Source organism: Bradyrhizobium sp. CCBAU 51627 (genome assembly GCF_028128765.1).
In the GTDB taxonomy this organism is placed as follows: Bacteria; Pseudomonadota; Alphaproteobacteria; order Rhizobiales; family Xanthobacteraceae; genus Bradyrhizobium.
In genome coordinates this window covers 740,012-855,354 of record NZ_LBJG01000024.1, presented here as the reverse complement: position 1 = coordinate 855,354, position 115,343 = coordinate 740,012, and the positions used below count along the sequence as shown (strand labels likewise).

The 115,343-nt window shown below is 60.2% G+C and carries 94 protein-coding genes and 2 pseudogenes (2 of these 96 running past the window's edge); 32 read left to right on the top strand and 64 right to left on the bottom strand.

The genetic code is table 11. The features are described from left to right. Together XH88_RS18860 and fabF are read left to right on the top strand one after the other, a co-directional pair. Nucleotides 1-345: the end of an SDR family NAD(P)-dependent oxidoreductase gene (locus XH88_RS18860; RefSeq protein ID WP_271669751.1), read on the top strand. 393 nt of this gene lie to the left of the window's left edge; 345 of the gene's 738 nt are visible here — the last part of the coding sequence; its start codon lies off the left edge, out of view; it ends in the stop codon at nt 343-345. A gap of 255 nt (nt 346-600) precedes the next feature. Beyond that, entirely contained in the window at nt 601-1,860 is a 1,260-nt protein-coding gene (gene fabF, locus XH88_RS18855) for a beta-ketoacyl-ACP synthase II (protein WP_271669750.1), read from the top strand. 62 nt (nt 1,861-1,922) lie between these two features. Here fabF and XH88_RS18850 read toward each other — a convergent pair whose 3' ends face one another. Continuing rightward, nucleotides 1,923-3,098, bottom strand: a complete 1,176-nt coding sequence (locus tag XH88_RS18850; RefSeq protein ID WP_271669749.1) for a vWA domain-containing protein — start codon at nt 3,096-3,098, stop codon at nt 1,923-1,925. Between the two features lie 365 nt (nt 3,099-3,463). Here XH88_RS18850 and XH88_RS18845 point away from each other — a divergent pair, with 365 nt between their 5' ends. From XH88_RS18845 to XH88_RS18830, 4 genes are all read left to right on the top strand, one after another. After that, the gene (locus tag XH88_RS18845; RefSeq protein WP_271669748.1) at nt 3,464-4,306 is read left to right on the top strand and encodes an AAA family ATPase; all 843 of its coding nucleotides are present in this window, start codon (nt 3,464-3,466) and stop codon (nt 4,304-4,306) included. 548 nt (nt 4,307-4,854) lie between these two features. Next, nucleotides 4,855-5,454, top strand: a complete 600-nt coding sequence (locus tag XH88_RS18840) for a TetR/AcrR family transcriptional regulator (protein ID WP_271669747.1) — start codon at nt 4,855-4,857, stop codon at nt 5,452-5,454. A 141-nt stretch (nt 5,455-5,595) separates the two neighbouring features. After that, on the top strand, nt 5,596-6,228 hold the full coding sequence (locus XH88_RS18835) for a glutathione S-transferase family protein (protein ID WP_271669746.1): 633 nt from the start codon (nt 5,596-5,598) through the stop codon (nt 6,226-6,228). Between the two features lie 9 nt (nt 6,229-6,237). Continuing rightward, nucleotides 6,238-6,948, top strand: coding sequence for an SDR family NAD(P)-dependent oxidoreductase (locus XH88_RS18830; protein WP_271669745.1), 711 nt, complete (start codon nt 6,238-6,240; stop codon nt 6,946-6,948). 112 nt (nt 6,949-7,060) lie between these two features. On the opposite strand, the gene XH88_RS18825 is transcribed toward XH88_RS18830, so the two are convergent. Then, nucleotides 7,061-8,122 (bottom strand): LysR family transcriptional regulator, encoded by a 1,062-nt coding sequence (locus tag XH88_RS18825; RefSeq protein ID WP_271669744.1) that lies wholly within the window; start codon nt 8,120-8,122, stop codon nt 7,061-7,063. Between the two features lie 241 nt (nt 8,123-8,363). Here XH88_RS18825 and XH88_RS18820 point away from each other — a divergent pair, with 241 nt between their 5' ends. After that, entirely contained in the window at nt 8,364-9,182 is an 819-nt protein-coding gene (locus tag XH88_RS18820) for an enoyl-CoA hydratase (protein WP_271669743.1), read from the top strand. 61 nt (nt 9,183-9,243) lie between these two features. Here the strand turns inward: XH88_RS18820 and XH88_RS18815 are convergent, their stop codons facing one another. The 16 genes from XH88_RS18815 to XH88_RS18745 all read right to left on the bottom strand — a co-directional run bounded on the left by XH88_RS18815 (nt 9,244) and on the right by XH88_RS18745 (nt 25,500). Continuing rightward, on the bottom strand, nt 9,244-10,641 hold the full coding sequence (locus XH88_RS18815; protein ID WP_271669742.1) for an NAD(P)(+) transhydrogenase (Re/Si-specific) subunit beta: 1,398 nt from the start codon (nt 10,639-10,641) through the stop codon (nt 9,244-9,246). Between the two features lie 38 nt (nt 10,642-10,679). Beyond that, nucleotides 10,680-10,997, bottom strand: coding sequence for a proton-translocating transhydrogenase family protein (locus XH88_RS18810; RefSeq protein ID WP_035704698.1), 318 nt, complete (start codon nt 10,995-10,997; stop codon nt 10,680-10,682). Nucleotides 10,998-11,007: 10 nt separating this feature from the next. Further along, nucleotides 11,008-12,135, bottom strand: coding sequence for a Re/Si-specific NAD(P)(+) transhydrogenase subunit alpha (locus XH88_RS18805; protein ID WP_271669741.1), 1,128 nt, complete (start codon nt 12,133-12,135; stop codon nt 11,008-11,010). Nucleotides 12,136-12,202: 67 nt separating this feature from the next. Continuing rightward, nucleotides 12,203-13,006: a glutathione S-transferase gene (locus XH88_RS18800; RefSeq protein WP_271669740.1), complete on the bottom strand. Its 804-nt coding sequence runs from the start codon at nt 13,004-13,006 to the stop codon at nt 12,203-12,205. Nucleotides 13,007-13,183: 177 nt separating this feature from the next. Further along, nucleotides 13,184-14,053 (bottom strand): pantoate--beta-alanine ligase, encoded by an 870-nt coding sequence (gene panC, locus XH88_RS18795; RefSeq protein ID WP_271669739.1) that lies wholly within the window; start codon nt 14,051-14,053, stop codon nt 13,184-13,186. Nucleotides 14,054-14,066: 13 nt separating this feature from the next. Next, nucleotides 14,067-14,939 carry a 3-methyl-2-oxobutanoate hydroxymethyltransferase gene (gene panB / locus XH88_RS18790; RefSeq protein ID WP_271669738.1) on the bottom strand — a complete coding sequence of 291 codons (873 nt, stop codon included), beginning with the start codon at nt 14,937-14,939 and terminating at the stop codon, nt 14,067-14,069. A gap of 405 nt (nt 14,940-15,344) precedes the next feature. Next, nucleotides 15,345-17,558 carry a 3-hydroxyacyl-CoA dehydrogenase NAD-binding domain-containing protein gene (locus XH88_RS18785; RefSeq protein ID WP_271669737.1) on the bottom strand — a complete coding sequence of 738 codons (2,214 nt, stop codon included), beginning with the start codon at nt 17,556-17,558 and terminating at the stop codon, nt 15,345-15,347. 108 nt (nt 17,559-17,666) lie between these two features. Beyond that, entirely contained in the window at nt 17,667-18,875 is a 1,209-nt protein-coding gene (locus XH88_RS18780) for an acetyl-CoA C-acetyltransferase (protein ID WP_271669736.1), read from the bottom strand. A gap of 332 nt (nt 18,876-19,207) precedes the next feature. Further along, nucleotides 19,208-20,410: an ABC transporter substrate-binding protein gene (locus XH88_RS18775; protein ID WP_271669735.1), complete on the bottom strand. Its 1,203-nt coding sequence runs from the start codon at nt 20,408-20,410 to the stop codon at nt 19,208-19,210. Between the two features lie 72 nt (nt 20,411-20,482). After that, a complete protein-coding gene (locus tag XH88_RS18770) occupies nt 20,483-22,093 on the bottom strand; it encodes a class I adenylate-forming enzyme family protein (protein WP_271669734.1) in 1,611 nt (536 codons plus the stop codon). 32 nt (nt 22,094-22,125) lie between these two features. Continuing rightward, nucleotides 22,126-22,317 (bottom strand): PaaD-like zinc ribbon domain-containing protein, encoded by a 192-nt coding sequence (locus XH88_RS39250; protein WP_442868452.1) that lies wholly within the window; start codon nt 22,315-22,317, stop codon nt 22,126-22,128. Further along, the gene (locus XH88_RS18765) at nt 22,314-23,084 is read right to left on the bottom strand and encodes a Phenylacetic acid catabolic protein (RefSeq protein WP_271669733.1); all 771 of its coding nucleotides are present in this window, start codon (nt 23,082-23,084) and stop codon (nt 22,314-22,316) included. Before XH88_RS18765 ends, XH88_RS39250 begins: the two co-directional genes overlap by 4 nt. After that, nucleotides 23,084-23,338: a hypothetical protein gene (locus tag XH88_RS18760; RefSeq protein ID WP_271669732.1), complete on the bottom strand. Its 255-nt coding sequence runs from the start codon at nt 23,336-23,338 to the stop codon at nt 23,084-23,086. The genes XH88_RS18765 and XH88_RS18760 overlap by 1 nt, the downstream gene beginning before the upstream one ends. A 10-nt stretch (nt 23,339-23,348) precedes the next feature. Next, nucleotides 23,349-23,660 carry a metal-sulfur cluster assembly factor gene (locus tag XH88_RS18755; RefSeq protein WP_271669731.1) on the bottom strand — a complete coding sequence of 104 codons (312 nt, stop codon included), beginning with the start codon at nt 23,658-23,660 and terminating at the stop codon, nt 23,349-23,351. Further along, on the bottom strand, nt 23,657-24,613 hold the full coding sequence (locus XH88_RS18750) for a 1,2-phenylacetyl-CoA epoxidase subunit PaaC (protein WP_271669730.1): 957 nt from the start codon (nt 24,611-24,613) through the stop codon (nt 23,657-23,659). The genes XH88_RS18755 and XH88_RS18750 overlap by 4 nt, the downstream gene beginning before the upstream one ends. A gap of 35 nt (nt 24,614-24,648) precedes the next feature. Then, nucleotides 24,649-25,500: a TetR/AcrR family transcriptional regulator gene (locus XH88_RS18745; RefSeq protein ID WP_271669729.1), complete on the bottom strand. Its 852-nt coding sequence runs from the start codon at nt 25,498-25,500 to the stop codon at nt 24,649-24,651. Nucleotides 25,501-25,717: 217 nt separating this feature from the next. Here XH88_RS18745 and XH88_RS18740 point away from each other — a divergent pair, with 217 nt between their 5' ends. From XH88_RS18740 to XH88_RS18730, 3 genes are all read left to right on the top strand, one after another. Beyond that, entirely contained in the window at nt 25,718-26,317 is a 600-nt protein-coding gene (locus XH88_RS18740; protein WP_271669728.1) for a 2-hydroxychromene-2-carboxylate isomerase, read from the top strand. A gap of 2 nt (nt 26,318-26,319) precedes the next feature. Beyond that, nucleotides 26,320-27,021 (top strand): SDR family NAD(P)-dependent oxidoreductase, encoded by a 702-nt coding sequence (locus XH88_RS18735; protein ID WP_271669727.1) that lies wholly within the window; start codon nt 26,320-26,322, stop codon nt 27,019-27,021. A 124-nt stretch (nt 27,022-27,145) separates the two neighbouring features. Continuing rightward, the gene (locus tag XH88_RS18730) at nt 27,146-28,255 is read left to right on the top strand and encodes a YeiH family protein (protein ID WP_271669726.1); all 1,110 of its coding nucleotides are present in this window, start codon (nt 27,146-27,148) and stop codon (nt 28,253-28,255) included. 387 nt (nt 28,256-28,642) lie between these two features. On the opposite strand, the gene XH88_RS18725 is transcribed toward XH88_RS18730, so the two are convergent. Next, nucleotides 28,643-29,818: a saccharopine dehydrogenase family protein gene (locus tag XH88_RS18725; protein WP_271669725.1), complete on the bottom strand. Its 1,176-nt coding sequence runs from the start codon at nt 29,816-29,818 to the stop codon at nt 28,643-28,645. Between the two features lie 231 nt (nt 29,819-30,049). Here XH88_RS18725 and XH88_RS18720 point away from each other — a divergent pair, with 231 nt between their 5' ends. Further along, complete coding sequence (locus tag XH88_RS18720; protein ID WP_271669724.1) at nt 30,050-30,853, top strand: SDR family oxidoreductase; 804 nt, start codon at nt 30,050-30,052, stop codon at nt 30,851-30,853. A gap of 233 nt (nt 30,854-31,086) precedes the next feature. Here XH88_RS18720 and XH88_RS18715 read toward each other — a convergent pair whose 3' ends face one another. From XH88_RS18715 to XH88_RS18695, 5 genes are all read right to left on the bottom strand, one after another. After that, the gene (locus XH88_RS18715; protein ID WP_271670387.1) at nt 31,087-32,361 is read right to left on the bottom strand and encodes a class I adenylate-forming enzyme family protein; all 1,275 of its coding nucleotides are present in this window, start codon (nt 32,359-32,361) and stop codon (nt 31,087-31,089) included. Next, nucleotides 32,351-33,334: a thiolase family protein gene (locus tag XH88_RS18710; RefSeq protein WP_271670386.1), complete on the bottom strand. Its 984-nt coding sequence runs from the start codon at nt 33,332-33,334 to the stop codon at nt 32,351-32,353. The genes XH88_RS18715 and XH88_RS18710 overlap by 11 nt, the downstream gene beginning before the upstream one ends. A gap of 412 nt (nt 33,335-33,746) precedes the next feature. After that, on the bottom strand, nt 33,747-34,235 hold the full coding sequence (locus XH88_RS18705; RefSeq protein WP_271669723.1) for a rhodanese-like domain-containing protein: 489 nt from the start codon (nt 34,233-34,235) through the stop codon (nt 33,747-33,749). Nucleotides 34,236-34,240: 5 nt separating this feature from the next. Further along, nucleotides 34,241-34,747 (bottom strand): aromatic-ring-hydroxylating dioxygenase subunit beta, encoded by a 507-nt coding sequence (locus XH88_RS18700; RefSeq protein WP_271669722.1) that lies wholly within the window; start codon nt 34,745-34,747, stop codon nt 34,241-34,243. A gap of 11 nt (nt 34,748-34,758) precedes the next feature. Beyond that, a complete protein-coding gene (locus tag XH88_RS18695; RefSeq protein ID WP_271669721.1) occupies nt 34,759-36,018 on the bottom strand; it encodes a Rieske 2Fe-2S domain-containing protein in 1,260 nt (419 codons plus the stop codon). A 327-nt stretch (nt 36,019-36,345) separates the two neighbouring features. Here XH88_RS18695 and XH88_RS18690 point away from each other — a divergent pair, with 327 nt between their 5' ends. Continuing rightward, nucleotides 36,346-37,131 carry an SDR family oxidoreductase gene (locus XH88_RS18690; protein ID WP_442868451.1) on the top strand — a complete coding sequence of 262 codons (786 nt, stop codon included), beginning with the start codon at nt 36,346-36,348 and terminating at the stop codon, nt 37,129-37,131. A gap of 43 nt (nt 37,132-37,174) precedes the next feature. Here the strand turns inward: XH88_RS18690 and XH88_RS18685 are convergent, their stop codons facing one another. The 3 genes from XH88_RS18685 to XH88_RS18675 all read right to left on the bottom strand — a co-directional run bounded on the left by XH88_RS18685 (nt 37,175) and on the right by XH88_RS18675 (nt 40,220). Continuing rightward, complete coding sequence (locus tag XH88_RS18685; protein WP_271669719.1) at nt 37,175-38,146, bottom strand: Bug family tripartite tricarboxylate transporter substrate binding protein; 972 nt, start codon at nt 38,144-38,146, stop codon at nt 37,175-37,177. A gap of 59 nt (nt 38,147-38,205) precedes the next feature. Beyond that, complete coding sequence (locus XH88_RS18680) at nt 38,206-39,081, bottom strand: Bug family tripartite tricarboxylate transporter substrate binding protein (RefSeq protein WP_271669718.1); 876 nt, start codon at nt 39,079-39,081, stop codon at nt 38,206-38,208. Nucleotides 39,082-39,320: 239 nt separating this feature from the next. After that, nucleotides 39,321-40,220 (bottom strand): LysR substrate-binding domain-containing protein, encoded by a 900-nt coding sequence (locus XH88_RS18675; protein WP_271669717.1) that lies wholly within the window; start codon nt 40,218-40,220, stop codon nt 39,321-39,323. A gap of 269 nt (nt 40,221-40,489) precedes the next feature. Between XH88_RS18675 and XH88_RS18670 the strand changes: the two genes are divergently transcribed. Further along, nucleotides 40,490-41,512 (top strand): fumarylacetoacetate hydrolase family protein, encoded by a 1,023-nt coding sequence (locus tag XH88_RS18670; protein WP_271669716.1) that lies wholly within the window; start codon nt 40,490-40,492, stop codon nt 41,510-41,512. Between the two features lie 123 nt (nt 41,513-41,635). Continuing rightward, nucleotides 41,636-42,553, top strand: coding sequence for an enoyl-CoA hydratase-related protein (locus XH88_RS18665; protein WP_271669715.1), 918 nt, complete (start codon nt 41,636-41,638; stop codon nt 42,551-42,553). A 1,009-nt stretch (nt 42,554-43,562) separates the two neighbouring features. Here XH88_RS18665 and XH88_RS18660 read toward each other — a convergent pair. The 11 genes from XH88_RS18660 to XH88_RS18610 form a co-directional block, all read right to left on the bottom strand. Continuing rightward, entirely contained in the window at nt 43,563-44,210 is a 648-nt protein-coding gene (locus tag XH88_RS18660) for a glutathione S-transferase family protein (RefSeq protein WP_271669714.1), read from the bottom strand. Next, a complete protein-coding gene (locus XH88_RS18655; protein WP_271669713.1) occupies nt 44,210-44,953 on the bottom strand; it encodes an SDR family NAD(P)-dependent oxidoreductase in 744 nt (247 codons plus the stop codon). Before XH88_RS18655 ends, XH88_RS18660 begins: the two co-directional genes overlap by 1 nt. A 20-nt stretch (nt 44,954-44,973) precedes the next feature. Next, nucleotides 44,974-46,176 carry a CaiB/BaiF CoA transferase family protein gene (locus XH88_RS18650; RefSeq protein WP_271669712.1) on the bottom strand — a complete coding sequence of 401 codons (1,203 nt, stop codon included), beginning with the start codon at nt 46,174-46,176 and terminating at the stop codon, nt 44,974-44,976. Between the two features lie 42 nt (nt 46,177-46,218). Continuing rightward, nucleotides 46,219-46,920 (bottom strand): ABC transporter ATP-binding protein, encoded by a 702-nt coding sequence (locus XH88_RS18645; protein ID WP_271669711.1) that lies wholly within the window; start codon nt 46,918-46,920, stop codon nt 46,219-46,221. Continuing rightward, on the bottom strand, nt 46,913-47,659 hold the full coding sequence (locus XH88_RS18640) for an ABC transporter ATP-binding protein (protein WP_271669710.1): 747 nt from the start codon (nt 47,657-47,659) through the stop codon (nt 46,913-46,915). Before XH88_RS18640 ends, XH88_RS18645 begins: the two co-directional genes overlap by 8 nt. Then, entirely contained in the window at nt 47,656-48,660 is a 1,005-nt protein-coding gene (locus tag XH88_RS18635) for a branched-chain amino acid ABC transporter permease (protein ID WP_271669709.1), read from the bottom strand. Before XH88_RS18635 ends, XH88_RS18640 begins: the two co-directional genes overlap by 4 nt. Beyond that, nucleotides 48,657-49,535: a branched-chain amino acid ABC transporter permease gene (locus XH88_RS18630; RefSeq protein WP_271669708.1), complete on the bottom strand. Its 879-nt coding sequence runs from the start codon at nt 49,533-49,535 to the stop codon at nt 48,657-48,659. Before XH88_RS18630 ends, XH88_RS18635 begins: the two co-directional genes overlap by 4 nt. Nucleotides 49,536-49,589: 54 nt before the next feature. Continuing rightward, entirely contained in the window at nt 49,590-50,801 is a 1,212-nt protein-coding gene (locus tag XH88_RS18625; RefSeq protein WP_271669707.1) for an ABC transporter substrate-binding protein, read from the bottom strand. Nucleotides 50,802-50,986: 185 nt separating this feature from the next. Further along, nucleotides 50,987-51,856, bottom strand: a complete 870-nt coding sequence (locus XH88_RS18620) for a helix-turn-helix domain-containing protein (protein WP_271669706.1) — start codon at nt 51,854-51,856, stop codon at nt 50,987-50,989. Nucleotides 51,857-52,329: 473 nt separating this feature from the next. After that, on the bottom strand, nt 52,330-52,998 hold the full coding sequence (locus XH88_RS18615) for a hypothetical protein (protein WP_271669705.1): 669 nt from the start codon (nt 52,996-52,998) through the stop codon (nt 52,330-52,332). A gap of 458 nt (nt 52,999-53,456) precedes the next feature. Further along, a complete protein-coding gene (locus XH88_RS18610; protein WP_271669704.1) occupies nt 53,457-53,684 on the bottom strand; it encodes a helix-turn-helix domain-containing protein in 228 nt (75 codons plus the stop codon). Between the two features lie 112 nt (nt 53,685-53,796). On the opposite strand from XH88_RS18610, the gene XH88_RS18605 reads away from it, so the two are divergent. Together XH88_RS18605 and XH88_RS18600 are read left to right on the top strand one after the other, a co-directional pair. Further along, the gene (locus XH88_RS18605; protein ID WP_271669703.1) at nt 53,797-54,366 is read left to right on the top strand and encodes a hypothetical protein; all 570 of its coding nucleotides are present in this window, start codon (nt 53,797-53,799) and stop codon (nt 54,364-54,366) included. 409 nt (nt 54,367-54,775) lie between these two features. Beyond that, on the top strand, nt 54,776-55,045 hold the full coding sequence (locus XH88_RS18600) for a hypothetical protein (protein WP_271669702.1): 270 nt from the start codon (nt 54,776-54,778) through the stop codon (nt 55,043-55,045). Here the strand turns inward: XH88_RS18600 and XH88_RS18595 are convergent. Both XH88_RS18595 and XH88_RS18590 read right to left on the bottom strand, forming a co-directional pair. Next, nucleotides 54,951-55,464, bottom strand: a pseudogene (locus XH88_RS18595) (NAD(P)/FAD-dependent oxidoreductase); the annotation flags it as partial. The gene XH88_RS18600 and the pseudogene XH88_RS18595 sit on opposite strands and share 95 nt — an antisense overlap. 287 nt (nt 55,465-55,751) lie before the next feature. Then, the gene (locus tag XH88_RS18590; RefSeq protein ID WP_271669701.1) at nt 55,752-56,099 is read right to left on the bottom strand and encodes a hypothetical protein; all 348 of its coding nucleotides are present in this window, start codon (nt 56,097-56,099) and stop codon (nt 55,752-55,754) included. 54 nt (nt 56,100-56,153) lie between these two features. Between XH88_RS18590 and XH88_RS18585 the strand changes: the two genes are divergently transcribed. Both XH88_RS18585 and XH88_RS18580 read left to right on the top strand, forming a co-directional pair. Next, nucleotides 56,154-56,462: a hypothetical protein gene (locus XH88_RS18585; RefSeq protein WP_271669700.1), complete on the top strand. Its 309-nt coding sequence runs from the start codon at nt 56,154-56,156 to the stop codon at nt 56,460-56,462. 261 nt (nt 56,463-56,723) lie between these two features. Continuing rightward, nucleotides 56,724-58,772 (top strand): UvrD-helicase domain-containing protein, encoded by a 2,049-nt coding sequence (locus XH88_RS18580; RefSeq protein ID WP_271669699.1) that lies wholly within the window; start codon nt 56,724-56,726, stop codon nt 58,770-58,772. Nucleotides 58,773-58,780: 8 nt separating this feature from the next. On the opposite strand, the gene XH88_RS18575 is transcribed toward XH88_RS18580, so the two are convergent. The 5 genes from XH88_RS18575 to XH88_RS18555 form a co-directional block, all read right to left on the bottom strand. Further along, nucleotides 58,781-61,774, bottom strand: a complete 2,994-nt coding sequence (locus tag XH88_RS18575; RefSeq protein ID WP_271669698.1) for a DEAD/DEAH box helicase — start codon at nt 61,772-61,774, stop codon at nt 58,781-58,783. 1 nt (nt 61,775) lies between these two features. Then, nucleotides 61,776-63,167 carry an EH signature domain-containing protein gene (locus tag XH88_RS18570; RefSeq protein WP_271669697.1) on the bottom strand — a complete coding sequence of 464 codons (1,392 nt, stop codon included), beginning with the start codon at nt 63,165-63,167 and terminating at the stop codon, nt 61,776-61,778. Next, on the bottom strand, nt 63,164-64,063 hold the full coding sequence (locus XH88_RS18565) for an OmpA/MotB family protein (protein ID WP_271669696.1): 900 nt from the start codon (nt 64,061-64,063) through the stop codon (nt 63,164-63,166). Before XH88_RS18565 ends, XH88_RS18570 begins: the two co-directional genes overlap by 4 nt. 6 nt (nt 64,064-64,069) lie before the next feature. Continuing rightward, complete coding sequence (gene zorA, locus XH88_RS18560) at nt 64,070-66,055, bottom strand: anti-phage ZorAB system protein ZorA (RefSeq protein WP_271669695.1); 1,986 nt, start codon at nt 66,053-66,055, stop codon at nt 64,070-64,072. A 254-nt stretch (nt 66,056-66,309) separates the two neighbouring features. After that, nucleotides 66,310-67,272 (bottom strand): WYL domain-containing protein, encoded by a 963-nt coding sequence (locus XH88_RS18555; RefSeq protein ID WP_271669694.1) that lies wholly within the window; start codon nt 67,270-67,272, stop codon nt 66,310-66,312. Nucleotides 67,273-67,589: 317 nt separating this feature from the next. Here XH88_RS18555 and XH88_RS18550 point away from each other — a divergent pair, with 317 nt between their 5' ends. From XH88_RS18550 to XH88_RS18515, 8 genes are all read left to right on the top strand, one after another. After that, entirely contained in the window at nt 67,590-70,244 is a 2,655-nt protein-coding gene (locus XH88_RS18550; RefSeq protein ID WP_271669693.1) for a PD-(D/E)XK nuclease family protein, read from the top strand. Beyond that, on the top strand, nt 70,241-73,633 hold the full coding sequence (locus XH88_RS18545; RefSeq protein ID WP_271669692.1) for a UvrD-helicase domain-containing protein: 3,393 nt from the start codon (nt 70,241-70,243) through the stop codon (nt 73,631-73,633). Before XH88_RS18550 ends, XH88_RS18545 begins: the two co-directional genes overlap by 4 nt. 302 nt (nt 73,634-73,935) lie before the next feature. Next, on the top strand, nt 73,936-75,393 hold the full coding sequence (locus XH88_RS18540; protein ID WP_271669691.1) for a hypothetical protein: 1,458 nt from the start codon (nt 73,936-73,938) through the stop codon (nt 75,391-75,393). Next, complete coding sequence (locus XH88_RS18535; protein WP_271669690.1) at nt 75,380-76,105, top strand: hypothetical protein; 726 nt, start codon at nt 75,380-75,382, stop codon at nt 76,103-76,105. Before XH88_RS18540 ends, XH88_RS18535 begins: the two co-directional genes overlap by 14 nt. Further along, the gene (locus tag XH88_RS18530; RefSeq protein WP_271669689.1) at nt 76,098-80,444 is read left to right on the top strand and encodes a hypothetical protein; all 4,347 of its coding nucleotides are present in this window, start codon (nt 76,098-76,100) and stop codon (nt 80,442-80,444) included. The genes XH88_RS18535 and XH88_RS18530 overlap by 8 nt, the downstream gene beginning before the upstream one ends. Beyond that, complete coding sequence (locus tag XH88_RS18525; RefSeq protein WP_271669688.1) at nt 80,434-81,474, top strand: Wadjet anti-phage system protein JetD domain-containing protein; 1,041 nt, start codon at nt 80,434-80,436, stop codon at nt 81,472-81,474. Before XH88_RS18530 ends, XH88_RS18525 begins: the two co-directional genes overlap by 11 nt. Before the next feature lie 392 nt (nt 81,475-81,866). Then, nucleotides 81,867-83,966 (top strand): ATP-dependent helicase, encoded by a 2,100-nt coding sequence (locus XH88_RS18520; protein ID WP_271669687.1) that lies wholly within the window; start codon nt 81,867-81,869, stop codon nt 83,964-83,966. Between the two features lie 391 nt (nt 83,967-84,357). Further along, on the top strand, nt 84,358-84,597 hold the full coding sequence (locus XH88_RS18515; RefSeq protein WP_271669686.1) for a hypothetical protein: 240 nt from the start codon (nt 84,358-84,360) through the stop codon (nt 84,595-84,597). 11 nt (nt 84,598-84,608) lie between these two features. Here XH88_RS18515 and XH88_RS18510 read toward each other — a convergent pair whose 3' ends face one another. Together XH88_RS18510 and XH88_RS18505 are read right to left on the bottom strand one after the other, a co-directional pair. Continuing rightward, entirely contained in the window at nt 84,609-85,577 is a 969-nt protein-coding gene (locus tag XH88_RS18510; protein WP_271669685.1) for a DUF2971 domain-containing protein, read from the bottom strand. Between the two features lie 786 nt (nt 85,578-86,363). Beyond that, complete coding sequence (locus tag XH88_RS18505) at nt 86,364-87,227, bottom strand: hypothetical protein (RefSeq protein ID WP_271669684.1); 864 nt, start codon at nt 87,225-87,227, stop codon at nt 86,364-86,366. 154 nt (nt 87,228-87,381) lie between these two features. Here XH88_RS18505 and XH88_RS18500 point away from each other — a divergent pair, with 154 nt between their 5' ends. Together XH88_RS18500 and XH88_RS18495 are read left to right on the top strand one after the other, a co-directional pair. Continuing rightward, the gene (locus XH88_RS18500; RefSeq protein WP_271669683.1) at nt 87,382-87,564 is read left to right on the top strand and encodes a helix-turn-helix domain-containing protein; all 183 of its coding nucleotides are present in this window, start codon (nt 87,382-87,384) and stop codon (nt 87,562-87,564) included. After that, nucleotides 87,564-88,739, top strand: a complete 1,176-nt coding sequence (locus XH88_RS18495) for a hypothetical protein (protein WP_271669682.1) — start codon at nt 87,564-87,566, stop codon at nt 88,737-88,739. The genes XH88_RS18500 and XH88_RS18495 overlap by 1 nt, the downstream gene beginning before the upstream one ends. Before the next feature lie 586 nt (nt 88,740-89,325). Here XH88_RS18495 and XH88_RS18490 read toward each other — a convergent pair. Then, nucleotides 89,326-91,365 (bottom strand): methyl-accepting chemotaxis protein, encoded by a 2,040-nt coding sequence (locus XH88_RS18490; protein ID WP_271669681.1) that lies wholly within the window; start codon nt 91,363-91,365, stop codon nt 89,326-89,328. Between the two features lie 343 nt (nt 91,366-91,708). Between XH88_RS18490 and XH88_RS18485 the strand changes: the two genes are divergently transcribed. Beyond that, nucleotides 91,709-92,596: a LysR family transcriptional regulator gene (locus XH88_RS18485; protein ID WP_271669680.1), complete on the top strand. Its 888-nt coding sequence runs from the start codon at nt 91,709-91,711 to the stop codon at nt 92,594-92,596. An 87-nt stretch (nt 92,597-92,683) separates the two neighbouring features. On the opposite strand, the gene XH88_RS18480 is transcribed toward XH88_RS18485, so the two are convergent. The 7 genes from XH88_RS18480 to XH88_RS18450 all read right to left on the bottom strand — a co-directional run bounded on the left by XH88_RS18480 (nt 92,684) and on the right by XH88_RS18450 (nt 99,454). Further along, the gene (locus XH88_RS18480; RefSeq protein ID WP_271669679.1) at nt 92,684-93,127 is read right to left on the bottom strand and encodes a CBS domain-containing protein; all 444 of its coding nucleotides are present in this window, start codon (nt 93,125-93,127) and stop codon (nt 92,684-92,686) included. 370 nt (nt 93,128-93,497) lie between these two features. Beyond that, nucleotides 93,498-94,502, bottom strand: coding sequence for a D-2-hydroxyacid dehydrogenase (locus tag XH88_RS18475; RefSeq protein WP_271669678.1), 1,005 nt, complete (start codon nt 94,500-94,502; stop codon nt 93,498-93,500). A gap of 214 nt (nt 94,503-94,716) precedes the next feature. Beyond that, nucleotides 94,717-95,571 (bottom strand): SDR family NAD(P)-dependent oxidoreductase, encoded by an 855-nt coding sequence (locus tag XH88_RS18470; protein WP_271669677.1) that lies wholly within the window; start codon nt 95,569-95,571, stop codon nt 94,717-94,719. 29 nt (nt 95,572-95,600) lie between these two features. After that, nucleotides 95,601-96,272 (bottom strand): 3-oxo-tetronate 4-phosphate decarboxylase, encoded by a 672-nt coding sequence (gene otnC, locus XH88_RS18465; RefSeq protein WP_271669676.1) that lies wholly within the window; start codon nt 96,270-96,272, stop codon nt 95,601-95,603. After that, complete coding sequence (locus XH88_RS18460) at nt 96,269-97,990, bottom strand: aldehyde dehydrogenase family protein (RefSeq protein WP_271669675.1); 1,722 nt, start codon at nt 97,988-97,990, stop codon at nt 96,269-96,271. The genes otnC and XH88_RS18460 overlap by 4 nt, the downstream gene beginning before the upstream one ends. 31 nt (nt 97,991-98,021) lie before the next feature. Further along, nucleotides 98,022-98,342: a putative quinol monooxygenase gene (locus XH88_RS18455; RefSeq protein ID WP_271669674.1), complete on the bottom strand. Its 321-nt coding sequence runs from the start codon at nt 98,340-98,342 to the stop codon at nt 98,022-98,024. Further along, nucleotides 98,342-99,454, bottom strand: coding sequence for an isocitrate/isopropylmalate dehydrogenase family protein (locus XH88_RS18450; RefSeq protein WP_271669673.1), 1,113 nt, complete (start codon nt 99,452-99,454; stop codon nt 98,342-98,344). The genes XH88_RS18455 and XH88_RS18450 overlap by 1 nt, the downstream gene beginning before the upstream one ends. Nucleotides 99,455-99,839: 385 nt before the next feature. Between XH88_RS18450 and XH88_RS18445 the strand changes: the two genes are divergently transcribed. Beyond that, nucleotides 99,840-100,583 carry a GntR family transcriptional regulator gene (locus tag XH88_RS18445; RefSeq protein ID WP_212363554.1) on the top strand — a complete coding sequence of 248 codons (744 nt, stop codon included), beginning with the start codon at nt 99,840-99,842 and terminating at the stop codon, nt 100,581-100,583. A 73-nt stretch (nt 100,584-100,656) separates the two neighbouring features. Here the strand turns inward: XH88_RS18445 and XH88_RS18440 are convergent, their stop codons facing one another. Further along, nucleotides 100,657-101,994, bottom strand: a complete 1,338-nt coding sequence (locus XH88_RS18440; RefSeq protein WP_271669672.1) for an MFS transporter — start codon at nt 101,992-101,994, stop codon at nt 100,657-100,659. A 154-nt stretch (nt 101,995-102,148) separates the two neighbouring features. Between XH88_RS18440 and XH88_RS18435 the strand changes: the two genes are divergently transcribed. Beyond that, on the top strand, nt 102,149-103,777 hold the full coding sequence (locus XH88_RS18435) for a GMC family oxidoreductase (RefSeq protein WP_271670385.1): 1,629 nt from the start codon (nt 102,149-102,151) through the stop codon (nt 103,775-103,777). 17 nt (nt 103,778-103,794) lie between these two features. On the opposite strand, the gene XH88_RS18430 is transcribed toward XH88_RS18435, so the two are convergent. From XH88_RS18430 to XH88_RS18400, 7 genes are all read right to left on the bottom strand, one after another. Then, on the bottom strand, nt 103,795-105,276 hold the full coding sequence (locus tag XH88_RS18430; RefSeq protein ID WP_271669671.1) for an aldehyde dehydrogenase: 1,482 nt from the start codon (nt 105,274-105,276) through the stop codon (nt 103,795-103,797). 45 nt (nt 105,277-105,321) lie between these two features. After that, on the bottom strand, nt 105,322-106,041 hold the full coding sequence (locus tag XH88_RS18425) for a haloacid dehalogenase type II (RefSeq protein ID WP_271669670.1): 720 nt from the start codon (nt 106,039-106,041) through the stop codon (nt 105,322-105,324). Between the two features lie 313 nt (nt 106,042-106,354). After that, the gene (gene tkt, locus XH88_RS18420; protein ID WP_333909254.1) at nt 106,355-108,328 is read right to left on the bottom strand and encodes a transketolase; all 1,974 of its coding nucleotides are present in this window, start codon (nt 108,326-108,328) and stop codon (nt 106,355-106,357) included. Between the two features lie 125 nt (nt 108,329-108,453). After that, a complete protein-coding gene (locus XH88_RS18415; RefSeq protein ID WP_442868450.1) occupies nt 108,454-110,313 on the bottom strand; it encodes a TRAP transporter large permease in 1,860 nt (619 codons plus the stop codon). Between the two features lie 7 nt (nt 110,314-110,320). Then, entirely contained in the window at nt 110,321-111,334 is a 1,014-nt protein-coding gene (locus XH88_RS18410) for a TRAP transporter substrate-binding protein (protein WP_271669668.1), read from the bottom strand. A gap of 68 nt (nt 111,335-111,402) precedes the next feature. Then, complete coding sequence (locus tag XH88_RS18405) at nt 111,403-112,257, bottom strand: alpha/beta fold hydrolase (RefSeq protein WP_271670383.1); 855 nt, start codon at nt 112,255-112,257, stop codon at nt 111,403-111,405. Nucleotides 112,258-112,261: 4 nt separating this feature from the next. Beyond that, nucleotides 112,262-113,188 carry an NAD(P)-dependent oxidoreductase gene (locus XH88_RS18400; RefSeq protein WP_271670382.1) on the bottom strand — a complete coding sequence of 309 codons (927 nt, stop codon included), beginning with the start codon at nt 113,186-113,188 and terminating at the stop codon, nt 112,262-112,264. 235 nt (nt 113,189-113,423) lie between these two features. Between XH88_RS18400 and gcvA the strand changes: the two genes are divergently transcribed. Next, nucleotides 113,424-114,317, top strand: coding sequence for a transcriptional regulator GcvA (gcvA, locus tag XH88_RS18395; RefSeq protein ID WP_271669667.1), 894 nt, complete (start codon nt 113,424-113,426; stop codon nt 114,315-114,317). Nucleotides 114,318-114,386: 69 nt separating this feature from the next. On the opposite strand, the pseudogene XH88_RS18390 reads toward gcvA, so the two are convergent. Beyond that, nucleotides 114,387-115,343 (bottom strand): annotated as a pseudogene (locus XH88_RS18390) (MBL fold metallo-hydrolase) (it continues 42 nt past the right edge of the window).

The following is a 115,343-nucleotide window of genomic DNA, read 5'->3' as shown; positions in this document are numbered from 1 at the left end:
ATCTTGAGCTTCCTGGCCTTAGCGACCATCCCTCTGGCAGGGACCTATTCAGCTTCGAAGGCGGCGGCACTATCTTTGACGCGAGTCCTCCGAGCGGAATTGAAGACCCGTGGATCTCAGGTTTTGGCGGTATTGCCGGTGCAGGTCGATACACCGCTCGGAAAGTCCATGCCGGACCCCAAGCTGAAGCCCAGTGAAGTTGCGATCCATACTCTGGACGCTCTCGAGGCAGGGCAGGACGAAGTCTTTCCGGGTGCGCTTTCCGAAGGCGCCGCAACCGCCTTCAAGGCGGACCCGGCGGGATTGCAGGCGAAGTTGGCCACCATGGTCCACGCTATCGCCTAGATCTGAGGCGGCCCAGGCACCGGAGGGCTTGGGCCGTTCATTTTTCCCGGATAGTTACTTGAAATTTAGTAGCTACTCTGGCAGCTTAGGCTGGCGTAGCTGTTGCTTGGGGTAGAGCACTGCTCCCTATCACGGCTGAAAATCTCCTCGTCTCCGGAGATGAAGTTCAGGAGGAACCGATCCTGCTGTCGCGGAGTCGGGATCTCCTCAACTCTTGGCATCAGACCATCACATCTTCAAGAATCGGATCCTTACATGCGACGAATAGTGGTCACAGGAATGGGGCTGGTGTCTCCGCTCGGCTGCGGTACAGGGGTGGCATGGCCTCGGCTGCTTGCTGGCAAGTCCGGGCTGACCATCCTGCCCGAGTGGGCTTCCTCGCTTCCGGGGAGAGTTGCCGGGCTTGTGCCGACCAAAGAGGATGACGTCGATGGCGGCTTCGATCCCGATCTGACCATTCCGCCTAAAGAACAGCGGAAAATGGATCGGTTCATTCACTTCGCGTTGGTCGCCGCTGCGGAGGCGATCGCTCAAGCCGGCTGGTCTCCTGCGGACGAACTTTCTTTGGAGCGAACGGCGACGATCATCGCTTCTGGAATCGGCGGATTTCCGGCGATTGTCGAAGCGGTCCGGACTACCGATCAACGTGGCATCCGGCGCCTGTCGCCGTTCACCGTACCGTCCTTTCTGGCAAATCTCGCCGCTGGCCACGTTTCGATACAATATGGCTTCAAGGGGCCAATCGGCGCCCCGGTAACGGCGTGCGCCGCCAGCGTACAGGCGATCGGCGACGCCGCGCGGTTAATCCGCTCGGGCGAGGCCGACGTGGCGGTCTGCGGGGGTGCTGAAGCTTGCATCGACCTGGTCAGCCTCGGAGGGTTCGCGGCGGCCCGCGCAATCTCAACCCGCTTCAACCACCGGCCTTCGCAAGCGTCCCGCCCTTTCGATCGTGACCGCGACGGATTCGTCATGGGCGAAGGAGCTGGAATTTTGGTGATCGAAGAGCTCGAGCACGCCCAAGCCCGCGGGGCGCGGCCGATCGCCGAACTGGTAGGCTACGGAACTTCCGCTGACGCTCATCACATCACCTCGGGTCCTGAGGACGGCTCTGGCGCCCGGCGAGCCATGGAAGCAGCTTTGCGGCAGGCCGAACTTTATCCGCGCAACGTGCAGCACCTCAATGCTCACTCGACCTCCACCCCTGTGGGCGACATCTCCGAGCTCGCTGCCATCAAATCCGTTTTCGGAGCCCACGGCGGCATCGCCGTGAGCGCGACGAAATCGGCAACCGGTCATTTGCTGGGTGCCGCAGGAGGCGCCGAGGCCATCTTCGCGATACTCGCACTCCGAGACCAGATAGCTCCGCCCACGCTCAATCTGGAAAATCCCGACGACGCCGCGGAGGGCGTCGATCTCGTCGGACCAAAGGCCCGAAGGATGATGATGGATCACGCGATCTCGAATGGATTTGGATTTGGCGGTGTGAACGCCAGCGTCATTTTCAAACGTTGGTAGAGGCGGCCTCGGAGCTCTTACGTTTCTCTTCGCCCTAACAAGTCGGCCCGGACCCGGTCGGCCTAATGGGCCATTTCCTTCATCGCGCCCTCGAGCCCCTCGATCGTGATCGGGAACATGCGGTTGGCAAAGATGCGGCGGATGATGGTGGTCGATTCCGAATAGTCCCAATGCTTCTGCTGCACCGGATTGAGCCACACCGCATGCGGATAGGTGCGGACGATGCGATCGAGCCAGACCGAGCCCGGCTCCTCGTTGACGTGCTCAACCGAGCCTCCCGGCACCATGATCTCGTAAGGCGACATCGAGGCGTCGCCGACGAACACGACCTTGTAGTCGTGCGGATATTTGTGCAGCACGTCCCAGGTCGGCGTGCGGTCGGTGAAGCGCCGCTTGTTCTGCTTCCACACGCCTTCATAAAGGCAGTTGTGGAAGTAGAAATAATCCATGCGCTTGAATTCGCTCTTCGCCGCCGAGAACAGCTCCTCGACCTGCTCGATATGCGAATCCATCGAGCCGCCGATGTCGAAGAACACCAAAAGCTTGACCGCGTTGCGCCGCTCCGGGCGCATGACCACGTCGAGATAGCCATGGTTGGCGGTCTCGCGGATCGTATGGTCGAGGTCGAGTTCGTCCGGCGCGCCGGTGCGCGCGAATTTGCGCAGGCGGCGCAGCGCCACCTTGATGTTGCGGATGCCGAGCTCGACATTGCCGTCGAGATCCTTGAACTCGCGCTTGTCCCACACTTTCACGGCGCGGTTGTTGCGGTTCTTCTCCTGGCCGATGCGAACGCCTTCGGGATTGTAACCATGGGCGCCGAACGGCGAGGTGCCGGCGGTGCCGATCCATTTGCTGCCGCCCTGGTGGCGACCCTTCTGTTCTTCGAGGCGCTTCTTCAGCGTCTCCATGAGCTTGTCCCAGCCCATGGCCTCGATCTGCTTCTTCTCTTCCTCGGTGAGGTATTTTTCGGCGAGCTTCTTCAGCCACTCCGCCGGAATCTCCGCCTTCTCCATGGCGTCGAGCAGGCTTTCCAGCCCCTTGAACACGGTGCCGAAGACGCGATCGAACTTGTCCAGGTTGCGCTCGTCCTTCACGAGCGAGGCGCGCGACAGGTAGTAGAAATTCTCGACCGTGTAGTCCGCGAGGTCGGCGTCGAGTGCCTCCATCAGCGTGAGGTATTCGCGCAGCGTCACGGGGACCTGCGCATCGCGCAGTGAAGTAAAGAATTGCAAGAGCATGATCGATGGATCGTCCTGGGGATGCCGGCAAAGTATCTCGGTTCTCACGGCGTCCGATCGACAAAGAAGAATAAGCACACCTCAACGATGAATAGCGGGCGCAGTATCCTTTAGCGCTCCTGTTCGAACCGAGGATCTCGGTCATCAGGACCGTATCGAAGAGATTGAAATCATGGGGCTTTGATCGGCAGCGACCGAGGCTGGCACCGTTAGCATACGGCTTCGCCGGTTTTGCGCTCCCCTCGTTAAACCGTTATTCGCGACGGACGGCGGTCGGCATGACCGGTAGAGACTTGATTCCGCTCTCGCGCTGCCGCTATTCAGATCAGCCTTTGCGTATTGCAATTCAAGCAAGTCGAATGCCCATGAAGTTCACCGGAACGAAAAACTACGTTGCGACCGACGACCTCAAGGTCGCTGTCAATGCCTCGATCGTGCTCGAGCGGCCGCTCCTCATCAAGGGCGAGCCTGGCACCGGCAAGACAGTGTTGGCCGAGGAAGTGGCGAAGGCGCTGAACGCGCCGCTCCTGACCTGGCACATCAAGTCCACCACCAAGGCGCAGCAGGGCCTCTACGAATACGACGCGGTGTCGCGCCTGCGCGACAGCCAGCTCGGTGACAGCAGGGTCTCCGACATCAAGAACTACATCAAGCGCGGCAAGCTGTGGGAGGCCTTCACCGCCGAGCAGCGCCCGGTGCTGCTGATCGACGAGATCGACAAGGCCGACATCGAGTTTCCGAACGACCTGCTGCTCGAGCTCGACCGCATGGAATTCCATGTCTACGAGACCGGCGAGACGATCAAGGCCAAGCAGCGCCCGATCATGATGATCACCTCCAACAACGAGAAGGAACTGCCGGACGCGTTCCTGCGCCGCTGCTTCTTCCACTACATCAAGTTCCCCGATGCCGACACGATGGGCCGCATCGTCGACGTCCACTTCCCCGGCATCAAGAAGCGCCTGGTGGAAGAAGCGCTGCGTATCTTCTTCGAGGTACGCGAGGTGCCCGGCCTGAAGAAGAAGCCGTCGACCTCGGAGCTGCTGGACTGGCTCAAGCTCCTGCTCAACGAAGACATGAGCGTCGAGCAGCTGCGCGAACGCGACCCACGCAAATTGATCCCACCGCTCCACGGCGCGCTGCTCAAGAACGAGCAGGATGTGCATCTGTTCGAGCGACTGTCATTCCTTAGCCGGCGAGAGGTCTAGCGGCAGATTTTCGAGCCTTGAGGCACGCCGGATTTTGTGTCGCGAGATCGACATAGACTTACTTACTAACCGGTCGCCCCAGATACACATCCCCAGCGGCTCTAGATGTTGCCGAGATGAAGGTGGGGCGACTGGACCCATCTCGGCTCGAGGAGAGCGCCTTATCTTCGCGATTGCGCCGACCAAGGCTGCGGAGCGAATCCTCCACCCGCAGGGCGAGAACACGCCGCTCATAGCGGGCGGTCTTCCTTCGTCGAACTGGACACATCTCCAAAACGGACTAAGGACGCTTCAGCCATGAATAGCCCGCAAGCGGCATGGTTGAATTTGATCATACTAACCCAATTTATTCATGACAGGGAGCGAGCGAAACTGTTGAAACAACGCGATTTTTGTCATCCACGTCCCATCACCTCCGCTAAGTAGCAAAGAACCGTCTCACCGAATTGCGGAAAGGCTCGAAGGGACACCTAGTGATTGGATATTGGATGTCGTGCGAAGACCTTGATATGCAGATCCTCGGTGATATTTGGACTGGAGCCGACTAGATGGGTTATTCCCAAGCGGACAAGGCAAAAAGCCGGCAGCGAATACTGGATGCAGCGGCAGTCCAAATCCGCGAGCTGGGACTGGATGGCCTCAGCATCGCCGAACTTATGAAGTCCGCCAAGTTGACCCACGGCGGGTTCTACGGTCATTTTGACTCGCGCGATCAGTTGATCTCAGAGGCTTTGGCGAAAGCTCTCTCGGAGGGCGGTCCGGAATCTGTGCGCTTGGGAGGCACGAGCGGACCGCGGACGCTTAAGACACTGCTGAACACTTATCTCAGTAAGGCACATCGGGACGACCCGAGCGTGGGATGTGCGGTGGCAGCCTTGGCGGGCGATGTCGCGCGAAGCGACCGAAAGACCCGTGAGGTCATGACGGACTATCTTTCGAACTACTTCGATAATGTGGCCGACTTGCTGGAAGATGATCATCCCGACGAATCGGCCATTGCTATCGTGTGCACGATGGTCGGAGCGGTCGCTCTCGCGCGGGTCGCGAGAGACCTTTCGATGTCTGATAAGATACTGCGCGCGGCGCAACGAAGCATTCTCGATCTCGTAGAATGTCGCGGGCAGAGGACGGATGATAGGGCTCGGTAAAACCCGAACGTTCGGGAAATCGGCCTAATACTGGAGCACGGTCCTTATCCACAGGTGAGCGCGCTGCCATCGAAACCGAATTATCCTGACCGAGCCGCCGGCTCGCGACTCGCCGCGACCTGAGACGGAGAGAAACGAAAAATGAAGCTCTACGATTTCGGACCAGCGACGAGTGCTCAACGCGTCCGGGTCTTTCTGGCCGAAAAAGGCATTGAACTTCCGACCGAACAGTTGAACGTCCGGGAAGGCGCGCAATTCACCCCTGCCCTCACGGAGATGAACCCATTTCACTGCGTCCCGTTCTTGCAGTTGGACGACGGCACGGTCATCGCGGAATCCGTGTCGATTTGCCGCTACCTCGAAGAACTCCACCCGCACCCGTCGCTGTTTGGGCGCACGGCCACCGAACGTGCGGTGGTCGACATGTGGCTACGGCGCTTCGAGCTCGACGGCTTTGTCCCGACACTGCACGCGATACGCAATTCCATGCCCATGTTCGCTGACAGAGTGGTGCCTGGCACGCGCAACGATCTGCCGCAGCTGCCTGAACTGGTGACCCGTGGACGCGAAATGATGGAAATTTTTCTCGACCGCGCGGAGCCGCATATGGCCAAGAACGAATTCGTCGCTGGCCCTAATTTCAGTATCGCCGACATCACCGGGTTCTTCGCGATACGATCGGCCGCCACGCTGAAGATGGACATCGGCGACCGGTATCCGTCCGTGGCCGCGTGGTTCGCCAAGGTGTCTGCCCGCCCTTCCTTTCGGCTCTAGGAGGCTCATATGAGCAATGCAGTCTGTCTCGTCACCGGAGTTGGACCCGAGCACGGCACCGGCGCCGAGATCGCCAGGCGCTTCAGCGAGGGGGGCTACAGGGTCGCGATGATCGCCCGAAATGCGGAGAACCTCCGCACTCTGGCAGCGAAGTACGATGGTGCGCGCGCTTATCCCTGCGATGTCGGTAACCTTGAGGCCTTGGCCGAAACCATCGCACTCATCAAGACGGAGATGGGCGCCCCGGAAGTCGTAGTTCACAATGCTTTACGTGCGACGAGGGGGAGCATCTTGTCCATGGACCCCGAAGATCTGGAGAGAAATTTCCGCGTCAATACCACTGCGCTACTCCATCTCTCCCGCGAAACAATTCCTGAGATGCTACGAGCCGGGAAGGGTGCGATCTTAGTAACGGGCAACACCTCGGCCTTCCGTGGAAAGGTCAACTGGGGTTTCTTCGCTTCGACCAAAGCGGCTCAACGTATTTTGGCTGAATCCATGGCGCGCGAATTCGGGCCGAAGGGAATTCATGTAGCCTACTTCATGATCGACGCAGCAATCGACACTCCCCGCACCCGTCCGATTTTGGCAGCCGATAAGCCGGACGATTTCTTTGCGAAGCCCGCTGCGATAGCGGAGGAAATGTTCCGTGTGGCCCATCAGGATCGGTCGACCTGGTCATTCCTCGTCGAATTGCGGCCCTTCGGCGAGGTCTGGTAACGATAATCAAACCAGGAAGCGCTCCAGACGAACTTGCCCGTGACTGCCACGACCGTTCGCCGAGGTCTGCAGGCACGTCACGACCTCTTCCTATCGAGTGCTCAGAGCGCGTTCAAGCAACTTGGTGAAGACGCTTCTGAGTGGTTTTGTGAGCTGCAAACCAGGATTTTGTATTCGCGAATTCCGTCTCCAGGAACCGCCACACCTGCCTCGTCATTCTTCGAAGATCCGTTTCTCGGCGACGCAACAGCCATAGGTCCAGAATCGCGGTCTCTTCAGGGAGCACACGCACCAGTCCTTCCGCCACCGCAAAAGGGATCGGCAGGAACGCCAAACCGAGCCCTTCTGCTGTAGCAGCGAAGTGATTGGCGACCGGCATCAAATTCAACGTGTTGCGAGCATTCTGTGCTGCATTGAAGGCATTCAGCAGCTTGATAGGTCCAGTGCGCGCCCTATGTGCTTCTACATAATCAACGGGCCTTCCAATCAAGTCGTGATCAACTAGGTCATCTAAGGTCTTCGGTGCACCGTGCTCTTCCACGTATCCAGCGGAAGCGAACAAACCAAAAGCAATCGTTCCGACGCGTCGACCGACGAGCTCATTGTCACCCGGGTGACCTATCCGTATGACCAGGTCGAGATCGCTGGCTGCCAAGTTCTGTTGTTCGACGGTCGAATTGATCTCAAGTCGGATCTGAGCGTTCAACGCGCGCAACTTTTTTACGCGAGGCAACAGCCAGTGCTTGGTCAATCCCTCGGTCGCGGAGATCTTCACTGCAGTGGATCTATCACCGACTCGGAGAGACAAATCCCTGTGAAACGCCTCAAACGAGCGAACCATCTCTTCGGCCGAACGATGAAGCTCCTCTCCCTCTTGGGTCAACTTCACGCCGGATGACACCCGAAAGAACAGGGGCGCTCCTACATTGCGTTCCAGCTCCTTTAGTCGTCGACTAAGGGTCGGCTGGCTCATTCCCAATGCCCGCGCCGCCCTGTTGACGCTTCCGCTCTGCGCCACCGAAAAGAAGAGCCTGAAGAGATCCCAATTTGTTTCCGCCAATCGAGACCTTTGCGGGCTTGCCGCGGCTTGCTCGTGCGGGAGATCGCGCACTCCAGTCTCGATGCAGCCCTCGCTCCGGGCGCGCTTGACGTTCGTCAGACCCTCCGCAGTCATTTCCACCCCCAAACGCGCAGCCTTCGAGCGGACGAAAAATGATGCTCGTCATCTTTTAATCAGCATGATAGTTATCATACAGAACGTCAAGCTCGGATTTGCACACGAAAAGGCAACAGACGCCACGGAAGTATCTGAACCACGATTCATTTTTATGCCGGGGGGCGATGAAAATAAGAGTTGTCCTGCCGGTAGGGAGAATACGGAAGGCGAATCCCTTCGAATGCTGGAGAGCTATCTCATGAGGAAGTCCGTCGACACCGGGACCACGGAGCTGCTTTGCGAAATCGAAGATAAAGTGGCAGTCATAACGTTGAATCGGCCCGACGCAAGAAATGCGCTTTCGGACAAGCTCACGCCGGCATTGCGACGAATGATCAAGCAATGCGGCGAGGACGCCGATGTCGGCGCGCTCCTGATCACCGGGACAGGACGCGCCTTTTGCGCCGGTGGCGATGTAAAAGGAATGGGTGATGGGTCTAACAAGGCGCAGTTGACGTTCGATGAGCGGCTCGCTGACCTGCGGACAAAACAGCGTACCCTCACGGGGACGCTTACTGCGCTTCGGAAGCCCACTATTGCCGCTTTGCCTGGTGTGGCAGCGGGAGCCGGAATGTCCATTGCGCTCGCTTGCGACATACGGATAGCTACCGCATCCGCGAGCATGGTCACGGGATATGCTCGCATCGGCTTGACCGGGGACTATGGCATCTCGTGGCTATTGACGCGTCTCGTGGGCACCTCGCGCGCGAGAGAGCTGATGTTTCTATCCGAGCGGATCGACGCGCGACGATGCGAAGCACTCGGGCTCATTAATCGAGTAGTTGAGGACGGCGAGTTACAGGATGTCGCCTTCTCGCTTGCCAAGCAGCTCGCGAATGGTCCGGCATTTTCGCTTGCCTGCATCAAGGACAATCTCGATCATGCGATGACAGCGACTCTGTTGGATTCACTCGATCACGAAGCAGCCAACCTGGTCAGCGCCAGTCAAACAGCCGACCACAAGGAAGCCGTTCGCGCCTTTATCGAAAAGCGCCCCCCGATCTTTTCTGGACGTTAGTCTTCGGAGGCCCTTCGGTCAAAGCTCGCTCTCGGCTGGGACGCCTTCCGGGCCAATGGCTTTACATCGCCTTGACGATGTTCTCGGTGACCTTCTTGGCGTCGCCGAGCAGCATCATGGTGTTGTCGCGGTAGAACAAGGGATTGTCGATACCGGCGTAACCGGAGGCGAGCGAGCGCTTGATGAACATCACCGTGCCCGCCTTCCAGACCTGCAGCACCGGCATGCCGTAGATCGGCGAGGTCTTGTCCTCTTCGGCGGCAGGGTTGGTGACGTCGTTGGCGCCGATCACGAAGGCGATGTCGGCCTGCGCGAATTCGGAGTTGATGTCCTCGAGCTCGAACACCTCGTCATAGGGCACGTTGGCCTCGGCCAAGAGCACGTTCATGTGGCCGGGCATGCGGCCTGCGACCGGGTGGATCGCGTATTTCACCTCGACGTCTTCCTTCTTCAGGATGTCGGCCATCTCGCGCAGCGCGTGCTGGGCCTGCGCCACCGCCATGCCGTAGCCCGGCACGATGATGACCTTGGAGGCGTTCTTCATGATGAAGGCGGCATCGTCCGCCGAGCCGAGCTTGGCGGGCTTCTGCTCGCCGGTCGCCGCGCCGGCGGCCGCGGTCTCGCCGCCAAAGCCGCCGAGGATGACCGAGATGAAGGACCGGTTCATCGCGTGGCACATGATGTAGGACAGGATCGCACCCGACGAGCCCACCAGCGCGCCGGTGATGATCAGCGCGGAGTTGCCGAGCGTGAAGCCGATGCCGGCCGCGGCCCACCCCGAATAGGAGTTCAGCATCGAGATCACGACCGGCATGTCGGCGCCGCCGATCGGGATGATCATGAGCACGCCGAGCGCGAGCGCCAGGATGACGTTCAGCCAGAAGAACACCGCGCTGCCGGTCATGACCAGACCGATGATGCAGACCACGAGCGCAACGGCCAGCGCGATGTTGATGAGGTGCCGCGCCGGCAGGATGATCGGCGCGCCGCTCATGCGCGCCGACAGCTTCAGGAACGCGATCACCGAGCCGGTGAAGGTCAGCGCGCCGATGGCGACGCCGAGCGACATCTCGACCAGGCTCTGGGTGTGGATGTTGCCGGGAGTGCCGATGTCGAAGGCCTCGGGCGCATAGAACGCACCGGCGGCGACCAGCACCGCGGCCATGCCGACCAGCGAGTGGAAGGCCGCGACCAGCTCCGGCATCGACGTCATCGGCACGCGCCGGGCGATGACCGCGCCGATCGCGGCACCGATGCCGATGCCGACGATCACGAGCAGCCAGGCCAGGCCGTCGGCCGGCGGATGGTTGGCAAGCGTCGTGGCGACCGCGATCGCCATACCGATCATGCCGAGCAGATTGCCCCGGCGCGAGGTGGCGGGGCTCGACAATCCCCGCAGCGACAGGATGAACAGCACACCCGCCACGAGATACAACAATGCAGACAGATTGGCGTTCATCTCAGGTCCCCATTCGCCTCTTCACCCCGAGGTGCCGCTTACTTCGACTTCTTCTTGTACATCGCCAGCATGCGCTGGGTGACAAGGAAGCCCCCGAAGATGTTGATGCAGGCAAAGATCAGCGCGACGAAGCCGAAGGCGCGCGCCCAACCTGAGCCGCTCGACACGTTCGCGACGCCGCCGGCGAGCAGCGCGCCGACCACGATCACCGAGGAGATCGCGTTGGTGACCGACATCAGCGGCGTATGCAGCGCCGGGGTCACCGACCACACCACGAAATAGCCGACGAAGACGGCCAGCACGAAAATCGAAAGCCGGAAGATGAAGGGATCGACGACCTGTGCAACATGCTCCATGGCTCTCTCCTTACGCTTTCGGCTGGAAGTTCGGGTGGACGACGGCGCCGTCCTTGGTCAGCGCGGTGGCCTTGACGAGCTCATCGTCCCAGTTCACGGCGAGCTTCTTTTCTTTCTTGTCGACCATGGTCTCGATGAAGGAGAACAGGTTGCGCGCGTAGAGGCTGGACGCCGAAGCCGCGACGCGGCCGGCGACGTTGGTGTAGCCGACGATCTTGATGCCATCGAGATCGACGACCTCGCCGGCCTTCGCACCCTCGACATTGCCGCCGCGCTCGACGGCGAGATCGACCAGCACCGAGCCCGGCTTCATCGACTTGACCATCTCGGCCGACACCAGCTTTGGCGCGGGACGTCCGGGGATCAACGCCGTCGTGATCACGATGTCCTGCTTCTTGATGTGCTCGGCGGTGAGCGCGGCCTGCTTGGCCTGGTACTCTTTCGACATCTCCTTGGCGTAGCCGCCGGCGGTCTGCGCGTTCTTGAACTCCTCGTCCTCGACGGCGAGGAACTTGGCGCCGAGCGATTCCACCTGCTCTTTCGTCGCAGGCCGCACGTCGGTCGCGGTGACGACCGCGCCCAGGCGCCGCGCGGTCGCGATCGCCTGGAGGCCGGCAACGCCGACGCCCATCACGAACACCTTGGCGGCGGGCACGGTGCCGGCCGCCGTCATCATCATCGGGAAGGCGCGGCCGAAGGCCTCGGCGCCCTCAATGACGGCGCGGTAGCCCGCAAGGTTTGCCTGCGACGACAGCACGTCCATCACTTGCGCACGCGTGATACGCGGCATCAGCTCCATCGCGAAGGCCGCAATACCGGAATCCGCCATCGTCTTCAGAGCGGCCTCGTTGCCGTAGGGGTCCATGATGGCGATCACGAGCGCGCCGCGCTTGTACTGCGCAAGCTCCGAGGCCTCGGGGCGCTTCACCTTGATGACGATGTCGGCGTCTTTCAGCGCATCGGCACTGACGGTGGCGCCCGCCGCGGTGAACTCGGAATCCGGCAGGCCCGACTTGATACCGGCGCTCGGCTCGACGGCGACCTCGGCGCCAAGCGCTTTGAACTTCTTCACCGTATCAGGCGAAGCGGCGACCCGCGGCTCCGACGGATCGATTTCCTTGGCAACGGCGATCTTCATGAGGTCTCCGGTATCGTCCTAGAACACGATTTCATAAGACATAGCGAACGAGTCGCATGGCGCAGCATCAGGTTGCCGCTGCAGACAGCTTATGTACGTATGGCTCAAGGTCCGCGGCGAAATGCTCGTGTCTTAGCAAACGATCGAAATGACTTATCATGCGTGGGTACTCGTCGCGGACACCACGATGAAGTATTTTGCTCAAGCCTTTGTCCTCTAGCTGACGCCCCCGTGCATGTTCATTCATGAAAAGCGCGAGCTCGGTGGCGAAGCAGATATCGGCAAGGGAAATGTTGTTGCCGACCAGCACCTGGCGGGCGGGCGAGAGCGCTTGCTCAAGTCCCGAGGCGTAGACTGCGAACGCCTCTTGAGCTCGGGTGTGGATCGCCGCGTCTAGCGTCCCGTCTGACAGCGCGAGAAGGTAGATCTGAGCGTCCCGGGCAAAAATCAGACTCACATCCAGGAAGCTGTCGATCCTGGAAGTCTCGTAAGCATCGTGCCCATAGAGAGGGAAATCGGTCTTACTGAGGCGTGCCACCGCTCGCATGATGCTGTTCGATTCGAAGATGCCGATTTTTCCGCCGGGAGCGAACGCAGCCGGAACGTTACCGAACGGGTGGGCATCCATGAATGCTTCTGTCTTGAAAAGGCGCTCTCCTGCCAGCCCTACCCTGCCAGTCCGAGCGAGCGGCGAGTACGCGTGCCATTCGTAGGAGGCCACGGGGGCGGCATTGTAATCCCAAAGCCAGCTCTTCAGTTCGTTGGCGGGAGCACCTTTGATCTCGATTTCAACTCCCGCGAATCTGCCCGCAATGGTCGCCTTCCAAACCCTTGGGTTAGGCAGATATGAAAAAATGCGAAGGTCAGCCATTGTAAGCCACTGAGGGAGACGGTCCCCTAGAACATGTCAGAGGACTAAAGGCCTGGCGGAAATCTGGACAATCAAAAATCTGCATATCGCCCTACTCACCAATGAATAAGCCACCCCGAACCATGATCCTGGCAGGCAGACTCCGACTGCGGTCATCGACCAGATGAAACCGCCACGCTATTCCTCGTCGCGCTCAAGGGGAACGGGAATTTCGATTATCACATTATCGATGAGCCGCGTCGGGCCGACATAGCCGGCGACACAAAGCGCGGCTGAGCGGTGCAGAGGGCTCTCCGCGGGCTTAAGAGTCTCGCTGTCGACAAGCTCGAGATACTGTAGCCGGTCAATGGGCTGAAGATGCTGCTTGGCGACCGCAATCAGCTCCTGTACGTCGCGCATTCCCGAGCGAAATTCGTCCGCCGCGGCAAAAAGCGCCCGATTGATGGCAAGGGCGCGTCTGCGCTCCTCCTCGCCGAGATATCTGTTGCGACTGCTCATGGCGAGTCCATCATGTTCCCGGACCGTCGGCAGAGTGACGATGTCAATAGGAAGATTGAGATCGGTGACCATACGGCGCACAATCGCGCACTGTTGGAAATCCTTCTGGCCGAAAAACGCCGCATCCGCCTGCACCATATTGAAAAGCTTGCAAACTACGGTCGCGACACCGCGAAAATGTCCGGGCCTGAAGCCGCCGCACAGCGGTTTCGCGAGTTCGCCTGGCTCGACAAAGGTCTCAAAGTGAGCCGGATAGACCTCGTTGACGTCCGGCGCGAAGAGGATGGCGACGCCCGCGTTTCGACAGAGTTCTTCATCGCGCAGAAAGTTCCGAGGGTAGGTGCTGAGATCCTCATTCGGGCCAAACTGGGTCGGGTTCACGAAGATGCTCACGACGGTGACGTCGCACTGCCTCCTGCTTGCCTCAACCAGAGAAAGGTGGCCATCGTGCAGGTAGCCCATCGTAGGCACCAGCCCCACCCGCTTGCCGGTCTTACGAGACTCAGCGAGTGCACCGCGAAGCTCGGCAACAGATCTGATCGTTCGCATTGTCTCACCCGTCTTAACGCGCGTGGGAAGGTGTCCAGTTGGCGACGGCTGGGCCGGCGCTTTCAGGAAGGCGATAGGATTCGTCTGCGGAGGGAAATGCGCCTTCGCGAACATCCGCAGCCCATCGTGACAGTGCCGTTTGCAACAGGTCAAAGCCGTCGACATAGGAGCGAACGAACTTCGGGCGGCGGCCTTCGACCAAGCCGAGCAAATCATGGAGCACGAGAACCTGGCCCGCACAGGCCGGTCCCGCTCCGATACCGATCGTAGGAATCGTTAGCGTTTCGGTCGCTCGCGCCGCCAGCTCGGCCGGTATTCCCTCCAGAACGAGCGCGAAGCAGCCAGCCTCCTGCAGATGGTGAGCGTCGTCGAGCAGACGCAAAGCATCGTCGGCCTTCTGACCTTGCACCTTGAATCCGCCCATCACGTTCACGCTCTGCGGGGTCAGGCCGAGATGACCCATAACCGGGATCTCGCAATCGACCAGAGCGCGAACCATTTCGAGACGCTTCGTTCCGCCCTCGAGTTTCACGGCGTCGGCACCACGCCGCAGAAACCCGCCGGCATTGCGAATTGTATTCTCGATGCTGAGATGGAAGCTGAGGAACGGCATATCGGCCACCAGCAGGGCTCTCGGCTTCGATCGCGCAACCGCCTCGACGTGGTGGTTCATCATTGCCACGCTGACCGGCAGCGTGTTGTCGAACCCGAGGCAGACGTTACCCACGCTGTCGCCCACAAGAATAACGTCGACGATAGGACTTGCTATGCGGGCGGTCACCGCGTCATACGCGGTGGTCATAACCAGTCGTCGGCCATCCCGCTTCCACAACTCAAGCATTGGAATCGTGACCCGCCGGACGGACGCCTCGGAAGTATGGCTCATCTACGCACCCACTAGCCTTCTTTCAACGGCGGCCCGGTGCTCACGGGTCGGCAAAGTAGGACTTTCCACTACGAATCAATATTTAGCCCGCAGAAGGCTGAACAGATCAATTTGTGGTGCCGCGCAATTCATTCATGAATTGCGGTTCGTCAGCGATTGGCCTCACCGCCTAAGCGCTGCATTAAGCGGCATAATGAGCCCCGTCCACGGCCAGTATGCCCAGTGATGTGCTCGCTCCACGTCCCGATCAAGACCGCCGCTCCTTCGTCATCTCCAACGCGGCCCAAGCGGAACACGTTCGACTGTCTCCCTCAAGCATGACCATCGACGGGAGTTTCCTTCGATAGGGCACCGGTTTCGCGGTTGCCCCGTCGTACGCGTGCAACCGCTGAATCGCCGACGCTGTTATGCCGCGGTCGCCTTAGACGTGAAGCGACCGTAGAATGTTTCGCCCTTGGCCGCCATTTCGATCAATAGCTTTGGCGGCGTGAAGCGCGAACCATACTTCTTCTCCAGCCTCAGACACAGCTCGACGAACTTTTTCGTGCCCATGAAGTCGATGTACGACAGCGTGCCCCCGGTGAATGGCGGGAAGCCGAATCCCAGAATCGAACCGACATCCGCCTCTCGCGGATCGGTGACGACGCCATCCTCCACTGTGCGGGCGGCTTCCACCGCCTGAACCACGAGAAAACGCTGCTTCAACTCCTCGACATCGATCGTATCTGGATCGAGAAGCTTGGGCTGCAGCACGGTCAGCTCCGGCCATAGCTTCTTCTGGCCCTTGCCCTTCTCTGGATAGTCATAAAAGCCCTTGCCATTCTTCCGGCCGAGGCGTCCGCGCTTCTCCACCATTTCGATCAACAACTTCTTGTGATCCTGATTGATCGCCTGTGTGCCCACGTCGGCTTCAGTGGCCCTCAATATTTTCAGCCCCAGATCGAGAGCGGTTTCATCATTGAGCGAGAGCGGCCCGACCGGCATGCCCGCCATCTTGGCCACGTTCTCGATCATCGCAGGCGGCACGCCTTCCAGTAGCATCTCGTACCCTTCGAAGAGGAAGAGCATCACGCAACGGTTGGCGTAGAAGCCACGCGAGTCATTGACGACGATCGGTGTCTTCTTGATCTGACGTACGTAGTCGAGTGCAGTCGCCAACGCGACGTCTCCGGTCTTCTTGCCGACGATGATCTCCGACAGCATCATCTTTTCGACCGGAGAAAAAAAGTGAATCCCGATGAACTTCGACGGATCCTTGAACTCCTCGGCCAGCGAATTGATCGGCAGCGTCGAGGTGTTGGTCGCGAAGATCGCGCCCTTCTTCAAGAACGGCTGCGCCTTTGCGTAGGTCTCCGCCTTGACCTTACGGTCCTCGAACACCGCCTCGATCACGAGGTCGCAATCGCTGATCGCATTGTAATCCGTTGTGGCGGTAATCCGCGAGAGGATCGCGTCGCCTTCGGCTTGAGTCATGCGGCCCTTGGAGACCGCGGCGTCGACGTTAGCTTTGGAGTGACCTTTACCCTTGTCCGCAGCATCCTGGTCGCGATCGATCAGCACCACGTCGATGCCGGCTTGCGCCGACACGAAGCCGACGCTCGCGCCCATGAAGCCCGCTCCAATGATGGCCATCTTCCTGACCTTGGCAGGCGGCACGTTCGCCGGACGGCGCGCGCCCTTGTTCAGGTCCTGCATCGAGATGAAGAGAGAGCGGATCATCGCCGCCGCTTCCTTCGAACGCAGAATCTTGGAGAAGTACCGCGACTCGACGCGAAGCGCCGTATCCATTGGCAATTGCAGGCCTTCGTAGACGCACTGTAGGATCGCCCGTGCGCCCGGATAATTGTCGTAAGTCTCCCGACGCAGCATCGCGGTCGCCGGCTGGAAAAACTGCAATCCCGCTTTCGAATAGACCGCGCCACCAGGCAGCTTGAAATCCTTCTGATCCCAGGGCGCGACGGCCTTGCCGCCGGCTTTGATCCAGTCCTTGGCCTTCTGAATCAGACTCCCGGCAGGCACCACCTCTCCGATGATGCCGCGGGCTTGAGCTTTCTTGACATCGATCGCCTCACCCTTGAGCAGCATCTGCATGGCGTCTATAGTCGGCATCAGGCGCGGCAACCGCTGCGTGCCGCCGGCGCCGGGAAAAATTCCGACCTTGACCTCGGGCAGCCCGACACGGGTCTTCGGGTTGTCGGACGCAATGCGGTGGTGACAAGCAAGCGCCAGTTCGAAGCCGCCGCCGAGCGCCGTCCCATTGATCGCGGCAACCCAAGGCTTGCCACCGACCTCGATATTTCGGAACGATTGCGATAACTTACGGGCCTCATTGAACAAGTATTTGTTCGCCGCTTCCTCGCCTTGCGAATTCAGCATCTGCGCGTGAGTGCGGTTCATAGCCTCGAGCATCGTCAGGTCCGCACCGGCGCAGAACGCGTCCTTGCCGGAAGTGATGACGACGCCCTTGACTGCAGCATCCGACGTCAATTGCTCGATGATCAAGCCAAGTTCGGCTCCCGACGTCTCATCGATGACGTTCATCGATTTTCTGGGGACATCCCAAGTCACCAGCGCAATGCCGTCGACGTCGGTCTCGATCCTGAAATTCTTGTAGGCCATGTTCCATTCCTTGTCGTCGTCCAGAGGTCACCTCGCTGGTCGCGAGGCTCCCGAGGATGTCATGACTGAGCTTCTCGATTGGATCGCGTCCCTCGCGGGGACGAACGTTCAAACCCGCTCGATGATGGTCGCGGTCCCCATGCCGCCGCCGATGCACAGAGTCACGAGCGCGGTGGATTTGTCGGTACGCTCGAGTTCGTCGAGGACCGTGCCGAGGATCATCGCACCGGTGGCGCCGAGCGGGTGACCCATCGCAATCGCGCCGCCGTTGACGTTGATCTTGTCCCTGTCGATTTGGAACGTCTGCATCAATCGCAGGACCACTGAGGCAAACGCCTCGTTCAGTTCAATCAGGTCGATGTCGGACAATTTCATGCCGGAGCGATCGAGCACCTTCTTGGTCACGTCGACCGGACCGGTCAGCATCATCGCAGGCTCGGAGCCGACATTAACGAAAGCGCGAATCTTCGCACGTGGCTTGAGGTCATGCTTCTTTCCGGCATCCCTGCTGCCGAGAAGAACGGCTCCCGCGCCGTCGACAATGCCCGACGAGTTACCTGCATGGTGCACGTAATTGATCGCCTCGATTTCCGGATGCGACTGCACTGCGACGGCGTCGAAACCGCCCATCGCACCCATCGTCGCGAATGACGGCTGCAGCTGGGCGAGCGATTGCATAGTCGTGCCCGGCCGGATGTGCTCATCCTTGGCAAGAATGGTGATGCCGTTGACGTCCTTCACCGGCACGACCGAGTTCTTGAACCGTCCTTCGTCCCAGGCCCGGGCGGCGCGCTCCTGGCTCTGAACGGCATAGGTATCGACATCGTCGCGTGAGAAACCATATTTGGTGGCAATTAGATCCGCAGCAACGCCCTGAGGCATGAAATAGCTCGGAACCGCCATTGAAGGGTCCGTTGGCCACGCCGAACCCGAGGACATGATCCCGACCCGGCTCATGGACTCCGCGCCGCCGCCGATGGTCAATTCGTGCTGCCCCGACATGATCTGCGCCGCTGCAATATTGACGGCGTCCAGGCCCGACGCGCAGAAGCGGTTGACCTGAATACCCGGCACTGACTTGTCGAAGCCGGCCTTCAGTGCCGCAAATCGCGCGATGTCGCCCCCTGCCTCGCCAATCGGATCAACAACGCCGAGCACGACGTCATCAACGCTATCGGGCGCCAGATTGTTGCGCTCCTTCAGGGCCTGTAACGGAACAGCGGCCAACGCGAGGGCCGTCACTTCATGGAGCGAGCCGTCGGACTTTCCCTTGCCGCGCGGCGTGCGAACGTGATCGTAGATATATGCCTCAGGCATCTCTGGCCTCTCCTATCTTGCTCGCCCCCTGGTTTGGGAGGCATGGCTCCATCGACATCAAGCAACCTCGAGTTTCTCGCGAGAGCGGCCGAACCAGGCCTTCTCCGTCCGGCTCGAAGTGCGGATGGCTCAAAAGCTACATTGGTTGCGTTTATTTATCGACTTGTTTTTTACAAGTCGCTGGTCAACGATTAAACCCCATCTTCTGCTCTCGATACGGTAGCTTTTATGTGCGGCGGTGTTCAGCGGTACGCGACGGCTCTGCGCCGGCGGATTACAGCTGTCCCAGGACTCGCCATCGTGTGGACGGCAAAGCCTGCACTCTGTCCTCCTCATTCCGACGAAGCGTCAAGCACTTCCCCGAAAAGCTCCCACGCGGTGCCGCTCCAGCGTTGCAGCCTCATTTGGGTGTAGCTCATGTTGATCTTGTCACTCGTGTTGACGCTGATGCCGGGCAACAGTGTCGGTAGCACCACGTTCTTCAGGCTCTTCGCCTGCCTGATGATGTTTTCGCGGGAAAGGTCGCTCCCGCACTGCTTGATCAGATGTTCGAGCAGCATGCCCTGCGTGTAACCATACAAGATGTTGAAATCGGCAATGTCGACGCCGGGCATGTATTTGTCGATGAAGGTCAGATAGTTCTTCATTCCCTCGGTGTGAGCCCACTGCGGATCGCTGGGATCCTTCATGTTTGTTCCGACCATCACCCCGATCGCCTTGTCGAGGCCTGCCGGCTTCAGAGTCGCGCCAACCGAACTGGAGGGGTAGTTCAGCAGGATCGCCGGCTTCCAGCCAATCTCGGCAGCCTTGCGGATGGCTTGAGCGGCAAATTTTGGCGTTGCTGCCAGCAGCAACGCATCGGCCCCTGAGCTCCTCAAGTTGACGATGTGAGACTCCACCGTCGGATCACTCAGCTCATAGGGGATAGCGGTGACCTTCTTGTCAAAGCGGCTGCCAAGGATCGCCTTGAAGGCGTTCAGGTAATCCTTTCCCAGATCATCGTTCTGGTAGAGAATGGCATACTTGGCATCTGGCAAAGTCTTGGTCAGGAACTTGGCATAGATCTTTCCCTCGGTATCGAAACTGACGATGCCGGTTGTCGTCAGCGGAAAATCGGCCACATTCGTAAACTTGTTCGACCCCGAGACGATTGAAATAGACGGCACGGCCTTCGATATCAGATACTTCGCCACCGCCGTGTTGCCCGGTGTGCCGAGCTGACCAAACAAGAATGAGACCTCGTCGCTTTCGACGAGCTTGCGCACCTGCTCCACCGCTTTGGGCGGACTGTAAGCATCGTCATAGGCAATATAGTTTATTTTCCGTCCGTTTATGCCGCCACGATCGTTGATCGACTGGACATAGGCTTGAATACTTCGGCCGATGATGCCAAGCGACGAGGCGGGCCCGCTGAAGGGAAAGACCCCTCCAACCTTGATCTCGGTCGCCGTCACCCCCGGAGTATCCGCGGCATACGCGACTGACCCCAGCGTCAACAGCATCAATGCAAAGGCAGGTCTGACGATTTTAAACATAGCATCCCTCCCAAGTGAAACGACCTGGTTCTTCGAAAACTGACGCTTGTGAATGTGGCCCTACAAGGTTGACTAGGAAGCGCGACGTGCCTGCCTTGATATTTGGAGCCGCTCGCGGACCATCTCCCGAACTAAATCCTTGCGTACTTTGCCGAAGCTGTTGCGCGGCAGTGTCTCCAGGCAGACGACTTCACGCGGCCGCTTGTAGCTTGCCAGCGAGGAGCAGCTCTTTACGATCTGATCAAGATCGACGACGGTCTCCGTAGCAGTGACGATCGCGGCAACGACGATCTCGCCCCATTTTTCATCGGGGACCCCGACCACCGCGACTTCCCGGATCGAGGGATGGTCAATCAATAACAATTCCACCTCAGCACAATAAATATTCTCGCCGCCGGAGATTATCATGTCCTTCTTCCGGTCCTTGATCGCAAGGTAGCCGTCAGCATCGATAACACCAACGTCGCCGCTTCGATACCAGGCAGCTCCGTTCAAACTGACGATCGCTTCACGCGTTGCCTCCTCATTATTCAAATAATGAGAGAACCCCGTCGGTCCGCTGATAAGAATCTCACCTACTTCGCCATTCGGAAGAATGCCGCGCTTTTCGTCATGAATGACTACCTGCGTACACGGCGCTGGCAGCCCGGCAGTGCCGGGCTTCTTGGTCAGCATGTCCGACGGACATCTCGAGACGAACAACATCTCGGTGATGCCGTAAGCGTTTGTCACCCCATTTGGCAGCTTGAATCTCTCCTGGATCCGTTCTGCAAGCACCGGGGGCAGCGGCGCCGAAGCAGAGATCCAGTGCGTGAGGTGCGGCAAGGTCCTGTTCTCTGCGGATGGCTCCTGAACGAGCTGCCAGGCCATCGTTGGAACGATGAAAGCAAGCTGGATCCTGTACTTCTCCAGGTTTTCCAGGGTTTGAGCCGCGTCGAACCTTTTGCGCAGAAAATTTGTTCCCCTGCACAGGATCACCGGCAATGCGAAGTTTTCCGTTGCTCCGCGATGAAAGAGAGGAGCGACCGCCAGCGATCTGACTTCTTCCGGGAAGCCGAGCGCTATGGCGCTGAGCGTCGCGGCGGCAACCGCCGATCGATGCTTTACCACTGCCCCCTTTGGCCGGCCGGTCGTGCCTGAGGTGAACCAGATGCCGCTATCGGCGTCGGCGCTGACGGTCGGAAACTGTGGGATATCATCAGCAACGCCATGCGAAAGGTCGACGAAAGCAAGCTGGCCGGGGCGAGCCTCTGCTCCGGCCACGATCTGGAGGATCGAGAGTTCGGAAATGGAAATCGCCTTTGATGCCAGTTCCGCGAGATCCCGGTCTACGATGATCGCTTTGCACTCCGCCGCGACGAGCTGATACGACAACTCCTCGGGAGTCAGACGGAAGTTCAGAGAGACGGTCAGCGCACCAAGCCGCGCGATCGCGAAGTAGGATAAAAGGAGCTCGCGCTGATTCCAAAGCAGATAAGCTACTCTGTCGCCTGTTGTGATTCCGTGTCTCTGAAGTCCGGCCGCAAGTCGATCCACGGTCGCGTCGAATTCGAAATAGCTCAGCGAGCCGATCTCGTCGACAATAGCGGTCTTTTGCGGCAAAGCACGGGACGTCGTCCGAAGAATATCGGACACCGAAATAGCTCGATCGAGCACGATGATCCTCCCCGTTCCTTCGTTCATCGCAGCTTGTGCTGCTTTTGGATTTGTTTGCCTTACTCAGGTGGTGGCTCAGGCTGCAACTTTACCCAGTGAAAGAATGACTTGCAGCGCAGGCATCGGAACAACACTTCCGAAACGCTTCCGCCGAACGGCGATTCGATCTCCACCGCACTGCTCTCACAGTGCGGGCAAATGACCTTGCCAACATCGAGTGGCAACTCGAAGCTTGGCTCGCCCTGATTCACGGCATCGCCAGTTCGCGATTCTTGAATCGAATCTTCTCGAACAGCGTTTCCGGGATTCCCGGGCTGCCGGTGCGGCGGATGGACGGCCGCCACGACTTTGCAGGGCCTGCAATTCCGTCGGGAACATCGAATGTTGTGCCGACCACGTTGAGGAAGCGCTCGCGAAGGTCCGAATCCGACGCATCCCGATAGCCGCTTGAGAAAATGATATCCGGCTGGTCCGGCTCGCCCCACCAGTCCAACGCTTCGACCAGGCGGCGACGGGCATCTTCGTCGACGGTGGACGCCGGATCTTTGCGTAACGCCTTGATCCAGCCTACCGAATAGCTCAGGTGAAAGCGCGATTCCTTCAGGATCTTGTCAGCGAGACGTGCCAGAGTTCTGTCCGCCAGGCTCGTTCTGTAGGCGCTCAATTGCGTGGAGATTGCCTGCTCGGCCATGAATATCGCCGCGACAAAATCGGACCAGGATTGCGGCGGCCGATCGAGCAGCTTTGGCGAGCGAATGTCCTTCGCCCCACGCGTCCACTCCACCTCCTCAAGCGTGACTCCGAAACGTCCCAGATGCTGATAAAGCGCGCGGGCGTGCCCATACTGCCCCTGCATCATCGCGCAGATGGACGTGAAGTCCGCAATGGAACGCCCGTTCTGCAACACCATCATGTACCAGCCGGCGAGCACCAGCTTGGCGTCCGCGATGCAATACAACTCGTCCCCCAGGAACCGATCTGCTTCCGAAAGGCCTTCGATTGAATTGATGACAGCCATCACACCACCTTCACCTTCGACTTGCTATCTCGTTCCGTAATCGTGACGATCGCCGACAGCGGTACGATGCACATCTCTCGCCAAGTATGGTGGTCGTAGACGAACCAGGCGCGCGCCTCCGCTAGTTGTTCGTTGGGGGCCTCGACCGAACCGATATGAGTCAGCGGCTCTGCGGAATCTCGGCGCGCAAATACCTCGTAGAATTCGGGCTTGTCGCCACCCAACTCCAATTGCCTATCGATAACTTTCTTCATCATCGCACCCTTAGACTTGTATTCCAAAGCGGCGCATCAGTTGTCGGGCATTGGGCTCAATGGATTGAGTGGTCCAATCGTGATGCCAACCTTCAAGGACGTTGACCTCGCTGACCCCTTTTAGGCCGCCCACCGCGTCCTTGACCGATTGCTTCAACATCGAGACGCCAGGGCAGGCCAAGCATGGAATTGCGAGCTCGACATCGACCACCCCCGTTTCCGATATCGTGACTCCGCGCAACATTCCCATGCTCTCGATGCTGACCGGTATATGCGGATCATTCACCGCGAGGAGCGCCTCCCGGACCTGCTGCTCGGTCACCACAGATCTTGCCCCCACAGCTCGGTCTGCATCCGGCTCAAGCCCGGAAGCTTCAATGGGCCGCCTTTCTTCCACTGCGCCAACTTCTCGGGCCACGTCACCGTACGGAAATCCCACTTCATGGTTTCCAGATTCAGCAGGATCGGCATCTGGTAATCGAGGACATAAATGCCTTTTTCGCTGTCGAAGTGAGCCGGCACCTTCAAACCAACCTGCTCGCAGAATGGAACGAGGCGCTGCAGCCAAATCTGCCTGAGCTGGTCGTTGCTATTGCCGCGTATCTTGTAATGGAGCTGGTCGGTCCTCGACTTGACATCATCCGTCGCGCCGAACCACTCGGCCCCCAGCGGAAACCAGAAATCCATCCGTTCTTGGACACGCTTCCGTATCTCGGGACCCTGCTGCATGTAGTGGCGGATCATGTACTCGCCGCGCTTGACGTGGAAGTTCTCTTCGAAGTTCACCTTCCGCAGCGATCGGCTATACGGCCCGAATGAACAATTTTGCTCGAGATCACACGTTGTGATGTATCCGGCCTGATCGCCGACGAGGTGGCCGAGCCCCACATCGATCGGACTCAAGTTTCCAAACTCAAGCAGAAAGAACGTCTTGAAATTCTTGGGATCACGCTCGAACACCTGGTGATAGGAGTCGAAGCCGAAATCCTCGAGCATGCGGAACATGACCTGGGCGTGCCCCATCTCGTCCTGCAGCGCCGACGCGATGGCAATTCGGTCGTTGATACTGGGTGCAAATGCTATGGCATCAAAGTCGAGAGGCAACGTCATGATTTCCAGATCGGCCGCGATCGCCATGGTCGCGACGAGCACGTCACGATAGCGCGGCGTCATCTCGCTGATATCTTCCAGCGTTGCACCAGCCTTAATTCGGGTCTGCAGGGCGACCTCGGTTGCCTCTTCGGCGTTTTCACGCGCAACTGCCGCTTGAGCCATGGTCGAACCTTCCGTCGTTACAATTCGCTGACTGTTCATGAGTGGTCCCGAAGATTGCCCCGCAAGACATCGATAACGGACGGCCCATCATCGGCCTCGATGTCGCTCGGCATCTCCGACGCGATTTGAAGACCAGTTAGCACGACAGCCTTCAGCGTGCGAACCAGACGGTGAACGTCGATGCGGAGATTCTGACGGAGGCACTCGAGCATGATGCCGTCGCCGGTCGAGATCAGGAGCCGAGCCATATCGCTGCTGCTCAGATCGGAGCGAAACACTCCGGACGCCTGCCCCAGCTCCAGGACGTTTCGTACTTCTCGTGCGATCCGATTGTAGCCGGCCTTTACTCTACGCGCGGCCTCGGATTCAGTCCCGGCCATCTCTATGGAGACGACGATCGGCAGCAACATCGAGCCTGGATGGTCGAGGGCGACCTCGCCGGCCCTCTCCAGATATCTCGTCATGCGCTCGACGGGCGAAAGACGTTCATCTTGCAGTATTTGGAGATATGGCTCCATGACGTTGGCCTGCACGCGATTGAGCAGCTCAAGCAGGACACCTTCCTTGTTGCCGTAATAGAAATAGACGCTGCCCTTGGTCAGGTCTGCGAGCTGTCCGATCTGCTCCGTCGTCGTACCGTTGTAGCCCTGGGTCACGAAGAGAAACTCGGCGGCAGCCAACACTGCCGACATGCTCAACTCGCGATGTTCGGAATTTGTCAGTCGTTTCTTGCGCTTTTTCATGCGCTCGAACGTATTATCACTGGACTCACGAGGTAAAGCCTCGCGCGTGCCTAATGCACCGCTGGACGCACACTCCCTCCTTTCAGCGGAGCCGTACCTGGCGTCGAGAACCTCTGACAGTGCAGCGGAGATACACATGCTCATGGCCCAGCGAAGTCTTCTTCGAAGCGACTAGCAGTTGACATTGATAGTCATGTACATTTAACTTACTTACCAGTCAATAACTTTGTGACCGCGCCGGAGAAACAAGATTTTTATCTTAGAATCCAATGAGATACATGAAGGCTGCGGCTCGGCTCGGCAGCTGCTGAGAACCAAATCGAGCCAACGCGAGCGACCAACAAGGGAGAAGGGACCAGGGATGACCAAACAGATTGAGTTCTATTTCGACTTCGGTAGCCCCTACAGCTACCTCGCACAGACTCAGCTCAAGAAGCTGGCGGCGGACGCGCAGGCCACCATCGTCTACATGCCCATCAACGTGCTGGATTTGATGAAGGCAACCGGCAACACCCCGACGACGATCGAGTGCAAGGCAAAGAGGAAATACGCAAAGAGCGATCTGCAGCGCTGGGTCAAAAAGTACGGCGTCGGCTGGGAGCCCAACCAGAACTTCCGGCACATCGACCTCAACTTCCTGCTTCGCGGGGCTATCGCTGCGATCAAGCTCGGCGTGGGTCCCGATTTCGTGTCTAAGGTGTTCACCGGCCTCTACGCTCAGGCGCTTGACCTCGGCAACGCCGAAATCCTCAAGGACTTCCTGAAGAAGAACGAGCTTCCTGCGGATCGCATCCTCGAGCTGATGGCCAAGGACGAGATCTACGAGGAACTGAAGGCCCGCAACAAGGCAGCCGAAGAAGCCGGCCTGTTTGGTACGCCGACGTTTCGGATCGGAGAGGAGCTTTATTTCGGAAACGATCGGCTCCCATTCGTTGAAGCAGCAGCAAAAGCGCAGGCATGATTATGACGAAGCCAGTTTGTATTATTACCGGGGTTGGTCCCGGCACGGGCAGCGCGCTCGCGCGTCGCTTCTCTCGCGGCGACTATCATGTCGCCCTCCTGGCGCGCTCTGAGAAGCGCATTCCGAAGCTGCAAGCTGAGCTGCCGGACGCGTCCGCCCACATCTGCGATGTCACGCAGCAGGATCAGGTCAACGAAACCGTCGCAAAAATCGCGCGTGACCACGGCGCGCCTGCGATCGCCATCCATAACGCCGTAGGCGGAACGTTCGGCAATTTCTTGGAGATGGATCCCACGGCTCTCGAGACGAACTTCAAGGTCAACACCATGGGGCTGCTTTATCTTGCCAGAGCGGTCGCTCCTGCAATGATCAAGGCGCAAAGCGGCGCCATCATCGCGACCGGCAACACCTCAGCCTATCGCGGAGTCGAGAGTTACGCCGGCTTTGCGCCGTCGAAGGCAGCAGAACGCATCCTCGCCGAATCGATGGCGCGGCATCTGGGTCCTAAGGGCGTCCACGTCGCCTTTCTGATGATCGATGCAGTCATCAACGTGCCCTGGGCGCGCAAGATGTTCCAGGACAAGCCGGAAGAGTTCTTCGCCCAGCCGACAACGATCGCTGATGAGATCTGGCACATTTGCCATCAGCCTCGCTCGGCATGGTCGTTCAACTACGAACTCCGACCCTACGGCGAGAAGTGGTGATCCGCTTCATCTCGCGCAATCGATCGAAATCCCGATCTGACAAATGCCGGACCGTCGTCATCGCTGAGAGACCGGTCCGGCCCTTGACCATAGCCACCTACTTTTCAAACCAGTGGAGAAGAAATTGCCCGAAGCACTTTCTTCGGAGACGCCGGCGAACTCGCCAAAACATGCGAATAATTTGGGGGATAGGCGTGTATCCGCTGGAGCAATCCACTCTTCAATGATCAAGTCATGGATCGATAGCACTGCCGTTATCGTGCCGGGTTTGGTTGCCGCCCTTCTGATTGCAGCGTTGGCTGGTTGGCTGCGGACCCTACCGCTGCTGTCCGTCATTAGCCCGATGATGCTCGCAATGCTGATCGGGATAACCCTCAACAATGTCGTGGGCCAGCCTAGCTGGACGAGAGGCGGCATTTTATTCAGCCAGCGGCGATTGCTTCGGATCGGCATCGTGCTGCTTGGTCTTCAGCTCACGTTCGCCGACATAGCCAGTTTAGGCGTAACAGGCTTCGTTATTCTAGCTGCAGCGCTGTCGTCCACCTTCGTGTTCACGCTGCACACCGCACGATTCCTGCGCGTGGACGAAAAGCTTGCAAAGCTCATTGCCGCGGGCACCTGTGTGTGCGGCGCGTCGGCAGTGGTTGCAACGAACGTTGTCGTGGGCGGAAAGGAAGAGGACGTAACCTATGCGGTCGCATGCGTCACCATCTTCGGGACCATCGCGATGTTCTTTTTTCCGTTTTTGCCGGACCTTCTTCATTTGGATGCCCGAGAGTTCGGACTTTGGACGGGCTCTTCCGTTCACGAGATTGCACAGGTGGTTGCCGCATCGTTTCAACGTGGGCAGGTCGCCGGCGAAACGGGCACGATCGCCAAACTGTCCCGCGTCATGATGCTCGCGCCTCTGGTGCTTGCCATGGATCTGCTGTCGCGAAGCGGCGCGGTGGGAGAAGCGGCGGAAATGTCAAAGCGCACGCCCGCGGCGCCCTGGTTTGTGCTCGGTTTCATCGTCGCCACCTGCATCAACAGCATCGGCATCATTCCCGTTGAACTGAAATCGAATCTCATTTGGTTCACGACCTTCCTGCTGACGGTCGCGCTTGCCGCAATGGGAATGCATACGGACTTGGCAAACCTGCAAAAGAGGGGCTTTGGGCCGGCCCTCCTGGGCTCTCTTGCCTCGATCTTTATCGGTGTTTTTAGCCTGGTCTGCATCAAGCTGCTCTATTGAGCGATGTGCAGAGATCTCAAGATGGCTGTTGGCGCTTCGCTCACGTGCGTCTGCTGAGGATGACTGCCGACCCATTTTGATAGGAGCGTCGCGCGACAAACTGTGAGCAAAAAAAGTGGCCCGAGATCGAGTTCCCGGACCAGTCTGGGAGAAATCAAAGCCTGCGCCCGGCCGGCTTCACAGTGTAATCAGGAGAACAAGCTGGACGATGAGCGCTAGAGGCAGCCCGAACAACAACACGAGAAGCTGACCCATTCTGATTTCAGCGACGTTCAGATCAGGAATGAACTCGATCGCGATCAGACCACATTCCATGAGCACTCCCCCGGGTTCTACCGGCCATCCGCTTCATTTCCCAATGACAATTTTGGCCTGCAATGGCCCCGCCTAGCCCTCGACCTTGAAGGTGAGCCCGGCGTTCCGAACCAGCCGCGATATCAGCTTCTCGCCCATTGCAGCGCCAGGAGTCCAGATGCCAGCAGGAACGTCGCTCGCGTCCTGCAGGAGGCAGATCGCGCATTCGGTGATCATTTTTGACGTCGATCCGTAGCCTGGGTCCCTGTCACCTCGAACCGCGACCGAGATCTTGCCGCGATCCTTGCTGCTCCCGATGAACAGAATGTCGTAACAACCGGCCTCACGCTCCGCCCTTGAGGGGCCCTCACCCGGCTTCGGACTACCTTCTCCGCCGAACGATCTGTTATCCTCCGCAATCTTGGCGGCCGTAACCTCGCCCTGTTTGCCGGGACCGGCGACAATCATCTCGTCGTAAACGAAGCCGGTCCCGTAAGGGTGCCCCATGAGCAAGTTGGAGCGATGGACGTTGCGGGTGTTGATCGGCGACATTATGAATGGCGCCGCCCAGGCGCCGAGGTCCTCGTCGAACTCAATCTTCATCCCATGCGGCTGCTTCGGCCCGACAAAGCCAGGTGTCAGAAGGAAAGGATCCTTGAGCTGATCGAGCACCTTCGGATCACTCATCGCAGCAGCCATCGTCGCGCGTGAACTGGCTGCTGTTCCACCCGAGAAAGTGCCTTTCATCACGCGGACCCGGCCTTTCACGTGCTCGGCCGGCTCTCCCCACGCCTTCCTGGCGGCGCCCTGCAGGAAGAAGACGCCGAGTTCGAACGGCACGGAATCGAAGCCGCACGAGAAGATGATGCGGGCCCCACTCGATCGGGCATCTTTCTCATGGGTGTCGATCATGCTCCTCATCCAGACGGTCTCGCCACTCAAGTCGAGATAGTCCGTGCCCGCGCGAGCGCATGCGGCCACCAATTTCGATCCGAAAAGCTGGAAGGGGCCGACCGTGGAGATCACGGCGCGGGTCGAGCGAGCCAGCGCCTGCAGCGAGGCTTCGTCGTCCGAGTCAGCCTTGATCAGCAATGTATCGTCGGGGGCGCCGATCTCGGCGCGGACAGCGCCGAGCTTCTCGGGGTCGCGGCCCGCCATTCCCCATTTGATTTTCTTTCCGTATCTCGCCGCGAGGTATTCGGCCACGAGTCGACCCGTGAAGCCACTGGCGCCAATGACAATCAAATCGCAGGCGCTGTCGCGTACCATGTTCTTGCTCCATCGGCGCGCGGAGGGTTGCCACCCCCGCCGCGAATTCGCGGCTTTGACATGGCCCACCTCCTCCATGAGGCTGAGCCGTGGTTTTCATCGCTTTCTCGGCTTTGAGAAACATTCTGACTATACAGTATGTTTGTTAAGTGTAAAGTCGGATCGCGCGCGACTGCCATTCACGGCTGAGATCCCGGCGCCGCCCCTTCAACAGAACATCAGGTCTTCAAAATGGTCAGCTTGAAAAGCTTGTTCGATCTCTCTGGAAAGAAAGCCCTCGTGACCGGGGGCTCCCGCGGGCTTGGGCTTCAAATCGCCGAAGCACTGGGCGAACAAGGAGCGGAGATCGTATTGTCGTCGCGGAAGGCTTCGGATCTTGAAAAGGCGCAGGCGCATCTCGCCGGCCGCGGAATCTCAGCACAATGGATCGCAGCGGACAACTCCAGGGACGACGACATCTCACGTCTTGTCGACGAGGCCCTCGGCAAGCTCGGGCGAATTGATATTCTCGTCAATAACGCGGGAGCGACGTGGGGGGCTCCGACCGAGGACCACCCGATCGAGGCGTGGGACAAGGTCATGAACCTCAACATTCGCTCGCTCTTCCTCCTTAGCCAGCAGATCGGAAAACGCTCGATGATTCCGAACCGATACGGCCGGATCATCAATCTGGCGTCGATCGCAGGCCTGCTCGGCAGCACGAGCACGACTCAAACGATCGCCTACAACACGAGCAAGGGCGCAGTGGTCAACTTCACCAGAGCACTCGCCGGCGGCTGGGGGCGCTACGGCATAACGGTGAACGCGTTGGCGCCGGGCATGTTTCCTTCGAAAATGACCAAGGGCACGATCGAGCAGGTCGGCATGGAGAAACTGACGACAGGCGTGCCTCTTCAGCGCATCGGTGACGAAGACGACCTGAAAGGCGCCGCCCTGTTGTTCGCCAGCGAAGCCGGCAAACATATCACCGGTCAGATCCTAAGCGTGGACGGCGGTCTAACGGCTGTACTTCCTCATCCTAGCGAGCCCTCATAACCGATCAGCTGTTACTTGGATGAGATGGTCCATGAGTTGTCGGGTCGAAGCCGCCTCTCGTGCCTTCGCCGCGCCGCTCGCGACGTTCACCGGATTGACGCCCGACACCCGTTGTTCGGAATCAAGGAGCTTCTTATTTCAAGATTCAGGAACCCACTCTTCAAGAGCGAGGAACCTTCAAGGTCTCGACAGTTGATTTCCGAGCGGCGATAGGCGCATCGACTGTCGCATGATCAAGCCCCGGCTGCTTCGGGCGACGGACGCAGCAATCGTTTAGCGCGCAGCCGCAGCTCGTGTTTCAGGACCTTGCCGGTACCGTTTCGCGGGAGGTCATCGACCAGGAAGACGTGTTTGGGCTTCTTGTAGCCCGCGATTCGCCCTTGAGCGGTCGCGATCACATCTTCGATCGTCAACGAGCTATCCGCCGAGCGCTCGACGAACGCAACAACCGACTCGCCGTAGACATCGTCCGGAATTCCGACGACGGCGGCATCCGAAATGCCGGGGTTGGTCAGCAGGGCCTGCTCGACTTCCTTTGTGTAGACATTCAAGCCGCCGCTTATGATCATGTCCTTCTTGCGGTCCACGATATAGAGGTATCCAAGCTCGTCGCATCTTGCGATGTCGCCGGTATGCAACCAGCCGTCGCGCAGCGCCGTCGCCGTCTCCTCGGGCCGATCGTAATAGCACCGCATGACGGTGAAACGCCCCGGCTCGCCCGATCGAACGAGCAGCTCGCCCGGCTGTCCCGGCAGGGTGTCGGCCCCGCGATCATCGACGATCCTGATCTCCACGCCCGGTGTCGGGCGTCCGATCGATTCCGGCCGGACGAACTGTTCCTCGTGCACGAGCGACGTTACCGCTCCGGCTTCCGTCATGGCGAAGAAGGAGACGAGGCGGACGTGCGGAAGCAAGGACAGAAACTTCCGTTTCAGCTCCACCGGGAACGCCTCCCCGGTCACGACAATGCACCGTAACGAGGCGCACCGCGACGGGTCTTCCTGGATCGAAGGCAGCATCATGCGACAGACGGTCGGCACCATTCCGACCACGGTGATCTTCTCATCTTCGATCGCCCGGACAGCCGCGACGGGATCGAACGTCTTGAGGATCACCAAAGTCCCCCCGAGACTCAGCGCGTTCGCCAGTCGCGCCAACCCGGCGCGATGCGCCAGAGGCGTTGTAACCAGATAGTTGTCGTCGCTCGAAATGCCCCATTCGACAGCGTGCACGAAATAGTTCTGCACGATGAGGTTCGAATGGGCAATAACTGCTCCCTTGGGAGCACCGGTCGTGCCTGACGTGTACATTACCAATGCATCGTCGGCCAATGGCAGGGGATGCAGAGAGGCCAGATCGTTGGCACGCAACTCGGCCAGGCCGATCGTGCCGGAAATCTTCGCCCCGGTCGAGATGAAGGCCGCGTCCGGAAGGTCCTTCGCGACTTCAGCGCGCAGAGCGAAGTCCGCCTCCAGAGCGACCGCGAACGGTTTGCTGTCACGGCAAATGTATTGCAGCTCGAGGGCGGTGAGCCTTGTCGGGACCGATCACACCGATCGAGAAGGCCGCGTAGAGAAGCTCGACCAGTTCGATTCCATTCGGCAGGTAGATGACCAGCCGGTCTCCGGTTTTTGCGCCGAGTTTGAGCAGTCCGGCCGCGAGATTGAGTACCCGGCGGTCGAGCTCGCTGTAGCTGAGACGATCGCGTCCACACACGAGTGCGGTCTCTTCGGGATGGCGGACCGCTTGTGCTCGGAAGATCGTGTCGAGCCGCATCGAAGCCTCAAACGGTCCGGAACGCTGGATACCGGCGATTCCCGTGACCAGGGCGTTCCTGGCATCCTTCACCTGTCGACCACCTCCTTCTCCAAACATCTGTCGGACAGCCTCAGCCAGATTGAGCCCGCCGCTCGCCAATCCTGGTTGCCCGGCCGAGATCTGACCGCCTCCCGTGTTCAGCGGCAATGTGCCGGTGCGCGAGAGATCCGTGGCCAGAGTGAAGCCGCTGCCCTGCCCGCGCTCGCAGAAACCGAAATCTTCGAACTGCATCATGACGGCGATCGTAAAATCGTCGTACGGCTGAAACATCCGGATGTCCCGGGCAGACAAGCCGCTCTGTTTGTAGATCAAGGGAGCGATGACAGAAAAGCCCGTCTCCGTTATGTCGGGACACGAACGGTCACCGTGCAGATTGGTAATCTCGGCGTACGCCGTGGGGTAGACCATCTTGCGCAAGCCCAGTGCTCGCGCGCGCTTCTCGGACGTCACCAGGAAGGCGTTCGCCCCATCGCAGAACATCACACAATCCAGCAACCGAAGCGGGTCTGCGATCACACGGGAGTTGAAGTAGTCCTCCATCGTGAGAGGCGTCTTGAACTTCGCGAGCGCATTTTCGTTATGCAGCGCGTGTTCACGCTGTATGACCGCGATTTTTCCAAGGGCTTCCGGTTTGATCCCATATTGATGATGATATCGGCTCATCAACAAGCCAAAGCTCGCAGGAGGTCCTTGAACACCTACGGGTTCCTGAAACTCCCCTCGATATGCTCCGTAATTCGCTCGCCAGGCCGTGCTCGGGGCATCCGCGCAAAGAACAACGACAGTTTCGCACAAGCCGTCTCGGATGGCTGAAGCAGCCCTCGCGATGCCCCCCGTGGCGGAGCATCCCCCGGTGCCACTATAATTCAGCCATTTCGGCGAAAGCCCCAACCCCTCAGCCATATACACGGGGAAAACGGATTCGGACACTCGCTGAGCGGCGCAGCGACCGCCATGCCGTCGATCTCGGATTTTGGGATGCCCGTGGATTGCAGAAGCTTCGCTAGAGCCTCTCCGCCGAAGTCATACGCGCTACGCCCGGATTTGAACTCGACAGGAGTTTCGGAATAGCCCGCTATGACGATGTCACGCTTCTTCGCCAAGCTGATCTCCTCGGAATTTGAGTTGCCGCCGCACCCGCGCACCGGAACGCGATATCAAGGCTGTCTCCAGGGTAGTCCCTCCGCCTTCCAACCGACCTTGGTGCCGCGATGTCCTTCTTCGTTGGCATCGCCCTCGAAGCCGCCGGCGAGACTGAAGCACCGCGCAAACCCGCCTCGAAGACAGCCTTTGCGGCAGCGAGGCTTCTGCCGCCGGAGCGGCACATGAAAATCACCGGGTTGGCCGGATCGTACGTCGCCTTCAATTTCCCGATAAACTCTGGGTTGACGCGCATCTCCGGAAAGACATGCCAGGAGATTTTGGCAACCGCCTTTCCGAGATCCGCAAGATCCGGCACTCCGACATAGGCCCATTCCGGCTCCGTCCGCACGTCGACGAGCCGCGCGTGCTTGTCGGCAGCCAATAAGTCCCATGCTTGTCGCGGCGAAATTTCCGTCGTCATCGGTGTCACAACGGAATAACGATCAAAATATCGACGTTCCGGGACTCCAGGATCACCACTCGCTTCCGGAAGCGGGGCTGACCATCCTCAATCACGACTTCGTCGAGATATCTACCGACCGCGAACAAGTCCATGCGACCGGTTTCCATGGTTCGCACGATCTGAAAGTTCGACCGAGCCGAAACCACCATGTCCGATGTCTGCTCCAGAAACTCCGATCGTCCGATGATGTGGCTATAGGTATGCGGCTCGAAAATGTTGGCCGAGTAGAATGCCTTCACCCGGTCCTGCATCATACCCGTTCCGACGCAACGCACGACGCCGATCGGAAGTCCCGCCTCATGGTTCTCGCGGGTCGTCACGTGATACAACGCGTCCGACGTGAAGAACTGCGGCCAGATATCCAACCTCATGTCGTCGACCGAATGTGCGTAGGCCGCGATCAAGTCCACGACCTGGTCGCGCGTCGGTGCGCCCATCTGCTTGGAGGATTTATCGAGAACCTTGTGCATCCCGCCTCTCCTCAGAAGCCCATGATGTGGCGATAGCCGTGCCAGAAGCCGCGAACCGCGGTTTCCGTCGCGCGCGAATTCCTTTCGGATTCGACTTCACGCCCCCCCATCTCTATGAACGACGACTGATCAGGATCGGCCCGCGTTCCGCGCTGCACGAATTCGTTGATGCAGCCGTCCTCCAGGGAGACGAGGCCAGCGGCGCCGGTCAAATTGCTTTGCATCACCCGCATGCTCGACTGTTCATCGGTATCCCGCTCGTAGCCCAGATAGATCCAGAACAACTCGGTCTGATCCACGCCGCGCGGAGCGAAAAAGCGGATCGCCAGAGAATTGAGCGTGAACTGAATGCACATGTTGGGAAAGACGGTCTGGATACTGTGCGTGATGCCGTCGTCGAACTCCTCCCAGGCCTCGAGCAGCCCCGGACCATCGAGAGCGGATTCGTAATTTGCCGAATGCACCTTCGCTTCCGCATATTCGGCTGCCTCCTGCATCTTCGCGCGGCGCGCGAAGCTCAGATGGTGCCATTTCCGCTCGGACAGCGTGATGCCGCCGTCCATGTCGAGCCGGTTCACCTTGAAGGTCGTGTAGAACGTATGCAGCAGGGTCGCATGATAGGAATCGCGCAGGTTCTCGGCGTACAGCTTCCAGTTGTTGTGGATCATCTGGCTGTGCGTTCCGAGGATGCGCAACGGTCGGCCGAGGTTTCGCTTGATGAACGATGCCATCTCGGGACCGAGATAGGTCTCGACGTCCTCGATCTCGTCCGCAAAGGTCCCGAAGATCATCCCGCAGAACGACTCAACCCTCAAGGGGCGGAGCCGGTGCTGCGCCGGATCAAAATCCTCCGGCATGCCACCCTGACCGCGCACACCGTTGCGGAAAGCGACGCCCTTGAGCTTGCCGTCGAGCTCGTAATTCCACGCGTGGTAGACACACGAGAGGCTCGCGACGTTGTCCTTCTTCTTCAGGCAAACCAGAGCGCCTTTGTGCGCGCAACGATTGACCATCGCATGTATCTTGCCGTCGCGGTCGCGTGTAACGACAACCGGCGTTTCGCCGACGGTCGTGGTCCGGTAGTCGCCGGCATTCTGGATCTCGATGTCCAGGCACAGGAAATTCCAGGTCTTTCCCCTGAAGATCCGCTCCTGCTCCAGCTGGTAGATTTCGGGATCGGTGAACAGACGATATGGCGCGCGGGTTACGCCCTGCGGCGGCCATCGGAATTCCGATGCTTCGTTGCGGCCTGCTTGAACCGTTGGCGACATGCGATATTGCTCCCGCTTCGTCCACTTCAGAGACTTTCGGGAATACTAGGTATCGCTCTCGCCGAGCTCCAATACATTATTTCGCTGTATTGATAAGCACTCGCTATCACCAATCTGCATCGGATTCGACCGGTTGGGCGCAGAACTAGACGGCACCGGAGACGCTCTCGATTGCAAGTCATGGCTTTGCGCCTTGCGCCGATGGCCGATCCGGCAGTGGCGACGAAGTCTCGGCTTTGTAACCGCTCTCGATCTGCCAATCTTTCCATTTGGCGACAATCCGACACCCGCATATAGTTCTGATTTGGAATTGATCACCAAGCACACATGCGAGCAAGCGACATGGCTCAGTCCACTCAACCTTCCATTCAAGATGTTGCACTCATAGTCGGCGGCGGTCCGGGAATTAGTTCAAGTTGCGCGAGATTGTTCGCAGAGAATGGCATGCGTGTTGCCGTAGCGGCGAGGAATCCCGAAAAAGCGGTCCTAGAGAAGCTCGAAAAGATGCATGGGGTGCATCGCTATGCCTGCGATGCGAGCGAACCGGTCGCTGTGGATCGGTTGTTCGCGAAGGTCGTGCAGGACCTCGGGACACCGAGGCTTGTCGTTCACAACATTGATGGCCGCGTCCCCGGCATTTTCCGCAAAAGCTTGATCGAAGCGGACCCAAGCATGGCGCTGGAAACGCTTCGCAACGCTGCATTCAGTGCGTTCCTGGTGGGGCAACAGGCTGCCAAGGTCATGCTTGGAAACAAGCCCGACGCCAACGGGGCAAAAGGCACAATCATCTTCACAAACGCCAGCGCTGCGCTCAAAGGCTTCCCATTGAGCGGTGCCTTCGCGATGGCATGTCATGCCAAATCGGGGCTCGCACAAAGCATGGCGAGAGAATTGATGCCGCAAGGTATCCATGTTGCGAATGTGCCCATTGACGCCGCGATCGGTTGGACCCAGGAGGACGGGACCCGCGCTCACCGGCTGGCCGGAACGACCGTCGACGACAACATGGCCGATCCGGATCGTATCGCCGAAACCTATCTGCACCTGCATCGCCAACATCGATCGACCTGGGCGTTCGAAGTGGTGCTTCGGCCGTGGGTCGAAAAATGGTGACGATTGAGCACAGGACGGCCGACAACCGCTAAGCTCGTGTCGCCTATTCTATGATGGATATCCCCGAACTCTTGATGACGTCTCCCCATTTTTCGGTTTCGTCCTTCATGAATCGGCCGAACTCCGTACCGAAGATCGAACCCGCTTGCGCGCCCGTCGCTTCAAGGCTCTTTCGAAAGCGCGGGTTCGACATGACCCGCTCTATGTCGGCTGTCACTTTTGACACGATATCGGTCGGCGTTCCCGCTGGCGCCAACACGCCGAACCAGGAAGATGCCTCGAAGTGAGCCAATCCGGCCTCCTCAAACGTCGGAACATCGGGCAGTGAGTCCAGACGTTTTGGGCTTGCAACGGCCAGAGCGCGAACGGTGCCCGCCTGCACCTGTGGAATGACGGTAGGCAGATTGTCGAAGAGAATGGGAACGTGGCCGGCAATAATGTCGTTCATGGCCGGCGCGGCGCCACGATACGGCACGTGCCTGAGCTTGAGGCCCGTCATCTTCTTGAACAATTCCGCCGACAAATGATGCGTCGATCCAATTCCGGAGGAAGCGTAGTTGAGTTCATCCGATTGTTTCCTGGCGAACTCCAAGAGCTCGTCGAGCGTGGAGATCGGCAGCCCCGGATTGACGATCAGCACGATTGGAACGGTTGCGAGCAGCGCGACGGGCGTGAAGTCTCTCGGCGGATCGAACGGCAGTTTCCTGTAGAGCAATGGATTTATGACGATTGGACCGGGCGAGGAGACCAGGTAGGTGTATCCATCTGCCGCCGCAGACGCGGCGGCCTGGGTCCCGATATTTCCGCCCCCTCCCGGCTTGTTCTCTACGACAACATTTTGTTGCCAAAGCTCGCTGAGCGCTTCCGCCAGGAAGCGCGCTGCGGCGTCGTTTGAGCCTCCGGCAGGGTTCGGCACGATCAACCGAACAGTCCGCGCCGGAAACGTCGCGGCTCGGACGGCGCTCACCTGACCGACGAGCGCAAGAACAAGGAAACCCAGGACCAATCTTTTCAAGGCGTACTCCACTTTGACTGATCAATAGGATGGCAGTTCGGCGCCGCGTCAGTCTCCGGTCAGTCGAGCGTTATGTTCAAGGACTTCACAAAGGGCTCCCAATAGTCGGCCTCACTCTTCAACAATTTCTCTGTATCCGAGCCGTTCATTGGAGCGGGGATCGCTCCGAGATCAGTCAGTCGGGCTTTGGTCTCTGGATGGTTCACCGCGTAAAGAGCTGCAGATTCCAGCTCGGCTCTCGCCGTTGCGGCAATCCCGGCGCGCGTGCATACCGCAAACCAGCTTTTGTTGACGAACTCTGAAAGGCCCGCCTCCGCGATCGTTGGAACGCCTGGCAGCGCCGGCACCCTGACATCCGTGGATACTCCAACCGGACGGATCGTATTCGACTGAATGAGGCCGATTGTGCCGGGGACGTTGTCGAACATCATCATGATGTTCCCGGCGATGAGATCCTGCAGCGCCGGCTGCGTACCGCGATAGGGGACATGTACCATCTCGACGCCGGCAAGCTTCTGAAACAGCTCTCCCGACAAGTGCATGATGGTGCCTTGGCCGGCGCTGCCAAAGCTGTAGCGGCCAGGACTCGCCTTCAGATAAGCAATCAACTCGCGCAGGTTCGTCGCCGGGACGTCCCTGTTCACCACGAGAATGTTCGGGATATAGGCGATGTGGCCGAGCGGAACGAGGTCTCGACCCACCGCGTAGTTCAAGTTTCGAAACAGGAATTTGCTGAGTACCAGCGTGCTGAGATTGCCCAACAGAATCGTGGAGCCATCTGCTGCCGATCGGGCAACTTCTCCCGTACCTATCGTTCCCCCGGCACCAGACCTGTTCTCCACGACGATCGATTGTTTGAGATAGTCGCCCATATGACGAGCGACGAGGCGCGCCACGGTGTCGGTGGAAGCGCCCGGCGAATAAGGAACGACCATTCGAAGAGGACGATCCGACGATCTTCCCTCCGCCCGGACGGATCGTACTCCGGCGGCTGCAGACAATATCAAAGCCAGCGCGTCTCGCCGGGTGATGGGCCTTACCGCCACTTTGTCCCCTTCAGTCATCCTCCCCGTCGCTTAGAGGCGTTCAAAGGAGACTACCGAGCGGAGCGTTGTTGCAGCCAATAATGATTCCCTCCAATTTAATAAGAAGATCGTATCAGCCGGGATCATCGTCATGGCGCCGGCCGCGCCAGCTTCCTTAACTGATCGAGGAATGCGACGACGGCGGGGGCTCGCTCTGCCTTGCGATAGACCATGGCGAGATCGGACTGCTGGTTGACCTTCGCCAACGGCCGATATACCACGTCGTCAATCCGCAGCTTTCGAAGTGAATCGGGCACGAAGGCCACACCGAGACCACCCGCAACCAGTCCGGCAAGGGCCGTGAATTGTCCCGCGCGTTGCGTGATCTGAGGTGACAACCCGCCTGCGGCGCATATCTGGGCAACTTGCGCGTTGAAGCCGCTACCCTCCTGAATTTGCACGGCGACGAAAGGCTCGGACTTCAACGCGCTCAGCGCGACGTCCTTTTGCCGCGCGAGCCGGTGCCCGCGCGGGATCGCCAATATGATCGGCTCGCGGTGCAGCGACATGATCCCGACGCCGGTCGGCACTGACTTCACCGGAAGACGAAGGATGCCAAGATCAAGGCGACCGCTGCTGACGTCGTCCAATTGCTGGACGATCCCGACTTCGTTCAGGCGAAATTCCACGACAGGATTTCCGACGCGAAACCGGGCGATTGCCTTCGACAGGACGCCAGTGAAGATAGCCGACCCCACATATCCGATCTCGATGTGCCCCAGTTCGCCGCGACCCGCTTGGCGCGCCACCAGGGCGGTCTTTTCAGCTTGCTGAAGGGTTCTGATCGCCTCGTTCAGCGTGACCCGACCGGCTACCGTGAGCTTCACCGATCTCTTCGTCCGGTGGAAGAGCTCGACGTCGAGCTCGCGCTCGAGTGCCCGAATCTGCTGCGTGAGTGCCGGCTGCGCAATGCCCAGGCGCTCAGCTGCCCTACCGAAATGCAATTCCTCGGCCAGAACAGACATGTATTTCAAGCGACGCAGTTCCACTCTCAGTCTCCCATGGCAGCCTAGACCTTCTGCGTGCAACGTTCAGCCGACCAAGTCATTCGCCGTTGAATAACTCCTAGCCAAATTGGCAACAGTCCGCGGTAATAACCCAACCCTATTTATTCCCATGACCGACTTATTGGAGCCGCTGAGGCCTTCGGTCCTATGATGATTCCGTTCGGCAAGGTCCGCTGCCGAACGCTTCCTCTCGAGGCAACTGAGCAACGCCAGAAACCCGCTCACCAACATAACACCCTGGGAGACTTATCATGCCCTCGCGTCGCAAACTGATGAAGGCCGGCCTTGCTGCGGCCGCGTTCGCCGCTACCAACGTCAGTGCGCAGACCGCACACGAAACGGCGTCGCGGAGCAGCGGGAGCGGCGAGCTACCTCACAAGCTTACTATCGTTTCGATCCGCCAGGAGGACGGGCGCGAAACCATGGGCGTGAAGACCGCAGCTGGTGTGCTCGACGTTGTCGCCGCGACCAAGCTCCTCGGACTCTCGGCACCGCTCACGCTGGAGGAGCTCCTCATCAACGCGGCCAATGCGGAAGTGAACACTCTCGTAGAGATTGCTCTCAAGGCGCCCAATGCGAAAGCGGCATTCCTCGATGAGTCGAAGATCAAGTTCGGACGTCTGTTCACCAGGCCCGGAAAAATCGTCTGCCTCGGGCTCAATTACCGAGAACACATCGAGGAAACGGGCCAGAAACTGCCTCCTCAACCCATCCTCTTCAACAAGTACAACAATTCGCTTGCGCCGCATATGGCGACGGTTCAACTCCCGCCCCGCGACGTTTGCTACAAGTTCGACTATGAGACCGAACTGGTCGTCGTGATTGGCCGGAAGGCGAGCAACGTCTCCATCGACGATGCTCTCTCATACGTTGCCGGATACGCCGTCGGTAACGATTTCACGTCCAGATATCTGCAGCTGGAGAGAGCCGGCGGTCAGTGGATGGTCGGCAAGACGCTCGACGGCTTCGCTCCAATCGGCCCATATTTCGTGTCTGCGGATCAGATCGATCCCAACAATCTGAATCTAGAAACCCGGGTGAATGGAGAGGTGCGACAATCGTCGAACACCGCAAAATTGATCTTCAATCCTCAAAGGATTATCGCCTACGCGTCGCGGCTGTTCGCTCTCGAACCAGGGGACATCGTCTTCACCGGGACACCCTCGGGGGTAATCGCAGGATATCCCAAGGAGAAGCAGACTTGGTTGAAGGCGGGCGATAAGATCGAAAGCACAATCCAGGGACTTGGGACACTCTCATTCGTACTCGCTTGATGAGTGAATTGCGCTTCCGAAAAAGTGATGTCCGGGGGTTATGAGGTGCAGCTGAGACCGCCCAGCCTTTCACCAACCGCCGCCGCTTCCAACACTTACTGTCGTCTTGGTGGAGAAATTAGGATGTTTCGCTTTGACAACGTGATGATCGCGTTTGCAATCGCCGTGCTTTGGCTGCCACCCTTACAGGCGCAGCAAAATGGGGGCGCGCTGTCGACATCACAGACCGATCGTATGGCGGATATTCCCTATGGTCCTCAGACGAAAATCACCGTTGAACGCCGAGGACAGATCGTACTGATAGGCATCAATCGGCCATATATCGACAACCGGGTGGATCCAGAGTCGACGGAGAGCCTCGCCAGGGCATACTACGACTATGACCGAGACCCTTCGCTCCGCGCCGCGGTCCTGTTCGGTTACGGCCCGCGGTTCTCCAAAGGCATCGATGTCGAGGCTACCAAGTCGTTTTCCCAATCCGGAAGGAAATTGATGGATGGGCCGGGCTTCATCGATCCGATGGGTCGGACCAAGCCAACGCTCACCAAGCCGCTGGTGGTCGCGGTTCATGGCGATACCTGGAACCTGGCACATGAACTTTTCCTTGCTGCGGACATACGCGTCGCTTCGGAAGACACAGAATTCGGTCAGGACGAGAACACGCACGGCCGATTTCCCGGCGGCGGCGCGACGGTCCGTTTTCCCAGGGAAGCCGGCTGGGGAAATGCCATGCGATACATTTTAACGGGTGACCATTGGGGAGCCAAAGAGGCCTTGCGGATGGGTACTGTTCAAGAATTGGCTCCAGACCGGGAAGCGGCGCTCGCGATGGCGATCGAAATTGCCAACAAGATCGCTGCGAGCGGTCCGCTCGGCACCAAGGCGTCCCTAGCAACGTCTCACATGGCACTCGAGGGATCGGAGAGCGCGGCGCTGGCCGGGCTGGGCGAACAATATCGCGCGCTGCTTACGACGAGGGATTTCCAGGAAGGGCGGGACGCCGAGGCTCAGAAGCGTCCACCCGTTTACGAGGGACGCTGATTTGTTCAGAGTTTTTCTGACTTTTGTAGCCCTCAAGACCTGACGCCTTGAACGAGGCTGCCGCAGCGACCAAGCTCCTTCCGCAATCAAGGATCGGCTCATGGCCTGCAATTTGTACAACCGCTTACTGGCCGCTTCTGCTTCTGACCAGCCGGCACCGAAAAGCAAGACGGCGTCTCATTCAGCCACGCCGGACTCACGACTCTTACCGGCAGATTTCGCGAGTTTTCCTGCGTCCAACCGCGGGATCCAATCGCCGCGTTGCGGCAAGATCGATAAGTCAGTCTCAAGCTTCATGACGGTGCCGGCGACTCCCGATTTGGCTTAGATGCGGAAGAGTTCGCCGCTGGAAGGCGTTGACGTACAAAGGTCCATCCTGTCCGAACGCAATGCCATCAAGACCACCCTTCAACCTGTCGTCTTGGACCCAGACTTCAAGCTCAGAAGATCCCTTCTTGAAGCGAAGGATCTACGGCTGTGTTTGGACCCTTGACGCCCGCGGCGTGGCGTCGACCGAAGGGACCCAGAGAAGGCCTGACTTCTCGTCGGCGCGAATGCCGAACGTTGATCGGGTATCGAATGTCCCGGGCCTAATCCAGGCTTCAGCCTCGGAGGCACCGGGCTTTGCGCAGGATGCTGGCATAGAGCATTCTATCCGTTGTCGCTGTCAGACCTTCCGGAAACGGCGATCCAGTTGGGATCGCGATCCGCGACGGACCCTCACTTGCAAATGAGGTCCCGGCTATGCCCACTATCGCCGCGGCGGCAGTTCGGCCGAGGTTTTGAAGGAAATCCGATTTCTAAGCTGACATGCGTCCCTCCGAGCTAGTCCGTACGGTCGAGGTTCACTTCGGAGGGATGTCTCAGAGCTGGAGCCAGTGCCATCGACTTCGGCTGCACGTCCGGGAGAGCCCGACTTCCCGGTTGCTGCGTCGGTGCAAGAGATCGCTCTCGACGTCCTCCTTTGCCAAAAATGGTCCGGAGGTGGTCATCGCCCTTCTGTCTCTCCCTAGATCTGTGCGAGATTTGCCCTTTCTCCGGTCCGATATCCCTCGCGCGAGGTGACGCGCTCAAGATACGGGACGGCACTGTCGCAGATGCCGACGCCGTATTCGATCGCCCATGTCAGACAGGTCGTTAGCAATATGTCGGCCGTAGTGAACTGGTTTCCCATGAGGTACTGACGGCCGTCCGACAGGGCAACATCGACATGGCGAAGTTGCCCGCGAAAATACTCGGCCGCCTGGGTCACGACCTGAGGAGCTTCGCCGTAGATGTGCGCCAGCCCCTTGTTGGTGCCATGCCGCCTCATGACATACAGGCTCGTTGAATCCAATTCGGTTACGATGAAAAAGCACCACTCCAGCCACTTCGCGTAAAGGTTCGGGCAGCTCGGAACGAGGCCGCCATTGGACGTCCGGTGCTTACTGGCGAGATATGCTACGATTGCAGCGCTTTCCCCGATGGTCAGGTCACCGTCCTGCAGAAGCGGAATCTTCTGTCGCGGATTCAGGGCCGTATATTCCGCCGTCTTGGTCTCTCCCGATCGCGGAAGGATCGGCCGAGACTGGTACGGAAGGCCGAGTTCATGGAGCGCCCAATGCGCGCGAATGGTGCGCGACGTGCCGATACCCCACAGGATGAGATCATCTGTCATCACCACTTCTCCACCGATGGACGCAGATCGAGCTCGTGTGTCCAGCCGTCTCTGGATTGTTGGTGAGCAAACCAGTACGCTTCGGCGATGGACTCCGTTTTGGTCAGGGTATCGGGCGGAATTTCGCTGGCGCTGATTCCAGTTGCCGCCTTCATGCGCTGATGAATGGCTTCGCTGTCAACGCCCGCGTCGATCAAGAGATGGACGACGTGAATGTTCTTCGGCCCAAGCTCACGGGCCATCGCTTGGGCGACGGCCCGCAAGCCGAATTTCGCCGCCGAAAACGCCGCAAAACCCTTTCCGCCTCGTACGCTGGCGGTCGCGCCGGTGAAAAGCATCGTACCCCGTCCACGTCTGGACATGTGCTTCGCCGCCTCGCGACCCACCAGAAAGCCCGCGTAGCAAGCAAGTTCCCAGGCCTTGAAGAACAGCTTCTCCGTCGTCTCCAGCAACGGCTTGTTCACGTTCGATCCAGCGTTGAAGAGACACACTTCGATCGAACCGACATCTCTCTCGACATCCGCGAATAGTTTCTGAACTTCCTCTTCCTTGCGCGCATCGACGCTGTAAGCGCGGACGTCATGTCCAGCGGCGCCGAGTTCGTCAACCAGTGCTTGGGATTTGGCAGCCTCGCGCCGTGCGATGCAAACCTTGTATCCGCCTCGCGCAAAACGGCGCGCCACGGCTGCGCCTATGGCGTCCCCTGCACCGACCAGTAGGGCCACCCCGCTTGGATTCACCATTGCTATCTCCAAAACCAGATCTATTTGGACGCCGCGCGGACAGCTTTGTCTGCGATCATCGCGTCGATCGCACTATCGCTGTAACCGAGTTCGCGCAGCACGACGCGCGAGTGTTCACCCACCCGTGGCGCCGGACCACCGATGACGGCCTTGTTGACCTCGAAGATGGCCGCAGGCTTCGGCTGCCGCACCCGCCCTACAGTCGGCTGGTCGAACTCTTCGATCAGACCGCGCGCCACGACCTGCTCGTTCTTGACGATTTCGCCGCGGCGCAAGATCGGCGCGCAAGGCACGTCGTTCTCGTCGAACCGCTCAAGCCACTCGGCCGTGGTGTGCTTTCCGATGTATTCCTGCATCTTGTTGATGCGCGCGGTGGCGTTTACAAAGCGCGCTCCCGGTGTGGCAAACCGCTCGTCCTGGGCCAGCATCGGATCGCCAGACGCCTTGCAGAAGCCCTGCCATTCCGAGTCCGAGATTGTGCCGCAGGTAATATAGCCGTCGAGCGTCTTGAACACGAGGTCTGGACGGTCGTTGGGATCCGTGGTCGTGGCCTCCGCGCCGACCACCGTGTATTGCATCATACCCTCCGGCCACAGATACGAGATCATGGCGTCCAGCATTGCCACCTGGATGTGGTCCCCCTGCCCGGTCTTCTCCCGCGCATAAAGCGCCGAGGACACCGCCTGCGCTGTGAACACCGAAGTTGTCTTGTCGCAGACGATGGTGCGGATCATCTGCGGGCGATTGGTCACCGGCTGCGACTGGATGTCGGCAAAGCCGGACAGCGCCTGGACGATCGGATCGTAGACGCGCTTCTTCACATACGGCCCCGAGTCGCCGACTCCGCTGATCGAGACATAGATCAGCCGCGGATACTTCTTGCGCAGTTCCTCCTGGCCAAGCCCGAGGCGCTCCATCGTGCCGGGACGGAAGTTCTGCACCAGTACGTCCGCTTGTGCCGCGAGCTTTGCCAGCACCTCACGGCCCGTCTTGCTCTTGATATCGATCGAAAGCGAGCGCTTGCCGCGATTGCACGATACGAATAGCGCCGAGAATTCACCGGCCGCGTCGATCAGCGTCCGGCTCCGGCGGGTACCGTCGCCGCTGGTCGGCTCGATCTTGAGCACATCCGCTCCCTGATCCGCCAGAAACATGGTCGCATATGGACCCGACACCACAGCTGTCAGATCCAGGACGCGCACTCCACTCAAAGGCCCTGGCATTTCTTCACCTCCTCCGTCGATGCTTGGTCTTCAGCTTCAATCTCACACGCTCAAATACGTGCGCCTGATATCGTCGTTTGCGATCAGCGATTCCGTGTCGCCGGCGAATTGAACCCGTCCCTGACTGAGCACGTAGACATAGTCAGCCAGTTGGGTCGCAAGGTGATAGTTCTGCTCCACCAGTAGAAGGGCGGTCCCGGATGCCTTGATGTTCTTGAGCACGGCTTCGAGCTTCTCGATGATCACCGGCGCCAGGCCTTCGCTCGGCTCATCGAGTATCATCAGGTCCGGACCAGCCACCAGCGCCCGCCCAACAGCCAGCATCTGCTGCTCACCGCCAGATAATTGTCCGCCGAGACTCCTGCGCCGTTCGGCGAGGCGGGGAAAGATCTCGAACACATACTCGATGGGCTTACGTCCGGGCCGGTGTTTTGACGCGCCATAGGCAATGGCAAGATGCTCCTCGACAGTCACGGTCGGGAAAATGCCGCGATCCTCCGGCACGAAAGCAATGCCGGATTTCACAATCCGATGCGTCGACAGCCGTGTGATATCAATTTCATTGAAGACGACGCGGCCACGCCGCGCGGGCGTCAGCCCCAATATCGAGCGCAGCGTCGTCGTCTTGCCCGCACCGTTACGGCCGAGGACCGCCACGCACTGCGCGGTGGTCACAGAGAGATCAACGCCTTGCAGGATATGGCCTTCGCCATAGTAGGTGTGAAGTTGCTCGACCTTAAGCATGGCGCCGCCCCAGATAAGCCTCGATCACCTGAGGATTGGACTGGATCTGGTCCTTCGTCCCTGTTGCGAGCACCCTGCCGTAACTCAGCACTGTGATGATGTCGCAGATCGCAAACACGACATCCATGTCGTGCTCCACAAGCAGAATGGTCAATTCGGGTGACAAGCCGTTGATCAGCTCGATCAGACTGTTGCGCTCGTCAGGCGACGTGCCCGCCGCCGGCTCGTCCATCAGTAAGATCTTCGGCTCCGCACATAATGCGATCGCCACTTCGAGTTGACGTTTCTGTCCGTAGGATAGTTCGTTGACTTTCCGATCCAGCACGGTGTCCAAATGCATCTGCTCGGCCGCGCGGCGCGCTTTCCGAATGACGTCGGAAAACGACCAGGATGACCGGAACACCGAATGCCGCGACGCATCGAAGGCCTGACATGCAACGCGCAGGTTCTCCAGAACCGTGACACTCTCGAGCAGCATGTTCTTCTGAAAGGAGCGCGAAAGGCCGCCCCGCGTGACGAGGTCGGGTCGCCCCTGCTGCACTGGAACGCCCTGAATGAGAATTTCGCCGCTGGTCGGCGGCTGCCATCCCGTGATGATGTTGAACAGCGTGGTCTTTCCGGCGCCGTTGGGGCCGATCACCGCATGGCGTTGGCCAGGCGGTACCTTAAGATCGAGGTCACTGATGACCTGGAGACCGCCGAAAGCCTTGCGCAGGTTTCTGATCTCGAGCGCGCTCATTGCCGTTTTCCGATCGGCGTGCTGATAAAGCCGAGAACACCACCACGAAAAAGCGCAACCACAAGCATGAAGAAAATGCCGAAGAACAGATTGTACTCTTCCGTAATCATGCTCAGCGCCTGCTTGACCACCACGAAGACCGTGGCTCCAACAAACGGCCCAAGGACGACATTGGCGCCGCCGATGATGACCATCAGCACGCCCTCACCGCTCATCTGCCAGCTCATTGCGTCGGGATTGACGAAGTAGGTGTACTGCGACTGAAGAATACCCGCGACCGCACAGATCACCGCGGCCAACGCGAATGATCCGATCTTGTAGTTGGCTACCGAATATCCCATCGACATCATGCGACGCTCGTTTTCACGAATGCCGACGAGAACGCTGCCAAACGGCGACGTTACGATCCGCCACAGCATTAACAAGGAGAGGACCGCGACAGCAAGTACGTAGTAGTAAAAGACGGTCGGGTTGTCTGCGCTCACGCCGAGCAGCGACAGATCAGGCCGCGGGATTCCCGTCATGCCATCCGACCCGTTGGTCCAGCGCAGCTTGATTGCGGCGCCATAGAACATCTGCGAGAACGCCAGTGTGATCAGGAGAAATTCGACGCCACGCGTCCGGGTGCAAATCGCACCGATTGGCGCCGCAATCGCGGCCACGACCACGAGCGTGACGGGGGCAGAGATCCACAGCGGCCAGCCCAACAGCGCCGTTCCGATCGCAATGCCGTATCCACCGAACCCGAGAAACATCGCCTGTCCGAGCGATACGAGACCGGTGTATCCGGTCAGAAGATTGATGCCGGATGCAAATACCCCCGCGATCATGGCTTCAACTGCCAGTGTCATGACGTAGCCAGACACGAACGATGGCAGCGCGCACAAGCTGACGGCAAAAAGTGCGAACAAGGCAGCGTATGCACGACGTGAAGCTGGAAGCGGCAGACGCTTCAGCACGCCGATTCTCTGCTCGCTCGAGAGGGCGACATCTGCGCTCATGCAACCCTCCCGACCGCGCCAAAAAGACCCTGCGGACGAAAGATCATCACGGCTATCAGAAGAATATAGATCGCAAACAGCTCGGCTTCCGGAAGGTAGGCCTGGGCAAACGTATCCGTCATGCCGACGATGAGTGAGGCGTAGAACGACCCCTTGAGATTGCCGAGACCGCCCACCACCACGACGACAAAAGTCGTAACGACAATTCCGATGCCCATGCTGGAATAGATGCTCATGACCGGGGCCGAGACGACTCCGGCAAATCCGGCGAGTGCGGAGCCAAATCCGAATACCAGCGCGAACAACATGTTGATGTTGATGCCGAGGGCCGTGACCATCTCGCGGTTGTCGACCCCGGCCCGCAGCGTGGCCCCGACGAGGGTGCGGTCGATTACCAGGACGAGTGCGACGCCGATGGCGATGCCAACCGCGATGATGAACAGCCGATAGATCGGATACTCCATTCCCAGCAGGCCGACGCGGCCCTTCAGGAGGTCAGGCGTGACAATGCTGTGAAACGCCGATCCGAAGACATGCTCGACTGCCCCGGCAGTCGCGAACAGCAGGCCGAACGTCAGCAGCGCGAGATCGAGATGCGTCGAGCGGCCGCGCTGAGCCAGGGGATGCAGGACGAAGAACTGCAGGACGAAGCCGGCCGCGAACGGCAGCAGCGGACCTATGAGCAGCGCGAGCCAGAACGAACCCGTGTCGTTGGCGACGACCAAACCGAAATAGGCCCCCATCGTAAAGAAGGCGCCGTGAGCCAAATTGAGAATGTTCATCAACCCGAAGATCAACGTAAGGCCGACGGCGAGAAGGAACACCAACATGCTCAATTGCACGCCGTTGAGAAGTTGGATCAGGAAAGGCTGCATGCTTCACCCAAATTCGAGAGACGCGGGCCCCGCCGGGGCGAAGCCCGCCTCGGATCAGAACGACTTCGTGCAACCCGGCAGATCGCCGGCGCCCGGAAACTGGTCCAGGGGCTTACGCTGCATCTTGCCATCGGGACCCTTGACGATCTCGACCACATAGACCTTCTCGAGCAATGCGCTGTTCTGGGCATTGAACTTGATCTTCCCGCGCGGTGAATCGAACGTCAGGTCTCGCATGGTCGAGATGAACTTCGCACGGTCTTCCGGCATCTCGCCACCGAGCGTTTCGAGCGTGAGCATGATCGCCTTGCCGTTGTCGTAACCAAGCGCTGCGCTCACGTCGGGATCCTGCTTGTACTTCGCGTTGTAGGCCTTGACGAACTTCTGGTTCACCTCGGTTTCGATGCCGGGGTAGTGCGTGGCGACGTGCTGGGCGTTGAGCGCGAGATCGCCGAGTGCGGGCCACAACGCTTCGTCGTAAACCCAGTGATCGCCGATGAACGGGATCTTGCTCCGCAGGCCGAAGTCCGCGTGCTGCTTGACGACCTGGATTGCTTCCGCGCCCGCATAGAATGCGTAGATGATTTGCGCGCCGGAGTTGGCAGCCTGCGTCAGTGCGGCGCTGTAGTCTTTGGTCTTCTGGAACGGCGTCCAGATTTCCTCGATCACCTTTCCGCCGTTGTCTTCAAAGCCGCGTTTGAAGCCACCGATGAATGCGCGGCCGGCGGAGTAATCAGGCCCCATCGTCACGGCGGTCTTGATCCCCTTGCTTGCCCAGTACTTGCCGGAGGCATATTCGAATCCGTTGGCGCTGAACGAGGTACGCGCAATATATGGGCTGCAGAACTTACCGGTGATCTCGTCCGCAAAAGCGTTCACGAACACCATCGGCATCTTGTTCTTGTCGGCGAGCTCCGAGACGGCAATGCCAACATTCGAGCCGACGACACCGGCAACCAGATCGACTTTGTCCGACTGAACGAACTTGTTGAATCTCTGAACGCCCACGCTCGGGGTCAATTCGTCGTCCGCGCGGATGATCTCGATGCGACGGCCGTTGATCTTGCCGCCGTACTCTTCCAGTGCGATTTGAAAGCCGCGATCAATGCTTTCCGCCGGAACTGCATAGACGCCCTTGTATGGCAGCATCAGGCCGATCTTGATGGCGCCCTTCTCCTGCGCGTAGGTCGGCACGCCGGCCGATGCGGCGAGACCGATCGCTCCGGTGAGCCCAATAAGCGCATACCCCTTGAAAGAAATTGCCATTCTGCTCTCCCTTGTGCCGGCCGGTTCCGCCCGCAAACTCCCGCTTGAGCCACGGCAAAGCGGCCGCGGTCTGCGTGATTCTTATGGGAGAGTGTTAGATCGCGAATCTGATCCTGACTTGCAGGATAGCGCCAGGGCTTCCGTAAAAGCGCCATTTAGACCCGAAAGCCGAAGCGGGGTGTTGCCTATGACAGGCAACGCTGACGGAATGCGGATGGAGTAATGCCGGTCGCCTTCTTGAAACGCGTCGAGAAATGCTGGGCGTCATTGAAACCGATCGCAAGGGCTACATCGACGATACTGTCTTCCGTTTCCGACAGCCGCCGCTTCGCCTCGTCGATCCGAAGCGAAAGAACGTAGCTGTATGGCGTCAGCCCGACGCTTTCCTGAAATGCGCGCAGGAAGTGCCGCTTGCTTAAGCCGGCGATTTCGGAGAGTTCGGCGAGAGTTATCGGCTGGGTAAGGTTCTCGCGCACATACTCCTCGACATACCGCAAACTTCGGCCTGGCAAACCACCGCGCAGTTTGTTGCATGGCTGCTGACTTCGCTCGCTGACGCGAGAAATGTGAGCCAGCGCCTGGATCGACCATCCTTCCGCCATGAGACTGAAAACATTGTCCGGCGAGGTCGCTTCGCGGCAAAGTTCGGCGAGGCCACGCGTCAATCCATCGTGCTCAAAAGCGATCGTGCAGTTCGTGATCGCGTGCTGCAGGCGTTCGCCCACGAAAGTTGGATTCAAGAACACCACGGTGTAATCGAGGGTCGGTCCTACGTTCCACTCACCTTCGATCTCGGTTGCGGCAGGAAAGATTGCGAGCTTCGATTTTCCCGGGAATCGGCGCTCGACCGGACGCCCGTCAATCGTCGCTCTTAAGCGTTCGGCCCCCTTGCCGAACCAGAACAAAGACAGCTCAGGCTGACGAAAATGCCAATGCATGCGCCCGACCGTCTCCCTGCGAAGAATTTCGATCCGCATGCTCGGCGTATTGGTGATGATGGAGGACACCAGATCGCCGCCAACCAACCGAACGTAGTTGTCACCGATGGTTTCCATCGCAAATCCTCATTGCAATCATGAGTACCAAATTAGAATGCACGAAACGCGAGGAAGAAGCGAGGCGCTTTGTTTGTGCACTGCGGCATAACCCCATTACCAACACCTATTTGCAGGTCACGCCGACTGCCTCTTCGCTTGGGATGTCGCGCTACACGAAGCAACGACTAGTTCAGGGACATGTCGGTGCTGTAGGCGACTAGTCCTGGCGCTATTCCAGCGAGACAAAGACTAGTCGCGGCCTAGTCTTTCCTGGCCCACGACAAGACCAAGGACTAGTCGGCGCCCTCCGCGCAAGGGGCACCGCATTGTGGACCAATTGCCACGATGATCGCCAGAACACGATCTTCTAAAGTGACTTGCATGGTTTCAGCGGCGCCTTCCTTGCACCTTCAACACCGAGCGCCCCATGTGCAGTTGCCAGGCGCATCAGACCGACCACAAGGATTGTCTCGCCGGTCCGAATTCGATCTTCAGGACCGGCCCAGAGCCCACATCAAAATCCTGGCTCGGATGCCGCCCGCCTTACGCACCTTCGTCATGTTGAGTACCGCCTCGGGATCTCGCAGACTGGCCGCCATGACCTCCAGCGTTGCCGGTGTATCTCGCGGATCTTCCACGACGGCTCGAATGACTTCCGCCAATACACTCTGAACATGCGCGTCCGATTTCGCCAGCAGCGAGATGCTTTCGGTGAGCGTCGGATTTGCGGTGCAGGCGATCAGAAGAGCGAGCAACTTCTCCTGTTGGACCAGTTTTGAGATTGATGCGACGTCACGCCCCGAAGCGAGCAACCCGCGGATGAAATCTCGCAGGTCGTCGTTCGAAACGACTAACGAGATAACCGGATGCAGATTGTTGTCAGCGCGCATTGCGGCGGCCAGCGCCTGGACGGTTGGCCTTCCCTCCTTGGGCACCTCGACGCCGCACTGGACGATGTTCTTGTCCTTTTCCCGCTTTTCTCGCTGTTCGCGTTTCATTTTGGCCGCTTCGGAAGGCTTGTGCTCGTCGTCGTCGACGTACGCAATAGCCTTCTTCAGGCGGTACTTTTTGAGTTCCTCCTTCGACAACTTTTCGGCGCCAGCGCCCGATCCCGGGCCATGATTAGCGCCGCCAAGGCCGTTGCTCGTATGAACTGCCATTTGCTTGACCCGTCCCGCGACGAGTCTCCCTGAGGTTGTCGCCGGAATCGGGACAGCAGGCGTCTGCGCGAGAGAGCGCGCGTCGACTGATTGCCGATGGCGTCGGTTTCAAATTTTCCGGGGGTGCATACGCAATTGGTGCCAGTAGCGGACTGCGTGGTGGAGAAGCCGCCGCGGCGAGGTCCAGGTCCCTCCATGGACCGGCCTGCCCCTCAGTGAGCAGTGGACATGTAATAGTTAGTTGTGCGTTGGTGGGCTCGCAAGTCCGCCCGCCAAACTCAGTTAAAATGCCTTAACCGCGGTAGGCAACAAGCGGGTTCGAGGACGCAAACTAGTTCGGCGGCGCCGGCCTTTCTTCCACGCCATCAAGCTAAGCGCCGCTAACGAAGCTCGCAATCCGATGAACACACGAAGTGCTTACGAAATCGCGTTCCATGCAATCGATCCACGCGAAATCTCTACGTTCGTATGGAGATGCCAATCGGCCTGCTACAATCGAACAAGAACACAATTCCTTTGGCTTCGAACGCAGTCTTAATACGCCTGAGCGTCCGCTCAGTTGCGCCTCTGAAGCCATTTTCGATCCGATATATGGTACGCACCTCGATGCCGGCGGCATCGGCGACCTCTTGCTGCGAGATGCCGAGCCACGCCCGCGCGGCACGAACCTGTTCCACCGAGATCATACCGAAGCAACCCATTAAGGTTAATTTGTCGAACCAAATGACATCTTTCGCGGGGCATGGGAAGGTCCTTGGACTTCGGCAACGCCCCCATCGAACAAATCTGGCGGAATAAATGGATGATCTGAAGGACGTCCCCGGAAATCGCGAGCGCGGCAGCGGTGGCAAGCTTCCGCTGCATCATCGCGCTTCCGACTGGCCCCTTCCCCGTCTGGACGATCAGGTCTGGGGGTTCGCGAAGGCGAAGCGACCGACGTTCAGGCCGCAGTATGATAATCCGCTGACCTGGTGGCGCAGCTCACCGGCCCAGTCCTTCAAGGACCAGGAGCGCTCGATCGTAGATACCACGTTGCGTCAGATCGCGGTCGTCAACTGCGGCGACGAACTCGCCAGCGCGGTGCGCGGAGACGCGGCTGCAGCCATCGCCGTCGCACACTCCTTCATGACTATCTCGCGCATCACCCTGCACGCCGATATCGCGGCAACCGCCCTTCTCCGATGCGCATTGTCCGGCAATGCATCCGCTGCATTGGTGTTGGCGCAGCTCATCGGACTTGGCGACGTTAGTCCTCCGCAAGCCGTCGAGCTCGCAACGTCATGGCTTGAACACGGCGCCGCGCATTCGAGCGATCGGCAGAAATTTCGCGAGGGCGCGCGCATCGTGTTGGCGGCGATCCTTGGATAAGTAAGTCTGACGGCAGACCGCTCGGCGAAGACTACCGCCGCTGCCGACAAGCTAAATGCCTCCTGTCCAAACGGAGCGTCGAGGCCCGAGACGCCGGTCGCGATCGGCAGACAAGAAAAACGTGTAGCCGCATGGGCGCGGGCCTGCAAAGGAGAACATCCGGCTGTTTGAGGCGGCGAAGACATGGCGGCGCTATGGCGACGAAATCGACGCGACCACGGGCGAAGTTAAGGAACGTGGCGCGTCGCGGGCGATTGAAGGTTTCCTGCTCAATGGGCTGAACGCGACGAACCTTCTGCTGCTGACCGGATCCGGGTCATCATTCTGCGTTCCGAATGGCGCGGGATCGAAGCTGAAGGTAAAATCCGCCCCGGGGCTGGTCGATCTCCTCGACGCGGCGAAGGCCGCCATGGGTGCCGCAGCCTTCGACAAGGTGCTGGGGATCATCCCGAATGGCAAGAAACTTGCCGACATCGAAAAGCTGCTGACGCAATGCAAACTCTATGTGGCGCTCTATGGCGACACGGATGCGAACGGAAAACTGGTCGCCGAGTTCATCGCCAAGGCCAAGGTCGCGATCCTGGCGCGCACTCCTGCAACTCGATCGGGGAAGCCCAATAAGACACGCCGTTCCCTTCGAAATCTTCGAGCGCCTCGATTTCAGGCCGACGGTAACTGACGCCGCTCGCGATCACCACTGTCCCGGCTCGAACCTGAATACCGTTCGCAAGAGTGAGAACATGCACCAGGCGATCTGATGATCGATCACAATCTAAGCTCTTGACTGCCATCGGGATCGCGATCGTTGCGCCGAACTTTTGAGCTTGAGCGAAACCTCTCGCCGTCAGCGCCAGTCCCGAGATGCCCCGTCGGGAACCCGAAATAGTTCTCGATGCGGGCGGATGCGCCTGCCTGACCTCCGAACGAATCTGAATCGAGCACAAGGATTGAGAGCCCCTCGGATGCGGCGTAGACCGCGGCGGCGAGCCCTGCCGGGCCCGAGCCTACAACCGCGACATCGAAATAAGAGCCCGGCTCAATATCAGGGACCAATCCAAGACAGCGAGCCAGGTCGGTGACAGTTGGTCGCCCGAAGACTGTTCACTCTGGACAGACTACCAGCCGAAGCTCACTCGCGGGCACGGCGAGCGGCCGAGATCGCCTGGGCATTTCGCTCATTGTTCAATCAACCGGATGCCATCGCTCTGCTTCGCCGAGGCACCGAAGACCGGTATTGGCATCGCGTGCTGACGTACGGCCTGGATCACAATCTCCAGGCAGTCCTTGACGAGTACGCACATTATCTGATCGACGCGGAGGGATTGAGCTCGCTCGGGTCCGAGGAGCGGGCCCTAGGCGTATCACGCGCCATGGCATCAACGCTGTCAGTGCGGCCTTCGCAGATCGACGTGGATGACGTTCAACTCGACGGCGACTCGGTCAAGCTGACAAAATTCCAAATGCGTGGTCGGTTCGCGATGCGCCTCGCCGACTATCGCGATGAGGAAGGCACTGTGGCTCGACTTAGTGGGGTGCGAGAGGCTTTCAATTCGCCCTTCAAGCCCTTCGTTCTGGCTACGACTTCGGTCGGGCAGGAAGGTCTCGATTTCCATCCATATTGCTACCGCATCTACCACTGAAATTTGCCGAGCAATCCGGTCGACCTGGAGCAGCGTGAAGAGCGCATCCATCGTTTCAAGAACCACGCCGTCCGTTTGAACTTGGCCGAGCATCAGATCGGGGCCGTAAGAGCGAGCGCTACGGCTCCGCTCGATCCATGGAGTTACATGTTCGAGCGGGCAAGATCCGAGTCAGACGCTCATGCTGATATCGTCCCGTATTGGATCTATGAGGGTGCGGTTCGCATCGAACGACGGGTCCCGATGCTGCCCTTCAGCCGGGAAGTCACTCGGCTGGAGTGGCTCAAGCAAAGTTTGACCGTCTATCGGCTCGCATTCGGACAGCCGCGACAGGACGATCTACTGGAGTATCTGGCCAAGCTCGCTGGTGAAGGGATTGGCGCGGACGATCTGAATGACTTACAAATTCGTTTAGCGCCTCCAGAACGCATTGCCGAGAAGCAGCCCAATGGCTAAGTTTTGGTCCGAAGCCTGGAAGCGCCAGTGCGTGAAGATGAGGCCGTTTCGCCGTCCGAATGATTGAGAGCGGGGCTCCATCTCAACGATCCGCCCGACCGCTGTTCTGGCCGCAAAAGGTCGTCTCGCCGGACATCGGTCAGGGGAACACTTGCTCGGCTATCGTTGGATTGCTTTAAGTCTTGCCAAGATTTTTCGCCTGAGCGAACCTTGGGCGTGGAACGGTACACGCAGGGACTAACGACGTGGGAAGCGCACAACGTGCTTGAGCTCGCGAACACCTTTCATCGCAGCCTAAATCGGCTCACTAACGCCGAGCAGACGGCCACCAAGACCATAATCTTCGATTATATGTCGGACCCATCGCGGCCGGGCTTGTCGTTACACCGTGTAGACAAGGCCCGGGAGAAGGGATTCTGGACAATCAGGGTCAACCGCGACTTGCGGATCGTCGTATATAAGCAGAGTCAAAAGTCGGTCTTTTGCTATGTAGCCCATCACGACGATGCCTATTCTTGGGCGCAACGCAGACGGTTCGAGATTCACCCTGTCACCGGCGCCGCTCAAATAATCGAACTAGTTGAAGTCGTTCGAGAGGAAATTAGAACCGTTGCTCGTACGCCAGCAAGGCGCGGCATACTTGCGGGCGAGGAGCGAGATTACCTCCTCTCACTCGGAGTACCCGCAACTTACCTCGAGCTGCTGCTCCAGGTCGATGAAGATGGGTTGCTTGAACTGCTCCCGCGGCTACCGGAAGAGGCACAAGAAGCTTTGATGGCAATCGCGACCGGTGAGCGCCCTGAGCCTCGACCGGTCTTGCACGTCGACAACAAAGCTGACCCATTCACGCATCCCGATGCTCAACGGCGTTTCTGGGTTGCCAGCGACGAACAGATGGTTGCTCAGGCGCTTGAGAAGCCGTGGGCGGAGTGGCTCGTTTTTCTCCACCCATCTCAACGAGCCGCCGTGGAAAGGAACGTCAACGGGCCGGCACGAATATCCGGATCGGCAGGAACGGGAAAGAGCGTCGTTGCCATGCATCGCGCTGCTCACCTGGCTCGCCAAACCCCTTCCGCAAGAATCCTGCTGACGACATTCTCGAAGATCCTGTCGGAGAACCTATCCGAGGGAATGGATACCCTTCTGGGATCTTCATCTGAAGCGCGCCAAAGAGTCGAGGTAGTCCACCTTCATGCGTACGCCCATAGTCACGCCTCGAGGCTCAAGCCGCTGGCAATTGCCGACGATCGGACAATCGACAGTGTCATTGAAAATGCTCGGGACAACTTGGATCCAGGCATCACGAATAGCTTCCTAAGAACCGAATGGGATGCCATCGTCGATTATTGGGGCATTAAAACGTTCGACGAATACAAGGTGATCGCTCGTAACGGCCGCGGTATGGCTTTGAACGCCACCCTTCGTCGCAAATTGTGGGACGTTTTCGAACGTGTGCAGCGGCAACTGGCTGCAAGCGAATTGCATACGTTCGGCGAGGTCTGCGATCGGTTGCGACAAAGGATCGAGAAGGACGAAACTCGACCGTTCACGCATGTCGTAGTGGACGAAGCTCAGGACCTCGGTCCGCGCGAACTGAGGTTGATCGCGGCCCTTGCACCGGCCGGCTCCCGCCCGCTGACCTTTGCCGGCGATGTCGGTCAGCGAGTTTTCCGTTGGCCCTTCTCTTGGCTCGGCGCGGGGATCGATGTTCGTGGACGCTCTCACCGGCTCAAAGTCAACTATCGAACGACTGCAGAAATACGCCTATTCTCGGACCACCTCCTGCCGGCTCGTCTGACCGAGCTGGATGGAGAGCCGGAAGAGCGCGCGGCGGTCTCCTTGTTGCACGGCCCCAAGCCGGATTTAAAAGGAGCGAACGACCTCGCCGGAGAAGTGAAGATCCTAGCCGAATGGCTGATCGGTCTTCGGGAACGCGGGTTCGCCCCCGGCGAGATCGCCATATTTGCGCGCACGCGGCGAGCGCTTCAAGAAAGAGCCGGCCCCGCTTTGGAACGAGCCGGCTTCGGCGGTACTTGGCTCGCTCCCGACAATATTGAAGAAGGCAAGATCATCCTGGGCACACTTCATTCGGCCAAAGGCCTCGAGTTTCGAGCTGTTGCAATCGTCGCTTGTGACGGTTCACATGCTCCTCTTCAGGCTGCCCTGGATCTGGCGAGTGAGCCGGACGACAAGCGCTTGACCCGAGAACGAGAGCTGAGCCTCTTGTACGTAGGCTGCACCAGAGCTCGGGATCAACTGCTGATAACCTGGTCCGGCACCCGATCGAGATTTCTCGATCCTGTTAAATAAGAGCGCGATCAATTCCTGACCGTCTCGCCGAACAAGCTCTCAATATCGCTGTCGCTTGTCGGCGGCGTCAGCATGTCGCGCGACAATCTGCGCTTGGCCTCAAGCAATTTGTCCAGGACCTCGTCGAACGACTCGTTGGGCAAATCCGGGTGAGTAGCCATCGGGATGTGGATGTTGACTGGTTTCGTTTGCCCGATCCGATAAACACGATCGTTGCACTGATCTTCGACGGCGGGATTCCACCACCTGCTGAGGTGTATGACGTGGTTTGCCGCAACGATGTTCAGACCCACGCCAGCCGCTTTTGGAGAGAGAATTAGTACTCCGAACCCGTTTGCCGACTTCTCGAAGCTTTCGACTATCGCCAAGCGACGCTCACCTGGCGTGGTGCCATTGATGATCGGGGGCCTTCTGTCCAGACCCAAGGAAATAGCCAGTCCCCGCGCAAGAACTTCCTGCATGGCCAGGTTTTCTATGAAAAGAAGGGCCTTCTCTTTTCGGCTGGCGATCTGCTCCAGCAGTCTGACCGTCGTCGACAGGCGAGCGGATCCGCGCACGAACATGTCGAACCGAGCCTTGTTTGTCACATCGATCGAAGCGGGATCGTCCGGGTGCAGGGAAATGCCTCGCATTCCGTGCAACACCTTGAGCATGAAACCCGGGGAGCGCTCTCGGCTGCCGCGGGCCTCCTGGATCAACTCTCGATATGCCTGAGCTTGTGCCGCAGGCATCGCGGTCGGATACTTTTTCTCCTGCTTCGCTGGAAGCCCTTCCAAGATATCGGCTTTCATCCGACGCTTCATAACCGGGGGCACCGCTTGCTGGGGAGAATCAAGCGACCGTTTCAATTCGCTCAGCCTCTCCCGATTCTCCTTCTGAAATGCTTTTGAGAAGCTTTTCAGGTCACCCAGGAATCCCGGGATCAGTCGATCGAACAAACACCAGAGATCTTCCATTCGATTTTCGATCGGCGTACCGGTCAGGCCGATGACGAAATCGGCATTCAGCACTTTTGCCGCCTTCGTGTTGAGGGTATCCGGCGACTTGATCTTCTGCATCTCGTCGAAAAGCACGACCGGATAGGCGATCCGCGCGAACGATCTTTCGTGATCTGTCAGGGTCTCATAGGTCGTCAGTATCCAGTCGGCTTCACGCAACCGAACGACGTCAAGCGTGTCTTGATCCCTCCCCTCTGCTGAGCGCGGCAACTTGAGCTGCTTGAGCGCGCTGCCATAGGCATCGATCCGCTGTCCCAAGCCGAGGTCGGAAAGTCGGTCGAGGCTCTCCTTCTCCCAATTTCTGAGCAGAGCCGTTGGCGCCACGATGAGGCACGGACCATGCGTCTGGACCCTAGAACGCGATGCTGCTGCGTTGGCCTTGAGCCAGGCGAGAAACGCGAGCGCCTGGTATGTCTTGCCCAAACCCATGTCATCGGCCAGGAGGACACCCGGCCAGCCGGCTTTCCAAGCCTGGACCAGCCACTGAAAGCCCTCGGATTGATGAGGTTTGAGAGGTGTCGACCCCATCCGCACCGCCGGCGGCGCATCGACGTCAATCAGCGCCGTCCGTTGCCTCCGTTCGAGTTCATACTCGACGCCGTCGAAGTTTGTCTTCTTGATCAGGAGGACCAGTCGCTGTTTGTGGTCCCCACCGGAGTCTTCCGCGGGCTCCCCTGTCGACGTTGAGTCGTCGTCGTGCGGCCCCGCCGCCGATCGGCGACGCTCATCCGCGAGAACTTCCGGGGCAAAGTCGATTGGAATGGGACAGCCGCGAATGACGACGTGCGCATCGCCGCGAATCTCGGCGGATTGAATATCCCTCTCGACCTGCTCCAATTCCTCCACGCTCAGTGGCGCGAGTTCCTCGACCGGCCCGTCTACGATCCATCCTGCTTCGGGCAGCCATGCATTGGGGCGCCGCGTCAACCAGGGAAGTTGAGGGCGCTCCCAAAGCCCGAGCCCTTCCACGCGGTCCGAATAGTGCTTGGTCTCGACGAACAATTGTCCAGGCACGACCTTTTCGTCGACACTTTCCAATGCGTGAGCGATGGCGGCGCGGGGGTTGCGAACGAATTCGCGACGCTCCTGTTCAGATCCCTTTCGCTTTTTCTTCAGGACGTTCAGCGCAAGCTTCAGCGCCGGATCGACGAGGACGAAGCGATTTCGACCGACCTGATAGGCATCCCTCGCCGAACCCATTCCATCGATCGCTTGCTCGACGAACGAGCGCTGATCTTCTGCGGATAGCAAAGCCTCATTCCACCCCACTGCCTCATGGCATTGATCCAAGGCGGGATCAATGTCGGCGGCGTCATTAGGCTCGTCGTCTTGTAGAGCGAAAGCCAGATTCCGGCTCATCAGCACAGGAGTGAAATCCACTCCATTTGAGGTCTCGCGGACATCGAGAGCGAAGGCACCGGCCTGATAAAGCGTAAATGTCTCAAGGAAGCCGTCGCGCTGTACTTCGTCTCCCGTGATCCTCCTTAGCGTGTCTTGCACCGGCAGCCAGGCAGACACCCTCTGCTCGAGATCGCGTCCGACGGTCTCATTGTAGCCGTCCACCGCTCCGATCAGAGAAAACAAGGTGGAAGTGAGACGGCCAACCTGCTCCCCCCACTGCAACAGCAAGCCCGCCCTCTTCGGCCGGACCTCGCTCCCCCACTTGTCGGTCCAACGCGGTTTCAGCAAGCCGCGGGCGTCTTCGATTCTTCCATCCAAAGCTATCGATAGTCCGAGCGCGGCGGGCGGCGGAAATCCGAGTGCGACAGAAATTCGGTCCGTGAACGACGCCGCGTCCGTAGGAGATATCCAGACTTCCAGGTCCGTCGATCTGGCCGCGCCGTTGTCGACCAGAGCCTCCAATTCCAGAAGGGCTTCCTGGTCCAAGCCGGCCACGGACCAACTCGAGCGTGGAATGTCGTTCACCCGACCGAAGCTACGCTTTTCGAACGCTCGAACCCGGACCCGGTCCGTCTCGAATATCGTTTTGAAGATCGCCGTCATCTCAACGTATCGTATATTCGGTTTCTTGGATGCGGACGCCCGTCAGCTCTTGTAATCTGCGAGCCACGCGATTTTGCCAGACGTAGTTCTCCGAACCACCATGGCCGAAGATGTCATGTTGTCTCAGATTCTGCTCGGTGCGATCGGCCGGCAAAGGGCGTCTGACGTCGTCAGAGCTATATGACGAAAGATTCAAGCTCGGCGTCTTGGTGGCGTTGCTGTTGGACCAGATATTGCAAAATCCATTGTAGCTCCAATCCGCGACGATGCATTGTCCGAAGTCCAGCAGGAGCACGGCATGTCCCTGTTGGATGCTTTTCCGACCGCTCCTATCGAACACCCCGAAAAGTGCTTCGCGTCCGAATGCCCTTCGCGCTTCCAACGCGCCGTCATCGCCGAAGACCACCCACGCGTTCCTGATGAGGCCGTGGTTGTGAAATGCCAGCCAGAATTTGCGCCTGTACTTCCAGGCACCGTCGGGCGCGATCCTGTCGACGACGTCGAAGAACTGTCGCAACGACTGCTCGGTCAACCACCGCTTCAAAATATCCGAGACATCATCCAAGCCGATCCAGGACGCCCTATTGATGCGAGGATCGCCGAAGCGCGCGGTGAGGAAACCGGAAATCAGGTCACGGTCGGCCTGAGCCGGAATCATATTGCCGAATGGCAAAGTCAGCGCGCGTGCCATTTCCTTTCCCCAGACCGGGAAGAGGAGCTTCTCATCCGGTCCAAGGCACCACCGCCGGATGGTATCGAGCCGCTCCGATGCCGCCGTGATGGGAGTACCGCGCAATACGGTTAGCCCGGCACCGTGCATGAATCCTGCGAAGCCGCTCCCGGCAAACGAATTCGAGAGCCCTACCGCCTGCAGAAACGTCTGCACGCTCATCTGCCTACCGAGCGCGACGCGCGCCATCTGGACGATCGGCGCGGGTCCGTTGAATACGTCATATCGGGCATTGAGACCCGTCCAAGGTTCTCCCGCGACAGGCGCGAAGCTGCTGAGAACGTACGATATACGGTCTAGCCGCGGGCGATCCGGCGCGAACTCGGACAGGTAGACGGAGGCGAGCTGGCGATAGGGACGCTTGCGCCGCATCTCCGCGACTCGAGCAAGGACGCTGTCCAGCGCCTCGTCATGCTCGGCTATGGCCGGCTCCGTGCTCCAAATGCACCACATGATCTTGTTCCAGTCTCCGACCGTCGGCTCTCTGCCTCGGGAGAGTTGGTGCATGAACCTCTCAGCCACCGTGTTCAGATCGACGTCCGGCTTCGCGGATTCACCCGTCGGCATCGACGACAGCTCAGCGAGAAGCCGCGACACTGCGGTCGGTTCGGTCAGCAGCGGGAGAGACCTTTTCCTCGTCGTCAAAGCGGCACGAAGGCTCATTCGGACCGCCCTTTCAGCTCCTGGATGGCGATCCTCATCTTCTGAAGCAGAGTTCGCACCTCCTCCAACCCGGAGCTCGGATCGGTATCCATGACGAACCGCAGGTCTATTCTTCGATTCTTTCCCCAGGCAGCTGCTGTACCGGAAGGATCGATCGGACGGGTCGACGAATAGCCCGAAATCGATAGAATCTCTTCGTCGCGCCGATTGATTAACTTGCGAAGTTCTGGGGCGATCGCGGTGAGCTCGCGATAGGTGCTGGCAGCACGCTGAGCCGACAATGACCAATTTTGATCGTCATTCCCCGTTTCGTCCGTGTGCCCCTCGATGAAGACGGTTTCGACCGAGGCTTGATCCGAGGACCGGCACGCTGACCTCGCGCGCGAGCGCGGACAAATCGAATAGCCAGGCAGAACTCGAGCCAACACCCTGGCGATCTTTCCGACGTTTTTCTTGGCGTCTCCGAGAAGGGCGAAATTATTGACTGGGAATTGGACCGCAGCCTCCGTCAGGCGGAGGACGTCGCCAGACGGCGATATCTCGACGGTAAGACCTTCTCTGCTCAATTGATCCCGGACTTCGGTAAGAAGACGCAAGCGCAGCGCACTCGCTTCGCGGATTTCGTCAAGCCGCTTCCGGATACGCGACTCCGTTTCGTCGAGCTCTCGTCCTACCGATTCCGCCACCTCGATCTTCGTCGCCTGCACCTTCGTCTTCGCCACTTGGACGTCGGTCTGTTGACGAAACAGGAGGGCGAAACTCATCAGCATGATGATGAAGATGAACAGCATCCCGACCATCATATCCGTCATCGATATGAAGTAGTTCTCGTCATCCCCGTGCGTGTCGGATGACCTTTCGGACACGAATTCGCCTGTTGCCTCGTGATAGGTCATGTCGCCTTACTCGGCAGCTTCACGGGGCGTCATTGCGTGCACAAAACCATCGAGCGTCTCATTGAGCGTCTCGACGCTTTCCGACAAATTGCCCACCGCGGCGTTGATCTTGCCCAAAATTGCTCCGGTGTGATCGTCGATCTGCTTGACGAAGTCGCGCATCGCTTCCTGATGCCTTGATACTTCCTCGTGGAAGCGGTCTGCGGCATTTCCCAGATCTTCATCGACCGACTTGAATCGCGCTTCGTACTGGTCCCAAACCCGCGCAATCTGATCGAGATGCTCCGACAGCTTCTCTGCAAGCTTGTCGGCAGAATTTTGGGAGGTTGAAAGTGCCTGCACGGATTCCGCCATGGACGCGCTCATCCGCTCGGTCGAATCGGCGACTCGAGCCGAACTCGTCAAGAGCGGCTGGCTTGCCGACCGTACTTCGCTCGCCACCCGCGTAAAGGCATCAGCCGTGTCTCTCGAACGATCGCTGATGGTTTCGATTTGTGTGGTTTGTCCGGAAAGCGCCAACGACACTGATCGCAAGGTTTCGGAAAGAGCGGCGATGTCGGCCCGCAGCACTCTAACGACTTCCTCTGTTCCCGCGTGTACGGCCGCGGCTGCGTCCTGTCCCGCCGTTACAGATCGCCGAGTGCTTTCTTCGAACTGCTCGGCAAGCCGTTTCTGCAGGTCCGTAAGCGTATTTCCGAAGCCCTGCGATTGCGTTTCGAGGCTTCCAATAACCTGAGCCAGGCCGGTCTGGACCGACTTTGCGACATCGGCCGCGGAACCGCTGAGGTTCTGACCGGCCTGTGCAAGCACGCTGCCGATCGCTTCCGCTGCTTGCGTCAGCTTGTTTGAGAAGTCCTCTCCTGAGCCCGACAAATTGTTTTGAGTTCTGTCCAGCGAGTCACGGAGGCTCTTGAGCGCGCCGACGATCTCTTGCATCTCCCGGCTGGCGCCTTGGTCGAGTCGGTCGACGAAGTTCTGGACCAAGGCGTCCGCGCCCGTTCGAGAAGTTCGCGCGAGTTCTTCCGTCGTACGTTCGAGACGATCGGAGAGCGGACCTACTGCTTGAGTTATCGCGTTTCCTAGCGCCGGGGCTACGGTTTCTCCCAGACGAGCGAAGAAGCGCTCGCTGTTTATCTCCTTCAACTGATCCCGTTGCGCGGCGAGTATCTGACGGGATTCCTCTGCGATGCGCTGAGGTGGAGAATAGAGCATTCGTTGCTCGATAGAGCGGGCGAGCCCTTCGAAGGCACCTTCGATCCAGATCTGATAAGTCCGGAACGCCAGGGCCAGACCTAACGATGCACCCAAGCCCGCGATCGAAGTCGAGAACTTGAACGTGGCCGCGGCAAGCAGCTCGTTCAGAGAAGCCGTCATCGCCTCTGCCGAGCCTGCGGCCGTGCTGCCCGCGGCGAGATTCAACGCCAGGACGAGTCCGATGAACGTCAGCAATAATCCGAGCCCGACGAAGTATCCCGGAATCGAGCCCATCATCTTGAGTCCGAAAAGCTCACCGCGAGCATCGGCCAGGTTGATGTAGGTCTGAGGACGTACGGTATATCGTACGACGTTGTCTTCGCGGATAATCGTCGCTGCGAATTGGCGCCATCCATGGCCCACCACGGCGTTGCGCTCCAGCCGGCCGGATATCTTGTCGAACGTCTGCGCGAAGCCCGCGAAATCACCGGGACGTCCGAGAAAGCCTCTGGCACCGCTCAGAGTGGCGCGCAGCAGGAGTACGTGAGAGACGAAGAAGGCCACGGCCAACGCGATGGCGATTTGAGCTATTCCCGAAGACAGCGCGAACGCGAAGCTCCGCTCCGCGACGTGTTCAATGTCGCCATCGGCGACTTCGCGGAATACCTCCAGAACGTGGTTCCACGCCGAGAAAGGCGCAACTCGGGTCGACATCGTCAGAGCAGCAGCGAAGGTGCCCCAAAAGAGCGCAATGCGGAACCAGCTACGCCAAAACAACGATGAACCTAGAAAACTCAACCCCTGCCCCCAATGATGATCGCGAAAACTACATTTCCATTTTCGATAGACAAACTGAACTTCCGTTCAACCCTCGCCGGCCTTGGCAAAGAGCCGGGAACCTCAAATGCAAAAAAGCAAAGAACTCTGAAGCGTCCTTTGGCGGAACCGCCTCAACCTCGACGCGCCGATACTGCCCGGGCACTCGATAGACCGATATCATTGCAACCTGCGCTTGCCGTCAAGACCGAAGCAAAAAGAATGAACATGATCAATCACTTCGGGCGACCATCCGTCTTGTTGGGCGACGGAGCATCAGGCGCTCCCGCGATCTTTGGCACCCTGTCGATTTCATCAAACTCGATCTCGGCCCGCTTTAGCGCGCGCGAAGTCTCCGCCCCATTTAGCGCGACGATATGTTGGCTGCGGGGATCCAACTGACTTGCGTCGCCGAGAAGGCCGAGACGCTTTAGGACGTAAAACAGCATGGCGTAGCGTACCGTGAGAACGACGCGCTCGTTGATCATCCCATAGTCCTTCGCCACCACAGAGCGCTGGCTCGGTGTCAGACGCGGATGGGGGCCGATCTCTATGTCGAACGTTTCCTGCCACAAAGCATCGTGCTCGCCGCCCAGCCCCGGCGCACCCATGTCACCCGCCTTGAGAATGCGCGGCAGCAAGAAGTCCTTGAACTTATGGTCGAGATGGCAATAGGCGCGAGCGTGCCAGCGAAAGCCGTCATAGCCAAATGCATGCGGCGTCATCCGCCGCCACATCGGATCGGCTCGCTCTCGATTCATCGATTGATAGTGGATCTCGATGGACCGGTTCTCGCGAATCCCACCAATGATCGTCCGCAGTACGATTGGATCGACAGATCGCCGCGGAGTTAGAGCGATATCCATCTCGGGCGGTTTGGCGATCCACGAATCTTCAGGTTCCGTGATCCCCTCGGCGATCGCTCGCATGCGCGAGAGATAAGTGTCGGGATCAGGCTTGAGGAAAATCGGCGAGAAATGCCCGCTCGCCACATAACGCTTGGCGCTCTTGTCGTAGATCGCGTTCTGAGGGGCACGCTCCTGATAGAGCGTCAGATCTTTCGATGCCTGCGGGACTGACACATCGAACGTTTCGATGATGTCCGAGCGATTTACCCCGCCCTCCCAGAACAGCCGAAACTCGATGAATTCGAGCCGGCGCTCTACCCCCCAATTTAGTGCCGCAGCGCCTTCTTTCATCAATCAGCCCTCCCGGTGCCGATATGCATAAGAAGTATATGGACGCCGAAAGTCGATAGGGATAAAAAATATATGGACATCTAAATTAGATCAGTATATAAAATATTCTAATTATCAAGATTCGTCAGCTGACGGACCTAAAACATGAGGAAATACAATGGCAAAGCGCGGATCTAATCAAGAGGTCACAAGCAAGAAGGCAGCAAGCGCCGCCTCTAAGGTTCTCCGGGACCCCAAGAGCAGTAAGGCGGCGAAGACCGCGGCGGGCTCGGCCCTCACCCAGCGTCCGAACATGAAGTAGTCACGGGCAAAGGGCCATGTCCGTCGCGTGTCGTTCAACACTGGTCGTGCATGGCCGCTTGGCCACGCGCGAAAACCGTCTGTCCGCCGCCCGAGAGCGTCATCACGGCGTCCAGATCATGACGTTTGAGCAAGCGGCGGCCCGGCTCGCCGGCGGCTTCGCCAAACCAATCGACGACGAAAGCTTGCGTGCGGCGATTCAGAAGGTTCTCCCAGCCACGCCGATGGGTGAACTGGAGAGCATCAAGATGCTGCCGGGCATGATCCGCGCGGCCGCAGACACGCTGCACAATGCTTGGCGCGCCGGCATCGATCTGGCCGCTCGGACGGCAGATCATCCCCGCCTCGACGCGATCGCCCGCCTGGAGGCAGCCGTTCTTGCCCAGCTTCCGGACGGGATGATGCGGCCGGTCGATATCGTCGCCGCAGCCAACAGCCGTATCGCCCACGCGCCGGCCGTTCTCGGCGCGATCGAGATCGTCGGCCTGACCGAATTGTCTCCGTGCTGGCGTCCCCTGCTAAAGGCGCTCGCCGCGCGCATTCCGGTGCGGTGGAGGGCGGGCCCCCGCTCTGTCCCGTCATGGCTGGACGATTGCGGCGTCGTTATTATGCAAGGCGAGGCCGAAGCGCCGACGGTAGGGTCGGTGAGTGCCGCGACAGCCTATCACGAGGCCATCGAGGCCATGCGCTGGACACGCGCGTTGCTCGCGTCAGGCGTCTCCCCCTCCGATATCGCCATCGCCACGGCCTCGCCGGCGGACTACGACGACCATTTCCTGGCGCTGCGAGCCGATGCCAATATCGATCTGCACTTCGTTCACGGCGTGCGGACCACAACGACGCGGGACGGACAGGCGGCGGCAGCGCTGGCGGACATCGTTGTCCGAGGGCTCTCGCAGTCGCGGCTGCGCCGCCTTGCCGCCTTGTGCCGCGACTCCGCGCACTTGGCATCGCTTCCCGAAGGCTGGGTGCGGCTTCTGCCCAGCGATGCGCCCCTGTCCACATTGACAGCCTGGACCCGCCTGCTGACGCGCCTCAAGCTGGACGACTGGCCCGATGGTATGGACCATGCCCCGACGCTGCGTACTGCGGTCGATCTGCTTGCAAAGGGGCCGGACGCCGCGCAAGAGATCGGCGAGGCCTTCCTCAAGGGCCGGGCCTTGTCGATCTGGCACAAGGCGCTGCTTGCCGGCCCTGCCGCTTCGATCGATGTCACGCTTGAATCGCTGAAACAGGATGACGGGCTGGAAGCCTGCGTGTCAGTCGCCTGGATGCCGGCCAGTGCCCTTGCTGCATCGCCTCGCCGTTTTGTCAGGCTGATCGGGCTGAACTCCTCGCGCTGGCCGCGTGGCATCGCTGAAGATCGGCTTATCCCGGATCACATCATTTCGGCGGCCGAGCTCGACCCGCTCCCCGTCGGCCTCGCCGACCGTCGTGACTTCGAGACGATCCTCGCGACTACCTCTGACCAGGTGGTTCTTTCACGTGCCCGACGCGACAGCGACGGCCGGTTGCTCGGCCGCAGCCCCTTGCTCGCCCCCTATGGCGACGAAACCTACTTACGCCGCAACGCAGTGCCGCCGCACGCCTTCGGCGAAACCGACCGGCTCATGGCCCGGCCTCGCGAATTCGCCGCCGATCCCCAGGCGATCGGCGCGCGCGCCTGCTGGAGTGATTGGCGTCTGGCTGAAGTCACGCCCCATGACGGCCTCGTGCGGTCTGACCATCCGCTCATTGTCGCGATCCTTGCGCGAACCCAGTCGGCCAGTTCGCTCAAGACGTTGCTGCGCAGCCCGCTCGGCTTTGTCTGGCGTTATGCCTTCGGATGGAAGGCCCCGCAAAGCAGCGCCGAGCCCCTCGTGCTCGATGCGCTCGCGGCGGGCGACCTCATCCATCTGGTGTTGGATCGCGCTCTGCGAAATCTCGAAGCGGCCGGAGGTCTAGCAGCAGCCGATTCGTCTGCCATCGAAGCCGCCGTGGCCGAGGCTTCGGCCGCAGTGGCGGCCGAGTGGGAAAGTGAACGCCCCATTCCGCCTGATGTCATCTGGGGCCGGACGCTCGGCGATGCACGCAGTCTGGCTGGTCGGGCGCTCGCCTATGGTGACGAACATCTGCCGGGCAGCCGCTCCTATGGCGAAGTGCCTTTCGGAGGGTCCGACCCCAAATCGACGGCGGAGCTTCCGTGGGATGCAAGTTTGCCCGTCACGATCCCAAATACTGGCTTTCGGATCGCAGGCTATATCGACCGGCTCGACATCGCAGGTGATGGAAGCCGCGCGCTCGTGCGCGATTACAAGACCGGCAGACCACCGAAGGGCGAGATTCGTCTGAACGGCGGACGCGAACTCCAGCGCTGTCTTTATGCCTTCGCGGTCAAGGCGCTCTTGGGCGACCATGTCGCGATCAGCGCGTCGTTGCTCTATCCGCGCGAACCGCTCGATCTTCAACTTGATGATCCGGAAGCCGCGCTTGCGGATATCACGGGCCATCTCCTGGCCGCACGCACGGCGCTTGCGAGCGGCGCGGCATTGCCCGGTCCGGATACGGGCGGCGACTATGACGATCTCGCCTTCGCCCTGCCGGCCAATGCTGGCGCCACTTACTGCAAACGCAAGCGATCCGCCGCGACCGAACGGCTTGGTGATTTCGCTCAGGTCTGGGAGGCTGAATGATGAGCAGCGTGAAGACCCTCAAGGATGTCGGCGCCCGACGTGACGCGATCAGCCGTCATGACCGATCCATCCTCGTCGAGGCCGGCGCGGGATCTGGCAAGACCGCGGTCATGGCCGGCCGCATCGCCGTCATGCTGGCGCAGGGCGTTGCACCGCGGGCCATCGCCGCGGTCACTTTCACGGAACTGGCGGCAAGCGAACTCCTCGCGCGCGTCCGGGATTTCGTCGCCGATCTCGCCGCTGGCCACATCGCACCCGAGCTCGCTGTCGGGCTGCCCGACGGCCTGTCGCAGGCACAGCGGGACAATCTGATCGCGGCGACCGCCGCGATCGACGAGATCACATGTTCGACCATCCACGGTTTCTGCCAGCGCCTCATCAAACCCTATCCGGCTGAGGCAGATATCGATCCCGGTGCCGCCGTCATGGATCGGAATCAGGCCGATCTCGCCTTCATCGAAATTGTCGATAACTGGCTGCGCGAGCGCCTGTCCGGCGACCATGGCGGCATCCTGGCCGAGATGGTGCTGCACAGTCCCGGCGAGACCGTGGCGCTGATGCACAAGATCGCCGAAGCGCTGCGCCGGCGCAGGAGCCTCACGGCGCCTGCGGTGATGTCGCTGGCCGATCATCTGCAGGCCTTCCGGCAGGCGGCAGACGATCTCTCCGCCTTCATGCGGTCTAACGGTGTCAGCGAGCCGGAGACGGAGGTCTACGCGGAGCGCTTTTCCGAAATGGCGGCGGCTCTCCCGACCCTAGCGGAAGTCGGCACGCCCGCAGGCCTGGTCGGGCTGCTGATCTCGCGACCGCATCCTGACCTCTGCACCAAGGCCGGCGCCTTTTCCTCCTATCGCAAGAAGGGTAAATGGGTGGCCGCGGCCAAGCAGGCGGGTCTTTCCAAGGCGGACGGCGACCGGCTGAACGATGCTGCCCAAGCATTCTTCGAGACTTGCTGTTCGGCCTGGGACGCCCTTCTTCAGGCAGCCTCCGGTCACGTTCTCGCCGCGCTGATCGGCGAAGCCCAACCGATCCTTCAGCGTTATCACGAGCACAAGCGCGCCAGCGCCCAGCTCGATTTCGACGATCTTATCTATGCCGCCCGCGATCTGCTGCGCGACCATGAGTCGGTGCGGCTCGCGCTCGGGAAGCGGTACGCAAAGGTCCTCGTCGACGAGTTTCAGGATACCGATCCGCTCCAGTCGGAAATCTTCTGGCGCCTGTGCGGTGACCCCGGAGATAATCCGCAGGATTGGACCGGCTTCAGGATCCGGCCTGGCGCGCTTTTCCTCGTGGGCGATCCCAAGCAGGCGATTTATCGCTTTCGCGGCGCGGACGTCGGAGCCTATGTCCAGGCGCGTACCGCCTTCGCGGATCGCGGCGCGGACGGCGTCGTGTCAATCTCGACCAATTTCCGCTCCTGCGCCTCGATCCTCACGTTCGTCAACGAGTGCTTCGAGGCGATCCTGTCAGCGGATGGTCAGCCCGGCTTCACTGCGCTCGACCCCTTCCATGACGATCGAGGCGATGGCGTATGCGTCGCCGCACTCGACATCGCCGTCGCCGACGAGGACGGCAAGGCCAGCGCCGAGCGGCAGCGCGACGCCGAAGCCGATGCCGTGGCGGATCTGTGTGCCCGATTGATCGGCAGCCATCCGGTTCTGGATCGCAAAGCCGGCGCGGAACGCCCTTGTCAGCCGGGCGACATCGCCCTTCTTGCGCCGACCGGCGCGGATCTGTGGCGCTATGAGGAAGCCCTCGAACGGCGCGGCATTCCGGTGGCAACCCAGGCCGGCAAGGGTCTGTTCCGCCGGCAGGAGGTGCAGGACCTCATTGCGCTAACGCGCGTGCTGGCCGATCGCCGCGACACCTTGGCGCTTGGCGCGCTGTTGCGCGGCCCGCTGGTCGGGCTCAGCGAGGAGGAATTGTTGGATATTGTCTGGGCGCTTCCGCGGTCTGAGGACGAACCTGACCGCATTCCCCGCCTCGACCTTGGGATCGATCCGGCGACGATCGCTCATCCGTTAGCGCGCGATGTGGTCGAAAAGCTGCAGGCACTCTATCGACGCAGCAACAGCACGACGCCGCACGAGCTGCTCTCGCAAGCTGTGGATGTCCTGCGGCTGCGACCCATTCTGCTCGACCGTCATCGCGGTCAGGCCGAGCGCGCGCTCGCCAATGTCGACCTCTATCTCAGTCTCTCGACCAGCTACGCCGTGCGTGGCCTGCGAGCCTTCTCCGAGACGATGACGGCGGCCTGGACCGATGAGGCCCGCGCGGTCGAAGGTCGACCCGACGCGCAGGAAGAAGCCGTTGCGCTTTTCACCATGCACGCCGCCAAGGGCCTCGAATGGCCGGTGGTCATTCCCATCAATACCATGACCGGAGTGATGGCGCCCGACAGCGCCGTGATCGATCGCCAGACCGACACTTTCTATTGCCCAGTCCTCGGCGTCGCGCCCTCGGGTTACGAGGTCGCGCGCCAGAGCGAGAAGGCTGAACTGGATCGCGAACGCGTCCGCCTCTGGTATGTCGCGGCAACGCGCGCCAGGGAGTTGCTGGTTCTGCCCCGGCTCGACGTCACGCCCTCCAAGTCTGCGTGGATCGGCCTAGTCGATCTGTCACTTGACGCGCTCCCCGCCTTCGATGCCTCACACCTGCCGCTCGAACCCGTCGTCGCGGTGGCCAGCGCCGGTAACGATCAGACGCGCGAGAGCTTCGCCGCCGAGGCGAAGGCGATCGCCGAGCGGCAAGTGCGATTGATCTGGCTCGCACCGAGCCGCGACGAGGATGCGGTCGGCACGGTATCGCAGCAGGAAGAAGCCGACATCTGGACCAGCTCGGACGATGGTCCTCCGACTGAGCTTGAGGCCCCCACTCCCGCGCAAGGAGGCCGTGAACGTGGCCTCATCCTGCATAAGATGATGGAAGAAATCCTGACCGGCGAGACCGATGAGAGTCTGCCGGCGCTCGCCATACGGGCTGAGGAGCTTATCCGGGCCCTCGGCAAGATTCCTGCGGGCGATTCGGCCGCCGGACTTGCTCCAGAAGAACTGGCGGGCTGTGTCGCGCGAACGCTTGCGCTTCCACAGATCGCCGTTCTCCGGCCCGCGCTGCTTGCCGAGTTTCCGGTCTATGCCATTCGGGGCGACGACACCGACCTTGTGGCAACAGCAGGCATCGCGGATGCCCTGACGGTCAGCAACGGTCGCCCCGCCGTGATCGTCGATTGGAAAAGCGACGTGAACCCTGATGTTCAGTCGATCGAGCACTACCGCTCGCAGGTTCGCGCCTATCTTGACGTAACCGGCGCCGAGCGTGGTCTGATCGTGATGATGACCAGCGGCGCGATCATCACCGTCATGCCCTCGCCCCGTATGATGGCAGCTTGAGCGAGGTGACCCAATGTTGTTGGGCGAGCCCTCGGCTATTCTTCGCGCACAAAGGCTTTGCCCGAAAAGGTTTGAGAAGGTGCTGGCGCAACTGAGGGTGTTGCCGATCGTCGCGCGCGTGGGTTGCACATGTTCGCTGATTGTTCTATAGGGAAACTTTCCGGGGAGCAGCCGGCCATGGGGTCTGACGCGGTGGACGCCGCCCCAATCTCGGTGTGTGCTGATCGGATCGAAGAGGATGATCGCAAGTTGCGACGCACGATCCCGCAGCGGGGAATCGAGAATCGGAAACGACCGAGTTCATGTCCGACCAGCGTACTACATCAGCCGAAGCGGCACCGCGCCTGACCAGCCATCTGCGGGCGCTCTCCTTGATCGCACCCTTGCAGCGGGCCGAGGATAACAAAGGAATGCTGCATGTCGCCGCCAAGGCTGCAGAGCGCGTCGACATGCGGTATCTGGCACTCGCCGCCATTGAGTTGCTGATCGACCGGATGGGTGCGGGCGGCACCGCCAGCCGCGCCGAATTGATCGAATACCTCGCCGATTTGGCGCGGCTTCAGTCGCGAGGGCTTTCAGGCACAGACGCCCTAGCTTTGGCGGAACATGTGTTCGACGGGCTGACCAACGCCCGCGACCGCAGGGCGCGCTTCAAGGTCCGCCTGTTCGATCCCGACAAGGCGGATGGCGTCATTTTCGAGTTTGCGTTGTTACGGGCCGAGCCGCTACCCGACGGCACCGTGGGCTATCGCCTTACTCAGGAGGCCATTGAAATCCATCTCAGCCTGCTGGCGCATGATCCGCTCACCGCAACGCAGGTTAGCGAGATTATCGTCGGCGAGTTTCTCAAACGCGGACTCTATGATCACGCGGTGTCCGCCGCCGAACGCACGCGGACCAACAGCATTCGCCTGGCCGAGGCGCTGCGCTTACTGATGGCCGAAGCGCGTCGCGCCATCCTGAAAGTCATGTGGCATCAGGAACTAGGCCCGAAGATGGAAGAGGCCCGCAGCCTGCTCGATGCGTCCATCATGCGCGAGGGCGCGATGCTTGCCCAGCTTAGCGACACGGCCGCTGATGTCACAGATGAAACGGACCGCCGTCATCTCTCGCGCATCCGTAACCTATTGCTCGATGTGCAGACACGTCATCGCAAGCTGATTGTCGTGGTGCAGAAGACGGCTGAAGAATATCTTCACCTCCAGGCGGACGCCCTCAAGCTACGGCCCTTGGCGCGGCTGCCCGATCTCGAAAACGAGATTCTCGACCCTCTGTTGCGCGCGCCGGACAGCTTCCTGATCGAGAACGCGGACGGTCTTTTCGGCGCCATCTCCGGGACGCTGCCGCCGCTCGTGCTTGATCTTGGGACCACAATCGCTGCCTTCCAGCCCGACATCGAGGACATCGACGCCATCGATCCGGACTACGCGTTCGACGATCCCACCGCAGGAATCGCCTTGCCCTTTGACGAGGCGACGATCGCGCGCTCCGAGCAATTCGCGCGTGAGACGATTCTCGCCGCGGGTGCCATCACGCTTGGTGAAATCCTTGAGCGCGCGGCTCGGGCCAGACCCGAGGATGATGCCTTTCAGCGCTGCCTCTTTTTTATTTTGGAGCAGGCAATTGATCCGCGCACCACGGATGTTACCGGGGACGCGTCGATCCTAGCAACGCGTTTCGATGCGGGGTTTGTCGAGGGCACCGATGTGAGGTTTTCGCGCGCGGCGGCGACCGGAGGCGGCATCCATGCTTCCCAATGATGTCAAGGACGCTTCGCGCCTCGTCGAATGGGGATTGCATCCGCGCGCACTTCCCGAAGCCCACCCGGAATACCGAGATCTGGTACGGCGCTGGATGGACGACGGCGCTTTCAAGACGATCGTCGCTTCCGTCGCCGAAGGACTCAAGCTGCGGGTTGTCGGCGTCAGCACGCGAACCGGCATCGTGCTCGGCGCCGAATCCGAATCCGTATTCGGATACAATATCTCCCGTTTCCGGCGCCATGTCTCCAACGAGGATGCCGCCGTGGTGGCCTTGGTCTTGGTTGCCACCTGCGCGACCTTCTATCCGGCGCAGGACTCGCTTGATAGCGACGAGATCGTGTCCCCGAGCGCAACCCTGTCTGAAATCCGCGAGCGCTTGAGCAAACTGTGCCAGGCGCTCGAATCGCAGGATCGGGCCGGCGATGCGACTGCCGTCCGCTGGCGCAAGGGATGGCAATATATCCGAGCGCTTCCGGAGATCGTCGAGGATGCACGGCGCGCCGCGCGCAGCCACCTGCACGGCCTCGTAGGCCTCGCGCTCAACCATCTCTTCGAGACGGGTTTCGTGGCGGTCGACGAGCGCCAAGACGGCAACCACCTCTATGTGGCCACGCCGCGCTTCCGCATGATGCTCGCCGAGCATGCCGCGGTGCCGCTTCTCGATATCGCCCGCGCTGCGAGCGCCGCCAGGGAGGCCGTCCGTGCTTAAGATCAACCGCGCCTATCTCGACGCCTGCGGCTATGTTGATGGCGTCTTTGAAGAGCTTTTGATCAAGCCGGCGGATGCCGACGGGTCGGTCCTGCATCACGTCATTCACGCGCCGAACGGCGTCGGCAAGACCACCATTCTGGCCCTCCTCTTCAGCCTCTTTGAACCAGACCGCCGCAAGTTCCTGCGTACCGAGATCAACCGCCAGCACAAGATCGAGCACTATTTCATGCCTGGGCGCCTTGGCGTCGTCGCGCTCGAACTCGTCAAGCCCGGCGTAAACGACAAGCCGGTTCGCCACGTCATCGGACAGGTTTTCTGGCTCACGCCAGCCTCAAAGGGCGAAGAAGGCGAGCCCGGACATAGGCGCTTCTTCGCGTTCCAATCCGATGCCGCGAGCTCCCTCGACACCCTGCCCTTCCGGGGGCTTTCCGCCGAGGCGCCGCTGCGTTCGCTTGATGATTTCACGCGTTGGGCGCGCGAGATGCGCGCGCAGCCGACCTTCTTTGCCACTGACTCGCTGACCGCCTGGCGTAGGCATTTGACCGCCGAGTTGGGCGTAGAATTGAAAGTGATCGAGGTGCAGCGCCGGTTCTGCGCGGCCGAAGGCGGTATCGGCGCGGCCTTTCTTGATTTCAAATCCGAACAACAGTTCCTCGAAAAGATCTTTTCCTTCATGATTCCGACCGACGCCGCGGAGAGCGTCATCCAAGCCCTGGAGACCGGCCTTGCGAAAATCCGCGGCCTGCCGCAGCGCAAAGACCAGCTCAAAGTTCTGACCCAGCTCGCCGATGCCTTCGCACCATTTTTTTCCGCCGCCGCAGACTTGGAGACCGCCGAGACGGAACGTGCCGAGGATTTCAAGCTTTTGGGGCGGCTCTTCTCCCGCTTCAAGCTCGACCAGACAAAGCTGGAGGTGGAACGCGACACCGTCGGCGGCGAGATCGCGATCAAGGAACAGCAGCTTGAGGATGCCCGCAACCGCGAGCGCCGGCTTCATGGCGAAATTCTCTTCCTCGAAAAGTCCGCCGCCGACCGACGCTTTAGCGACGCCAAGGCGGAGGTTGAGCGCTCGAACACGAATTTCACGGCCTCTAGCCGTCGATTGCAGGCGGTGCGTGCCGCCGATATCAGCCGCCGCCTTTCATCCGCGCAAGCGCAGCAGTTGGCGTTTGAGGCCGAACTGGAACGCATCGAGCGCGATCTGGCTCCTGATCGCGCCCTCCTCGCGCGCGCCGGAGCCAATCTGCATGCCTTGCTGGAGCGGCTTGCTGACGAGGCCGAACGGGATGCCACCAAGCACGAACAGCAGGCCATGGAAGCGCAGCAGCAGGCAGATCTGCATGATGCCGCCGACCGCGAAGCGACCCGCCGCGCCGGAGATCTGAAGGCGGAGATCCAGCGTCTCGCCGTGCGAGTGGCCGATCACGACCGTGAGCGCAAGGAGCTTGAGCGGATGACCGCATTCAAACCGAGCGAAAGCCCAAGCGCGGCGATCATCCGGATCGACAGCGAGCTGCAAGCCGAAGGCGATGCCGCCGCCGAACTAGAGTTGCAGGACGAGCAGCGCGAGAAGGAATCGCGGGGCCTTGAAGGCGTGCGTACGGGCGCGCTGGCAGCGTCGAGTCGATGCGCCGAAGAAGCAGCGCGTCTCGCCAAATTCGGCGAGGCGGGTCGCGCTCTGGAGAAGGCGATCCTCGACAACGAGGCGCTGGCGCCGATCTTGGCCGGGGAGGACAAAGATCCGCATCGGCTCGACTTGCCGGAGCGGACTCGCGCCGCTCGCGCCCTCGGCGAGGAAACGCACCGCAAGCTCGCGACCGAGCGCGAAGTCATCGCGGCCGAGTTGAACTTTCTTGATGTGGAAGGCGTCTCTTCCGTGCCGCCTGATGTCGCTCTTGTAGCGCGCACGCTGAAGGAAGCCGGCATTGGCGATGCGCAGCCCGCCGAACATTACCTTGCGCAATTCAAGCAAGATGCCGAACAGGCCATCGAACTCTTGCGCAACGACCCGGCGCGTTTCGGCGGCGTGTTCGTCGCGCGTCTTGACCGCAAGCGACTTTCGGAGCTCGCCAACGATAGCCGCCTGAAATTGAAAGGCCCAGTGGTCGTCTCGGAAGCGACCCTACGATCGATCGCCGTGCCCGCGACCGAAACAGGCATTATCTTCGGCCCCTTCAGCGCGGCCCGCGTCAATAAACAAGCTGCCCTTGAAGAAAAAACACAACTGGCCGACGCCTTGCGGCAGAAGGAGACGCAGCTTGAGGGATGCGTGGTGCAGGTCGCGGCGTTAGGCAGCCTCATCGATAATCTTCGCGACTTGCACGCCGCTTATCGGGACGACCGGCCGGACGAGGTCTTGCGACGTTCCGCAGCGTTCAAGGCCGATCAGGAGCGCGCCGATCGGCAGGTCACGGATGCGGTGGCGCGTCAAGAAGCCATCACCAAGGAACGCGCAGCGTGTCGTAAGAGCCTGCGCACATGCGCCGACGCGATCAGCCGGCTGAAAATGGCAAAACAGGCCGTCGAGCAGTTCGCGCGCCGCTATGTGGATATCGCCGAGACGGCTGCGCGGATTCCGGTTGCCGAGGCCGAACAGTGTCAGCAGGAGGATGCAGCACTCAAAGCACGTGCCGCGACCGGCAAGTCACGAGCGGCGGCACTATGGCAACGAAGCGAGATGGTGGCGTTGCGCGCCACTGCTGAGGCGCGCCGATCCGATAGGGCGCATTATCCGGAGACGGACGGCGGGGCCGCTGATCGCAGCGGGACATTCGACGATCTCCGCAGCCAGTACAAAATCGCGGAGAATGCCCTGTCGAGTAAACGCGACGCCCGTCAAGCGACCGTTTCGCTTCAGCTCAACGCAGTCAAGGAAAGTATATTCAAGCTCGAACAGGAATATGCGACGGCAAGCCGCGGATTGACGGAGTTGGACCTAGAGCCCTTTGTCGCGATCGCCGATCTCGCACGCGCGATCAAAGAGTCCGAACAGAATGAGCAGCAATGCCGGGCTGCCGTCGTTCAGGCCGACGCCGCGCTGACATCGGCGCAGTCAGCGCTCGGCCCCGTCAGCGGCAAGATCGAGCGGATGGAGAAAAAGAACGGGATCAAACCCATTTCCCTGCCGGAATTTGCACAAGAGCCGGCCGAATTCTGCGCCAGCGAAGCCGCACGCCGCCAACAGCAGGCCGACACGCTTGAAACCGACATCCGTACCATGGACCGCGAATGCGGCGGCTTTCGCACGCGTCACAACAGCATCAAGGAAAAGCTGAACCGCGTCCAGTCGCTCGCCAAACGTGCCGAAGGACATCTTCCGGAGACGAACCGTCACGAACTGCCGGATTTGAGTATCGTTCACGACGAGCTTGAGCCGACGCTGGACCAGACCATCGGACGGATTGGCGAGGCACGCGCCACAATTAGCCGTCTGGAAGGCGACGCGGAAAAGCGTTTCGAGGAAATTCGCCAATTGATCGAAGGCGAACATTTCCGGCGTCTTGAGCCTCAGGTCGCCGACCATCTGCGCCGCTATTCGCATCGGACGGCGGGGGCGGAGCGCGCAACGCTTCAGGGGCGGATCGCCGAACGTATCGGCATCGTTCACGGCGAGATTGAAAATCAGGTCCGCGACCAGAACGCGTGCCTTGAACAGCTTCGCCTTCATGTCATCCACGCCGATGACCTGTTGCTCCGCGCCGCCCGCTGCTCGAAGATTCCGGATCACATCGCCTTCTACGGCGGCGAGCGCATCCTGAAGATCAAACGACGCCTGCGTGACGTGCCGGTCGAGATGGTGCGCAACCAGCTTTCCATGTGGCTCGATGAACAGGTGCTGACCGGGCGCGTTCCGTCCGACGGTGCTTTGCTCGCCGCCGAGCTCCTTAGCCGCGTGCATGCCGGCCGCGCCCTCGAAATCGAAATTCTTAAGCCGAAGCGCGACGCCATCCAGCCTTACATGCGCGTTGACAGGATGGGTCTTTCAGGCGGCGAAGGCGTAACGGTTGCCATGATGCTCTACACCGTCATCCAGAAGATGGCTATGGACGAGCGCACGGACGGTAAAAACGCGGCGTCCGGCGGCTTTCTGATGCTCGACAATACCTACGGCATGTCGAACATGATGGAACACATCATCTTGCAGAAGACGATGGCCGATCTTCTCGACATCCAGCTCTTTGTCACCACGTGCAGCGAAGACAAGCACGTCCTAAATATGTTCCCGACCATCACGCGCCTCGTCCAAGGGGAACGCGTTCTGGTGGATGGCCAGCCGAAATACATTCGCGTGCGCTCCGGCGACTATCGCCTCAAGGGGACTGACCGTGCCGCCTGAGCCGGCCGACCGTCTGGTCCGGGCACTCAAGAAGACGGGCCGCCGGCGCATTGCTCTGGAGATGCTCCGGCAGCAATTTGCAATGGCCTGTCCTGAACTCGCCGAGCAGCCGGACCGGCGGATGCGGCTGGCCGACGCCCTGCGCAGCGCGGCCGATTCGGGCGCGATCTTGCTTCCAAAACAATCGCGGAGCTGGGACCGGACGGGCGGCGCCGCGTTGCCGGGATTTGTTCTGCTCGCGACACCGCGATCAAAACCTTTGCCCGTCGTTTTGCCCGGCTATGGATGGCATCCTTTGCTGGCTTTTGCGGCCGGAGAGCGTAACCGCCTACGCCTTCAATCCGCCAAGCGGATCAATGAATGGCTTAAGACCGATCCCAACCTGAACGTCGTCGTTCCGATCAAGGAACGCTCCCTTGAGATTTTCGGCGATGAAAAGCGCCTCGATCAATTGCGCGGCGGCATGACGACGCTGTTCGGCCAATTGACGCTCGCGGCGTTGGGCTGCCGCGTTTGTCCTATTCCGCTGCCTTTCGAAGCCGGCCCAGCCTCGGCGCGCGGCCAGCCGATTCTCATCGTCGAGAACAACGATACGTGGGCGTCGTTTTCCGAATGGAATCGCCGTGCCGGACGTTTCGCCGTCGTCGCTTACGCCGGTGGCGGTCATGGCAAAAGCCTCGGCTACGACGAGACTTTTATTGACGAACTGCTTGATCGCTTTCAGGCCACGCAGCTCTTCTATTTCGGTGACATCGACCCCGCGGGGTTACGTATTGCGAGCCGCGCTGCTGAGCGCCGTGCCCGGCGCGGAGGCCTCGCACTTCGGCCAATGGCGACCCTTTACGCGTGGCTCCTTTCGCACGGGACGCGGACCGCACTCCGATCGGGCGAACGCGCATCGCCAAGCGACCTCGCTTGGCTACCCCAAGATTTGCGTGACCCAGTCGAAGCCTTGTTTTCTACCGGGCAGCGGCTTCCCCAAGAGTCCTTAGGCACACGCATTCTTTCAAAGGGTGAGATTCATTTTTAATGCGACTGAATTTTCGAGGTCAAGTAATCGCACCCCCGATCGTCCAGCGCCCCGATCCCATCACGATACTCCGCGTCCCGGCGTCAGATTGATCAGCCCGACGCAAGCTCAAGCCAGTTTCGCCTCGACGAGGACTCGTCGATAGAGGTCAATGAGTCAATGAATTGGCTCACCAGGCTCCATTCCTTGCTCGAGTGCGGCGATCGAATAACTGACCCGGCGAATGCGGTTTGCCCACCGTCGGATTCCCCGCGGCTCTCGCACCATTTCGAGTGCTCACGGCTGGCTTCGCGTCAGGCGTGGGAAATGGCTTGCCAAAACAACGCCCGGTTGATCTAAATTACTGTTTCTCATGCGCTTATCGATATTTTGCCCGGTTGCGAGAGACTACCATGGGTACCGTCACCAACATCAGGCCGACGCTGTCGCTGGACGATGAGTTCGCTAACTTTGATGTCCGAGAGGAGCTCGAACGCCAGCTCGAGCAACGACTGCGGGAAATCGACGTGGACGCCCGGCCCGCCCTCAAGGCCTTTCAGCCCGCGGCCGATGACGACCAACTTTCCCTGATTCACGCGCCGCACCAGACGCTGCGGCTGATCGCACCGGCCGGGTCAGGAAAGACCCAGACCATCATCAACCGGGTTCTGCACCTCGCCAAGAAAGGGACCCGGCCTGAGCGCATCCTTTGTCTGACGTTCGACAATTCCGCGGTGACCGCGCTGCGCGAAAAGGTCACCGAACAGCTCACCGCTCTGTCCGCGCCCCACCAAAACTTTCAGATCAGCACGCTCAATGCCTTCGGTTACAGACTGTTGCGCGAACACTTTCATGCCGAGCATAAGCAGATCATCGAGACGTCCCGCATTTGGCGCTTGATCAAGGAACTGAAGGAGACGCTGGCGTCGACAGATGAGGGGCGTAAACGTCACGATGCCCTACCGGCGTCGCTGAGATTCCGGTTCTATAGCGAGTTCTTCGGTCTGCTGAAAAACGCCCTGTTCGATCCCCGTGCCGCCGCACCCCAGAAACTCGCCGACTTTATGCTCACGAGCAAGAGCGCCCAGGTCTTCTTCCAGGCTGGGTCGACCTCCGAAGAGAAGAAGTTCGTCATCCAGGCCGTGCACTGGCTATTCAAGGAATACGAGCGTCTGCTTCAACGCGAGCAGCGCATGGACTTCGACGACCAGAAGCTTCGCGCCCTCAGATGCCTGGAGGCCTCCACCAGCGTACTGCCGCTGGTGCAGCGCCAGTTCGACGAGATCATCGTCGACGAATTCCAGGACATCAACGAGCTGGATTTCGCTTTCGTAGCGCTCATCGCGCAACGGGCCCGCCTGGTCATCACGGGCGACGACGACCAAGCCATCTACGGTTTCCGGGGCTGCACGCCCCGCTACATCATCGAGCTGGAAAAGCACCTCGACCGTCAGGTCGAGAGCTTCGAGCTCAAGCGCAACTACCGATGCCCGCGCAACATCGTCGACCACGCAACGCGCCTGATCCGGCACAATCAGTGGCGCATCGAGAAGAACCCCATTGCGCACCGCGCCGATGACGCCTCGATCAAAGTCATCGAATCGACCACGGCCACCGCCGAAGCCAAGATGATCGCCTCGACGATCGAACGAGTGCACAAGCGCAACAAGGACCTCAAACCTTCGGACTTCGCGGTTCTCTACCGCACCAACGCCCAAAGCCTGCCGATCCAGTTGCAGTTCATCCTCCGCGACATTCCCTACAATGTCCGAGAGCAGGACAACATCTTGCACAACGACGAGCTGGAAAAACTCCTCGGGGTATTGCGCGCGAAGCTTGCCCTGAACAAGGGCCAGCAGCCTGACTCGCTGGACGCAGTGCTCTGTTTGCGATCCTATTTCCAGTATGTCGATGAACGCATTCTTGCGCGGCTCGAGCGAGCCTTTGGCGCTACTCCGTCCTTCTTCGATGCCCTCTCCGGCCGATCAGTCCTGGCACTCCTGCCCAAACTGCGCGAGAGCCGCTTCGCCGCGGTGATGCAGGAGGTCGTCAAGGCGCCCTCCCTGTTCAAGACGCTCGACATCCTAGCCAAGGATTTCCGGGGTCTGCGCGGCATGGTCGGCAGCCTCGAAGACGTCGTCGACAACGAAGTGCCGCTCGGCGAGGTCTACGAGCTGGCGGCCAGCTTTCGCGGTCGGGTTGACGCCTTCGTGGATACGGTTGACGGGGCGCTCAAGCGTGCCAAGGAGGCCAACGCGGGCGACGAGAAGGATGGGGTCGCCCTGGCGACGTACTTTAAGGCGAAGGGGTTGCAGTGGCATACGGTCATCCTGACTAGTTGCAACGAGGGGCTCATTCCGCACAAGCGCGCCCCGGTCGAGGATGAGCGGCGCCTGTTCTACGTCGCGCTGACCCGCGCCTCCTCCAATCTGATCGTCAGCTATCTCAAGACTTCCTGCAAAACCCGCGTCCCACCGAGCACGTTCCTGGCCCAGGCGGGTCTGCATGGCTAGTTCCTACAGTCGCCGCTGCAAGCACTGCCAGCGCTGGATCTCCATGCGCCAGATGCCGCACGGGAAATGGGTGGCGTTCGAACACAACGAACCGCACAACTGCGACGCCGTTCCGGCGCCACCGCCGCAACGGCCTGCACCGCCGCGACCGGTGCCCATTGATGCGCCCGATTTTCCGGACATCGTTATCCCGGACAATGTCGCTGAACCTGTGCGTCCTGCGCCGCCCGCGCCTGAGCCGATCGTGCACCCATCTCCGCCACCGCGTCCGAAGGAGCCGCCCGTTTCGCCCGCGCCGCGGCCTCGCCCTTCGCCACCCGTCAGTCCGCAAGCTCGGCCGCAGCCCGCGGGTGGCAGCTCACCTTCTGAAAGGCCGCCCGCTGCAGCGCCGGTGCTCGAGGTGGTTGCGCATTCGCGGGTGCGGTTCACGGATCTGGCTGCCATGGGCGCCTATGGCGTCTTTACGGTTTACGTGATGATCGGCGTGCTGCACTCGATCGCCTTTTCGCTCTTCGTCAGCCGCGTGACCTGCGCGACGACCACCAAGACGATCATCTCGATCTTCTGCAATACGGGGATCGGGATTTCACACCTCGTCGCGGTGATCGGGTGGCCGTGGTACTGGCTGTAGCCCAGCCCGCCTTAAATAACGGCAGAAGAGCGGATCACGGGAATCGAATCCGTATAACCCTCTGCCTTCAGCAGGGCCCTGACCTTGCCCTCGGCGTCGGCCGGTGCCTCGGGGCCGACAAAGATTTCCGCAATCCCGCCCGGGGTTCTCAAGAGCAATGGCACCTCGATGTAGGCGCGCGTGCCCAGCATCTTCCGGTGCAGGTCGAACCGGTCGCGAACCCCCATCACGATGCCGCGAACTTCACGTTCGTTGGCAAACTTCGATTCCTTGGCGGTCAGGCAGTTCCAGATGAGCTGAGAGGCCAGAACCTCACGCGCCATCGCCGCCAAGTAAGGCACCGGCCGCACGAGGTCAAACCATTGCCGGTTGCGGCGGGCGACCTGGCTGGTAATGGCTGCCGCCTTCCTGATCACCTGCCGGTGCCGGGCATTCGTCTCACGATCGCCATAGATGACCCGGCCGATGTGGAGGTTCTCGTTCGCCTGCGAGCTGAGCACATCGGTGTCCGGCTGCAGCAGCAAGGGCGCCACGCCAATCGCGAAGCCCTGGCCGTTCTTGCCGTACAGGCGCCACTGCCCCGCGTCGTCGCGATGCCGGCTGAGGCTGAACAGGTAGAAGTCGAACGGACTGGCAAGCCCGTTCGTCACCAGCATGTCCTCAAGACAGCCGCAAAAATGCCTGACCCAGAAGTCCTCCGACTTGCCCACCTGTCGAATGACGTCCAGGGCGCCCGCCAGCGAGTACTCGAACTCCTTCGGATCGCTCTGGTGAAGATGGCTGAAGCACCAGAGCTTCTCGTGCCGCAGGATGCCGACCAGCGCCTCTTCGCCCGTGTAGTGATACAAAGGCACAGTCGGGGTGGCCGCGTTCTGCTCGACCAGCAGCTGCTTCTTCGACCAAGCATCAAACTTCTCCACCGCCGCCATCAGGGGCGGCGGCAGCGCGTGTCGGTCGTCGTAGCTGGTCTCCTTGTCCATGAATCCGATTTAGACCGGCCCTATGGGAAAGCAAGGCTTCGAGGCGCGTCGGCACGCCGACCGCGCTCTATGCGCGCGCCGCGCACCGGGCCGAAGTCCCGGACTTCAGTTGATGATCCCTCGCGCTACGTTCCCGCAGGTACCGTCAGCTTGTCGTATCGTCCGGCTCGCCGCGCCTCAGCTCCGGGAAAGTGATCTGCTCCTAAAATGGCAGCCCGAACTGATGCATCGCCGCCCGATGCGCGATCTCCCCGCCGATCCCTAACTAGAGCTGGATGGGTAGCAGCAGATCTAAGGCCGTCATCCGCCGCACGCTGCTGCAGCCTGCCGCGAGCGGCCGCACTATGCGTTCGTTACTTTCGGAGTAACGGGGGAGTCCGCACCCTCGTCTTCTGACGACAAAACGCTGGCCGATGGGCGGCTGATCTCCAGCAATCTTTGCCGCAATGATGGACGGCACAGAACTGACGCTGGCTACCTCTAGCTTCCGCCGACCAAACCACCGCCAATATCTCGGTTCTGCCGCTAGGAGCTAATGAAGGCCCCAACGCGCAATAGGCTGTTGACCCCACCAACAACGCCATCATTGGCCAAAGACCGGACGAATTTGAGGGCCTCATCGCCGGCCCCTGCCGACTAAGCCAATCCCACGGATTGCGAATGAGGCCATGAAGGTGCGGGTGGCTGCGGCACCGAACTGCAGGCGGAGGACGCTCAGGCCTCGCAGCTTCGCGGCCGGCGCGACAGACACCGCACTTCGATTAGGGTCACGCCCTCGAAGTCTCGCTATCGCTCTCTTAAGGGCCTGCCAAGAGGATCTTCGAGAAACTCGCCGCGACCGTCGGATGAAATCTTGAGGAGCATCAATTCGTAGTCCCGCGCCCGCAACATGGCTCGCCAGTATTGGTAGGGCTTCACCGGGCAATCTTCAGGAAGCACCAGGATCGTACACCGGAACACGGCGAGCAGCGCCTTCGCCTTCGCTACCCAGTCGAAGGCTTGGGATTGATAGGTGCTAGGATCGCCGTATGGACCCACAATGAACGCCGCATGACGTCCGCCTTCGATCGAACCGTAGAGCGGAATGACCGAGCTCCGATCCGTACCGCCCGAGAGAAAGTCGGGGATCCGAAGAGGGTCTTCGCCACCTTCGCGTGCGCCCTTACGAACCTCCGAGGTAAGAGGATTGGCGATCAGATGAGCGTGGGTCTTCTCCTCGATGGCGTTCAGGATAACTTTTTCCATCGACTTCCGAAAACGCGCCTTTAGCCCCCGGCCTACTTCGCGGTCGAGAGGCTGCAGCTCTTCATCCAAACGCTTAAGCTGGGCGACCGTAATTTCACCCTTCAGCAGCCGACCAATCGCGGCCTTGGCTCCTTCCGGATCCCGCCTGAAAAGGCGGCTCGCGTACTCCACTGCGGCCAGCGGGTAGGCCTGAAGGTCGGCCGCAGCGAACCCGGCCTCCGCCTGAAGTCGCTCAGTGGCCTCCAATGCTGCCACGGCGCGCCGCAAGGTTTGGCTTGACCATGTCACACCAGGCAGGCTCTTGGCGATTTCCCCGAGCCCGGCTTCCCGTTGTCCGAACGGTAACCGCTCGGCTTTGTGACGGGCGTCGGCAGCGAGCTTCGCCCAACCCCTCACATCCGTCATTCGCCCCTCCGACTCACGACGACACCTTCGGCTAGGATTGCGAGGTGGAGCAAGAGCTCGCGAGCTTGACGAAGCCGAAGGATGAGGTATGATTTGTTACTAGTAATAAGTTAGCAACACAGTTGTTATTTTGCAACATGTTGAGGATGAGGCCGTGCCCTACGAACTGCCGCCGATCATGACGACTGAGGAAGTGGCCCATTTCTTCCGGACCTGCACCGAGACCATCCACCGGATGGAACGCGCCGGCGAGATCCAGGCGATCCCGGGCCTGCGCCGCGTCAAGCGCTATCGCCGGGAGGCCATCCTCGCGCTGTTCGACGACGAGGACAAGTAGTGGACCAGCACGCGCCGGCGCATAAGGAGGCGGCCTACGAACTCGTGGAAAGCTACGGGTTCTACAAGCTCGTCCGCGCCCGTGCGAGTGGTCGGTACTACGTCTCTTGGTACGACGCCGAACAGCGCCAGACGCGCCGCAGCTCGCTGCGGACGAACAAATCGTCTGTGGCTCATGAGAAGATGCGTTTCCTCGCGGACTTGTGCGTTACCGGCGACCCGACAGAGTATCTGAACAAGAAGCAGGTGACGACCGTCGCCGAGCTGCTCGACGACGCCTGGGAAAACTATCTGCAGAAGCTGCCGAGCGCCGAGGCCGCCGGCGTCGCGCGCGATATCTTGAAGCGCGAGATGGGCGACAAGCGGCTCGCCGCTCTCGTTCTGCGCGACTACGACGGCTTCCGCGACTTGCTGACGGCGCAGGAGAAGTCCATCGGCTACGTGTCGCGGATTCTGTCGGTTCTTCGGAGCTCAGCGAACCGGGCGCTCGAAAACAAGCAGACCACCGTAAAGCTGAAGGTCCCCGAATATCAGCCGCGTAGCAAGAAGAAGGGTTTGAAGAAGAAGGGACCACTGCTGACCTGCCAAGAGATCGCGGCGATCATCGACGAGATCAACGACCTGCATTTGCTGCTGCTCGTTGTCCTCCTCATCCATCTGGGCGCCCGGGTCGGCGCCATCCTCGACGCGATCAAGGCGCAGATCGATCTCGAGCAGAACCTGTTCGATCTCAATCCGCCCGGTCGCGAGACTACCAACAAGGGCCGGCCCGTGCTCCCGATCCCGGCGACGCTGCGCCCGTGGCTCGAAGACCTCCCGGACGGCCCGCTCATCACGTACCGCGGCGTCGCAATCGCGGAGGCCGACACCGGCTTCAACAGCGCCGTGGTCCGCTCCAAGATCGGCCCGAAGGCCAACACCTATTCGATCCGGCATAGCCTCTCGCGCTACATGCGCAAACAGAGGGTCGACCTCGAGGAGATCGGGATTTATCTCGGACACGGCAACCACGATCCCGAGACCGAGACCACCTTGATCTACTGCCCCTGGGAACCGGAGTACCTGGAGAACTGCCGAGAGGCGGCCGAGGCGTTCGTGCGCGAGATCAACAAGCATACCCGCAAGTGGGACCTGCTGCGCCCCTATTGCGTCAAGCCGAGCTACGTCGAGAACTAGATGATGGACCTGCGTTCAAATTGCGTGCAAAACGCACCCGAGAACGGATCCGGTGATCTTGGTAAGCCATTGAAATGGCTGGTCGGAGTGGCAGGATTCGAACCTGCGACCCCTGCGTCCCGAACGCAGTGAGTATCTTCTAAGTTATTGATCTTTCTTGGTGTGGTGACCCATTCCGTCCCGTTTTGTTCACGGTCGTTTCACCCAATTCGTTGCGATTTCATTGCGGTCTTTCGCAACGAGAACGGCGCTCGCTGAGACATCGGACGTGATCGTGCCAGCGCAACCTGAGTAGGTTCGAAATCAACACCGCTAGATCCGCTTGGAAAGAGGAGCATCCGCGGCGGCTTCCAAATGCGCTCAAAACTCTGCCCCGATGCGTCGGTCTTTATCGTAACAAGCACAACGCTTTCAGTCTTGGCTGAGGGACACCGGCCGAACATGGGAATGGCGGAATCAAAACCTGCTTGACCGATAGGCGATGTCGCGGGGTAGGTTCAAATCCGGGCGGCGAACCACACTACAACCGCCGACCGAGCACCTTTCACATGAGGCGCGGTCTAACAGTGAGCCAATCATTTTCGGGCTAAGCCGCCCGTATGTTGGCCATGAAGCGATCGAGCTCGGTCCGCAGACGCACACTCTCAGTCGATAGTGTCTTGGCCGAACTCAGCACCTCGTCCGAAGCAGTTCCGGTCTCGGTCGCAGCGCGATTGACTTGTCCAATATCGACGGCCACAGCCTGCGTGCCCTGCGCGACGGTTTGGACGCTCCGCGCGATCTCCTGAGTCGCCGCTCCCTGCTGTTCGACCGCGCTCGCGATCGAGGCTGCAATCGCCGATATCTGATCGATCGTCGTCCCAATCTCCTTGATCGCCCCGACGGACTCGCTTGTGGCGCCCTGCATTGCGGTAATGTGGGCCGAGATCTCGTCAGTCGCCTTTGCTGTCTGGCTCGCGAGCGACTTGACTTCGCTCGCGACCACGGCGAAGCCTCGCCCTGCCTCACCCGCACGCGCCGCCTCGATGGTGGCGTTGAGGGCCAGGAGATTGGTCTGCTCGGCGATCGCTGTGATCAGCTTCACGACGTCACCGATCTGTTGGGCCGCGCGAGACAGCTTGGCTATGCGATCATCAGTTTCCTTGGCTTGTACAACGGCGGCCTCCGTAATGCGGTTGGAACCTTGGACTTGCCGACCGATCTCCTCCACCGAAGCTGAAAGCTCTTCCGTCGCGGTAGCGACCGATTGCATGTTGGAGGAAGCCTCCTCGGAAACGTTAGCTACCTGGCTCGACAAGCCTTGTGTGGTCTCTGCGGTTCGAGTCAGTGTCGTCGCAGCGGTCTCGAGCTGCGCCGCGGAGGCAGAGACGGTAGATACGATGGAGCCGACCGCACTCTCGAAATGGTCGGCGAACCGAATCAGCTCGGCGCGGCGAGAGGCCGCCTGCTCCCGATTCTGCGCCTCGGCTGTTGCGGCGTCCCGCTCAGCTTTGGCAATCGCCTGCAGCTTGAACTCTTCCACCGCCGCGGCCATTTCACCGAGCTCATCCTTGCGGCCCAGTCCGGGCAACACCACGTCAAAATCCCCCGACGCCAGCTTTCGCATCGCGTTGCACATTGCGATCATTGGGCGAGAAATGCCCGCGCCGAGCAGGAAAGCGAGCACCGCGCCAAAAAGTATTCCCCCGGCGGCCAGCATTAGGATCAGTTGCTCGGTCCGACCGGCTGCCCGTTCCGACTCCGTTTCCAGCCGTCGCTGCTCGGCAAGCAGATTGGACTTCATGGCGGCCGAGCCTTGCATGATCGTGCCGGCCGAACTGCCCATCTCCGTCACAAGTTCATCGACCGACTTGGCATTCGTTATGAGCTTCTCCAGCGCCTCGCGATAAGCTTGCAGCAACGCCTTGGCCTCCTTGAGGCCGGCGACAACCTTCTCGTCCGCCGAATAGATCGCCTTGAACGAATTCTCGACCAGTTTCAGCCCACCGAGCGCGCTTGCTGCGACCGACTGATCCGAACTGAGATAGAAATTGCTGGCGGCTGCGTTCGCGGCCTGAAACTGCGTGTTGACCTGCTTGGTACCGAACTCAATAGCTTGGGTCTCGGTGTCTGACGCACCAAGACGGATATCGTCCAGCTTGTATTTCAGCAGGCTCGCGCTGGGCGTGAGTTGATCATGCACGATCAGCGCACTGCTGCGCTTCAGTTCGAGGATTCTGGCAAATGTCGCCGAGAAGCTGGAGAACTCCTTGGCGAGCTTGTTGAGACTGTCCAGGCGCTCAGGTGCCTTGGTGTTCTTGATCGATTGATCGATGGCATTCTTCAAGCTGGCTTCGGCATCCAGCGCGGCCTTCGCATCATCCTCCTTGCCAGTGACCACGAAGTATCGAGCGCTCGAGCGATAGGCCAGCAGTTCATGATCGATATTGCGCGCGAGATCAGCTTCCGAAACACTGCCCCGGTAGGATCCGACACCATCGGAGACGCGCTCGAACCCGAAATAGGCGAAGGCCATGCTGACGGCCAGGATGACGAGAACCGTGGCGAAGCCGGCCACGATCTTCGCACGAAATCGCAGAGTCGGAATGCGGTTGCGCGTTGGCTTCCCCTTGATATGCCCAGCCATCCTCATTCGCCCCCAAGTTTTCGCACCGGCCCGCCCAGCGGTCCGGGATTCCCGGACAGAGTTGAAATGAGTGGAGAGAGGTCAAAGTTAGGTAAATTCGACTTACCGAGCGATGCATACATTGTCGCTGCAGCAGAACGGCCTGCGTCACTACAGAGGCGCGGACATCGTCCAGCCTGGCCACAGGAGATCCGGCGAACTCGTCGGAAACTATTGAAGACCAACCCTTTTCTCAGACGGTGCTTTGGTAGAGGATGTGCGGACGAGAGTTCTGCCCGCTTGCGAGGACCGGATCGTTGAGCAGGAATTGACTGTTTGTTGAGCCAAATGCATCGATCTCAATATGAGTAACCGAACCGACCTTGTTGAGTTGGAAGTTTTCCTGGCGATCGTACGTGCAGGCGGCTTCCGTCGCGCCGCGACCATCAGGGGTGTCTCGGCCTCTGCACTGAGCCATTCCATGAGGAGTCTCGAGGAACGGCTTGGCGTACGCCTTCTGCATCGCACCAGCCGGAGCGTGCATCTCACGGCCGCAGGCGAAATGCTCGTGCGTGAACTGGAGCCTCGCTTCCGCGGGATTGAAGATGCCATCGAGGGCCTGAATGAGTTCCGCGGCCATCTTGTGGGCCGCGTCAGAATCACCGCATTGCGCGATGCTGCGCGCCTGCTTCTCGCGCCGAAGCTCCCGGCGTTTCTCGCGGCTTTCCCTGAGATCGAAGTGGAGATTGCCGTCGACGACAAGTTCATCGACATGGTCGCCGAGGGGTTCGATGCGGGCATCCGCTACGGCGGAACCGTGCCCGAAGGCATGATTGCCTCGCGACTGAGCGACAGTCTCGAATGGGTCATCGTCGGCTCACCCGGTTATCTCAGAAGCCATGGGCATCCAGGACACCCGGAAGATCTCGCGAGCCATAAGTGCATACGCATCCGCCTGGGCACCGACCGGATCTATGAATGGGAATTCGAGCATCAAGGGAAGCGTCTCGCCATCGACGTTCCCGGCACCATCATCCTTGATGACTCTGAGCTCTCGATCCGCATGGCAGAGGCCGGCGTTGGCCTGTTCTATTGCCTGAAGGCCAGGGTCGACGCGCAGCTGTCGAGCGGCTCACTGGTCGCGGTGCTCCCCGAGTGGATTTCGCCTGGACCGGGCTTCCACGCCTACTACTCTTCTCACCGTCAAGTCCCGTCAGCGCTGCGAGCGTTCTTGGACCACCTCAGGGGTTAGTGGTGGTTTGGCGCTCTGTCCGCGACCGAGCCAGGCAGCCACGGGCCACAAGCAGATATCGGGGGCGACGGCGTCGCAGTTCGTCTGTCAACCCCCGGGGCCGTCCTTCATGATGTAGCCCATCAGGTCGTCCACGTTGTGCTCTAAATCCCGGATGATGTTCTTGACGACGTCTCCGATCGAGATCACGCCTACGACCTTGCCGGCGTCCAGCACTGGCAGATGGCGAAAGCCGCGCTTAGCCATCACAGCCATGCAGCCCTCCAGCGGATCGTCCGGCTTGACCGTCACCGGGTTGCTTGTCATCACTTGGCCCACGGGCGTCGTCTTCGCATCCAGCCCGGGCAGCAGCACTTTGATGGCGCAGTCACCCTGGGTCACGATGCCGACAAGCACGTCGTCGTCGATGACCAGCACCGACCGGACCCGATTGTCGCGCATCTGGCGCAAGGCTTCGACGACCATGTCGCCGGAACGAACATTGGTCAGGGCGCCCTTCTTCTGAGCCAGAGCGCTTTTGACTGTGCTCATCGATCTCCCCTCGTGGGCCCTGTCCTTCCCGCCTTGATGGTCTGCATTGGAGAATAGTCGAAATTTCTTGCAACGTCAGCACCGCGCCCGATGTCGCCACGGCGCCTGTCACCGATCCCGACAGCGGGATTTTCACCGCCTCGATGGCGTAGCCGGGCAGCACCTCCAGCTCGAAGCCGCTGACGTCATCCTGCGCAGCGCAAACCGGGGAGAGATACCGTTTCTACCGTGTCTCCAAATTCCACAGCCGACGGAGCGGTGGAACGGGGTACCCAGGTTCAAGCGGTCGAAGCACTGGCACGGGCTCAAGGGCGCTGTGGGTCAAAAGCCGTCGATGGAGCTTGAGCGACGCGCGGTCCGCTTACATCGCTTAGCGGGAAACTCCTCGATCCGTCTCCTGGTGAGACACGACATTCTTCGGCGTCCCACTCCAGAACGCTTCGATATTATCCATGAGTTGGTCAGCAAGCGATTGCACCGCCTCCTGACTTGCCCACGCGACGTGAGGGGTCAGAATGAAGTTGGGCAGCCCGATCAGTTGCATAAGTGGATGATCTGCTGAGGGCGGCTCGACGGTCGCCACATCAAAGCCGGCGCCCGATATGCGACCGGAACGAAGCGCCTCGCCCAAGGCGATCTCGTCAACCAGACCGCCTCTGGCCGTATTGATGAGTATCGGGCTGCGTTCCATGAGCGCGAACTCGGGCGCCCCGATCATGTTGCGCGTTGCCGGCGTCAGCGGAGCGTGGATCGTGATCGCATCACTGAGGCGCAGCACATCTTCAAACGGCGTATAGAGCGGCCCCATCCCCCGCACCCCCTTGTAGGAGGAAAAGAGGACGCGCATTCCAAAGCCTCGCGCGTGGTCCGCGACGGCGCGTCCCAGCGCGCCATCCCCAATGATCCCAAGTACAGAACCTGCGATATTCCGGATCGGGTAATCGAAATAGCAAAACTGCCCCGAGTCAGCCCAACGTCCCGTCCGCACCGAGTCGCGGTAGGCAATGAGGCTGCGGCGAAGCGCGAACAAGAGAGCAAAGGTATGTTCGGGGACCGTGTCGACCGCGTAGTCCCGAATATTCGATACGAGCACATTCCTGGCAGCACAGGCCGCAATATCCACCACATCTGTCCCGGTCGCAGCGACTGCCACCAGTTTCAGGTGGCGTGCGGTGGCAATCGCCTTTGCAGTTACCGGCGCCTTGTTTGTGATCACAACATGGGCATCAGCAATCCGATCGCTCACCTCCTCGGCTCGCGTGGTTTCATACCCAATCCACTCGTGCGGAAATGACAGTTGGCGCAAAACAACGTCAGGCAGCATCGTGCTCCTATCCAGAAACACGACTTTTGCAGTTGCGATGGTTTTGCTCATGTTGAAACTCCGTCCAGGCGTGGCATTCTCTTCGAGCCGCCGATGCTAACATCGAAACGCGCCCGTACATTCCCCTTCCGCACGCGACGGATGAACGACCGCCAATCTCCTGCAAAATGACTTCAAGCAGTTATGAGAGAACGCTGCGAACCGGGAAAATGAAAAAGATAGTCGAACACATGAATATCGCTCAACTTCGCCATTCAACGATATCTCAATCCGCCTCCGGCGGTCCTGACATCCAGGCGGCAAACCGCGGCCCCCAATCGGGATGCCACCGAGAAAGCGCGGGCCTGTTTTGGACCATATCGTCGGCCGCCCAGCGAATTCGTCTCGCGTCCATCTCGGATGTGACGGAATTGTCAGGGCAAATGATGTAGAAATCGCCTCGCCGAAACCGTTCGACAAACAGGTCGATTACCTGTTCAGCCGTCCAGGGCTCCTCCGGTTTGACGTCCTGCGACGGCTTCAAGCCCGGAAAGTTCATGGGAGTCCATGTGTACCCGGGCACCAGCAGGTGCGCCGTGACACGACCTTCAGCCGCCTTCAAAAGCTCGTGGCTGAGTTGCTCGGTCAGAACCTTCACGGCAGCCTTGGAGACGGAGTACGCCGCTTTGCCGGGAGGGGTGGTAATACCTTCCTTGGACCCGAGATTGACGATCGCGCTTCGTGTCTTCGCCTCGATCATGCGCGGAACGAAAAGATGTTGGGCAGCGAGCACGCCAAAAAAATTTATGTCGAGCGCGTGCCGCCATGCGCCGATTTTCTCGTATGGGCCCGCGCGTTCGATGATTGCTGCATTGTTCATCAGCAGAGCAACTTCGCCGAACCGTCCGTATGCCGCATCCCTCAAAGCTTCCAGATCCGCCTCGCGGGATACATCGCCCGGCACGACGACGATTTCGGTATCGAGCGTGCCGGCGAGCATCCGAAGCGCATCCTCGTCCCTGTCGAACAGCACGAGGCGCATCCCTTCGCGGGCAAAACGCCGTGCCGCAGCCGCGCCGATTCCGTTCGCCGCACCTGTCACAACTGCAACGCGCCCTCGCGCGATAATGTCGGCGTTCATCTCTCGTCCTTCCTTAAGTGAGACTCGCATCAGGTCTTGCCGTGCAAGGGTTCCGATCCCGGCAAAGTCAATCCGAATGTTTTGACCAGATCCTTCTCCTGCTCTGGTGACAGGAAGCGAGGATTGAGCCCCCGCAACGTCAGATAGAGTTTGGCGGTCTCTTCGAGTTCCTCGGTCGCAAATACGGCGGCCTCGAGCGTTTCGGCACAGACGACCGGCCCGTGATTGGCCAACAGGATTGAAGAGTATTTCCCCGCGAGCCCCGTAATCGCCAAAGCAACCGCGGGGTCTCCCGGACGATAGTACGGGATCAGGGCGGTCTGACCGCACTTCATCAAGTAATAGGGCGTCATCGACGGCAGGGCCGCGCGCGGGTCGATCTCTGGCAGCATCGAGAGGGCCACCGAATGCGTCGAATGCAGGTGAACGACAGCCCCGGCACTGCTGCGGGTGTCGTAGAGCGCAGCATGGAGCGGCACTTCCTTGGTCGGAGGATCACCGGAAACGACGCGCCCCTGCGCGTCGATTCTCGATATCCGGGCAGGATCAAGAAAGCCGAGAGAGGCATTCGTCGGCGTTACCAACCACCCGCCGTCTTCCAGTCGGACGCTGATGTTACCCGACGAGCCCGGCGTCAGCCCCCGCTCGAATAACGATCGGCCGAACCGGCAAATCTCTTCTCGACGTCTGGTTTCGCTCACGTGCATACCGAAGACTGGAACCAACACCTCGTGCCCATTGAGGCGGATCGCAGCCCACCGGCGCTACGAACGACTCGGGTGTTGTTCAAGATCAGAGAATGAAGCCGGTGTGGATGAAGTTCGAGTGGTGACCGTCGACAATGGCATTGAGGATTTCGCGCGCTGGTTGCGTGTATTTCGTCGCCACCATCGAACGAATTGAAAACGAACGCAGTGCATCGGTGACCGACAGCGTGCCTTCGGCCGAGTCCTTCCTTCCGGTGAACGGGAAGACATCGGGCCCACGCTGACACTGACAATTGATATTCACCCGGCACACCTGATTGACCAGCGAATCGGCCATGCGGCCGATCATGTCGGGATCGCGGGCAAACAGGGCTCACCTGCTGACCGTGTTCGGAGGCGGCAACGTAATCGAGCGCAACGTCAAGGTCTGCGAAACTCATGATGGGGACCAGGGGACCGAATTGCTCCTCGCGATAAAGCCGCATCGCCGACGTCACCGGGTATACCACCGCAGGATAGAACAAGGTGCCTTCAACCATGCCGCCACCGGCGTTGAGAACCTCGGCACCGTTGGCGACGGCGTCATCCAGAAGCTCGGTCATTTGCCTGACCTTCCCCGTGCCGGGCAAGGGGGTCAAGCTTATGCCGGGCGTCCACGGCATTCCGATCTTCAGATCGCCGAGAAGCCGCAGAAATTCGGCGATGAACGCCTCTGCAACGTCTCGATGGATGAGCAGCATCTTCAGAGCGGTGCAACGCTGTCCGTTGAACGAGAGAGCCCCCGCCAGGCATTCACGCGCGGCAAGCGCGATGTCTGCGTCAGGCATGATGATGGCCGCGTTCTTGGCGTCGAGCCCTAACACCGCACGCAGACGATTGGCCTTCGGGTGCAGCTTCTTGAGGTGGTCTGCCACACGGCTTGAGCCGATAAGGGTCAAGACGTTGACCTTGCCGGTGCTGAGAAGTGCTGGGACAATCTCAGCGCCATCACCGTAGGCGAAGTTGATGACCCCCGGGGGGAACGCCTCGCAAAGGGCATTGAGCAGCGGCTCGAACAGGAGAACCCCGTTGCGCGGCGGCTTGAACACGACCGAATTGCCCATGATCAGGGCCGGAATCAGTGTCGCGAAGGTTTCGTTGAGCGGATAGTTGTAGGGACCCATGCACAGCACGACCCCGAGCGGTGTGCGGCGGATGAGCCCGACCGTTCCGTCGACGATTTCGAACTGGGAGTTCGCGTTGTCGAGGTTTCGCAGCGCCTCGATGGTTTGCCTGATATAGTCGATCGTGCGGTCGAACTCCTTTTCGGACTCGCTCAGGGTCTTGCCGATCTCCCACATGATGAGACGCGCGATCTCCGCGCGGCGCGCGCTCATGCGGGCCAGGAATTTTTGCATCGCGGCGATGCGGTCGGAGACGCGCATCGTCGGCCATACGCCGCGACCGTTGTCGTATGCGGCAACGGCGGCATCGAGAGCGACCAGCGCCGAGTCGACATTTCCGAACGGGTGGCTACCGAGCCTTACCTGCATCAAACGCCCGTCGTCGTCACGAACCATCACCGGCGAGAGCACATCCTTGGTTGGCCCCGCCCAATCGCGGATTTCACCACCGACGAGGATGCGACGCTGCTCGATCGGCGCGATCGCAAATTCGCGCAGGCCTGCGTCACCGGCGTCCGGAAACAGCAATCTCAGCTGATCGGAGTTCATAACATCCCCCAAGATCCCAGATCCCTGATCGCTAATGAGCGAATTTGTGCGACTTTGTCGTGACCCCAAGCCGCACGTATGTCGCGACCCGCTTGTCGATCACCCAGGGCGCAACCAGCCTGTCGAAACGACGAAAATGCTCAGTCGCCAAATGCGCGTCAAATGCCGCTTGATCGTCATAGATCTCATAAAGGAATATCTCGGCGCCGTCGGCTGCTTCGCAGACATCGAAGAGCCGACACCCTGGTTCGAGTGCGACCGAATCGGCGGCGTTCGCCAGCATCGCCTCGCGAAACTCGACCGTGTGCCCCGCCTTGATCGAAAAGGTCACTGTCACGACGAACTTGCCCATCACGCCACCGCCTTCATCGCTTGCGGAAGAGCTGCAATGGTTTCGCGCGTCACCGCCGCGCACCCCGCCGTGCCGCCGAGCTCGATCGGCACCGCCCCGGAAGAGAGCGCCATTTGTACCGATGCTTCAATGAGACGAGCACGAACCTCCAGCTGAGGCTCGCTATGCTTCTCCGCGAGCCAATCAAGCATCATCGCGGCCGAGAGGAACATTGCGCACGGGTTCGCTTTTCCCTGTCCGGCAATGTCAGGGGCTGTACCATGCGCAGGCTGGAACAGGGCATGCTTATCGCCGACGTCGGCTGACGGAGCCATGCCCATTCCACCCACGAGTCCGGCGGCGAGATCGGACAGAATGTCCCCGAACATGTTCTCGGTGACCATGACGTCGAGTGTCCATGGCTTTTTCACCATGGTAAGCGCCATGGCGTCGACATAGGCGTGGTCGGCTCCGATCGCCGGATGTGTCGCCGCGACCTCATTGAAGATCTTGCGAAAGAAGGCCATGGAGGTGAACACGTTCGCTTTGTCGACACAGGTCACCCGCGCCTGGCCGCGCCTTGATTTGCGACGTTGGGCCAGCCGGAAGGCAAAATCGCTCACCCGCGCGGTGCCGCTCCTGGTGATGCACATCGTGTCGTAAGCTTCATCGTCACCGACGATCTTGCCCCTGCCCCGGGCATGGAAAAGCCCCTCCGTCTGCTCCCGGACCAGGACGAAATCGATGTCACGGACGCGCTCGTCCGACAGGATCCGCGGGAGGCCCGGAAACCAACGGATCGGCCGGACCCCGGCGTAGAGATCCAGCGCCATGCGGAGATCGAGCTGGGGAATGATTTCCGTACCGTCGGAATGCCGAATGTCCGGCCACCCCATGGCGCCGAACAGAACTGCATCGGCCCGGCGGCAAGCCTCGAGGGCAGCGTCCGGGAGTGCTTCGCCGCTCTCGGCATAATATTGTGCCCCGGCCTTCCAGGTCGTCGTTCGCATCGGCGCGCCGGGGGTCTTGGCCTCCACCGCGGCGAGAAGCTCGAGGCAGGCGGCCATGACTTCCCGCCCGATGCCATCGCCGGGCAGGACCGCAATATCAAGTTCGTTGGAAGAGACTGTCACGCTGCATCTCCAGGTGGGTTCTGCTTAGGCTGCGGATCGCATCGCCATCGGTATGTAAACGGCGTCATTGTCGCGTTCAATAACGTATGCATTACTTGCACACTAGTCCGATATGACGAAAGCTGCAAGGTTGACGCAGAATCCTTGTCCCGTCCGGTCGAAGGGCGATCAGCAGGCACCGCCCCTCATCCACGAGTTTTTGGAGCAAGCGGCGAGCCTCCCCTTCTCATTCGACCTGGGCCAGGGCTAGGTTTTGGCAAGTGACGGATTTGGCTGGGATCGTTCCACAACCGAACCGGCGTCGATCGCTTCCGACGCATGGTCGCGGTAGAATTGGTTGCTCACGGCGATAGTGGTAAGACCAGGGAGAGAAGAACTGACCGCAATGACAACCAAGCCTCGAAAAAAGTCGCCAGACCTCAAGGCTGTGCCCCGAAAAGCGCCGACACGGGCGCGCCTTGCTCCCGTTGCGTCCCCGAGCGGCAAACCCAATCAAGCAGATATCGCCTATGCCCGGCTGCGCGAGCTGATATTGAGCGGCGCGATCGCCCCCGGCAGCTTCGTTCTCGAACTTGAGGCGGCGGCCCGGCTTGGCATGAGCCGGACCCCTGTCCGGGAGGCGATGGTGAGGCTGCGCGCCGAAGGCATCGTCGAAATCCGCGCGCGCCACGGCATGCGCGTCCTTCCGGTGTCGGCGGACGACATGCGCGAGATCTACGAGGTGCTCACGAGCCTGGAAGCGACCGCGGCCGGTCTCGTCGCGAGGCGTGGGATCGCCAAGGAGGCTTTGGTCTCTCTCAACATGGCCGTCGCCAACATGGACGACGCGTTGGATCGGGACGACCTGGAGGCGTGGGCCCAAGCGGACGAGTCGTTCCATCGGACACTGATCAACAGTTGCGGCAATCGACGCATCATTCAAACCGTCGATCAGTTCTGGTCGCAGGCGCACCGCGCGCGTCTGCTGACGCTGCGCCTTCGCCCCAAGCCGACGCAGTCGAACCGGGAGCATGCCGCTCTAGTGCGGGCGATCGCCAAGGGCGACGCTGAAGCCGCCATGCGCCTGCACCAGGAGCACCGCGAACGTGCGGGAAGGCTCCTGACCGATCTGCTCTCGAAGCTGCCCTGAGCCGCCAATCAGTTCGCACTTCGTACCTGGCAGCGCTATCCGCGGATAGCGCTGCCGCTTGTTTGCCCTCGATTCAACGAACCGCACCGGCAGAGGCCCCAACTGTCGCAGGCGCGCTGCGGGACTTTTGCCGGGTGAAGTAGACCACCGAAACGGCCACGCACGCCGTCCAGATTCCGGCCACACAGTAGATGCCCAGGTCCAGCGTGGATGTCGATTGCGTGAGAAAGCCGATGATGAAGGGCGCGAAGAAGCCGGCCGTCAATCCGATCGAATTGATGAAGGCGATTCCAGCGGCGGCCGAAACATCCTTGAGGGCAGCCGTCGGCAGACTCCAGAACACCGGCAGCACCGCCATGACTCCGCCCAGCGCCATGCTCAGCCCGATCAGGACCAGAACGAGGTTGTGCTTGAACCAGACGCTGATCAGGAAGCCGGCAACGCCGAACAGGCAGCTTCCGACGAAGTGCAGGAAGCGCTCGCGCTTCCGATCGGAGTTGCGACCGACCGCGAGCATCACGATCACCGCTCCGGCGTAAGGCACCGCCGAATAGATGCCGAGCTGAACGGTGTCGGTAACCCCTGCCCCCTTGATCAAGGACGGGAGGTAGAAGAAAATCCCCGATTGGGCGAGCACGATCCCAAAGAGAATTGCAGCAAGCAGGAGCACGTCGACGTTCTTGAAGACGTCAAGAATGCCCATCTCGGGCTTCCTGACGTTCTCCGCATCGATGTTGGCGCGAAGGCGCACCTTTTCCGATGAAGACAACCAAGAGGCACCCTCGATGGTGTCGCTCAGCTTGAACCAGACCACGAATGCCAGCAGGACGGCCGGGAGACCCTCTAGCAAGAACATCCACTGCCAGCCGGCGAGTGACGCAGCTCCGTGCATGTGGGCGATGATCAGACCGGAAATCGGCGCACCGAAGATGCCGGCAAGAGGTGCAGCGAGGTAGAAGAGCGACGTGACGGTGGCGCGACGCTCGGTCGGATACCATCGCATCAGGTAGAAGATGACGCCGGGAAATAGCCCGGCTTCTCCGATCCCCAGCGCGATGCGGAAGATATAGAAGGAATATTCGGACCAAACCAGCATCATCCCCATCGAGATGAGGCCCCAGGTCATCAGGATGCGGCTCAGCCATCGCCGCGGGCCGAAACGGTGCATCAAAAGATTGCTGGGGACTTCCGATGCCGCATATCCGAGGAAGAAGAGTCCCGCGCCGAGCCCATAGACGGCTTCGTTCAATCCGAGATCACCCATCATATGGGGCTTGGCAAAACTGATGTTGATCCGGTCGAGATACGACACCGTGTAACAGGTGATCAGCAGCGGCATCAGATAGAGCGTGACTTTCCGGTAGAGAGCGTCATCGCTCCCGGCCTTCGATCGCCCCGTTTCCTCACCCATGGCCCCCTCCTCCTTCTTTACGGCATTCATTAATGCATGCATTAATGCGACCGTTACAAATGTAAGGCTGGAAATCAAGCTGTTTTCACTGCATCTTTGGTCCCCGTCGGGAAAACCGTGGGTCGACGACGCCGAAACGCGCCGGAATGGATCGATGAGCGAGGAATTCGACTACGTGATCGTTGGCGCCGGCGCCGCTGGATGCGTCCTCGCGAACCGGCTTACGGCCGATGGCGTCACCACGGTTTGCCTGCTCGAGGCGGGGCCGCCCGATCGCAACCCCTTCATCCACCTGCCCGCCGGTTTCATCAAGACGCTGTTCGATCCGACCTGCACCTGGCAGTTCAAGACGGACCCGACCGAGCGGACCGGCGGCCGACCGATCGCGACAACGCAGGGCCGCACGTTGGGCGGCGGCTCGTCCATCAACGGAATGGTCTACAACCGCGGACAACCGGCTGACTTCGATGGATGGGCCCAACGGGGCAACCGGGGGTGGGCTTGGGACGACGTCCTCCCCTACTTCCGTCGCTCGGTGCGGCGGTTGGATATCGAGAAGGGGCTCGAGCAAGGCGAAGCAATTCCGGTCACTCGAATGGACTGGCTTCACCCCGTCTCCGAGGCCTTCATTCGCGGTTGCATCAACGCGGGCATTCCGCAAAATCCGGACTATAATGACGGCCATCAGGCGGGCGTGGGATACTTCCAGCGCACGATCGACCGGGGCTGGAGAGTCAGCAGCGCGCGCGCATTCCTGAAGCCCGCCCTGTCTCGGTCAAACCTGGAGCTCCGCACCAACGTTCGCGCGAGCGAAATTGTGCTCGACCAGCGTCGCGCAGTGGCGGTGCGGTATCTGCGTCGACGCGGCGACGCGCCAAACGAAGTTCGCGCGAGACGCGAAGTCCTCCTGTCGACGGGGACCGTCAATACCGCACGGCTGCTCCAGGTTTCCGGCATCGGCCCGGCGCCCGCGCTTGCATCCTTGGGTGTCCCCTTGAGACACGAGTTGAACGGAGTAGGAGCGAACTTTCGCGACCACTATGCGGTGCGGATTGTCATGAAAGCCCGGCCCGACGTCGTCACATTGAACGAACTGTCGCGCGGGCTACGCCTTGGAGGGCAGATCGCCCGCTGGGCTATGGGCTTGCCCAACATTCTGGCGACGTCCCCGTCGCAAGTCCATGTGTTTTGGAAATCATTCGAAGGACTCGATGCGCCGGACCTCCAATGCGTGTTCACGCCCGGCTCCTACAAGCAAGGCGCCGTCTATGTGCTGGACGACTATCCCGGCGTGTCGGCCGGCGCCTGGCCGCATCGCCCGCAAAGCACGGGATATGTGCGCGCCCGCTCCACGGACGTCTTCGAGGACCCGGTCGTTCAGCCGAACTATCTCAGCGACCCGCAGGATCGACGTGCCACGATCGGCGGCCTCCGCCTGGTCCGCCGACTCCTGTCGATGCCCGAACTCGCGCAGTATCTCCAGAACGAGACCCTGCCCGGCCCTGACGTGACCACCGACGACGAACTGCTCGACTACAGCTATCGGAACGGGACCACCTGCTACCATCTCATCGGAACTGCGCGCATGGGACCGGCAACCGATCCGGATGCCGTCGTGGACAACGAGCTTCGGGTCCACGGACTTGACGGCCTGCGGATCGTTGACGCCTCGATCATGCCGACGATGCCGTCTGCGAACACGTACGCCACGACGCTTATGATCGCAGAAAAGGCTGCCGACATGATCCGAGGTCGACAGCCGCCAAACAATCAGGCCGGGTGATAGAGGCGCAACGCCTGTCAGCGCATCACGAAGGGATCCACCACGTCTTCCGCGGTCCCAATCATGATGCTCTTGGTCTGGAGATAGTTCTGGATCGAATCCAGTCCATTCTCCCGGCCGATGCCCGAATGCTTGTAGCCGCCGAGAGGCGAGAGATAGCTGATCACACGATAGGTGTTGACCCACACCGTGCCAGCCTGAAGTCGCTCCGAGACCCGGAGGACTCTTCGAATGTCCTGCGTCCAGAATCCCGCAGCAAGGCCGAACGTCGTGTCGTTCGCGATCGCGATCGCTTCCTCGTCGTCGTCGAAGGGAATGCACGCCAGAACGGGACCGAAGACCTCTTCCTGGGCAATGCGCATCCGGTTTTGCACACCGGTGAATATCGTCGGTTCGACGAAGCAACCGCCCTCTCCGATGTCGGGCCCGGTCGCCGGCCCGCCACCCAGCACGCAGGTCGCGCCCTCGCCCTTCGCGACATCGATGTAATCGAGAATCTTTCGATATTGAGGCGGCGTCGTGACGGGACCGACCTGAGTGCTGGCCAGCAGCGGATCGCCCTTCTTGGCCTGTCCGGCAAACGCGACAACGCGCTCCACGAACTGGTCGTGGATGCTCCGATGAACGAGGAGACGTGAACCGGCGATGCATGTCTGACCGGTCGCAGCGAAAATCCCCGAGATGACGCCTTTGACCGCGTTGTCGATCTCGGCATCGTCGAACACGATGTGAGGCGACTTGCCGCCGAGTTCGAGCGTTACTTTCTTGAAGCTGCGTGCGGCCAGCTCGCCGATTCGGCGCCCGGTGGCCTCGCTTCCGGTGAAAGCAATCTTTGCAACATCGGCATGCGAGATCAGAGCATCGCCGATCTCACCTCCAAACCCGGTAACCACGTTGAAAACGCCCGGCGGAAAGCCGGCCTTGTCCACAAGCTTCGCGAACTCCAGCGTTGAGGCGGACGTGAACTCAGACGGCTTTGCGACGAAGGTGTTTCCCGCGGCGAGCGCCGGCGCGAGCTTGTAGGCGAGAAGCAGAAGCGGCGAATTCCAGGCGGTGATGCCGACGCATACGCCGAGGGCCTCCTGCCGCGTGAAATTGAATGTCTGCGGCTTGTCGATCGGGATGACAGCGCCCTGGACCTTATCGGCCAGGCCCCCGAAATAGTAATACCACTGCGGAATGTACTTCAGCTGGAACGCCATCTCGTTGATGAGCTTGCCGTTGTCCGTCACCTCGGTTCGAGCGAGTTGCTCGGCGTGTTCGGCGACGAGATCGCCGAGGCGTCGGAGGAGATGTCCGCGCTCGGTGGCCGTCAGCTTTGGCCATGGCCCCGTTCTGAATGCCGCCTTGGCCGCTTCCACGGCCCGGTCGACATCCTCAGGCTTTCCCCGCGGGATCGTTGCCCAGGCCTTGCCCGTGAAAGGATTGAGAGACTCGAAGCGTTCGCCGCCGACCGCCTCGACCCATTCGCCGCCGATGAACATCTTGTAGAATTGCATTGCGCTCTATCCTGTTCTCAACTGGGCCCGCAGACTGGCGTGTATCTAAGCGCCGACGCGCTCGGCAAGCTGGATAATGTCGTTGGCCACGACGTCCCAATCCTGCGTCGGCTCGAGATCGGTCTTCTGGCCCGGACCATGCTCGGTCGGACGCGGGATGAACGCCGTTTTCAGGCCAGCCGCACGGGCAGCAGCGAGGTCGCCATTGTGCGCCGCGCACATCATGACCTCCGCCGGATCGAGATACATGAGCCGGCACACGCCGAGATAGGTCTCGGGATGTGGCTTGTAGTGCCGAAACAGCTCGCAAGAGAAGACATTGTCCCACGGCAGTCCGGCATGCTTCGCCATATTGACGAGCAGCGCAACATTCCCGTTCGACAATGGGCCGATGACGTAGCGGCGCTTGATACGGGTGAGCCCCTCGACCGCATCGGGCCAGCCTTCGAGCCTGTGCCATACGCGGTTGATGTGCCGGCGCTGCTCCGCTGACAGGATCTCCAGGTCAAGTTCAGCCAGCACCTGATCGAGGGCATGAGCGTGGAGCTCGTCGAGATTGGTCCAGGCGATTTCCCCGGTCCTGACCCGATCCTTCTCGGGTTCGTACCGTCCCCGCCACTTGTCGGCCAAGGCGGCCCAATCCGCCTTGATCCCTTCGGATTCTCCCCACGCCGAGAGGTCGCGAATGATACTTCCACGCCAGTCCACCACCGTGCCGAACGTATCGAACACGATCGCCTTCACTCTCTGGATCGAACTCTTCATCACCGGCTCCCTCAGCTGCGGCCAGGGTCCCAAATCCGCCAAACGCGTCTTTGAATTTATTAATGTATGCATTATTTCTGTCAAGCCTCGCGACCGGACCGGCCGCGTGACTTGACCGCCCCTTACCCGTGGAACGAAAGCGACCTAAAGGCGCCTCCGGGCTGCCGGTCAGTAGATCGACAGACAGCCTGCATGCAGGAGAGGAACACGGGAAACTGGAGGATCGGCCGGGCAAACCTCGCCGGGCGCGATCGTGTGCTGGTCTCGTTTCCCGGCCGTCCGCGTCGCGCTCAACTGACGGCCGGATCGGCCCTCACGATTGCTTGCCGGACTCAAGACGTTGCAGGACCTTGGTCACAATGTTCTCCGCCGTAATCCCGAAATGGCGGAACAGTTCCTCGCCCGGCCCCGAGGCTCCAAAGCCTGACATGCCGACAAAGATGCCGGCGTCTCCGATATAGCGCTCCCACCCGAGCCGGACGGCGGCCTCAATGCCTACGCGCAGCACGTCCTTTCCAAGAACGCTTTGTCGATAACTCACTTCTTGCTGCTCGAATGCCTCCCAGCACGGCATCGATACCACCGCGGTCGGAATGTTCTGCTTCTCGAGAAGTCCCTTCGCATCGAGCGCGACGGCGACCTCGGACCCGGTCGCCAGCAGCGTAACCCGCCGTGCCCCGCCTGTGGCTTCGGCCAGAACATAGCCACCGCGCGCGCTCAAATTCTCGTTCGAGTGCGCGGTCCTTACCGGCCGCAGGGCTTGCCGTGACAGGATGAAGGACGAAGGACCATCGCGCCGCGACAGCGCCATCTCCCAACACTCCGCGACCTCGACGGCATCCGCGGGACGGAGCACCAGAATATTGGGGATGGCCCTTAGTGAGGCCAGGAATTCGACCGGCTGATGCGTCGGGCCGTTCTGCCCGATACCGATGGAATCGTGACTGTTGATAAAGACGACGGGCAACCCCATCAGGGCTGCCATCCTAATGGCGGGCCGCAAGTAATCGGAGAAGGCGAGATAGGTCGCCCCGATCGGCATGATTCCGCCGTGAGCGGCCATCCCGTTCATGATCGATCCCATCGCGTGTTCGCGGACGCCATAATGCACAAAGCGCCCACTGCGCTCAGTCGCCGTGAACGCCTGCAGGTCTCGTTTGTGACAGGTCGGCCCCTCGAGATCCGGCGCGCCGCTCAGCAATTCCGGAAATACGTCGAACAACGTCGCCACGGCCTCGCCGGACGACAGGATGGATGGTTGGGCCGGCAAGGAAAGCGCGGACTTCTTGTATTGCCGCAAGGGAGCCTGCCAGTCCGCAGGCATCTTGCGGCGCGCCAGGCGTTCCAAAAGCGCGCGTCGCTCAGGCGCGAGTTTGCAGACCCGCGACTTCCAGGTATCGTACCGTTCCGTATTGCGCGCGCTGACCAGGCTCCGCCAGCCGTTCAGGACCTCGGAAGGGACAACGAAGGGCGGACTGGTCCAGCCAAGTCGTGCGCGAGCGGCTTGCGTATCCTCCTTGAAAACGCGCCCGCCATGCGCGCCCCGCTTTCCCTCGAGCCGCGGGAACCCGCGTCCGATCACCGTCGCACATGCAATGAGGCTGGGCCTCGGATCGGATTTCGCGTGCGCGATCGCGACGTCGACCGATTCGAAATCGTGTCCGTTCGCATCCAGGACCTGCCAACCCGCCGCCCGGAAGCGCGTCCGAATATCTTCACTGGTCGACAGGTCCGTGCTGCCGTCGTCGGTCATCGAATTGTCGTCCCAGAGAACGACTAGTTTTCCGAGACGAAGATGGCCAGCCAGTGCGAGCGCTTCCTGGGCGACCCCTTCCATCAGGCAACCGTCACCCGCGATGACATAAGTGAAGTGTTCGAGCAGGTCGGAGCCGAGCATCCGGCGCAGATATTCTTCGGCGATGGCCATGCCCACGCCATTGGCGAATCCCTGCCCCAGAGGCCCGGTGGTGACTTCGATACCGTGCTCGACCGCATATTCCGGATGACCATGACAGATGGAGCCGAGCGTACGGAAGCGCTTGATCTGCTCGATGTCGATCGCCTCGTACCCGCTCAGGTACAGCAACGAATAGAGCAACATCGATCCATGACCGTTGCTCAGGATGAATCTGTCGCGATCGATCCAGGTCGGATCGGCGGGGTTGAACTTGAGATGGCGCGTGAACAGGACGGTAGCGATCTCGGAACAACCAAGCGGTGCACCAGGATGACCGTCGCTGGCATTCTCGATGGCGTCGAGAGAGAGCATCCTGATTGCATTGGCCATCGCCCGATCCAGGTCTTGATCTCGAGATACGGGTGTTTGCGGCACGATAGTCATGTTTAACCCTTGTGTGTTCACGTCTGTGAATGTTCCTTCGCCGTCCGATCAGATCATGCGAGGCTAAGGCGCTAAAGAAGGCCGATCGAGAGCCAGGGGATGAACGCGACCACGACGAGGCCGGCAAGCAGCGCCAGCATGTATCCCATCAAGGGACGAATGCCTTCCGCCGGATCGGCGCGACCGATCGCGCAAGCTGCGTAATAGCCGACGCCGAATGGCGGAAGGAAGAGTCCCATTCCCATCGCCAGGATGATCACCATCGCATAGTGCACCTCGTGAAGCCCGACAGCCTTCGCAATCGGGAACATAAGAGGAGCGAAAAGCACGAGCGCCGGTATTCCCTCCAGCACGCTCCCCAGGACGATGAACATCAGGATCGACACGGCCATGAAGGTCGGGCCGCCGCCGGGAAGCGACGCCATGACCTTTGCGAGATCGCGCGAAAACCCCGACTGCGTCAAACACCAGGCGACGGTTGTCGCGGCACCGATGATGAACAAAATGGCGCCCGATAGCGCGGCCGTGTCGATCAGCATCTTTGGAAATTTCGACCAGTCGCACCGGCGATAGATCAAAAGGCCAACGATGACCGAGTATGCGATACCGATGGTCGAGACTTCCGTGGCCGTGGCCACGCCCTCGACGACCGCCGCTCTGATGATGAACGGAAGCGCGAGCGCGGGGAGCGCGAAGAGAAACGCGCGGAGAACATCCCGCCGCGGCGGCTTCGAGATGTGCGAGAGATCCTCTCGCCTGTTCCTCCACCAAACGACCATGGCCAGGAAGAGACCGAGGACGACCGCCGGTACCAAGCCCCCTGTAAAGAGCGCCGCGATCGACACGCTGGTTACCGAGCCGATCGTGATCAACACGAGGCTGGGCGGGATGGTCTCGGTCTGGGCGCCGGTCGCGGCGAGCAAGGCGACGAGTTCGCCGCTCTTTTGCCCCCGCCTCCTCATTTCGGGCAGCAGCGAGGGTGCGACGGCAGCCATGTCCGCGGTCTTCGAACCGGAGATACCGGAAACCAGGTACATCGCGCCGATCAGCACATAGCTCAACCCCCCTCTGACGTGCCCGAGCAATGCAGCAAGGAAGTCGACCATCGCCTTCGCCATCCCTGTGAGTTCCATCAGGTATCCAAGGAACACGAAGAGCGGAACGGCGAGCAGGATCAGATGCGACATCCCTTCGTCCATCCGCCCGGCAATCGTCAGAACGGGCGAATTGGTTGCAAGGCCGATATATCCGAGTGCAGCCGTGCCGAACGCGAATGCGATGGGCACGCCGAGAAACACGGCCACGCCGACCAGGCCCACGAAGAACAGCACGAGGTTGAGGTTTCCGAGGCCCAGGAAGAAGCCGCGAGACAACCACACGAGCGCAGTGACGCCGGCCACCAGGCAAAAGGCGGTCACCAACCGCTGTCGTGCAATCGAACCGACCTTTGCGAGCGCGAAGACGACCATCAGGACGAGGCCCACAGGCAGCGCCGCTGCGCGTATCGATCCCGGCAACTCCAGCGCCGGCGTAATCACAAACGACTCCTCATGCGCGTAGTCGATCGCCGGCCAGAGCATGAGGACCATGAAGGCGACGCAAGCCAACAACGCCACCGTTTCGCAGTTTGCCCGCGCCGAAGGGCCGAAACGATCGACAAGGGCCGTCATGCGCATGTGCTGGCCGCGGTGCAGCGCGATGGCGGAGCCGAGCATGGACAGCCACACGAACAGGATCTGAGCGAGTTCGTCGGTCCAGACGATCGGCGCGTGAAAGACATACCGGGCAATCACGCCGATCGACAACACTCCGACTTCGACCGCAACGACGGCGGCCGCGAACAGTTCGGTGAGAGATATCAGGCAAGCTATCAGCCTTGGGCCAAGACCCGGCCGAACGCTGATCATCACTGGTTCGTCGGTCACCGCCATCGTGCCCTCAGCTGAGCTTCCCGCTCGCTGCCTCAAGAAGAGACCAGGCTTCGTCCCCGTACCTGGCCTTCCATTCGCCGTAGAAGCCGGACTGCTGCAGCTTGGAGCGGAACGCGGCCGTATCGACCTTGATGAACTCCAGGCCCTTCGTGCTCAATTCGCCCTGGAGCGAGTTGTTGAGCGCCGCGACGTCGGCGCGCTGCTTGACTGCAGCCTCGTTGACCGTCTTGACGACGACATCGCGGTCCGAGGCCGGGATACCGTCAAACGCCCGCTTGTTTGCCAGGAACCAGAAGCCGTCCCACATGTGGTTGGTTTCGGAGAGGTACTTCTGGACCTCGTACATCTTGGCGAAGTAGATTCCCGCCAACGGATTTTCGAGGCCGTCGGCCACCTTGGTCTGGAGCGCGGAATAAGTCTCGCCCCACGGAATCGAGGTCGGCGACGCGCCGAGGGATTTGAACAGCGACGTCCACAACGGACTCGGCGGCACCCTGATCTTGAAGCCCTTTAGATCATCGGGCGTCTTGATCGGGCTCTTGGCCGAGGTCGTTTGCCGAAAGCCGTTGTCCCACATCTTCTCGAAGGCAACGATGTTCGACTTGGCGAAGCTCGCGACGATGTGTTTTCCAAGAGGACCGTCGACGGCGTTCCAGACCTGGGAATAGTCCGCGAAGGCAAATCCGATTCCGGTGATCGCGGCGACCGGCACAAGGGTGGCTACAATCAGGCCCGATGATGCGAAGAACTCGATCGCGCCCGACCGCAGCTGGCTCAGCATATCTGCGTCGGTGCCAAGCTGACTGTTCGGAAAGACATCGATTGCGACACGTCCGTCGGTCAGCTTCAGGATCGTCTCGGCCGCCTCCGTCATCCGCGTGTTGAGCGGATGATCCTTCGGCATGATATTGGCGAACTTCAACTTGAACTGCGGCTCGGCCCTGACAATCGAGGGATATGCAAGACCAAGTGCAATACCAACGCCCCCGTGAAGCACGCCGCGTCGCGACAACTTTCTCATCGTCTCCTCCTCCACAATGTTACTGGTATTTTCTTTTGGTCGATTTCTGCGCGGGCGAACGCCTGCGCCTATTCCTTCTCTGCAAAGAAGCCCAATAACGCCTCGGAGATGAATTCCGGCGCCTCTTCGGCCACCCAATGTCCGCTGTCCGGGATCGTGCCGCCCCGCACATTTTCAGCGACGCGCTTTAGCGACTCGATGGTCTCGAGCCCGCGTCCGAATGCCTTCTCGCCGCCCAGCGCCAAAACCGGCATCTTGAGCTTGCCTTGCGATGCCAATATCGCCTGATTGTCCGCGACATCCTGAGCAAACGCCCGGTAGTAGCCGAACATTGCCCGGAATGCCCCGAGCTTCCTGTAGGTCCGGTAATATTCCTGCTTGTCGTCCTCCGAGAGGCAATTCGCGCGATGGCCGTAGTTCTCGAAGAACCAGTTGAGCACCAGTTCCTCACGCCCCGCGCAGAGTGCCTCCGGAAGATCCGGCGTGCGATAGAAGGGGTGATGCCATCGCCGCCCGCCCTGCGACATCTCCCCGCCATCGCCCGGAATCGTCACGTCCAGAATCGCGAGCCTCGAGACCGCCTCCGGGTGATGTGCAGCGAGCGAGAACGCGACCGGCCCGCCCCAGTCGTGACCGACAAGATGAAAGCGCTTTATTCCCAAGTGGCCGTTGACAAGCTGCCAGATGTCCTCGGCTACGGTCTTCTTGTCGTACCCCGATGGCGGACGGGTCGAGTCTCCCAGTCCACGAAGGTCAGGAGCGATCACGAAATATCGCTCGGCGAGCCGTGGCATGACGAACCGCCATTCATGCGAGGACTGAGGGATCCCGTGCAGGAGAACCACGGGATCCCCCTTGCCGGCGGTCAAGTAATGCAGCGAAACGTCGGTCAGATCGGCGAACTGACTGTTTGTCTGGCGCATCATCTCACCTTCCCGACATGCCGGTCATTGCGCGATACGCTCTTACGACCTGACTGTCGTCGACCTGGCCAAAGCCTTGGCCTGAAACCGCCAAAAACATCTGCTGTGCGATCGACGCCAGCGGGGTCGGCGCTTTCAGACGCAGGCCGGCATCCAGGACGATTCCGAGGTCCTTGACGAAGATATCGATGGCGCTCGTCACCTGAGGTTCGCCCGCGATCATGCGGGAGCCCCTGTCGCGCAGCATCCAGCTGGACGCCGAGGATTCAGAGAAGATGTTGATCAGGATCTGAGGATCTATGTCGGCCTGCGCACCGAGCGAGACCGCTTCTGCAGCTGCCGCCAGATGCACGCCGCACAGGAGCTGGTTGATTGTCTTTACCAGCGCCCCCTGCCCAGGACTCGATCCGACATGATGCACCTTGTCTCCCATCGCCTGAAGAAGCGGCTCCACGCGAGAAAATGTTTCGTTACTGCAAGCCGCCATGATGGTGAGCGTAGCTGAGGCGGCACCCGCGACTCCTCCGGACACGGGAGCATCAACGAAGCTGCGGCCGGTTTTGGCGACTGCCTTTGATATTCTTTCGACGTCCGCCGCTGGACAGGTCGCCATGAGCACAACGCCGCCTTCTTTTGGCAGAGCGTCAAGAACGCCCGCCTCAAACAGCAACTGCTCCGCCTGGGCAACGTTCACCACCATGAGCACGAGAAAATCCGCTCCCAGCGCGGTATCCTTCGCCGCATCGGCCCAGATACCTCCGTCCTTTTCGAAAGCGGCGCGAGCTTCGGCTCTGACATCGTATCCCCTCACGCGATAGCCGCGAGCGCAGAGATGCGCGGCCATCCTTGAGCCCATGGATCCGAGGCCGATAAACCCGATGTTGATTGCCTTGGATGGATCCGTGCTCTTGCTGTCCCGCGTCAAGCTCATATCGCGATGGTGTCCCTTCGTATTCCTTTCGAGCACGCGGCCTCCCTCGCCTTCGCGAAGGGAGCGCTGACCGAGCAAGAAGGAGCGGAGGACTCTCGCAATGAGAGCACAGTGGACGTACCTCCGGATCTTGCGGTTGTCTGTCCGCATTCTCTATCGCTTGAGCCTAGTAATCTTGCCCGGCCCCAACAAAGGAATTAAAGTCCAAGTTAGATGATCTGTATTCATGTGAACCATGACCCACCTGCTCCATTTGCGCGCCATTCAGATTTTCGAAGCCGCCGCGCGCCTTGGCTCCTTCCTTCGCGCCGCGGACGAATTGATGGTGACGCCCTCCGCCGTGAGCCACCAGATCAGATCACTGGAAACCACTTTGGGCGTACAGCTCTTTCATCGAATCAACCGCGCGGTCATGCTGACCGACGTCGGTCGAAGGTATGCCGACGAAGTATCCGAGGCGCTCGGGCGAATTGAAGCCGCAAGCCAGACTGTCGCGAGAAAAGGTAAAAGCGACATCCTGACGATACATTCGGTCCCGAGTTTTGCGAGCCAGTGGCTGATGCCACGGCTCTCCAGATTCGGCGCGCTCAATCCGGAAATTGATTTGAGATTGAATGCGTCGGGCGACGCTGCCGATCTCGGAGGCGACGCCGTCGACATCGATATTCGATACGGCACCTTCGTGCCTGCAGCTTACCTCGGGGTTGATTCGTTCCCGCTTGAGACGATCGTCGTGTTGTGCTCACCCAAGCTCATGAAAGGCGCATCGCGGATTCGGACGCCGGGCGACATAAAGAAGCACGTCTTGATCCACTCCGAAGTCAACCTCTACCGATGGAAGCACTGGGCAGAGGACGCAAAGGTCGAGCTGGATCTAGAGCGCGGCCCTCGTTTTGACCGCTCTTTCATGGCTATCAGCACCGCCGTCGACGGCCTCGGTGTTTGTTTGGAGAGCCGACTGCTAGTCCAACGCGAGCTCGAAAGCGGTCGCCTGGTCATGCCTTTCGGACCGAATGGCGCTCGTATGCTGTGTCACAGCCTGGTCTACCGCCGCTCCCGCACCAACGTACCGAAGATCGCCACGTTCCGGAAATGGATGTCGCAGGCTTTACGCGAGACTGAGACGTAGGGAAGTCCGGGGCCGAACTCAGCTGACGAGTCCGGATCTGGCAGTGCCCGACTTGACCCACCCCGCAAGCTAAAGAGAGGACATGTGCATTGGCTCAGGATAATAGCGGAAGCCGTCACCATCCTTCCCCACGTGACCGAGGCCGGGCCAGGGGAAATGATATGACATCAGCGGCGTCCTGTTCGCGGCCAACATATCCAGCACTCTCACGCGTGATTTCACCGACAGCTTGGAATCCGTGTCGAACACAAACTCCATTCGAGGTTTTTCGAACAGCAGCACGGGATGGTGTGTCAGATCCCCGACATAGCAAAACGACTTCCCCGCCGACTCGATCATGAAGCAGTGATGACCGAGTGTGTGACCGGGCGATGCGATCGCATTCACTCCCGGCAGAAACTGCTCGCCGTCCTTGAAGAAAACGATGCGGTCGCGCGCGGGCGGCAAGTTGTGGATCGCCGCCTTGACCAAACCGTCGAGATCACCGCCAAGCTTGCTCTTGTCAGTCCAAAAGTCGTAGTCGGTCTGGCTGATGTAGATCTGTGCATTCGGGAACGTCGGCTTGTTATCATCCCCCCAGATACCACCGATGTGATCTCAGCGCGCGTGCGAACAGACCACCGCGTCGATGTCCTCAAGAGCAATTCCGGCAGCGGCCATGCTGCTCTTCAGGCGCCCCGTGGTGGGCCCGAACTGCTTGAGTGATCCCATTCCGGTGTCAAACAGGACCAGCCTGTTTCCAAAGTTGACAACCGGCGCATTCTGCTCGAGCACGACTTCCTTTGTCGGAAGGAAGCTCCTGTCGAGCATGCGCACGACTTCCTCCTTCGGCACACCCAGGAAGCTTTCGCTCGGGTCTCCGAGCGGCAGCGGTCCGTCCGATACGACAGTGACCTGTGCTTCCCCCAATGCAAATCGATAATACGACGGTGCCTGCTTATCGGACTTCGGTTCCTTTGCTTCACTGCGCGTAGCAACCGCCTCGGTCAACGCCGCACCGCTCACCAAGGCAGCTCCCTTGACGAG

Coding starts and splice junctions, on each gene's coding strand:
- XH88_RS18440 (WP_271669672.1), bottom strand. CDS start 101,994: ATGGGTGAGGAAACGGGGCGATCGAAGGCCGGGAGCGATGACGCTCTC.
- XH88_RS18635 (WP_271669709.1), bottom strand. CDS start 48,660: ATGAGCGCAGATGTCGCCCTCTCGAGCGAGCAGAGAATCGGCGTGCTG.
- XH88_RS18630 (WP_271669708.1), bottom strand. CDS start 49,535: ATGCAGCCTTTCCTGATCCAACTTCTCAACGGCGTGCAATTGAGCATG.
- XH88_RS18605 (WP_271669703.1), top strand. CDS start 53,797: ATGGATGATCTGAAGGACGTCCCCGGAAATCGCGAGCGCGGCAGCGGT.
- XH88_RS18655 (WP_271669713.1), bottom strand. CDS start 44,953: ATGGTGAATCCAAGCGGGGTGGCCCTACTGGTCGGTGCAGGGGACGCC.
- XH88_RS18565 (WP_271669696.1), bottom strand. CDS start 64,063: ATGACCTATCACGAGGCAACAGGCGAATTCGTGTCCGAAAGGTCATCC.
- XH88_RS18840 (WP_271669747.1), top strand. CDS start 4,855: ATGGGTTATTCCCAAGCGGACAAGGCAAAAAGCCGGCAGCGAATACTG.
- XH88_RS18620 (WP_271669706.1), bottom strand. CDS start 51,856: ATGGAAACCATCGGTGACAACTACGTTCGGTTGGTTGGCGGCGATCTG.
- XH88_RS18550 (WP_271669693.1), top strand. CDS start 67,590: ATGTCCGTCGCGTGTCGTTCAACACTGGTCGTGCATGGCCGCTTGGCC.
- XH88_RS18555 (WP_271669694.1), bottom strand. CDS start 67,272: ATGAAAGAAGGCGCTGCGGCACTAAATTGGGGGGTAGAGCGCCGGCTC.
- XH88_RS18725 (WP_271669725.1), bottom strand. CDS start 29,818: ATGGTACGCGACAGCGCCTGCGATTTGATTGTCATTGGCGCCAGTGGC.
- XH88_RS18460 (WP_271669675.1), bottom strand. CDS start 97,990: ATGAACTCCGATCAGCTGAGATTGCTGTTTCCGGACGCCGGTGACGCA.
- XH88_RS18570 (WP_271669697.1), bottom strand. CDS start 63,167: ATGAGCCTTCGTGCCGCTTTGACGACGAGGAAAAGGTCTCTCCCGCTG.
- XH88_RS18445 (WP_212363554.1), top strand. CDS start 99,840: ATGACAACCAAGCCTCGAAAAAAGTCGCCAGACCTCAAGGCTGTGCCC.
- XH88_RS18805 (WP_271669741.1), bottom strand. CDS start 12,135: ATGAAGATCGCCGTTGCCAAGGAAATCGATCCGTCGGAGCCGCGGGTC.
- XH88_RS18505 (WP_271669684.1), bottom strand. CDS start 87,227: ATGACGGATGTGAGGGGTTGGGCGAAGCTCGCTGCCGACGCCCGTCAC.
- XH88_RS18475 (WP_271669678.1), bottom strand. CDS start 94,502: ATGAGCAAAACCATCGCAACTGCAAAAGTCGTGTTTCTGGATAGGAGC.
- XH88_RS18780 (WP_271669736.1), bottom strand. CDS start 18,875: ATGCCTGAGGCATATATCTACGATCACGTTCGCACGCCGCGCGGCAAG.
- XH88_RS18400 (WP_271670382.1), bottom strand. CDS start 113,188: ATGAGCTTGACGCGGGACAGCAAGAGCACGGATCCATCCAAGGCAATC.
- XH88_RS18720 (WP_271669724.1), top strand. CDS start 30,050: ATGGTCAGCTTGAAAAGCTTGTTCGATCTCTCTGGAAAGAAAGCCCTC.
- XH88_RS18850 (WP_271669749.1), bottom strand. CDS start 3,098: ATGCTCTTGCAATTCTTTACTTCACTGCGCGATGCGCAGGTCCCCGTG.
- XH88_RS18455 (WP_271669674.1), bottom strand. CDS start 98,342: ATGGGCAAGTTCGTCGTGACAGTGACCTTTTCGATCAAGGCGGGGCAC.
- XH88_RS18825 (WP_271669744.1), bottom strand. CDS start 8,122: ATGACTGCGGAGGGTCTGACGAACGTCAAGCGCGCCCGGAGCGAGGGC.
- XH88_RS18800 (WP_271669740.1), bottom strand. CDS start 13,006: ATGGCTGACCTTCGCATTTTTTCATATCTGCCTAACCCAAGGGTTTGG.
- XH88_RS18510 (WP_271669685.1), bottom strand. CDS start 85,577: ATGGACAAGGAGACCAGCTACGACGACCGACACGCGCTGCCGCCGCCC.
- XH88_RS18820 (WP_271669743.1), top strand. CDS start 8,364: ATGAGGAAGTCCGTCGACACCGGGACCACGGAGCTGCTTTGCGAAATC.
- XH88_RS18830 (WP_271669745.1), top strand. CDS start 6,238: ATGAGCAATGCAGTCTGTCTCGTCACCGGAGTTGGACCCGAGCACGGC.
- XH88_RS18660 (WP_271669714.1), bottom strand. CDS start 44,210: ATGACAGATGATCTCATCCTGTGGGGTATCGGCACGTCGCGCACCATT.
- XH88_RS18585 (WP_271669700.1), top strand. CDS start 56,154: ATGTTCGAGCGGGCAAGATCCGAGTCAGACGCTCATGCTGATATCGTC.
- XH88_RS18645 (WP_271669711.1), bottom strand. CDS start 46,920: ATGCTTAAGGTCGAGCAACTTCACACCTACTATGGCGAAGGCCATATC.
- XH88_RS18435 (WP_271670385.1), top strand. CDS start 102,149: ATGAGCGAGGAATTCGACTACGTGATCGTTGGCGCCGGCGCCGCTGGA.
- XH88_RS18615 (WP_271669705.1), bottom strand. CDS start 52,998: ATGGCAGTTCATACGAGCAACGGCCTTGGCGGCGCTAATCATGGCCCG.
- XH88_RS18770 (WP_271669734.1), bottom strand. CDS start 22,093: ATGAACGAAGGAACGGGGAGGATCATCGTGCTCGATCGAGCTATTTCG.
- XH88_RS18610 (WP_271669704.1), bottom strand. CDS start 53,684: ATGATCTCGGTGGAACAGGTTCGTGCCGCGCGGGCGTGGCTCGGCATC.
- XH88_RS18490 (WP_271669681.1), bottom strand. CDS start 91,365: ATGGCTGGGCATATCAAGGGGAAGCCAACGCGCAACCGCATTCCGACT.
- XH88_RS18520 (WP_271669687.1), top strand. CDS start 81,867: ATGGGTACCGTCACCAACATCAGGCCGACGCTGTCGCTGGACGATGAG.
- XH88_RS18680 (WP_271669718.1), bottom strand. CDS start 39,081: ATGGTCGTTCCTTATTCGCCGGGCGCTTCCACCGACACCGTGGCGCGC.
- gcvA (WP_271669667.1), top strand. CDS start 113,424: ATGACCCACCTGCTCCATTTGCGCGCCATTCAGATTTTCGAAGCCGCC.
- XH88_RS18410 (WP_271669668.1), bottom strand. CDS start 111,334: ATGAGAAAGTTGTCGCGACGCGGCGTGCTTCACGGGGGCGTTGGTATT.
- XH88_RS18775 (WP_271669735.1), bottom strand. CDS start 20,410: ATGTTTAAAATCGTCAGACCTGCCTTTGCATTGATGCTGTTGACGCTG.
- XH88_RS18710 (WP_271670386.1), bottom strand. CDS start 33,334: ATGAGCCGATATCATCATCAATATGGGATCAAACCGGAAGCCCTTGGA.
- XH88_RS18545 (WP_271669692.1), top strand. CDS start 70,241: ATGATGAGCAGCGTGAAGACCCTCAAGGATGTCGGCGCCCGACGTGAC.
- panB (WP_271669738.1), bottom strand. CDS start 14,939: ATGAGCCATACTTCCGAGGCGTCCGTCCGGCGGGTCACGATTCCAATG.
- XH88_RS18650 (WP_271669712.1), bottom strand. CDS start 46,176: ATGCCAGGGCCTTTGAGTGGAGTGCGCGTCCTGGATCTGACAGCTGTG.
- XH88_RS18470 (WP_271669677.1), bottom strand. CDS start 95,571: ATGAACGCCGACATTATCGCGCGAGGGCGCGTTGCAGTTGTGACAGGT.
- XH88_RS18690 (WP_442868451.1), top strand. CDS start 36,346: ATGCGAGCAAGCGACATGGCTCAGTCCACTCAACCTTCCATTCAAGAT.
- XH88_RS18665 (WP_271669715.1), top strand. CDS start 41,636: ATGTTTCGCTTTGACAACGTGATGATCGCGTTTGCAATCGCCGTGCTT.
- XH88_RS18700 (WP_271669722.1), bottom strand. CDS start 34,747: ATGCACAAGGTTCTCGATAAATCCTCCAAGCAGATGGGCGCACCGACG.
- XH88_RS18750 (WP_271669730.1), bottom strand. CDS start 24,613: ATGGCTCAAGCGGCAGTTGCGCGTGAAAACGCCGAAGAGGCAACCGAG.
- XH88_RS18785 (WP_271669737.1), bottom strand. CDS start 17,558: ATGGCCTACAAGAATTTCAGGATCGAGACCGACGTCGACGGCATTGCG.
- tkt (WP_333909254.1), bottom strand. CDS start 108,328: ATGGCCAATGCAATCAGGATGCTCTCTCTCGACGCCATCGAGAATGCC.
- XH88_RS18765 (WP_271669733.1), bottom strand. CDS start 23,084: ATGGCTGTCATCAATTCAATCGAAGGCCTTTCGGAAGCAGATCGGTTC.
- XH88_RS18590 (WP_271669701.1), bottom strand. CDS start 56,099: ATGCTCGGCCAAGTTCAAACGGACGGCGTGGTTCTTGAAACGATGGAT.
- XH88_RS18540 (WP_271669691.1), top strand. CDS start 73,936: ATGTCCGACCAGCGTACTACATCAGCCGAAGCGGCACCGCGCCTGACC.
- XH88_RS18430 (WP_271669671.1), bottom strand. CDS start 105,276: ATGCAATTCTACAAGATGTTCATCGGCGGCGAATGGGTCGAGGCGGTC.
- XH88_RS18425 (WP_271669670.1), bottom strand. CDS start 106,041: ATGAAGAGTTCGATCCAGAGAGTGAAGGCGATCGTGTTCGATACGTTC.
- XH88_RS18845 (WP_271669748.1), top strand. CDS start 3,464: ATGAAGTTCACCGGAACGAAAAACTACGTTGCGACCGACGACCTCAAG.
- XH88_RS18480 (WP_271669679.1), bottom strand. CDS start 93,127: ATGAGCACAGTCAAAAGCGCTCTGGCTCAGAAGAAGGGCGCCCTGACC.
- XH88_RS18705 (WP_271669723.1), bottom strand. CDS start 34,235: ATGACGACGGAAATTTCGCCGCGACAAGCATGGGACTTATTGGCTGCC.
- XH88_RS18415 (WP_442868450.1), bottom strand. CDS start 110,313: ATGGCGGTGACCGACGAACCAGTGATGATCAGCGTTCGGCCGGGTCTT.
- fabF (WP_271669750.1), top strand. CDS start 601: ATGCGACGAATAGTGGTCACAGGAATGGGGCTGGTGTCTCCGCTCGGC.
- XH88_RS18600 (WP_271669702.1), top strand. CDS start 54,776: ATGGGTGCCGCAGCCTTCGACAAGGTGCTGGGGATCATCCCGAATGGC.
- panC (WP_271669739.1), bottom strand. CDS start 14,053: ATGCGAACGATCAGATCTGTTGCCGAGCTTCGCGGTGCACTCGCTGAG.
- XH88_RS18485 (WP_271669680.1), top strand. CDS start 91,709: ATGAGTAACCGAACCGACCTTGTTGAGTTGGAAGTTTTCCTGGCGATC.
- XH88_RS18535 (WP_271669690.1), top strand. CDS start 75,380: ATGCTTCCCAATGATGTCAAGGACGCTTCGCGCCTCGTCGAATGGGGA.
- XH88_RS18810 (WP_035704698.1), bottom strand. CDS start 10,997: ATGGAGCATGTTGCACAGGTCGTCGATCCCTTCATCTTCCGGCTTTCG.
- XH88_RS18815 (WP_271669742.1), bottom strand. CDS start 10,641: ATGAACGCCAATCTGTCTGCATTGTTGTATCTCGTGGCGGGTGTGCTG.
- XH88_RS18735 (WP_271669727.1), top strand. CDS start 26,320: ATGACGAAGCCAGTTTGTATTATTACCGGGGTTGGTCCCGGCACGGGC.
- XH88_RS18835 (WP_271669746.1), top strand. CDS start 5,596: ATGAAGCTCTACGATTTCGGACCAGCGACGAGTGCTCAACGCGTCCGG.
- XH88_RS18760 (WP_271669732.1), bottom strand. CDS start 23,338: ATGAAGAAAGTTATCGATAGGCAATTGGAGTTGGGTGGCGACAAGCCC.
- XH88_RS18670 (WP_271669716.1), top strand. CDS start 40,490: ATGCCCTCGCGTCGCAAACTGATGAAGGCCGGCCTTGCTGCGGCCGCG.
- XH88_RS18740 (WP_271669728.1), top strand. CDS start 25,718: ATGACCAAACAGATTGAGTTCTATTTCGACTTCGGTAGCCCCTACAGC.
- XH88_RS18695 (WP_271669721.1), bottom strand. CDS start 36,018: ATGTCGCCAACGGTTCAAGCAGGCCGCAACGAAGCATCGGAATTCCGA.
- XH88_RS18625 (WP_271669707.1), bottom strand. CDS start 50,801: ATGGCAATTTCTTTCAAGGGGTATGCGCTTATTGGGCTCACCGGAGCG.
- XH88_RS18745 (WP_271669729.1), bottom strand. CDS start 25,500: ATGAGCATGTGTATCTCCGCTGCACTGTCAGAGGTTCTCGACGCCAGG.
- XH88_RS18405 (WP_271670383.1), bottom strand. CDS start 112,257: ATGCGCCAGACAAACAGTCAGTTCGCCGATCTGACCGACGTTTCGCTG.
- XH88_RS18640 (WP_271669710.1), bottom strand. CDS start 47,659: ATGAGCGCGCTCGAGATCAGAAACCTGCGCAAGGCTTTCGGCGGTCTC.
- XH88_RS18575 (WP_271669698.1), bottom strand. CDS start 61,774: ATGACGGCGATCTTCAAAACGATATTCGAGACGGACCGGGTCCGGGTT.